At 57.4% G+C, this 105,709-nt stretch carries 132 protein-coding genes, 4 tRNA genes and 1 pseudogene (2 of these 137 running past the window's edge); 55 read left to right on the top strand and 82 right to left on the bottom strand.

The features are described 5' to 3' along the window. Together SIB73_RS08985 and SIB73_RS08980 are read left to right on the top strand one after the other, a co-directional pair. On the top strand, window positions 1-110 hold the end of the coding sequence (locus tag SIB73_RS08985; protein ID WP_413405795.1) for a SemiSWEET transporter. The gene continues 160 nt to the left of window position 1, outside the view; the window shows 110 of its 270 coding nt (coding positions 161-270); its start codon lies beyond the left edge, outside the window; the stop codon is at window positions 108-110. 236 nt (window positions 111-346) lie between these two features. Continuing rightward, window positions 347-604 (top strand): hypothetical protein, encoded by a 258-nt coding sequence (locus SIB73_RS08980; protein WP_413405797.1) that lies wholly within the window; start codon window positions 347-349, stop codon window positions 602-604. A gap of 151 nt (window positions 605-755) precedes the next feature. Here the strand turns inward: SIB73_RS08980 and SIB73_RS08975 are convergent, their stop codons facing one another. Both SIB73_RS08975 and SIB73_RS08970 read right to left on the bottom strand, forming a co-directional pair. After that, the gene (locus SIB73_RS08975) at window positions 756-1,274 is read right to left on the bottom strand and encodes a hypothetical protein (RefSeq protein WP_413405799.1); all 519 of its coding nucleotides are present in this window, start codon (window positions 1,272-1,274) and stop codon (window positions 756-758) included. A gap of 283 nt (window positions 1,275-1,557) precedes the next feature. Further along, complete coding sequence (locus tag SIB73_RS08970) at window positions 1,558-2,661, bottom strand: calcium-binding protein (RefSeq protein ID WP_413439578.1); 1,104 nt, start codon at window positions 2,659-2,661, stop codon at window positions 1,558-1,560. Window positions 2,662-2,894: 233 nt separating this feature from the next. On the opposite strand from SIB73_RS08970, the gene SIB73_RS08965 reads away from it, so the two are divergent. Further along, on the top strand, window positions 2,895-3,656 hold the full coding sequence (locus SIB73_RS08965) for a hypothetical protein (RefSeq protein ID WP_413439577.1): 762 nt from the start codon (window positions 2,895-2,897) through the stop codon (window positions 3,654-3,656). 438 nt (window positions 3,657-4,094) lie between these two features. Here SIB73_RS08965 and SIB73_RS08960 read toward each other — a convergent pair whose 3' ends face one another. The 3 genes from SIB73_RS08960 to SIB73_RS08950 form a co-directional block, all read right to left on the bottom strand. After that, window positions 4,095-5,021: an NAD-dependent epimerase/dehydratase family protein gene (locus tag SIB73_RS08960; RefSeq protein ID WP_413439576.1), complete on the bottom strand. Its 927-nt coding sequence runs from the start codon at window positions 5,019-5,021 to the stop codon at window positions 4,095-4,097. A gap of 323 nt (window positions 5,022-5,344) precedes the next feature. Further along, window positions 5,345-5,788 (bottom strand): hypothetical protein, encoded by a 444-nt coding sequence (locus SIB73_RS08955; RefSeq protein ID WP_413405806.1) that lies wholly within the window; start codon window positions 5,786-5,788, stop codon window positions 5,345-5,347. Window positions 5,789-6,146: 358 nt separating this feature from the next. Beyond that, the gene (locus SIB73_RS08950; protein WP_413439575.1) at window positions 6,147-6,461 is read right to left on the bottom strand and encodes a hypothetical protein; all 315 of its coding nucleotides are present in this window, start codon (window positions 6,459-6,461) and stop codon (window positions 6,147-6,149) included. Between the two features lie 94 nt (window positions 6,462-6,555). Here SIB73_RS08950 and SIB73_RS08945 point away from each other — a divergent pair, with 94 nt between their 5' ends. Next, the gene (locus SIB73_RS08945) at window positions 6,556-6,639 is read left to right on the top strand and encodes a hypothetical protein (RefSeq protein WP_413406310.1); all 84 of its coding nucleotides are present in this window, start codon (window positions 6,556-6,558) and stop codon (window positions 6,637-6,639) included. A gap of 48 nt (window positions 6,640-6,687) precedes the next feature. On the opposite strand, the gene SIB73_RS08940 is transcribed toward SIB73_RS08945, so the two are convergent. The 3 genes from SIB73_RS08940 to SIB73_RS08930 form a co-directional block, all read right to left on the bottom strand. Continuing rightward, on the bottom strand, window positions 6,688-7,614 hold the full coding sequence (locus tag SIB73_RS08940) for a hypothetical protein (RefSeq protein ID WP_413405810.1): 927 nt from the start codon (window positions 7,612-7,614) through the stop codon (window positions 6,688-6,690). 529 nt (window positions 7,615-8,143) lie between these two features. Further along, the gene (def, locus tag SIB73_RS08935; protein WP_413405811.1) at window positions 8,144-8,677 is read right to left on the bottom strand and encodes a peptide deformylase; all 534 of its coding nucleotides are present in this window, start codon (window positions 8,675-8,677) and stop codon (window positions 8,144-8,146) included. A gap of 46 nt (window positions 8,678-8,723) precedes the next feature. Then, complete coding sequence (locus tag SIB73_RS08930; RefSeq protein WP_413439574.1) at window positions 8,724-8,927, bottom strand: hypothetical protein; 204 nt, start codon at window positions 8,925-8,927, stop codon at window positions 8,724-8,726. Between the two features lie 97 nt (window positions 8,928-9,024). Here SIB73_RS08930 and SIB73_RS08925 point away from each other — a divergent pair, with 97 nt between their 5' ends. Together SIB73_RS08925 and SIB73_RS08920 are read left to right on the top strand one after the other, a co-directional pair. Then, window positions 9,025-9,738, top strand: a complete 714-nt coding sequence (locus SIB73_RS08925; protein ID WP_413405815.1) for a class I SAM-dependent methyltransferase — start codon at window positions 9,025-9,027, stop codon at window positions 9,736-9,738. A 464-nt stretch (window positions 9,739-10,202) separates the two neighbouring features. Next, a complete protein-coding gene (locus SIB73_RS08920) occupies window positions 10,203-10,493 on the top strand; it encodes a DUF1311 domain-containing protein (protein ID WP_413405818.1) in 291 nt (96 codons plus the stop codon). An 84-nt stretch (window positions 10,494-10,577) separates the two neighbouring features. Here SIB73_RS08920 and SIB73_RS08915 read toward each other — a convergent pair whose 3' ends face one another. From SIB73_RS08915 to SIB73_RS08900, 4 genes are all read right to left on the bottom strand, one after another. Next, on the bottom strand, window positions 10,578-10,811 hold the full coding sequence (locus SIB73_RS08915; protein ID WP_413405820.1) for a chlorophyll a/b-binding protein: 234 nt from the start codon (window positions 10,809-10,811) through the stop codon (window positions 10,578-10,580). A gap of 315 nt (window positions 10,812-11,126) precedes the next feature. Continuing rightward, window positions 11,127-11,429 carry a hypothetical protein gene (locus SIB73_RS08910; RefSeq protein ID WP_413405822.1) on the bottom strand — a complete coding sequence of 101 codons (303 nt, stop codon included), beginning with the start codon at window positions 11,427-11,429 and terminating at the stop codon, window positions 11,127-11,129. A 418-nt stretch (window positions 11,430-11,847) separates the two neighbouring features. Beyond that, window positions 11,848-12,147 (bottom strand): hypothetical protein, encoded by a 300-nt coding sequence (locus tag SIB73_RS08905; protein ID WP_413405824.1) that lies wholly within the window; start codon window positions 12,145-12,147, stop codon window positions 11,848-11,850. Between the two features lie 953 nt (window positions 12,148-13,100). Further along, entirely contained in the window at window positions 13,101-13,862 is a 762-nt protein-coding gene (locus SIB73_RS08900; RefSeq protein ID WP_413405826.1) for a pirin family protein, read from the bottom strand. A gap of 363 nt (window positions 13,863-14,225) precedes the next feature. On the opposite strand from SIB73_RS08900, the gene SIB73_RS08895 reads away from it, so the two are divergent. Together SIB73_RS08895 and SIB73_RS08890 are read left to right on the top strand one after the other, a co-directional pair. Next, window positions 14,226-14,423 carry a hypothetical protein gene (locus tag SIB73_RS08895; RefSeq protein WP_413405828.1) on the top strand — a complete coding sequence of 66 codons (198 nt, stop codon included), beginning with the start codon at window positions 14,226-14,228 and terminating at the stop codon, window positions 14,421-14,423. A gap of 90 nt (window positions 14,424-14,513) precedes the next feature. Continuing rightward, entirely contained in the window at window positions 14,514-14,699 is a 186-nt protein-coding gene (locus SIB73_RS08890) for a hypothetical protein (RefSeq protein ID WP_413405831.1), read from the top strand. A gap of 19 nt (window positions 14,700-14,718) precedes the next feature. Here the strand turns inward: SIB73_RS08890 and SIB73_RS08885 are convergent, their stop codons facing one another. Further along, window positions 14,719-14,892 (bottom strand): hypothetical protein, encoded by a 174-nt coding sequence (locus SIB73_RS08885; RefSeq protein WP_413405833.1) that lies wholly within the window; start codon window positions 14,890-14,892, stop codon window positions 14,719-14,721. Between the two features lie 268 nt (window positions 14,893-15,160). Further along, complete coding sequence (locus SIB73_RS08880; RefSeq protein ID WP_413405835.1) at window positions 15,161-15,742, bottom strand: ferritin; 582 nt, start codon at window positions 15,740-15,742, stop codon at window positions 15,161-15,163. 386 nt (window positions 15,743-16,128) lie between these two features. Here SIB73_RS08880 and SIB73_RS08875 point away from each other — a divergent pair, with 386 nt between their 5' ends. The 3 genes from SIB73_RS08875 (at window position 16,129) to SIB73_RS08865 (ending at window position 16,933) form a co-directional block, all read left to right on the top strand. Then, window positions 16,129-16,335 (top strand): hypothetical protein, encoded by a 207-nt coding sequence (locus tag SIB73_RS08875; RefSeq protein ID WP_413439573.1) that lies wholly within the window; start codon window positions 16,129-16,131, stop codon window positions 16,333-16,335. Then, entirely contained in the window at window positions 16,335-16,538 is a 204-nt protein-coding gene (locus tag SIB73_RS08870) for a hypothetical protein (protein ID WP_413405837.1), read from the top strand. The genes SIB73_RS08875 and SIB73_RS08870 overlap by 1 nt, the downstream gene beginning before the upstream one ends. Before the next feature lie 212 nt (window positions 16,539-16,750). Further along, window positions 16,751-16,933: a hypothetical protein gene (locus SIB73_RS08865; RefSeq protein ID WP_413405839.1), complete on the top strand. Its 183-nt coding sequence runs from the start codon at window positions 16,751-16,753 to the stop codon at window positions 16,931-16,933. 286 nt (window positions 16,934-17,219) lie between these two features. Here the strand turns inward: SIB73_RS08865 and SIB73_RS08860 are convergent, their stop codons facing one another. From SIB73_RS08860 to SIB73_RS08850, 3 genes are all read right to left on the bottom strand, one after another. After that, window positions 17,220-17,363 carry a hypothetical protein gene (locus SIB73_RS08860; RefSeq protein WP_413405841.1) on the bottom strand — a complete coding sequence of 48 codons (144 nt, stop codon included), beginning with the start codon at window positions 17,361-17,363 and terminating at the stop codon, window positions 17,220-17,222. 592 nt (window positions 17,364-17,955) lie between these two features. Then, a complete protein-coding gene (locus SIB73_RS08855; RefSeq protein WP_413405844.1) occupies window positions 17,956-18,195 on the bottom strand; it encodes a hypothetical protein in 240 nt (79 codons plus the stop codon). Between the two features lie 167 nt (window positions 18,196-18,362). After that, window positions 18,363-18,554: a chlorophyll a/b-binding protein gene (locus tag SIB73_RS08850; protein WP_413405846.1), complete on the bottom strand. Its 192-nt coding sequence runs from the start codon at window positions 18,552-18,554 to the stop codon at window positions 18,363-18,365. On the opposite strand from SIB73_RS08850, the gene SIB73_RS08845 reads away from it, so the two are divergent. Then, the gene (locus SIB73_RS08845; RefSeq protein WP_413405847.1) at window positions 18,553-18,741 is read left to right on the top strand and encodes a hypothetical protein; all 189 of its coding nucleotides are present in this window, start codon (window positions 18,553-18,555) and stop codon (window positions 18,739-18,741) included. The two genes, SIB73_RS08850 and SIB73_RS08845, sit on opposite strands and share 2 nt — an antisense overlap. A 231-nt stretch (window positions 18,742-18,972) precedes the next feature. Here SIB73_RS08845 and SIB73_RS08840 read toward each other — a convergent pair whose 3' ends face one another. From SIB73_RS08840 to SIB73_RS08830, 3 genes are read right to left on the bottom strand one after another with little or no spacing between them, the layout of a single operon-like run. Continuing rightward, on the bottom strand, window positions 18,973-19,158 hold the full coding sequence (locus SIB73_RS08840; RefSeq protein WP_413405849.1) for a hypothetical protein: 186 nt from the start codon (window positions 19,156-19,158) through the stop codon (window positions 18,973-18,975). After that, the gene (locus tag SIB73_RS08835) at window positions 19,151-19,525 is read right to left on the bottom strand and encodes a hypothetical protein (RefSeq protein WP_413405851.1); all 375 of its coding nucleotides are present in this window, start codon (window positions 19,523-19,525) and stop codon (window positions 19,151-19,153) included. The genes SIB73_RS08840 and SIB73_RS08835 overlap by 8 nt, the downstream gene beginning before the upstream one ends. Beyond that, entirely contained in the window at window positions 19,525-20,955 is a 1,431-nt protein-coding gene (locus SIB73_RS08830; RefSeq protein WP_413405852.1) for a hypothetical protein, read from the bottom strand. The genes SIB73_RS08835 and SIB73_RS08830 overlap by 1 nt, the downstream gene beginning before the upstream one ends. 90 nt (window positions 20,956-21,045) lie before the next feature. Between SIB73_RS08830 and SIB73_RS08825 the strand changes: the two genes are divergently transcribed. Further along, on the top strand, window positions 21,046-21,435 hold the full coding sequence (locus tag SIB73_RS08825) for a hypothetical protein (RefSeq protein ID WP_413405854.1): 390 nt from the start codon (window positions 21,046-21,048) through the stop codon (window positions 21,433-21,435). Here SIB73_RS08825 and SIB73_RS08820 read toward each other — a convergent pair. Beyond that, a complete protein-coding gene (locus tag SIB73_RS08820; RefSeq protein ID WP_413439572.1) occupies window positions 21,392-22,141 on the bottom strand; it encodes a hypothetical protein in 750 nt (249 codons plus the stop codon). The two genes, SIB73_RS08825 and SIB73_RS08820, sit on opposite strands and share 44 nt — an antisense overlap. A gap of 32 nt (window positions 22,142-22,173) precedes the next feature. Between SIB73_RS08820 and SIB73_RS08815 the strand changes: the two genes are divergently transcribed. Then, complete coding sequence (locus tag SIB73_RS08815; RefSeq protein ID WP_413405858.1) at window positions 22,174-22,578, top strand: hypothetical protein; 405 nt, start codon at window positions 22,174-22,176, stop codon at window positions 22,576-22,578. On the opposite strand, the gene SIB73_RS08810 is transcribed toward SIB73_RS08815, so the two are convergent. Beyond that, window positions 22,525-22,935, bottom strand: coding sequence for a hypothetical protein (locus tag SIB73_RS08810; protein ID WP_413405860.1), 411 nt, complete (start codon window positions 22,933-22,935; stop codon window positions 22,525-22,527). The two genes, SIB73_RS08815 and SIB73_RS08810, sit on opposite strands and share 54 nt — an antisense overlap. A 1,081-nt stretch (window positions 22,936-24,016) precedes the next feature. Between SIB73_RS08810 and SIB73_RS08805 the strand changes: the two genes are divergently transcribed. Continuing rightward, a complete protein-coding gene (locus SIB73_RS08805) occupies window positions 24,017-24,529 on the top strand; it encodes a hypothetical protein (protein WP_413405862.1) in 513 nt (170 codons plus the stop codon). Between the two features lie 6 nt (window positions 24,530-24,535). After that, window positions 24,536-24,682: a hypothetical protein gene (locus SIB73_RS08800; protein ID WP_413405864.1), complete on the top strand. Its 147-nt coding sequence runs from the start codon at window positions 24,536-24,538 to the stop codon at window positions 24,680-24,682. Here the strand turns inward: SIB73_RS08800 and SIB73_RS08795 are convergent. Continuing rightward, entirely contained in the window at window positions 24,679-24,831 is a 153-nt protein-coding gene (locus tag SIB73_RS08795) for a hypothetical protein (RefSeq protein WP_413405866.1), read from the bottom strand. The two genes, SIB73_RS08800 and SIB73_RS08795, sit on opposite strands and share 4 nt — an antisense overlap. A 134-nt stretch (window positions 24,832-24,965) precedes the next feature. Here SIB73_RS08795 and SIB73_RS08790 point away from each other — a divergent pair, with 134 nt between their 5' ends. Then, entirely contained in the window at window positions 24,966-25,241 is a 276-nt protein-coding gene (locus tag SIB73_RS08790; protein ID WP_413439571.1) for a hypothetical protein, read from the top strand. On the opposite strand, the gene SIB73_RS08785 is transcribed toward SIB73_RS08790, so the two are convergent. Continuing rightward, window positions 25,242-26,063 (bottom strand): hypothetical protein, encoded by an 822-nt coding sequence (locus SIB73_RS08785; RefSeq protein ID WP_413405872.1) that lies wholly within the window; start codon window positions 26,061-26,063, stop codon window positions 25,242-25,244. It abuts the gene before it with no gap. 282 nt (window positions 26,064-26,345) lie between these two features. Between SIB73_RS08785 and SIB73_RS08780 the strand changes: the two genes are divergently transcribed. Together SIB73_RS08780 and SIB73_RS08775 are read left to right on the top strand one after the other, a co-directional pair. Next, entirely contained in the window at window positions 26,346-27,059 is a 714-nt protein-coding gene (locus SIB73_RS08780) for a hypothetical protein (protein WP_413405874.1), read from the top strand. Between the two features lie 12 nt (window positions 27,060-27,071). Further along, window positions 27,072-27,395 carry a hypothetical protein gene (locus SIB73_RS08775; protein WP_413405875.1) on the top strand — a complete coding sequence of 108 codons (324 nt, stop codon included), beginning with the start codon at window positions 27,072-27,074 and terminating at the stop codon, window positions 27,393-27,395. A 13-nt stretch (window positions 27,396-27,408) separates the two neighbouring features. Here SIB73_RS08775 and SIB73_RS08770 read toward each other — a convergent pair whose 3' ends face one another. The 4 genes and pseudogenes from SIB73_RS08770 to SIB73_RS08755 form a co-directional block, all read right to left on the bottom strand. Beyond that, window positions 27,409-27,987, bottom strand: coding sequence for a recombinase family protein (locus SIB73_RS08770; protein ID WP_413405877.1), 579 nt, complete (start codon window positions 27,985-27,987; stop codon window positions 27,409-27,411). A 96-nt stretch (window positions 27,988-28,083) separates the two neighbouring features. Next, entirely contained in the window at window positions 28,084-28,380 is a 297-nt protein-coding gene (locus tag SIB73_RS08765; protein WP_413405879.1) for a hypothetical protein, read from the bottom strand. A gap of 469 nt (window positions 28,381-28,849) precedes the next feature. Next, a pseudogene (locus tag SIB73_RS08760) lies at window positions 28,850-29,859 on the bottom strand (VapE domain-containing protein). 41 nt (window positions 29,860-29,900) lie between these two features. Continuing rightward, window positions 29,901-30,503: a hypothetical protein gene (locus SIB73_RS08755; RefSeq protein WP_413405881.1), complete on the bottom strand. Its 603-nt coding sequence runs from the start codon at window positions 30,501-30,503 to the stop codon at window positions 29,901-29,903. A gap of 93 nt (window positions 30,504-30,596) precedes the next feature. Here SIB73_RS08755 and SIB73_RS08750 point away from each other — a divergent pair, with 93 nt between their 5' ends. Further along, window positions 30,597-31,040: a hypothetical protein gene (locus tag SIB73_RS08750; RefSeq protein WP_413405882.1), complete on the top strand. Its 444-nt coding sequence runs from the start codon at window positions 30,597-30,599 to the stop codon at window positions 31,038-31,040. A gap of 662 nt (window positions 31,041-31,702) precedes the next feature. On the opposite strand, the gene SIB73_RS08745 is transcribed toward SIB73_RS08750, so the two are convergent. The 4 genes from SIB73_RS08745 to SIB73_RS08730 form a co-directional block, all read right to left on the bottom strand. Continuing rightward, on the bottom strand, window positions 31,703-31,975 hold the full coding sequence (locus SIB73_RS08745) for a hypothetical protein (protein WP_413405884.1): 273 nt from the start codon (window positions 31,973-31,975) through the stop codon (window positions 31,703-31,705). A gap of 16 nt (window positions 31,976-31,991) precedes the next feature. Further along, entirely contained in the window at window positions 31,992-32,279 is a 288-nt protein-coding gene (locus SIB73_RS08740) for a hypothetical protein (RefSeq protein WP_413405886.1), read from the bottom strand. 282 nt (window positions 32,280-32,561) lie between these two features. Next, complete coding sequence (locus SIB73_RS08735) at window positions 32,562-33,830, bottom strand: site-specific integrase (protein WP_413405888.1); 1,269 nt, start codon at window positions 33,828-33,830, stop codon at window positions 32,562-32,564. Between the two features lie 124 nt (window positions 33,831-33,954). Then, window positions 33,955-34,028, bottom strand: a tRNA-Arg gene (locus SIB73_RS08730). A gap of 67 nt (window positions 34,029-34,095) precedes the next feature. Between SIB73_RS08730 and SIB73_RS08725 the strand changes: the two genes are divergently transcribed. Beyond that, complete coding sequence (locus tag SIB73_RS08725; RefSeq protein ID WP_413405890.1) at window positions 34,096-34,860, top strand: helix-turn-helix domain-containing protein; 765 nt, start codon at window positions 34,096-34,098, stop codon at window positions 34,858-34,860. A gap of 1 nt (window position 34,861) precedes the next feature. Here the strand turns inward: SIB73_RS08725 and SIB73_RS08720 are convergent, their stop codons facing one another. After that, a complete protein-coding gene (locus tag SIB73_RS08720) occupies window positions 34,862-35,089 on the bottom strand; it encodes a hypothetical protein (protein WP_413405892.1) in 228 nt (75 codons plus the stop codon). A 24-nt stretch (window positions 35,090-35,113) separates the two neighbouring features. Then, window positions 35,114-35,980, bottom strand: a complete 867-nt coding sequence (rsmI, locus tag SIB73_RS08715; RefSeq protein ID WP_413405893.1) for a 16S rRNA (cytidine(1402)-2'-O)-methyltransferase — start codon at window positions 35,978-35,980, stop codon at window positions 35,114-35,116. Between the two features lie 24 nt (window positions 35,981-36,004). On the opposite strand from rsmI, the gene SIB73_RS08710 reads away from it, so the two are divergent. Then, entirely contained in the window at window positions 36,005-36,922 is a 918-nt protein-coding gene (locus SIB73_RS08710) for a 3'(2'),5'-bisphosphate nucleotidase CysQ family protein (RefSeq protein WP_413405895.1), read from the top strand. 9 nt (window positions 36,923-36,931) lie between these two features. Here the strand turns inward: SIB73_RS08710 and SIB73_RS08705 are convergent, their stop codons facing one another. The 14 genes from SIB73_RS08705 to sppA all read right to left on the bottom strand — a co-directional run bounded on the left by SIB73_RS08705 (window position 36,932) and on the right by sppA (window position 48,435). Further along, the gene (locus SIB73_RS08705) at window positions 36,932-39,097 is read right to left on the bottom strand and encodes a polyribonucleotide nucleotidyltransferase (RefSeq protein ID WP_413405898.1); all 2,166 of its coding nucleotides are present in this window, start codon (window positions 39,095-39,097) and stop codon (window positions 36,932-36,934) included. A gap of 160 nt (window positions 39,098-39,257) precedes the next feature. Continuing rightward, window positions 39,258-39,560, bottom strand: coding sequence for a 30S ribosomal protein S14 (rpsN, locus tag SIB73_RS08700; protein WP_413405900.1), 303 nt, complete (start codon window positions 39,558-39,560; stop codon window positions 39,258-39,260). A 43-nt stretch (window positions 39,561-39,603) separates the two neighbouring features. Then, window positions 39,604-40,686: an RIP metalloprotease RseP gene (rseP, locus tag SIB73_RS08695; protein WP_413405902.1), complete on the bottom strand. Its 1,083-nt coding sequence runs from the start codon at window positions 40,684-40,686 to the stop codon at window positions 39,604-39,606. Between the two features lie 19 nt (window positions 40,687-40,705). Beyond that, the gene (serS, locus tag SIB73_RS08690; RefSeq protein ID WP_413405904.1) at window positions 40,706-41,983 is read right to left on the bottom strand and encodes a serine--tRNA ligase; all 1,278 of its coding nucleotides are present in this window, start codon (window positions 41,981-41,983) and stop codon (window positions 40,706-40,708) included. 59 nt (window positions 41,984-42,042) lie between these two features. Next, a complete protein-coding gene (locus tag SIB73_RS08685) occupies window positions 42,043-42,204 on the bottom strand; it encodes a hypothetical protein (protein ID WP_413405906.1) in 162 nt (53 codons plus the stop codon). Between the two features lie 72 nt (window positions 42,205-42,276). Next, window positions 42,277-43,776 carry an AAA family ATPase gene (locus tag SIB73_RS08680; RefSeq protein WP_413405908.1) on the bottom strand — a complete coding sequence of 500 codons (1,500 nt, stop codon included), beginning with the start codon at window positions 43,774-43,776 and terminating at the stop codon, window positions 42,277-42,279. Beyond that, complete coding sequence (locus tag SIB73_RS08675) at window positions 43,769-44,317, bottom strand: YceD family protein (RefSeq protein ID WP_413405910.1); 549 nt, start codon at window positions 44,315-44,317, stop codon at window positions 43,769-43,771. Before SIB73_RS08675 ends, SIB73_RS08680 begins: the two co-directional genes overlap by 8 nt. Then, on the bottom strand, window positions 44,314-45,453 hold the full coding sequence (yidC, locus tag SIB73_RS08670) for a membrane protein insertase YidC (protein ID WP_413405912.1): 1,140 nt from the start codon (window positions 45,451-45,453) through the stop codon (window positions 44,314-44,316). Before yidC ends, SIB73_RS08675 begins: the two co-directional genes overlap by 4 nt. Before the next feature lie 75 nt (window positions 45,454-45,528). Next, window positions 45,529-45,951, bottom strand: coding sequence for a PH domain-containing protein (locus tag SIB73_RS08665; RefSeq protein WP_413405914.1), 423 nt, complete (start codon window positions 45,949-45,951; stop codon window positions 45,529-45,531). After that, window positions 45,948-46,349 carry a ribonuclease P protein component gene (locus SIB73_RS08660; RefSeq protein WP_413405915.1) on the bottom strand — a complete coding sequence of 134 codons (402 nt, stop codon included), beginning with the start codon at window positions 46,347-46,349 and terminating at the stop codon, window positions 45,948-45,950. Before SIB73_RS08660 ends, SIB73_RS08665 begins: the two co-directional genes overlap by 4 nt. An 18-nt stretch (window positions 46,350-46,367) precedes the next feature. After that, window positions 46,368-46,505 carry a 50S ribosomal protein L34 gene (gene rpmH, locus SIB73_RS08655; RefSeq protein ID WP_074159280.1) on the bottom strand — a complete coding sequence of 46 codons (138 nt, stop codon included), beginning with the start codon at window positions 46,503-46,505 and terminating at the stop codon, window positions 46,368-46,370. Window positions 46,506-46,558: 53 nt separating this feature from the next. Further along, complete coding sequence (locus tag SIB73_RS08650; RefSeq protein ID WP_413405916.1) at window positions 46,559-47,146, bottom strand: DUF2808 domain-containing protein; 588 nt, start codon at window positions 47,144-47,146, stop codon at window positions 46,559-46,561. A gap of 99 nt (window positions 47,147-47,245) precedes the next feature. Then, entirely contained in the window at window positions 47,246-47,626 is a 381-nt protein-coding gene (gene aroH, locus SIB73_RS08645; RefSeq protein ID WP_413405918.1) for a chorismate mutase, read from the bottom strand. Continuing rightward, the gene (sppA, locus tag SIB73_RS08640) at window positions 47,623-48,435 is read right to left on the bottom strand and encodes a signal peptide peptidase SppA (protein WP_413405920.1); all 813 of its coding nucleotides are present in this window, start codon (window positions 48,433-48,435) and stop codon (window positions 47,623-47,625) included. The genes aroH and sppA overlap by 4 nt, the downstream gene beginning before the upstream one ends. A 53-nt stretch (window positions 48,436-48,488) precedes the next feature. Between sppA and SIB73_RS08635 the strand changes: the two genes are divergently transcribed. Genes SIB73_RS08635 through SIB73_RS08625 form a run of 3 tightly spaced genes read left to right on the top strand, consistent with a single transcriptional unit; the run spans window position 48,489 to window position 52,407 of the window. Further along, window positions 48,489-49,451, top strand: a complete 963-nt coding sequence (locus SIB73_RS08635; RefSeq protein ID WP_413405922.1) for a DMT family transporter — start codon at window positions 48,489-48,491, stop codon at window positions 49,449-49,451. After that, a complete protein-coding gene (locus tag SIB73_RS08630) occupies window positions 49,448-50,551 on the top strand; it encodes a glycosyltransferase family 4 protein (protein WP_413406311.1) in 1,104 nt (367 codons plus the stop codon). Before SIB73_RS08635 ends, SIB73_RS08630 begins: the two co-directional genes overlap by 4 nt. Then, window positions 50,551-52,407, top strand: a complete 1,857-nt coding sequence (locus tag SIB73_RS08625) for an ArnT family glycosyltransferase (protein ID WP_413405924.1) — start codon at window positions 50,551-50,553, stop codon at window positions 52,405-52,407. Before SIB73_RS08630 ends, SIB73_RS08625 begins: the two co-directional genes overlap by 1 nt. Here the strand turns inward: SIB73_RS08625 and SIB73_RS08620 are convergent. Then, window positions 52,401-52,946, bottom strand: coding sequence for a DUF721 domain-containing protein (locus tag SIB73_RS08620; RefSeq protein WP_413405926.1), 546 nt, complete (start codon window positions 52,944-52,946; stop codon window positions 52,401-52,403). The genes SIB73_RS08625 and SIB73_RS08620 overlap by 7 nt on opposite strands. A 79-nt stretch (window positions 52,947-53,025) precedes the next feature. Between SIB73_RS08620 and SIB73_RS08615 the strand changes: the two genes are divergently transcribed. The 4 genes from SIB73_RS08615 to SIB73_RS08600 are packed head-to-tail and all read left to right on the top strand — an operon-like array spanning window position 53,026 to window position 56,880. Beyond that, entirely contained in the window at window positions 53,026-53,805 is a 780-nt protein-coding gene (locus SIB73_RS08615) for a PspA/IM30 family protein (RefSeq protein WP_413405928.1), read from the top strand. 43 nt (window positions 53,806-53,848) lie between these two features. Continuing rightward, window positions 53,849-55,042, top strand: coding sequence for an aminotransferase class I/II-fold pyridoxal phosphate-dependent enzyme (locus SIB73_RS08610; protein ID WP_413406313.1), 1,194 nt, complete (start codon window positions 53,849-53,851; stop codon window positions 55,040-55,042). After that, window positions 55,039-55,815: a biotin--[acetyl-CoA-carboxylase] ligase gene (locus SIB73_RS08605; protein WP_413405931.1), complete on the top strand. Its 777-nt coding sequence runs from the start codon at window positions 55,039-55,041 to the stop codon at window positions 55,813-55,815. Before SIB73_RS08610 ends, SIB73_RS08605 begins: the two co-directional genes overlap by 4 nt. Before the next feature lie 30 nt (window positions 55,816-55,845). Continuing rightward, window positions 55,846-56,880, top strand: coding sequence for a M23 family metallopeptidase (locus SIB73_RS08600; protein ID WP_413405932.1), 1,035 nt, complete (start codon window positions 55,846-55,848; stop codon window positions 56,878-56,880). Here the strand turns inward: SIB73_RS08600 and SIB73_RS08595 are convergent. From SIB73_RS08595 to SIB73_RS08585, 3 genes are read right to left on the bottom strand one after another with little or no spacing between them, the layout of a single operon-like run. Beyond that, window positions 56,875-57,615 carry a response regulator transcription factor gene (locus SIB73_RS08595; protein WP_413405934.1) on the bottom strand — a complete coding sequence of 247 codons (741 nt, stop codon included), beginning with the start codon at window positions 57,613-57,615 and terminating at the stop codon, window positions 56,875-56,877. The two genes, SIB73_RS08600 and SIB73_RS08595, sit on opposite strands and share 6 nt — an antisense overlap. Window positions 57,616-57,654: 39 nt before the next feature. Next, complete coding sequence (locus SIB73_RS08590) at window positions 57,655-58,401, bottom strand: ABC transporter ATP-binding protein (RefSeq protein ID WP_413405936.1); 747 nt, start codon at window positions 58,399-58,401, stop codon at window positions 57,655-57,657. Next, window positions 58,376-59,947, bottom strand: coding sequence for an NAD(P)H-quinone oxidoreductase subunit N (locus SIB73_RS08585; RefSeq protein ID WP_413405938.1), 1,572 nt, complete (start codon window positions 59,945-59,947; stop codon window positions 58,376-58,378). Before SIB73_RS08585 ends, SIB73_RS08590 begins: the two co-directional genes overlap by 26 nt. A gap of 127 nt (window positions 59,948-60,074) precedes the next feature. Here SIB73_RS08585 and topA point away from each other — a divergent pair, with 127 nt between their 5' ends. From topA to SIB73_RS08560, 5 genes are read left to right on the top strand one after another with little or no spacing between them, the layout of a single operon-like run. Continuing rightward, complete coding sequence (gene topA, locus SIB73_RS08580) at window positions 60,075-62,792, top strand: type I DNA topoisomerase (RefSeq protein WP_413405940.1); 2,718 nt, start codon at window positions 60,075-60,077, stop codon at window positions 62,790-62,792. Continuing rightward, the gene (locus tag SIB73_RS08575; protein ID WP_413405942.1) at window positions 62,792-63,376 is read left to right on the top strand and encodes a hypothetical protein; all 585 of its coding nucleotides are present in this window, start codon (window positions 62,792-62,794) and stop codon (window positions 63,374-63,376) included. The genes topA and SIB73_RS08575 overlap by 1 nt, the downstream gene beginning before the upstream one ends. Beyond that, entirely contained in the window at window positions 63,376-64,020 is a 645-nt protein-coding gene (locus tag SIB73_RS08570) for a DUF2232 domain-containing protein (RefSeq protein WP_413405944.1), read from the top strand. The genes SIB73_RS08575 and SIB73_RS08570 overlap by 1 nt, the downstream gene beginning before the upstream one ends. Further along, on the top strand, window positions 63,992-65,194 hold the full coding sequence (locus SIB73_RS08565) for a nicotinate-nucleotide--dimethylbenzimidazole phosphoribosyltransferase (protein ID WP_413405945.1): 1,203 nt from the start codon (window positions 63,992-63,994) through the stop codon (window positions 65,192-65,194). Before SIB73_RS08570 ends, SIB73_RS08565 begins: the two co-directional genes overlap by 29 nt. Before the next feature lie 9 nt (window positions 65,195-65,203). Then, the gene (locus SIB73_RS08560) at window positions 65,204-66,211 is read left to right on the top strand and encodes an ABC transporter substrate-binding protein (protein ID WP_413405947.1); all 1,008 of its coding nucleotides are present in this window, start codon (window positions 65,204-65,206) and stop codon (window positions 66,209-66,211) included. On the opposite strand, the gene SIB73_RS08555 is transcribed toward SIB73_RS08560, so the two are convergent. Then, a complete protein-coding gene (locus tag SIB73_RS08555) occupies window positions 66,200-67,276 on the bottom strand; it encodes an aldo/keto reductase (protein WP_413406315.1) in 1,077 nt (358 codons plus the stop codon). The two genes, SIB73_RS08560 and SIB73_RS08555, sit on opposite strands and share 12 nt — an antisense overlap. Window positions 67,277-67,353: 77 nt before the next feature. Further along, window positions 67,354-67,938 (bottom strand): bifunctional nuclease family protein, encoded by a 585-nt coding sequence (locus SIB73_RS08550; RefSeq protein ID WP_413405949.1) that lies wholly within the window; start codon window positions 67,936-67,938, stop codon window positions 67,354-67,356. Window positions 67,939-68,003: 65 nt separating this feature from the next. On the opposite strand from SIB73_RS08550, the gene SIB73_RS08545 reads away from it, so the two are divergent. Beyond that, window positions 68,004-68,651, top strand: coding sequence for a riboflavin synthase (locus SIB73_RS08545; protein ID WP_413405951.1), 648 nt, complete (start codon window positions 68,004-68,006; stop codon window positions 68,649-68,651). A 73-nt stretch (window positions 68,652-68,724) separates the two neighbouring features. Further along, window positions 68,725-69,315, top strand: coding sequence for an HdeD family acid-resistance protein (locus SIB73_RS08540; RefSeq protein ID WP_413405953.1), 591 nt, complete (start codon window positions 68,725-68,727; stop codon window positions 69,313-69,315). A gap of 129 nt (window positions 69,316-69,444) precedes the next feature. Here the strand turns inward: SIB73_RS08540 and SIB73_RS08535 are convergent, their stop codons facing one another. The 4 genes from SIB73_RS08535 to SIB73_RS08520 form a co-directional block, all read right to left on the bottom strand. Continuing rightward, window positions 69,445-69,801: an AbrB family transcriptional regulator gene (locus tag SIB73_RS08535; protein WP_413406316.1), complete on the bottom strand. Its 357-nt coding sequence runs from the start codon at window positions 69,799-69,801 to the stop codon at window positions 69,445-69,447. 95 nt (window positions 69,802-69,896) lie between these two features. Then, window positions 69,897-70,511, bottom strand: a complete 615-nt coding sequence (locus tag SIB73_RS08530; protein ID WP_413405955.1) for a heme-copper oxidase subunit III — start codon at window positions 70,509-70,511, stop codon at window positions 69,897-69,899. Next, window positions 70,508-72,178 (bottom strand): cytochrome c oxidase subunit I, encoded by a 1,671-nt coding sequence (gene ctaD, locus SIB73_RS08525; protein ID WP_413405956.1) that lies wholly within the window; start codon window positions 72,176-72,178, stop codon window positions 70,508-70,510. The genes SIB73_RS08530 and ctaD overlap by 4 nt, the downstream gene beginning before the upstream one ends. Next, window positions 72,175-72,999, bottom strand: coding sequence for a cytochrome c oxidase subunit II (locus SIB73_RS08520; RefSeq protein WP_413405958.1), 825 nt, complete (start codon window positions 72,997-72,999; stop codon window positions 72,175-72,177). The genes ctaD and SIB73_RS08520 overlap by 4 nt, the downstream gene beginning before the upstream one ends. A 275-nt stretch (window positions 73,000-73,274) precedes the next feature. Between SIB73_RS08520 and SIB73_RS08515 the strand changes: the two genes are divergently transcribed. The 7 genes from SIB73_RS08515 to SIB73_RS08485 are packed head-to-tail and all read left to right on the top strand — an operon-like array spanning window position 73,275 to window position 78,496. Next, window positions 73,275-74,159, top strand: coding sequence for a COX15/CtaA family protein (locus SIB73_RS08515; protein WP_413405960.1), 885 nt, complete (start codon window positions 73,275-73,277; stop codon window positions 74,157-74,159). Then, window positions 74,152-75,159 (top strand): heme o synthase, encoded by a 1,008-nt coding sequence (locus SIB73_RS08510; RefSeq protein ID WP_413405963.1) that lies wholly within the window; start codon window positions 74,152-74,154, stop codon window positions 75,157-75,159. The genes SIB73_RS08515 and SIB73_RS08510 overlap by 8 nt, the downstream gene beginning before the upstream one ends. A 28-nt stretch (window positions 75,160-75,187) precedes the next feature. Beyond that, on the top strand, window positions 75,188-76,201 hold the full coding sequence (locus SIB73_RS08505) for an ATP-binding cassette domain-containing protein (RefSeq protein WP_413405965.1): 1,014 nt from the start codon (window positions 75,188-75,190) through the stop codon (window positions 76,199-76,201). Window positions 76,202-76,238: 37 nt separating this feature from the next. After that, window positions 76,239-77,096 (top strand): ABC transporter permease, encoded by an 858-nt coding sequence (locus SIB73_RS08500; RefSeq protein ID WP_413405967.1) that lies wholly within the window; start codon window positions 76,239-76,241, stop codon window positions 77,094-77,096. A gap of 4 nt (window positions 77,097-77,100) precedes the next feature. Further along, window positions 77,101-77,571 carry a hypothetical protein gene (locus SIB73_RS08495; RefSeq protein ID WP_413405969.1) on the top strand — a complete coding sequence of 157 codons (471 nt, stop codon included), beginning with the start codon at window positions 77,101-77,103 and terminating at the stop codon, window positions 77,569-77,571. Window positions 77,572-77,577: 6 nt separating this feature from the next. Then, entirely contained in the window at window positions 77,578-78,294 is a 717-nt protein-coding gene (locus tag SIB73_RS08490) for an N-acetylmannosamine-6-phosphate 2-epimerase (protein WP_413405970.1), read from the top strand. Between the two features lie 19 nt (window positions 78,295-78,313). After that, a complete protein-coding gene (locus tag SIB73_RS08485; protein ID WP_413405972.1) occupies window positions 78,314-78,496 on the top strand; it encodes a hypothetical protein in 183 nt (60 codons plus the stop codon). Between the two features lie 34 nt (window positions 78,497-78,530). On the opposite strand, the gene groL is transcribed toward SIB73_RS08485, so the two are convergent. Continuing rightward, window positions 78,531-80,192, bottom strand: a complete 1,662-nt coding sequence (gene groL, locus SIB73_RS08480; protein WP_413405974.1) for a chaperonin GroEL — start codon at window positions 80,190-80,192, stop codon at window positions 78,531-78,533. A gap of 129 nt (window positions 80,193-80,321) precedes the next feature. Here groL and SIB73_RS08475 point away from each other — a divergent pair, with 129 nt between their 5' ends. Next, window positions 80,322-80,498 (top strand): hypothetical protein, encoded by a 177-nt coding sequence (locus SIB73_RS08475; protein ID WP_413405976.1) that lies wholly within the window; start codon window positions 80,322-80,324, stop codon window positions 80,496-80,498. A gap of 25 nt (window positions 80,499-80,523) precedes the next feature. Here the strand turns inward: SIB73_RS08475 and fabG are convergent, their stop codons facing one another. Genes fabG through SIB73_RS08460 form a run of 3 tightly spaced genes read right to left on the bottom strand, consistent with a single transcriptional unit; the run spans window position 80,524 to window position 83,254 of the window. Beyond that, the gene (gene fabG, locus SIB73_RS08470) at window positions 80,524-81,276 is read right to left on the bottom strand and encodes a 3-oxoacyl-[acyl-carrier-protein] reductase (RefSeq protein WP_413405978.1); all 753 of its coding nucleotides are present in this window, start codon (window positions 81,274-81,276) and stop codon (window positions 80,524-80,526) included. A gap of 47 nt (window positions 81,277-81,323) precedes the next feature. Continuing rightward, window positions 81,324-82,424, bottom strand: coding sequence for a potassium channel family protein (locus tag SIB73_RS08465; protein WP_413405980.1), 1,101 nt, complete (start codon window positions 82,422-82,424; stop codon window positions 81,324-81,326). After that, complete coding sequence (locus SIB73_RS08460) at window positions 82,424-83,254, bottom strand: glycosyltransferase family 9 protein (RefSeq protein WP_413405982.1); 831 nt, start codon at window positions 83,252-83,254, stop codon at window positions 82,424-82,426. Before SIB73_RS08460 ends, SIB73_RS08465 begins: the two co-directional genes overlap by 1 nt. A 72-nt stretch (window positions 83,255-83,326) precedes the next feature. Here SIB73_RS08460 and ispD point away from each other — a divergent pair, with 72 nt between their 5' ends. Continuing rightward, a complete protein-coding gene (ispD, locus tag SIB73_RS08455) occupies window positions 83,327-83,998 on the top strand; it encodes a 2-C-methyl-D-erythritol 4-phosphate cytidylyltransferase (RefSeq protein WP_413406318.1) in 672 nt (223 codons plus the stop codon). Here ispD and SIB73_RS08450 read toward each other — a convergent pair. Continuing rightward, window positions 83,989-84,906 carry a S66 peptidase family protein gene (locus tag SIB73_RS08450; protein ID WP_413405984.1) on the bottom strand — a complete coding sequence of 306 codons (918 nt, stop codon included), beginning with the start codon at window positions 84,904-84,906 and terminating at the stop codon, window positions 83,989-83,991. The two genes, ispD and SIB73_RS08450, sit on opposite strands and share 10 nt — an antisense overlap. Continuing rightward, the gene (locus SIB73_RS08445; RefSeq protein ID WP_413405986.1) at window positions 84,906-85,772 is read right to left on the bottom strand and encodes a 4-hydroxybenzoate polyprenyltransferase; all 867 of its coding nucleotides are present in this window, start codon (window positions 85,770-85,772) and stop codon (window positions 84,906-84,908) included. Before SIB73_RS08445 ends, SIB73_RS08450 begins: the two co-directional genes overlap by 1 nt. Window positions 85,773-86,041: 269 nt before the next feature. On the opposite strand from SIB73_RS08445, the gene SIB73_RS08440 reads away from it, so the two are divergent. Then, window positions 86,042-87,562, top strand: coding sequence for a Ppx/GppA phosphatase family protein (locus tag SIB73_RS08440; RefSeq protein ID WP_413439790.1), 1,521 nt, complete (start codon window positions 86,042-86,044; stop codon window positions 87,560-87,562). Here SIB73_RS08440 and SIB73_RS08435 read toward each other — a convergent pair. After that, window positions 87,546-88,316 (bottom strand): helix-turn-helix domain-containing protein, encoded by a 771-nt coding sequence (locus tag SIB73_RS08435; RefSeq protein WP_413405990.1) that lies wholly within the window; start codon window positions 88,314-88,316, stop codon window positions 87,546-87,548. The two genes, SIB73_RS08440 and SIB73_RS08435, sit on opposite strands and share 17 nt — an antisense overlap. A gap of 190 nt (window positions 88,317-88,506) precedes the next feature. Here SIB73_RS08435 and SIB73_RS08430 point away from each other — a divergent pair, with 190 nt between their 5' ends. After that, window positions 88,507-88,896 carry a hypothetical protein gene (locus SIB73_RS08430; protein ID WP_413405992.1) on the top strand — a complete coding sequence of 130 codons (390 nt, stop codon included), beginning with the start codon at window positions 88,507-88,509 and terminating at the stop codon, window positions 88,894-88,896. Window positions 88,897-89,031: 135 nt separating this feature from the next. Here SIB73_RS08430 and SIB73_RS08425 read toward each other — a convergent pair whose 3' ends face one another. The 7 genes from SIB73_RS08425 to petC form a co-directional block, all read right to left on the bottom strand. Next, complete coding sequence (locus SIB73_RS08425; RefSeq protein WP_413405994.1) at window positions 89,032-89,232, bottom strand: hypothetical protein; 201 nt, start codon at window positions 89,230-89,232, stop codon at window positions 89,032-89,034. 211 nt (window positions 89,233-89,443) lie between these two features. Continuing rightward, on the bottom strand, window positions 89,444-89,737 hold the full coding sequence (locus SIB73_RS08420; RefSeq protein ID WP_413405996.1) for a DUF1330 domain-containing protein: 294 nt from the start codon (window positions 89,735-89,737) through the stop codon (window positions 89,444-89,446). Between the two features lie 255 nt (window positions 89,738-89,992). Next, window positions 89,993-90,064: transfer RNA gene (locus SIB73_RS08415), tRNA-Val, on the bottom strand. Between the two features lie 36 nt (window positions 90,065-90,100). Further along, a complete protein-coding gene (gene cobM / locus SIB73_RS08410) occupies window positions 90,101-90,856 on the bottom strand; it encodes a precorrin-4 C(11)-methyltransferase (protein WP_413405997.1) in 756 nt (251 codons plus the stop codon). After that, complete coding sequence (gene lgt, locus SIB73_RS08405; RefSeq protein WP_413406319.1) at window positions 90,853-91,704, bottom strand: prolipoprotein diacylglyceryl transferase; 852 nt, start codon at window positions 91,702-91,704, stop codon at window positions 90,853-90,855. The genes cobM and lgt overlap by 4 nt, the downstream gene beginning before the upstream one ends. 20 nt (window positions 91,705-91,724) lie before the next feature. Next, window positions 91,725-92,657, bottom strand: coding sequence for a cytochrome f (gene petA / locus SIB73_RS08400; protein WP_413406321.1), 933 nt, complete (start codon window positions 92,655-92,657; stop codon window positions 91,725-91,727). A 44-nt stretch (window positions 92,658-92,701) separates the two neighbouring features. Then, complete coding sequence (gene petC / locus SIB73_RS08395; protein WP_413405999.1) at window positions 92,702-93,238, bottom strand: cytochrome b6-f complex iron-sulfur subunit; 537 nt, start codon at window positions 93,236-93,238, stop codon at window positions 92,702-92,704. 103 nt (window positions 93,239-93,341) lie between these two features. Here petC and SIB73_RS08390 point away from each other — a divergent pair, with 103 nt between their 5' ends. Then, on the top strand, window positions 93,342-93,689 hold the full coding sequence (locus SIB73_RS08390; protein WP_413406001.1) for a DUF3067 family protein: 348 nt from the start codon (window positions 93,342-93,344) through the stop codon (window positions 93,687-93,689). Here SIB73_RS08390 and tatC read toward each other — a convergent pair. Continuing rightward, complete coding sequence (gene tatC, locus SIB73_RS08385; protein ID WP_413406003.1) at window positions 93,640-94,374, bottom strand: twin-arginine translocase subunit TatC; 735 nt, start codon at window positions 94,372-94,374, stop codon at window positions 93,640-93,642. The two genes, SIB73_RS08390 and tatC, sit on opposite strands and share 50 nt — an antisense overlap. A 117-nt stretch (window positions 94,375-94,491) precedes the next feature. Further along, the gene (locus SIB73_RS08380) at window positions 94,492-96,222 is read right to left on the bottom strand and encodes an NFACT family protein (protein ID WP_413406005.1); all 1,731 of its coding nucleotides are present in this window, start codon (window positions 96,220-96,222) and stop codon (window positions 94,492-94,494) included. 64 nt (window positions 96,223-96,286) lie between these two features. Between SIB73_RS08380 and gmk the strand changes: the two genes are divergently transcribed. Continuing rightward, entirely contained in the window at window positions 96,287-96,859 is a 573-nt protein-coding gene (gene gmk, locus SIB73_RS08375; RefSeq protein ID WP_413406007.1) for a guanylate kinase, read from the top strand. Window positions 96,860-96,863: 4 nt separating this feature from the next. Here the strand turns inward: gmk and psaJ are convergent, their stop codons facing one another. Further along, window positions 96,864-96,980 carry a photosystem I reaction center subunit IX gene (psaJ, locus tag SIB73_RS08370; protein WP_066905917.1) on the bottom strand — a complete coding sequence of 39 codons (117 nt, stop codon included), beginning with the start codon at window positions 96,978-96,980 and terminating at the stop codon, window positions 96,864-96,866. Window positions 96,981-97,012: 32 nt separating this feature from the next. After that, window positions 97,013-97,492 (bottom strand): Photosystem I reaction center subunit III, encoded by a 480-nt coding sequence (locus tag SIB73_RS08365; RefSeq protein WP_413406323.1) that lies wholly within the window; start codon window positions 97,490-97,492, stop codon window positions 97,013-97,015. Between the two features lie 76 nt (window positions 97,493-97,568). Between SIB73_RS08365 and tsaD the strand changes: the two genes are divergently transcribed. Both tsaD and SIB73_RS08355 read left to right on the top strand, forming a co-directional pair. Beyond that, window positions 97,569-98,639 carry a tRNA (adenosine(37)-N6)-threonylcarbamoyltransferase complex transferase subunit TsaD gene (tsaD, locus tag SIB73_RS08360; protein ID WP_413406008.1) on the top strand — a complete coding sequence of 357 codons (1,071 nt, stop codon included), beginning with the start codon at window positions 97,569-97,571 and terminating at the stop codon, window positions 98,637-98,639. A 38-nt stretch (window positions 98,640-98,677) separates the two neighbouring features. After that, the gene (locus SIB73_RS08355) at window positions 98,678-98,872 is read left to right on the top strand and encodes a high light inducible protein (protein WP_413406010.1); all 195 of its coding nucleotides are present in this window, start codon (window positions 98,678-98,680) and stop codon (window positions 98,870-98,872) included. An 11-nt stretch (window positions 98,873-98,883) separates the two neighbouring features. Here SIB73_RS08355 and SIB73_RS08350 read toward each other — a convergent pair whose 3' ends face one another. Then, window positions 98,884-100,008: a type IV pilus twitching motility protein PilT gene (locus SIB73_RS08350; RefSeq protein ID WP_413406325.1), complete on the bottom strand. Its 1,125-nt coding sequence runs from the start codon at window positions 100,006-100,008 to the stop codon at window positions 98,884-98,886. Between the two features lie 153 nt (window positions 100,009-100,161). Between SIB73_RS08350 and wecB the strand changes: the two genes are divergently transcribed. From wecB to SIB73_RS08330, 4 genes are read left to right on the top strand one after another with little or no spacing between them, the layout of a single operon-like run. Next, window positions 100,162-101,274, top strand: coding sequence for a non-hydrolyzing UDP-N-acetylglucosamine 2-epimerase (wecB, locus tag SIB73_RS08345; protein WP_413406012.1), 1,113 nt, complete (start codon window positions 100,162-100,164; stop codon window positions 101,272-101,274). Further along, window positions 101,243-101,803, top strand: a complete 561-nt coding sequence (locus tag SIB73_RS08340; protein ID WP_413406013.1) for a DUF1643 domain-containing protein — start codon at window positions 101,243-101,245, stop codon at window positions 101,801-101,803. Before wecB ends, SIB73_RS08340 begins: the two co-directional genes overlap by 32 nt. Further along, on the top strand, window positions 101,800-102,045 hold the full coding sequence (locus SIB73_RS08335; RefSeq protein ID WP_413406015.1) for a hypothetical protein: 246 nt from the start codon (window positions 101,800-101,802) through the stop codon (window positions 102,043-102,045). Before SIB73_RS08340 ends, SIB73_RS08335 begins: the two co-directional genes overlap by 4 nt. Continuing rightward, a complete protein-coding gene (locus SIB73_RS08330; RefSeq protein ID WP_413406017.1) occupies window positions 102,035-103,294 on the top strand; it encodes a cation:proton antiporter in 1,260 nt (419 codons plus the stop codon). Before SIB73_RS08335 ends, SIB73_RS08330 begins: the two co-directional genes overlap by 11 nt. Here the strand turns inward: SIB73_RS08330 and gltX are convergent. The 5 genes from gltX to rplS form a co-directional block, all read right to left on the bottom strand. Further along, window positions 103,238-104,671, bottom strand: coding sequence for a glutamate--tRNA ligase (gene gltX / locus SIB73_RS08325; RefSeq protein WP_413406019.1), 1,434 nt, complete (start codon window positions 104,669-104,671; stop codon window positions 103,238-103,240). The genes SIB73_RS08330 and gltX overlap by 57 nt on opposite strands. Window positions 104,672-104,692: 21 nt before the next feature. Continuing rightward, window positions 104,693-104,766 (bottom strand) — tRNA-Asp (locus tag SIB73_RS08320). A 434-nt stretch (window positions 104,767-105,200) separates the two neighbouring features. Further along, window positions 105,201-105,389, bottom strand: coding sequence for a hyperconserved protein Hcp (locus SIB73_RS08315; RefSeq protein WP_006043540.1), 189 nt, complete (start codon window positions 105,387-105,389; stop codon window positions 105,201-105,203). Between the two features lie 36 nt (window positions 105,390-105,425). Beyond that, window positions 105,426-105,498, bottom strand: a tRNA-Trp gene (locus SIB73_RS08310). 61 nt (window positions 105,499-105,559) lie between these two features. Beyond that, window positions 105,560-105,709: the end of a 50S ribosomal protein L19 gene (rplS, locus tag SIB73_RS08305; protein WP_413406021.1), read on the bottom strand. Its footprint extends 318 nt past the window's final position; the window shows 150 of its 468 coding nt (coding positions 319-468); its start codon lies off the right edge, out of view; its stop codon occupies window positions 105,560-105,562.

The following is a 105,709-nucleotide window of genomic DNA, read 5'->3' as shown; positions in this document are numbered from 1 at the left end:
TGGTCACAGGCAATGGGCCGTTGATTCTTGCCAATGGCATCACTCTGATTCCTGCATCGTTTGTGCTGCAGAAAAAGATCCGCCATCGCCTGCTCAGAGGTGAGCATTAACACTCCACCATCTGGATTGGGTCAGCCCGCACAATCAACAGGAGGAGGGCAATCGACCGGTCAGCTGGCAATCGAAGATATACCGATTTTGATGTAGATATTGGATTGCTCGATGGGTTGAGTCGCGTCTGTCTGCGGGAGTTGGTCCATTGTTGAGAAGGCCGGTCATCCTTTCCGCGTAGTGACGATGTGCCCTTTCCGTTGCCATGCTTAATGGGTGTCAAATACTTTGAGCGATGTCGGCACTGAGCTTTCAGGACGTAGTTCGAATGCAAATTCCTGGTGTTGATGCGTTTGATACAGACGATCTCGATCAATTGATCCAAATTCTTTCCATGGAGTACTCAATCAACACACAGGATGAGTTGATGAGAAGGTTTGTTTGCGTAAAGCAATTGATCTGGACTGATGATGACAACACGCAGATTGATGGCTGCGAATCATTTGAGTTCAATGAGCTGCTGATCTACATCAAAGATATTGATATTTCCTGATCAATTATAATTCGATTCTAATTTAGTTCTTGTGGAAAGGTAGGAAGAGCCGGTCTGGCCTCATTAGCAAGTCAAGCGACGAATTACCGCTTGACTTGCTAATGAGGCCCTCAAGCAAAACTAATTTTTCTTGACTGAAGAAATGTTTGGCTTAGCTGTCTCTGGTTGTTGAGTCGTTTGACTCAACATCAACGTCTAATGTGTCTACGTCTACGTCGACATCTTTTTTGCTCAACTCGCAGTCATCAAACTCATAACCTTCGAGTTCGCCTGATGAACTCTTTGCTGCTTGATAGATTTGACATGTAGCTAAGTCTACGCCAGATGATTTGGCTTTTTCGACAATATTGGCAGGAATCGAATCAAGATCCACTTCCTCCTCGATTTTTACGATTGAACCTGAATCCTTCTCAATATCCACTTCAACTGTTTTTTCTCCATTTGAATAAACAATCTCAGCAATGGCAGGTGTGCCTGAGATGTGCACTTCGCCACTAGGCTCGTACCCTGAGAAACCATTTTCTTCTAATGCTTTTTTTGCAGAATCATAAACATTTGATGATAGCCCTGTGTTCGTTGGAGTTTTTCCAGTCGATTGCGAGCATGAAACACTCAAGCCACTTGCGGCGCAAATCACGATCGCCAGAGCAATTCGCTGAGGATTGATCATCTAAGTTGGAATGAACTATCAGAAAGGTAGGTGAAATAATGACGAAATAAGCATTGTTTGGTTTTGCTTAAGCCGTGGCTGTTAAAACTTTGCGAAAATACTTCATGTAAGTTGGTTAAATATTGTTGAATGATTTGCACGTCTTTTTTCAAGGATTGGACTTCTCTGTAGAAATGGCATGATTGTTCATCTTCTCGCGGTCTTGATGGCTGTTTGTCTTCCTGTTTGGTTGGCTGTCCTGTTGGTATGACAAACAAATGATCCCCGCTGACTTAATGCGGATCTATAAAATCACATTCTCTAAAACTGCGACAACTCCGAACGACGTTTCAATCAGCGTGTTGTTTCCATTGATTCTTGTGGAAAAAGTATCTAAATTGTTGAGGTCTAGAGAGTCGACTGCAGGATTAAAGTCTTTAATCGTCATCAACCCTTGATCAGATGGCTTGAAGACATCTGCGCCAAGATCGCCATAGAAGTTCCCATTTGCCCCAGGATTATTGATAAGTAAATCATTGTCTTTGCCTCCTCTAAGGACGCCTGATGGTGAAGCATCGTTAATGATCGTGTCATCACCTTTATTGCCATTGATGGAGGTAAATTTCCCTGAAAAGTTGGTGATCAGATCGGCATCGGCACCACCTAATATTGTTTCTGCCTCTCCGTCTTGAATGTTGATGATGTCGCTCCCAAGATTTCCGTTGATGTTCTCGAATGTTCCACCTCTTAAGTTGATGGTATCGGAGTCTTGACCACCCAGGACAATTCCCTTTCCACCCAAAAGGTTGATGAGATCATTGCCTTTGTTTCCGTTGATGTTAATAAATTCTCCTTCAATATATTGAATGGTGTCATCATCGGATCCGGCTAGCAAGTTGCCGCTGCCACCCTGAATTTCAATGAAATCTTGACCAGCATTGGTGTTCACGTCATTCAGCAGCCCGCTGTTGAGGAATAAAGTATCGTTCCCGTCAAAAAGTCTGGCGATCAATGAGCCGCCATTATCGGATCCATTGATGATATCGTTTCCGCTCAGCAGGCTTAAACCAAGAGCTCTCAAGGCGGTCTCATCATCTATCAAGGAAATAACATCTTCGATATTGACCTGAATGTCTTTGATTTCAAGGTTCCAATAACTGTCGTCTGTTTTTAGCTGCACTCGTGTAACTGTCCCGCTGATTTCGCCGTTGAGTGTTGGGATAAACAGGCCAGATGCGCTAATACTTGTGGGGATGTAAACACCATTGTCATTAATATCTAATTCAATATCAACGTTGACTTCGAAGGGTGAGATACTTGTGATCCTTGCGTTTTTGGACCTTGGCGGATCGGAAATGATTTTGCCAAGGTTGAGAATGCCATATCCAATAATGTTGACAATGGCCATGTGAAATTTTGATTTCAGTCTCATCCATTGAAACACCGTTTCGCGGGGTTTCAACAGGGGTCTGTCTGTGAATCCATGTTATTGGTGAAAGGGTTTGCATCTTGATTCCTTGATAGTTCTTTTTTCTAGTTCAACAGTCTTGGCTGCTTGAAGTGTTTAGCTGGTCATTGGCAAGATTTGCAAAGGTTTGGTGAGAATTCATTGATGTGGATGCTCCTTGGACGTGGTTTTCCGTGAAGACAGCTCTTGTCTATATGTTGACTGCGTCTGTGTTTTTTGCCCTGTCTGGTGTCGCTGTGCACGGCCTTGGGTCCGGAGGGTGGGATATTGCGCTTCTTTCGAGAGCACTCTTTGGTCTTCCGTTTGCAATATTCATATTTTTGTCAGGACCAAAAGCTGAATGCCATTGGAACAGTTTTGCCATCCTTTTGCGAAGCACGTTGGCTGTAATATTTTTGGCAATGCTTTATTTTATCCTGGAATTTTATTCGCCTGGAGAGGCTTTCACGCTCGCCAGCATGAGACCCCTATGGGTGGCTGGACTGAGTATGGCTTTTGGTCTTGGCAGCGTTCGTTTTGTTTTTTGGCCACTTTCACTCATTGGAATCGTTGGAATTGCCTTGATGGAAGGTTCTCGTATCAGTGCTGGTCTTGGATTCGTGATGCTTGCTTTGATCATTGGATTCCTGGGTGGTTTGTCGACATTGGCAATCGATTATTGCCGAGGCCAGTCGGCAAGTTTTATGACTCTTCATCTCACGATGACGATGTTGATTATTGCTGTTGTGAGTGTTGTGATTAATGGTCACGTTGAGGACATTCCGGTCTTGATGCAGAGTAAACGTGATTTATTTTTGTATTCTGTTGTCGGACTTGGCGGAACTGTTTATCAGATCTTTTCAGTTTTAACGGTGAAGCGTGTCGGCTCAATTACTGGTTCTGTTATTGCGCTGATGTCTGCGTTGTTTGCATGGATGCTGGGCCACCTGATATGAAATGTGCCATCTAATGCTCTGAGTGTTTTAGGTATTCTCCTTGCGCTCTCACCCTGTGTCTATATGGTTTTAGGTGGTTCTCTTACACGTAAAACGTCTTGATAGTGATGATTTTCAGGCATTGATGATTTCGTTACTTCTCACGTGACCCGAGTTTCAGTGTTGTTGATCCTCCGCGGTGATCTAAGCCAGCAACTGTTGACGCGTAATCAATAATCGATTTTTTTGTGAGTTAGTTTCCTGACGGTCTCATGACCAGGCGGAGCCGAACAAACCTCATATCCCTCATCAAGAGGCTCTCCCGAGCACTTCGTCTCCTTTTCTCGTTCATCTTCTTCGTGCCAGTTTTCTTCGCGCGATGGCCAGGGTGGGTGTGTCGAGCGACTGCTTCAAAGGCGACAGCTCTCTCTCAGTCCAGCATCGGACGCTAGCTCTCTCTCAGTCCAGCATCGGACGCTGCAGCCGGTAGCCGAGGCTCTTGAGTCTGTCGTTACGGATGCGCCGTCCGTTCCCGGAGACTGGCGCGAGACCGCCGCTCCAGCGCACAGGGTCGAGTTGTTGGCTCTTCAGGCTGCGCTCCACAAGATCGCGCACGCGGATTGGTTCGTCGTTCACCACATTCACAACGCCGCTCCAAGCACCACCCATGGCAGCGATCACGGCACCTGCTGCGTCATGCACGTGGATCCAGTTGCTGAATGAACGTTCGTCTCCAGTGCGCTCTTCACCGGCGAGCCCTTTGAGCCGATCATCCAGCTCACGTCCTGGCCCATACAGGGCGGTAAGTCTGAGGATGCACACTCGCCGTTTGCCGTCTTCCATGTCGGAGAGCAGACCTTCGCTCTCCAGCAAGACCGCACCATGCTCAGTTCCGGCAGCAGGAGCTGTTGATTCATCAACCCAGTCACCGTTGGCGTCGCCATACACCGAACAGCTGCCTGTGTAGATGATCTGGCGCAGGTGGGGTAGCTCAGTTAACAGGGATCTCAGGCAGCGGAAGCTATCAACGAATGTCTGGCGATAGCCATCAGCATTCACTTGACGATTACCTCTGGGGGCAAGACAGAACAACGCCGTGTGGGTTTGTTGTAATGCCGCCAGCAGTTGTGCAGGGTACGTGGCTTCACAGAGCAACAGCTGATCGGCGAGTTCGGTCAGCTCTGCATGCCGTTCGGTCACGGTGGTGGTCAAGGTCAGTGGGAGTGTCGGTCGGCGCGGTTGCAGCTGACGTGCGACGACCTCGCCGAGGTATCCGCAACCAACGCTTGTCAGCCCCATAGTCTGATCGAGGATGGTCATGAATTTAGTGAGTCTGGTCGTGTGGAAGCTGATGTAGACCCGCGGCCATGGACACAGTTTCGGCATCCAGATGATGCTTAACAATCAATATTGTTCAGCCAACATTGTTCGGCGGTCAGCCAGTTGTGCGCAGGATGCTGCGGCATAACGCCATTTAGTCAATTGTATCGGTATAAATTCAGATACTGCTGACTGCAATCTCTCAGCAGTAGATCCACTCTTTTAAACTTGATTAGACGGGTGAATTCTGCTTGAATCAATGACTTTCATCTTGCATGCTCGATTCAATCATTGAATCTGATTCGAGGTCATATTTTTGCTGGCCGTAAAGTCCCAAATCAGCACTTCATCATGTTGACTTGGTTTTATCTATACCTGACCAACCAGACTCAATCGTGCAGTGATTTGCTGTTGATGCATTGTCCATACCAGGCGTCAGGATCAACTCCATTTGATGGATAGATAGTTATCGAGAACAGTCGCTCATCCCCACGAATCTGAATTTCGTAGTCCTTCTTCAACCTGCCATTTCTGAACTTGGAAGTCAGTGTTTTCCCATAGATTTTGATATCAATTGGCTCCTTCCCAGCAGATAACTGTTCAGTATCGATATCCACCTCTGTAAGGGTTGACGCATTAAGATCCAATTTGTATTGAACACGCACTGGATGGTTCATTGGGAAGCCTGTTGCTGCACCAGAACCCTGTGTTCTTTTGCCATTGCATTCGAAGTAAAAGACATTTGATCGATGATTCTCCTCCTGTCCCTTCAGAGGTAGTGGCGCGATGGTTACAGCAGAGGCCAGTAATCCAATGGAGAATCGGCGAAGCATGGATCAGGCGTCAGTTCGTGCATGATGCCGGGTCTTGCCTGGTTGCGCCCGTTGCGGCAGCAGCCCTTTTCGTTGATGGCCAGGACTAGTGAATTGGTTTTATGCGTGTGTCGATTGGCCACGGGGGTCTCAGCTCACCTGAAACAGAGAGGCCGGTCTTCCAAGATGTTGCTTTAGAGATGACGGTGATCGTCAGACAGGACTTTCTGACTTGAAGGAAATACGGCAAGGTCTGGTGGATAGGTCAGATCATTCACTGCGATGTCCAACCCGTGAACTTGGCAATTCTTCAGTTTATTTTTTTGATAATTGAATCTTTTGCAGAACTATCATTCTTGCTGGCCTCGAGATAGACAAGCTAAATATCACCATTTGATTTAATTCTTCCAACCGTGTATCTATCCTCGTCGGAGATATAGATTGAACCCTTTTCTCCGGTCGCACCATTGATTAATTCCTTTTGCCCATCTGGAAGCCAGGAGCCCCTTTTATAGTCAGTAAAGGCATTGCCTTTTGCGTCTGTAATCTCAAATTTCATCTCCTTGGTAACAGGCTTCCCCATTTCAAATCCATTTTGTTGACCACTCCACTTACCAATCAACTTGCTGGCATCAGTGTACTCACCATGCCATTGTCCTGCACAGCCTGAAGCTAAAAGAGTGAAGGATGACACCAGTGCAATACGTTTAAAAAACCTTTTGATCATCAGCGGAAGAACCTTCGATGTCCAACTGTAGGAACAGCCAGGGTATTCAGAACCTCTCCAGATCGCTGATGTTCATTGCGGGGTGATCAGGTGGGTCAATCCTGATCTGGTGACTCATACCCTGACGAGGCAGACGGTCCTATAAAAAACCATTTCAAGCGGGGTCTGAGAACACAATTGTGTCAGTGAGTTTTCAGACTCCGTAGAACCCTTGCGTGTTGCTCATGACTTGAGAGGAAGCATCACCTGAGACCATGGCCAGTAGCTGGTCAATGTTGAGGTTAGTGCCGACGTAGACCGCTTCCAGGAAGCCATTCGCAAAGATGCCAAGACCGGATTGGCCGTGAGCTGATGCCTGATCAATGGTGATCTGGTTGGTATCTACACCCAGGATTTTGATCTGATCAAAAGCATCCAGCTCAGTGATGATGTCGGCCTTTTCGCCATTGGGATTGTTGCCGGATTTTCCATACCAATAGTTTTCAAGAAACTGATCGGACTTAATCACAAGTAAGTCCTGTTCGCCGTCGTTGTTCTCAAGATAGGTGTTCCAGCCGAAGTCACCCCATAGCTCGTCGCTGCCGGTTCCACCGGTAATCGCATCACGACCGTTGCCGCCGCGGACGCTGTCATTTCCAGCGCCTGCATTAATGACATCCCATCCTGATAGGCCGAAAATCCTGTTTGCACCATCACCCCCCGTCAGCAATGAGCTCGTGATCTCCACTTCTTGTGAAGCGGGTAATACATCCGCAATGAAATCGAGAGGAGTGCCTGTGATTTCTGGCAGGTTGCTGATGACGGTTGCATTGACTGGTAGCTCACGGCTCCAGCCAGGGACATCGACAAAGAATGTTTTGATGGCTGTTTCAATGATTTCAGCGACGGCAGCAGTTACAGCAGGTTCTGTTGAGATAACTGTTGAATAAAATTTTGATGATGCATCGGGCACAATATCTGAGTAAGCCTCAGAAATCGATTTTACTGCGCTATTGAAGCCGGATATGATCTTGAACATAGTATCTATTCTGATATTTTTAGACAAACGTCTATCAACTTTAGGGTCATGACCGCCCGTGTCAAGGGGGCTTGCCCCGTGTATTTGTTTTTTATGTTCCATTCCGCCTTTGTATCCTGGTGCATATCTCGGGTCATACCATTGATAGTTTTAAAAAACTTCTCCCGACTCCTAAGTCAACATCCGGACTTGTTCTTCTGACAGATGTAGGGGCTGAGTAGTAACTCATGTATATGAAAAAGTAGAAATCCACTATTGCTGAGACGGCCCAATCCAGCATCTCTTAAGCGGGTGATCTCATGCTCTCGCTTCCTTTTGGTTATCCGAAAATGAGGTCCCAGTGTCAGGTCATCATTTGGTCAGCTTCTCTTTCGCTGAGCAGCGTCACCGTGTTCAACGTTTGAAGGGGCATTGCTTGGATGCAAATGCTTGAAGTATTCCCCGTTGCAATCAAAAACCCCGCTCGTGGCCGGGTCTGATTGGTATGAGTTGTTTTGTGGGCAGGAGGTGATCTCTCCGATGTATCCCCCATCGCTGAACTGAACAGAATTCACCTCACCTGTTCAGTCCATTTTCTAGGCACTTGGTTCATCCGTCTGGGTCAAAGACTGAGGCCCCAGAAGCTTGATGCCTATGGAATCTGTCCATGAGTCTGAAGCTCTTCAGTAAAACCAAAGGCCAGTGTGCTGGTTAGGCGGTCAGGAAATAGGATGCCATCTAAGTGATCATTTTCATGCTGAATCACTCGTGCATGAAATCCATGCAATTCTTCCTGATGGGAAGCCCCATTTTGATTTTGATATTGCAGATGAATGCATTTGTACCGCTCCACCTCACCGCGCAATCCAGGAACGCTTAGACATCCCTCCCAGCCAGCTATCGATTCTTGACCAATCGATTTGATCACAGGGTTGATCAGTACACGCTCGGGTACTGGTGGAGCATCGGGATAACGAGGGTTATGCACCATCCCAACCACAAAAATCCTCCATGGCTCATGGATCTGCGGTGCCGCTAGCCCTGCGCCAGAACATGCCGATTTGGTATCAAATAGATCGTCGATCAGCATCTGTAAGCGTCGACTGCCAAACCAATCATCAGGGATCTCAGCCGCACGTTGACGTAATGACGGATGACCTATGCGCAGAACACTTCGAACACTCATCGACCAATCATGCCGCTAAAGATCTTGTTCTCGTTCCGGTGTCAGCTCAGAGCAACCACCAACCAAGAAGAATGCCGATGATGAGACCTTTGACCCAAACCAGTGCTGCCATCTGATAATTCGATAAGCCCAACCTTTTTTGAATCCAATTGAACGCCTGCTCATCAGCGAAGAAAACAGCACGGATGGGACGAATTAGCCAATCCATTACATAGAGATGTTTCTGCCATAGAGGTTGCTGTATTGACATCGCTTAATCAAGTCGTTTTGGCGGCGAGCAAACTGGTCAAGGGCATCCACCCAGGTCGATCCGCTGATTGGCTGGTGGTTTTCAATGAAAGGAGTTGGTGCTGTTGAACCCTGTGATTCAGCTTGATTTCGAGGCTGAGTATGGACGCAAATACCGCATCTCAATTCAACACTCCATACCAGGTCATGCAACTCTTCTTGAGATCGGTGCAGCTGCAATTGGTGATGCGGCTCCTGCAGCCAGGCGAATTCTTGTCGTAGGGCCTGGGCCGGGAGATGAGCTGCCCCAGCTGCTAGATGCCTGTCCGGAGGCTGAATTTGTTGTGCTTGAGCCAAGTGCCCAGATGTTGCAGACCATTCTTGACACCTTGAGAGGCCACAGTGGTTTTGAACGCTGTCAGTGGGTGCCAAAGACCCTGGAAGAAGCCTTTAGCTCGGGTCTGCTGCATGGGGATTTTGATGGCGTCATCAGCCATAACGTTCTGCATCTGATGGCTGCAGATCAGCAGGATCTAATGATCCAGAAACTTGTAGAGCAGTTACTCCCCGGAGGCGTGCTGCTCATCAGCAGTTACAGCGAAGCTGGGGAACCTGAGATCTGCGACACGATCTTCAGCATCGCTTCAAGACGACTCCTCGACCGTGGACTGCCCGCTGAGATGGTGGATAGATTTCTCACTGCAAGGAACACTGCTGTTTTCTCTCTGGATGCAGCACGGTTCGAAACCATTCTCCTGGGCCTGAATTGCCAGGCTCCAATCCAGCTTTATCAGGGCCTGTTTGCACGGTTGTGGATCACTAGGCGGATCTGATTTTGATGATCTTGTGGAGATCTCTAGTGCCGCTGAACATTCGCTGGTTTTCTCCGAACCAGCGGACATGAAGATCAGCTCAGAAATGCCTGCTGATGCCCAGTGGCGCAGGCTGTTGCCAAGCGATCTGAGCTAGTGGATTGAAAAGAAAATGAGGATTCTGCAGATAGGAACGATTGCAGTGCTTGCCCTAGTAACTGTTGTCGCGGTGGGGGTTAATCAAAGCAAACTGCCAAGGAGCGATCGACCAGCCGAAAGCAAGGGTCAACTGGAACGTCTGCGAGAGGAGCACCTTAAAGACGTTGTTCCATTGAGGAAATAATGGACAACGCCGTGCCTTGACGACACGAGCTGACTGCTCATGCCGATAGCGTGACGCAGATCTGCAAGAGGGACAAAAACGCTGTGCAGGATGCTGTGTCTAAGACGGTCCCAAAAAAGTGAGAGCTCTCCTACTGCTGACGTTGCTGCCGCTCTTGCCAGCAAATGCCGAACAACCAAACATCAAGTGCCCGGGGAACAACACCCCCGAAATGAGGTGGTGCGCCTCCAAAAAGCTGCAAGAGTCCAATTCAGCACTTGAGAAGAAACTTCCACGAGCGGTTCTGATGGAATGGCAAAGGGCAACCAAAGTCGTTTGCGCTGCTGCAAAAAAGCCTTACTTGCAAGGAACCATCTACCCGCAACTGGTTGTTGGTTGTGATGACCATCTCAACAGGGCTCTATTGAAAGAGTTCAAAGGTCTGGGCGACTGAGGCTTTGAGCACTGATTGAAGCCAATGCGCGTAGTCAATCTCTGGTCTTGCCCGAAGCTTTGTGGAAGTCATGGAGATCTCCGATTAAAGGCCAATGGTGTGAAGCAAGCCCTCGCCGCTGATCAGCTCCGTTGCGATCGCTGCAATGAAGCCGAGCATGGCCAGTCGACCGTTGAGCTTCTCTGCGCGCTCATGGAATCCCCAGCCGGCATCGGGTTCGGCGATTTCCATCGGTGGTTCCATGGCATAGACGTTGTCATGCCCTTCCAGATCGTGTGTGACCAGACCTGTGGGTGCTTGAAGTGTGGTTACTGTCATGGGTGTCTCCGAGTGGGACCTGCTTGGTCTATGCCCGCTGGATCACGCATGGAAGTGGGCCAACCGTCCCTGGAGGTTCGGTTTCAGGACCTTTTCTGACGGGTTCCACGGGAGCAGATTCACCGGCGGCTAACCCGGTTCTATCCAGGTGCTCAGACAGCAAAAACCCCGCATTGGGCGGGGCATGATTGGTGTGAGTTGTTTTGTCGGGAGATCGATAGCGACTCCTAAACGCCCCCTGCTTTTCCCTTTCGGGTCTTGTATGGCTCTCAGCCTCGCTTTCATGGCTTCAGGCTTCCCGACAATTAAAAGAACTCAGAATCTGAACTGGACTCCGATTCCAGGCTGCCGATAGCCATATCCATAGCGATATCCATAGGGGGCAATGACACGGGGGTAGCGGTTATAAACCCTGCGAGCACGACGCCAATCGCGGTTGTATGCCCTTTGATAATGATTAAAGTCCCGTATATCGCGACGAATCTGACGGCGGATTCTTCTCTCCTGATGATGATGATTAGCTTCTGCAGCAGGAGCTAATACACCAGTTGTGGCGCCAATCAGTCCAGCGCAGAGAACAGCTGTTGTGACTTTGTTGAACTTACGGAAGGTTGTCATGGTTTTAAGGAGTGAATGTTTGGGGGTGCTGCCCCCCTCGACTCCTTCAAGATCACAGCTCTTCTGGTGAGCCCCACTACACAGCTCTGGTGCAGAACCCACGAAGTTCTGGTGAGCTTCTGGTGAATGGCTCAGAACTGGCTGCCTGACTGGCATTAGCTCGCTCGGAAGCTATTTAGGCCAAGGCTCCAGGGCAATAAAACCCCGACCTTGGCGGGGCTGATTGGACTGAAGGGTTATCAGGAACAGAGATTCGAAGAGGTTTAAAGGTTTTATTGGTTCAAATAAGTAGAAGCATCAGCATTGCTGCAGCTTCCATTGAGTGACATTTTAATATTATATGTCTTGCTGCTTTTCAATATATTGCTCCCTCCGTTGCCTGATATTTTTCCTGGTGGATTGAACTTTAACTTCATCGTCACGAATCCACCGCTTTTGTCATTGGCGTTATACGTGATTTGTCCTTTGCTTGTTTCAACGCTGACAGCCTGGTCGCGATATGGTGCGAAAAGCTATCTTTGTTTTTAATAGGACTGTTTTTGCTATCAATCTTATAAACCTTTGTGTCACTCTCAGGGAATGAGTCAAGTGCGTCTGATGTTTCAGGGTCAATCACTTTTGTGAGCAATTTGGCATCACATTTCACATAAACAAAGTCACCAGCAACGACAGGGTTTGCGTAAAGGAAGAGGGCCCCAAGGAGTGGAAGATATTTCATGACTACAAGCTAGAAGCGTATCCGAACCACAACATATCCGTAATGCATCACAAGCGCCATCAGGTGGTTTTCCAAGTGCAGAATTCCCTAGCTTGGGGCACTCACAGAAATGCATGCAAAATCACGCGCTGTGGAGCATGGGTGGTTTGAGTTGTTTTGTCGGGAGATTGATCAGTACTACCAAACAGCCCTGCTTTTCCCTTCAAGGGTTTTGTATAGCTTTCTGCTACCTCACAATGGCTTCAGGCTTCTCCGCAGATGATCGGCGGCAAGCGACCTTGACCTTTTTCTCCCATTGATTGAGGGAAGACATCGTGCCAAGAGCTTTTTGAGCCATCTGCTGTTATGAATCGATAATTACATTATTGATAATCAGCGTCTGCTTTTAGCTGTGGACCGCCGAAAGCTTTGTCGATGAACATACGGTATGGCCAGTTGCCACCAAGTGGTTAAGCATAGTGAGTTTCATTATCTACGTCTGTTCCTTCATTAACCCAAACATTCCTGGCTTCAGCAGGAACTGGTATTAAAAATGAACGACCGATAAGAGCAGAGATAGTAGTAATATTTGAAAGTTTCATTTGTTAGTTGTGGATAGAGAAGGTCATCCCTCCGATGTATTCATAAGTGCTGAACTGACTAGAATCCACATCACCCATTCAGGTGATCTTGCAGGTCCCTAATACTCTCGTTGGGGTATCACTCAGCTTTTTCCCTTTAGCCATTGGTTACGGCGTTGTCTTGGGCTTGCCCATTGCGTCGTAGATCTGTCCTTTCCAGATTGTTCAGTAAGGCGTATTACGACGAGGAAATCGATCGTTCAGCTGCCTGTGCTGGTGTCAGGGCTTGCCCGTGATCCATCAGCAGGTCACGCAGTCTTTGGGCTTGCGAATAGATCAAGTGAAACCACTTGGACTGTGGGAGCCGGTGTGCGTCGAATTCAGGGTGCAGGATTAGCTCAATCCAAACAGGAGTAAGTCTGTTTGATTGCTCGAGGAGTGGATTTTGTTGATCTCTGCTTGGGTTGGATGAAATCCAAGCCCATCGCCTTGGCAAAGATTTGCAGCGGTTCCACCTGAGATCCAGATCGCGCCGTTGAGCATCTGAATCCAGGCTTGTGGATAGGCGAGTTCTGGAAGTTGGATGCTTTCGCCTTGGGCAAGCCGTAGGCGCCAGAGCTGAATCGGTCGCGCAATCGCCATGGCTTCGCTGTTGTTTGGATCCAGCACTGGGATCCATTCCTGATCGGTTAGGACAATCTTTCTTTGCTCATAGGCGGGATCGAGTCCTTGTTGGCTGGGTTCGATCCAGATCTGCAGCAACCGGCAGGGTTGGTCGCTTTGATTGATTTCGCTATGCATGATTCCGGTTCCGGCGCTCATGCGCTGCACATCTCCAGCCTGAATGACGCCATGGTTTCCGGCCGAATCCTGGTGTTGGAGTTCTCCCTCGATCATCACCGTGATGATCTCCATGTCGCGATGGGAATGCATGCCAAATCCACGACCGGCAGAAATCGTGTCGTCATTGATGACGCGTAGAGGCCCGAAGCTCATCCAGCTGGGATCGTGATGACCCGCGAAGGAAAAGCTATGCCATGACTCGAGCCAGTCAAGAACGCTGTGAAAGCGTTCCTGGGCTGGACGGAACACCAGTGCTGCATGTGCTGCTGTTGAGATGGCTTTCATCGCTGTGCTGGGTACAGGAGGCTGCATTGGTCGCTAGTGACATCACTCTGTGCGATGCAGTTTTTGTATTGCTGCGAGTTGTTGTGGGCCATAGCAGCAATTGCAGCGGCAGAGACCAGTGCCAACAGAGTGGCGACAGCGATGCCACCAGCCCAAGAGCCTTTGTTTTTGGCTGGTTTGTCCATAAATCAATTCCTCCGAGCACAACTTCACCCCGATTGATCGGGGACACATCACCCAAAAGAGCCAAAGTTGTCTTGTGGTGTCGGTCCAGGTGGTGAGCCCGTTTGACCTGGGTCAAAGATCGAAAACGGTTGGTTTGAGGGAATTTGATGATTTCTTGCTTCGGAGAGTGGAGCCAGCCAGAACAGAAGCAGCTGGATTGGCTCGATGGTTCCAGGCACTGATCCGCGGAACACAGGTGATCAAATCACCGTTGTGATCACAGCAGTTGGAGTCATTGGTGGTCTGGGCTGCTTGGCGGTGGTGATCGTTGGCGGCTTCATCACTGCAGATGCAGCCAGGGACGGGATCAAGCAAGTTCCCATTGAGTCACCGATACCGATCGAGGCTCCCCAATCTCCGTAACTGCTATTGCGCTGGTGTGAACGGGTTTGCTGATTTGTGGATTGCCGTTCACCAGCTGCCCGGTTTGATCCGGGTCATCGGGCTTTGGGCATGGATCGCGCTCAAAATCTCACTGCACTGGCAGCCATCGCAGTGACCAGAAATTCTGTGGGAGAGGCCCAGTGGCAAAAGATGGTCAACTCCAGGCGGGTTGCATACCTGTATCGGATCGTCGAATGCATGCTCACTGAAGAGGTCGCGAAGCTTCCAGACACCTATTCGCCGAACCCGGTTTAATCCGGGTGGTGAATCCCCATCACTGATTCCAACGGTGCCATTGGTGGGGCGCATGACTGATGACATAGTCCAATCCCTCGATTTGAGCGACCTCCTGAGGTCCCTGCTCGATCAACAGAGTTTTGGCATTCGTGACAGCACCAATGCCCAGCGTCAGGAAAAGGGCGTAGGTGAAGAGAGCCTTAACAGACATGGCTTTAAGGAGTGGCTGTTTGGGAGTGCTGTCTCCTCGACTCCTTCAAGCTCACAGCCCTTCTGGTGAACCCCACTGCACAGTCCTGGTGCAGAACCCACGAAGTTCTGGTGAGACTGTGGTGAATGGCTTAGAACTGGCTGCCTGGCATTAGCTCGCCCGGAAGCTATTGACGCCAAGGCTTCAGGACAGCAAAAACCCCGCACTGGGCGGGGCTGTTGGATGGAGTTGGCAGGTTGAGCTTTGAGCTGAATGAACAGAGGGTGGATCAGCCTTCAAGCTTGGCGGGCTCGGCCTCGCCTTCTCTCAGTTCAGCGTCGATGATCATCACTCCAGCAGGGTTGCCTGCAGCGAACCTGACGCGACCCAGCAGATAGGCGGCTTCGTGTTCGGAGATGCGCTGGCCGTCAACGACGGGATCGAGGAACACGGTGGTGCGCTTGTCGTCATCCTGTTCAGCGGTGCCGTAGAGCTGCAGCACCGAGGCGGTGACATCAGCTTCCATGCGGAAGACGTTGGCGATCACCTGCTCCACATCGGTCCACTGCTGACGCGGTGGCTCGATGGTGTCGAGCACAGGGCGTTGACCTCTGCTGATCAGATAGTCGGCGAATTTGGCGGCATGCTGCTCCTCTTGCTTGGCCTCATCACGCAGGTGCTCGGCAAAGCCGGTCAGCTCGCGTTCAGCGAACCAGATGGCAGCAGCGAAATAGTCAGCAGCTGACTGACGCTCAAGGTTGAGATGGGCTTCCATCAGATCGAGCAGTTCAGCGGACATGGGCTCGGCCATGGCGCGGCCTGCAGGACCGGTGGGGACAGTGATGGGGGCTTGGATTTGTGAAGCTGTCATGTCTCTTCCTCTGGGAGGGATGAATCAGTTCTACATCACAAAAGAGCGAAAGATAGGCGTAAAAACCGAACATTGGCGGATCAAAATACGCTCTTGAGAATCACATTCAAAAGCTGCAAATATGTTTTTGAGAATCACACTCAGCAGTGCAAATCTGCTGCTGAGAATCAGTTTCGACTGTGTGTGGGTTATTGAATGAAACCACGCAGCGCTAAGCCCCTTAGTCCGGTGACTGCGAGATCAAGCCCGGCCGCTGAAACGCATCTAGGGTCCGTGCCCATGGGGTAACACCCAATGCCTGCTCAGCAGTCCACCACCCAGGCCGATGCACGTTGCTGGGTGTGGTTCAAAGGTGGTCTCAATGAAGGTGCTCACTGGCGGGCTGGTTGGTAGGGGCACCATCGGTGCTCGGTGGTGTCCGGATCGAAAAAGCTGATTACGTGCCCTGTCGTGTCGCTGATTGGCGCGTCACCTTCCACGAACCGGCAGACATGAAGGCAGGCCCAGAGATACCTGCTGATGCGCAGTGGGGGGCTGGTGCCCGTCGATCCGAAGTAATCCCGATGGACTTCAAATCATTGAGGCACGGCTGATGAATTTTCTGAAAACCATCCTGAAAGCCATTGGGCTATTCCTGCTGATCGTCGTTCTGTGGTGCGGAAGCGTCTTGGGTGCGGTGTATTTGGTCGAACGGCATCGCATGCAGGATCAAGATTGCTGGAACGAAATGGCCTGGATGGGTGATATATCCAGGATCAATCCGAGTGAGATTGCATCATCAGCAAGGTACGTTTGATCTGACCCGGCTCGAACCGGTTGTCCGTCAAAGCTCTTCTCCATGACGACTTGAATCCTTGTTCTGATAAGCCGCCAACGCCAGCGAGCTGATGACTGTCAACAGTTCAATGACATGAGCCCAATCGCTGTCCCACCACATAGCTCTGCCTCAGAGTTGTTCTGTATCTATAAGAAGTCAGTGGCGCAGTTGTCACCAGAGGGGAGAACCGAATGAATTTTCTGAAAACGATGGGGCAATTCCTGCTCATCGTCGGTTTGTGGTGCGGCAGCGTCCTGGGTGTCCTGTACTTGATCGAACGGGATCGCATGCAGGAGTCAGGCTTGCTGGGAAGCCCTGAGCAATGTCAGAAAGCACCAAAGACTGCAGCACGTCGAGCAGTGAGACGACAGTGATCACTTCTGTTCCCAGAGCAGGCACAGCTGGGGGTTGGCGCCAACCGATCCACGGTGAGTCATTCCATTTTTTACAAGTGCATTCAGTGCCGCAACAAGCACGACGACTTGCCCGGTTCCCTTCCTCACCGGCAAGTCGTCGTGCGATCACTCGCGCTTTAAACGGTGTCGCATTGAGATGTTGGGCTTTCGGCGGATGTTCTTTGGTGTTGCTGCCGACCTGATTGCCGCACTCGTGGCCTTTGCAACCGTGGCAGTCCTCTTGCGTAAGGCGTCTTACGCCAGTTCAGCCATGGGGTTTGAAGCATCCCTCCACCGCTTTGACCCATGCCTGATATTCCTGGCTTTCCCGCTGTTCACGCTCTTCCTTGGTTTCGGGCGGTGTGATTTCTGCCTCTTCCACCCATTTCGGTTTCGCGAATCGATTCATTCGGCTATTCCTCTCAGCACAACTTCACCCCCCGGATTGATCCGGGACACATCACCCATCTGGGCTATTTCTGTCAGCCGAGCCTCAGTGAACTGCTGTCAGCAGGGTTCCATGCGAGAGGGCTTCGTGAGATTTCTAGGCTATGTATAAACGCACGCTAAGCCGTGCCTCGAGGGTCGGTCGTCCCCCTGTTGGAAGGCTTTCACGAGGCATAGAACAGAAGTGTTCCAACCCGGTATTGACCATGACAACAGATCTCATCCAGTGCAAATGCAACACCGGCTGTCAGTGCAGAGTCGAGCCTGCAAAAGCCGTGATGCGCGACGGCAAAGCCTTCTGCTGTGAGCCATGCGCCGATGGTCGTGGCTGTGGTTGCCGTTGATGGCCTGACTCCTCACAACACAAAGCCCTGCTCTTTGAGTGGGGCTCTTTTTTGCGCCGTCGATTTCTAAGCCTTCCGTTTCTTTCTGCCCCCCAGCGGAACCAGCCGCTGCTCCAGAGCCTCCAGTCGATCAGTCACGGATACCAGCGTGATAAATGAATAAAATTTCCAAAATGACATTATCTTCTTGATTTTTTGAGCCTACGCTGATCAGTCATCAGGCGCCATAAAAGCAATAAATGTTGCGGGAATAAATGTCAAAAATTCGATACCTAAAACTTGAGGCAGGAGCCACGTGACATTCGCAAATTTGAGTAGGCCGATCAGTAATCCCGCAGAGACAGCACCTCCAGGGATTGCTGCAAGTAGGGAGATTATGTATAGCCCTCCCATCAACTTGTGCAGATTAGTAACCTTGCGATCAGGCCTTTCTCTAGGGGCTTCAGTCATGCAGAGTTCCCTCAAGTCGACTGGTTTCGTAATTTGATGTTCAATGGAAAAGCAGAATCTCGCATCCCCCATTTGGGTGATCCAGGCTTGCTTATTTCTTTGACAAGCTGCTCAAAGTCAATGTCAGATTCTGCTTAAGTCTTGGCTAACGACATGGATGTCTCCGTTTAGAGGCAAATGCCAAGTACTGTCAAAAGTCCTTGATGCAGCAGTGCTTCGGTGCCCAAAAGAGCAATAAAGCCGAGCATCGCCAGCCTTCCATTCAGTAGTTCAGCTTTCGCCATGTGCTCACGGCGCATCTGAGCGGCGGCAAGGTTCTGCCAATAACGCTCATCAGCCAGAAGGGTTGCAGTTGTCATGGGTGTCTCCGATTGGGACCTGCTCGGTCTATGCCCGCTGGATCACGCATGGAAGAGGGTCAACCGTCCTTCGAGGTTCGGTTTCAGGACCTTTTCGGACGGCTTCTACGTGAGCAAATTCACCGGCGGCCAACCCGATTACTTCCTGGTGGTCCGACAGCAGAAACCCCGCATTGGGCGGGGCTAGCTGGGTATACCGAACTCAGAAAACATTGTTGTTCTGGGGCTCATTAAGTGTCATAGCTTCAAGGGGTCCAGTCCTCACCGGTTGATCCATTCCTGAAGGATCTGTGTCTGCTGCAGGTTTGATACCCCCAGCCCTGCATTGCAGTCAGTCTCGCCCGCCCTAGTGGCGATTGGCTGAAAAGCCGTGTTGTGATTGACGCCCCCTGATGGATTCGAACCATCGACCAACTGCCTATGAAGCAGTTGGTCTTTTCACGGCATCGGTTTCAACATCCAGCCGGTGAGCCTCATCGGTTTCAGCTGCTGAATGGTGTTTGGCCTGCAGGGCCTGCTGTTCACGCAGCCCAGTCCAGCGGCCACGCTGCAGCACCTCTGGTTCGACTTCGGCCCGCGCTGGTTTGCGCGGTCGCCTAGCCATCAGCCTTGTGCAGCAGTTCAACGTCGACTGAGAACTGCAGCCGTGCTGGTGGCATCGGCACCGAACTGAATCGGCGCGGTGCCATCACGACGACATGAGCCAACCGGCGACCACTCATCAGCTCTTTAAAGCCAGCGATCTCTCCTGAACGGCCATCCCATTCGTGGCCTTCAGAACGGAGCATCACCTGATCACCAACCTGGAACCCGAGTGCATCGGCTGCGCGTCTGTTGGCCTCACGGTGTTGTTCTGTTCGTTCGGCTGACGCCTTGCTGCTGGCGATCAATCGCTGCATGTCCGGATCGTTTTCGATCAGCCAATCCCGGAGCTTCTGCGCCCTGAGGGTGCGCTGCATTTCGCTCAGCATCAGTAATTCCTCAGGCCAGGTTTCATCGAGCCGATGCCGGCACCAAACACCTGCACCGCCAGGTATCGGGTGGCATCAGCGGCATGGTCCGGTCCCTCCAGGTCGGTCAGGTCATTGCGATGCACCGGGAGGATCGGCACCGTTTGCCACCAGTAATTGCAGCGCTCACTGACGAACAGCCCCGGCTGACCCTGTCCCGCATGACGGAACAACTTGCTGAGAACCTGCCAGCCATCAGCTCTGCGGCCCTTGCTCGAGGCCGTCCAGGCCAGACCAGCTGCGGCCAGTTCTGCAGCGATCGAACCGTGACGGGATCCGGTGCGGGCTCCTGCTGCTGCATCAATGATCCGCCGGCCCAGAGGGATCTGCTCAGCCCCCATATTCCAAGCCACGCACATCCGCCGGATCTTCGTCGTGACCGTGTGGGTGTCATCGACACCGGTGGCATGCTCCACATCAATCTGACCACTGAGGCCCTGGCGGGCAGTGTGAACCTCATCGAGCAGCAGCAGTGATCCGGCCTCGAGCTTCAGGCCGTAATCCATGACGATGTCTTCCTCGAGCTGAACCGCCAGGCCGCACCATGTTGGTGATGCACCACCTCCCCAGTCCATGGCCAGCCAGGCCTGAGAAGCGTTGACCTGTTCCCGAAGCTGACCGGTCCACGCATAACGGCTCGGGGCTGCCCAATGGCCGTCCGGCACACGTATGCGGGCTGCGTCGAGATTGGCGAAAAACCCGCCGCTGATCGCATCCCAGCGGCCATGAATTTCGGCCTGATCGATCGAGCGGTTGCCGTTGGCTCTGGCTTTCAGCAACTCGATGTAGTCATCACGCTGGTCGACGTTCAGCGCTGTGTTGTCGAACAGATTCGACCTCGAGACGATCCAGGGCCTGCCGCCCATCTCACGGCAGGGGAACACTGTTGGAGCACCGGCCGGAGCCTCCGAGAGAACCCTGGCCCACAGCGCTGAATGCCTGTTCCCAGGGTTGGCCGTCACGTAGGCCACCGGTGTGATGGTGGGATCAGCGCAACGCAGACCCGTCATGGTGCGCCGCACCAACTCCGGCGGAATCAAGCCGGCGTCATCCAGTCCCAACACCGTGTAATCCAGGCCCTGCGTTTTGGCCGCACTGGCCTCATCGCCCAGGTGACCAAGCCGCAGCTCACCACCAGTGGGGAACTGCCAGCAGCGTTCAGCACGTTTGTATGTGGCGGCGCTTCCATAGATGGCACCGATCAGGTCGCGGATCAGTTCTGAGATCTTCAGCAGGCCAGCCAGATCAGACCTGAGCAGCAACCCTCTGAATGCCGCACCGTGTCCTCCCTGCTGCACCGGCGCCGATGCCCTGATCAGCAGCAGGGCCAGCAGCCACGATTTGCCGGAGTAACGACCGCCGGCCAGCAGCACGCTCGAGGTAACTGGCAACCTGAGAATTTCTGACTGCCACGGAAGCGGTGCTGGCAGTTGCGGTGTTGTTTGTTTCTTGCTCAATCGGTGATCTGATGCAGGTGATTGGTGTTGCACCTACTGATCCTTGAGGACGCGGGAGAATGGGGCATAGGCAGTGATGCAATGACTGAAGGGTTTAATTCCTGGAAAGACATCCCCGTTCCAGAATCCGATGGGCTGCGGATTGATGAGATCAAAAAGCCGCAATTTGCTAAGCAATACCAGACCACTGAAGCGGATACAGAACAGCCACAACCTGCACCTGCATCAGCCCAGAAAATGCAGCGTGTGATTGATGTTGAGGAGCCACGCCAGCTGCCGGCGTTCAACACTGATCTGACCACAATCATTCGGAAGAGACCTGACCCGAAGCTGCTGGCGCCCGGGGAAGAACTCCAAACATTGCCCGCGATTAAAAAAACCAAACGCAAGAAGCGCAAGAAAACCAAAGACTGAAATGGGGTGGAAGGGTTTCCCTCCTCGGGGCGCCGCCCCTTGAAGTTCTTGCTCTTTGAATCCTTCTCCCAGCACCGCCGGTTGAAAGTTCGGGTGAAACCCTCCCCTCTATATGGTCCTTTGGCTGGCAAGGTTTAAACACGCGGGCCAACAGGAATGCCTGCCTGTCTGAGCACTTCCCGTTTGCGCAATTCCTTGTTTTCAGCGCCACCGCGAACGACTGGATTGCCATGTGCAGCGATTGATTCGCGGATCTGCTGACGTGCTTTTTCGTTGGCATCACGCTTGGCGGCTGTTGGTCCTCCTGCCACTGCCGAACTGACAGCCTGATGGTGGTGGCCCGTGATGGTGCCAGTGCCACCAGATCATCAATGGGGCCTGCTTCTAATAGCTGACGACCCAATGCCACGCTGGGCTCTGCTTCTGCATTGCTGAGCAGATCCAGCAGCACTTCAGGAAACTGAACCTCATCGTCATTGATGCCAAGTGCATCAGCGACCTTGGGCAATTCCTTCAGCAGCTGTTGCCGCATTCCGATCGATTCTTCCAACCGGCGGATCAGCTGTGATTTTGAAGTTGGCAGTTTCTGCTGACCTTTGCTGATCATCCAGCGGCGGGCCTGGAGCCATGCCGGCACATCAGCAGCGTGAGATTTTTCCTCCCGAACAGCAGCCTGCTCCTGCAGTGCCTCGATCTGCCGGGTCATTTCGTTGATCTCTTCAATCTGTTGTCGTCTGGATGAAGTCAAACCGTTTGGATGTGGTGCTTAGGTTGTTTTTACCCACTCCCTCCAAATTGCCTTCAGCAACAACCAGATCATTCGCGTTCACGATCCAGGATCGAGCTGGATGGGAGCAACAGGCCAGAGCACTCAGCCCCGAGGTGTCTGCAGAAGCCCGGCAGGCATTAGATGCCGGGCTGCTCATCGCAGTGGTGCAGCTCAGCCAACAGGGGCCGGCCACGTTGGATGCACCGGGGCAAACAATGCGGATCAACTGTGATCGGCATGAGGTCAGCGACGCAGGAGAGCTGACACTGTTCAGCGGCAGTGGTTTGGCGTTGGCGGTGTTTGCCCGGAGCCAGTGGCGATCAGTGGTGTTCGAGCGACCGGAGGGGCTGCACTGCACCGGCGGGCATTGGTGACACCGGACCCACCAGCCAGCCGAGATCCCTCAGCTCATCCTCCAGAGCGGGATCGAGCAGATGACGATGCAGTTCCAGAAACCGCTGGCACTCGTCGTTCCCGGAACAGGATCGAACCAGCCATGAGGCAATGGCCTGTCTGGGATTGGGCTGCTTCAGCCGACGACGGAAGGCCCCGGCCCGTTCAATGCAAGGCCTGGAGCAGTAGCGGGCCTGACGTTCGGGGAAGAATGGTTTCCCGCAGCAGTCGCAGCAGATTGGTTTCGTTGGGGGGCGCTCCCAGGAGAGACGGTCACGGCGGCGGCGTTGCCTCTGTGCAGCGGCAGCCCTGACGCTGGTGGCGGTCCTGATGGGCATGTGTGACGAGTTAGGTGTGTAGCCACGGCGGATTTAACGGCCGAAAGTGAGCTGTAGCAAGCGTTTTCGGCGTGACGGCTAGGTGTGTGGCGATGCCGGGAATCTGGCTCCAGGAATGGTGGTCATCAGAAACCCGACCCACCTCGTTCAGATGGGACGACCCGATTTCTGCAGGAATGGTCCCCCCGGAACGTCCGGGCCCACTTTGATCAGAGAAAGCCGCTTCAAACCAGAGCGAGACACCCCAAAAATTGTCAAGTTGCATTTCTGGCAGGAATTGCAGCAGCTGAGTTGATCAACTAGACGCAAATAACAAGGTTAATTAATCCTTACCCGCGGGCAGCTTGCAGCAAAAGGGCGGCAAATGAAATCGGATAATTTAAAAATAGAGGTTGAATCCCCTGGAAAAATATGATATAACGCAAGAGGGCAGCGGATAATTTTGAAAAGAATTTGAAGTCCCGTAACAAATATCTCTAGGAGAAAAAAAGATCGAACTTACTATCGAATGGAAGGATTTGAGGGTTTGCCTCAAAATCCCCATTCAACTAATCCTAAAATGGATTACCACTCTACCTATGATTATGGGTGTTTTTCATCATTATTATTAGGCACGGATAACTGGTCTCTACCTGTCTTTTTTTTGGGGGGGGGTTTCTACTAGTTTGTCAAGTTGAAATGTTGGCAATAGATGCGGCAAGCGCACTAATCGCCAGCTTGAATGGTAGCACCAACTTGCCCAGCTGTCAACCCCTGACTGATCAGAATTGCTTATGAATTGCATCAGCTTGGCTTATACATAAGCCCTGCTCTTTGTTGGACTAAATATAGCTCACTCTGCATCGGTTCACTATCGAAAACCGTAGAAACTCAGCCCATCCCATAAAACGCACCTAGCGTCCATACCCATGGGGTGACACCCACCTGCCTAGCAGGACACCATAAAAATCTGGAGCAAGCCATTGCCAGAAGAAAACAACGCCGAGAATCGCAATCAAGCCAGTGACAAGGATTCCTATAAATATAAGACTTTTGATGTAGCGCAAGAGATAAAAGGCTTGATGACAGGATAACTGCAGTATTGCGTGAAGGAAAGACATTAGCGGGCCGAAAAAACGAATTAGAAAATCTATCGCCAAAAGAATATCTATCGCCATTAGGAGAAATCTCAAAAACGCTTGCATCTATACGAAGATCCCCTATTCTTCTATCACGAGAACAAAAAGATTACTTAAAGCTTTCAAGCGAAGATAAGGAAGAAAAGATACGCGATCTAACCGAAAAAATAAAACAAAATCGGGATTATTTTTTAACCTTAACAGATCAATGTACTCGTCTTCATATCATAATTGATGAAAGAAAAGGTAGAAGACTTAGCATCTTGATTGCAATTTATGCAGCTTACATATCAGTGGTTGGAGTTTACACGCAGGCGTATTTCTCTAGGAGAGCTGATCAGCGCGAAGAGAGAAAAGAGCAGTTGGAGCTTCTACAGCTAGGCCAACAACAACAGTCACAACAACAACAACAGGAATCTTTAACCCCGCCTGCTCAGCAGCCAGCTAAAAAGAATTCAGAATCTTTAGCTGAGTAACACCCAATGCCTGCTCAGCAGTCCACCACTCAGGCCAATGCACGTTGCTGGGTGTGGTTCAAAGTTGGCCTCAATGAGGGCGCTCACTGGCGTGCTGGCTGGTACGGCGCACCATCGGTGCTCGGTGGGATCAGGATCGAAAAAGCTGATTAAGTGCCGTGCAGGGTTGCCGATTGGCGGGTGACGTTCCGGGAGCCAGTCGATCCAAAGGTGGGGCCTGAGATGCCTGCTGATGCCGACTGGGGCAGGTTGTCTCCAACAGATCCACGCTGACCCTGTTTGATCCGAGTGGCCGGGATCAATCAATGAGGCATGGCTTGTTTTTGCTCGGGTAGAGGTTCCACAAGGTCGAATCACATTTGACCAATGCAATGAAACCAACGAGCACCGCCAAAGCGGCTAGTGCAGAGGGGATCAGCAGAAGAGTTGCAGTGCGTTGCTTCATCAATCTCCAGCGATCAAAGTCAGACCCGAGGATTCTCTCCCGGTTGATCCGGGTGGACTTCAAATCGTTGAGGAACGGCTGATGAATTTTCTGAAAACCATGGGGCAATTCCTGCTCATCGTTGGTTTGTGGTGCGGCAGCGTCCTGGGTGTCCTGTACTTGATCGAACGCGATCGCATGCGGGAGACAAGCTTGCTGGGAAGCCCTGAGGAATGTCAGGGAGCATCTGCACGACGAGCAATGCCACGGGCCGTGAGACGACAGTGATCACCAGTGCAGGGTGTTGTTCTCATCCCAGTGATCGTCGTGCCATTTCCGCAGCTGCTTGCTATCCCTCTGCAGTCGTTCAGCCAGCATCACGATCCGAGGCTTCAGCTCGTCGCGACGGGTACGAGGCAGCGCCGTCAGCATCTCCTGCAGCAGTTCATCCCAGCGGCTGCGCACCGTGCTCTGTATGGTCTCCCAACCCTCAAGCCTGAAATAACAATCGCGTTCGTCGGCTTCAAAATCACGTTGATTGAGATCCCCAGACCGGCGTTTCTTTCGCAGTGTCTGCAGCTCCTCCTCGATGTTGTCGATCCCTTTCTGGGCTTCGGCTTCAAGCCATTGCAGACGGCCCAGCTCGACGATCGGATCCCTTGAAAGGTTTCGCCAAACTTCCGTGGCCCTGGATTCAAGAGCGGCGATGGACTTTCGAGCACGGCGGAAATCAATGCCTTGCCTGAGTGACCGGAATCGCAGCTTGACCGGCAGGTCAGCCTGCCGGGGGAGCTCGACCCACCAAGCGGCTTCCTGTTCAGTGCCATTGGGCCGCCCGGTGAAAGCAGGCAGAAAGTCCCAGCTGCTGCAGTACCAACCAACCCAGCGCTCTGTCAGCAGCGGAGCCGACAGCTCTCCGAGTGCAATCAGGGTCAGCGTCCGCATCCCCACCAGGTGCTCACCCAGCTCCACATCAACAGTCGTCCAACCGGTGTCGGTCTGCCGGTGGGTGCGCCACTGCCAGCGCTGATATTCCTTGCCGCGAGCCTTCTTTGTGACCAGCCGGAGACTGCCTGGCTGACGGTGTCTGGTGGCCGTGGATCGGGGCATTCAGCCAGTCTAGCCAGTGTTGTACCCCACGGAATTACGTTATTCAGCTCAGATGCCTTCTGAGAGGCCCCTGGCTGCCCCTTTAGCAGGCCTCAAAACAGGGGGTATCCCACTAAGCCCCAGCAAACCCAGTCCTCACAGGCGATTTCTAGGTCTTCGGTTTCTTCCTGCCCTCGAGCCGTTCCAGCCGCTGTTCTGCGCCTAGACATTTCACGCGCTTGGGGGATGTGATGCACTCCAATTCCATCGATACTTGAAAAAGAGAGAGCTTGATCTACATACATGGCAGGGCCGCTTCAAGTTGGGAGGTTGCCGGAACGCATTTGCCCCGAGTGTGAACAGCCTTTTCTCCCAAAGAGAACAGATACCATTTATTGCTCCCAAGCCTGTTATATCCAAAAAGTCCAGCGTGAAAATAGAGCGGCAACTGCAGCAAGGCTCCAAATCATTAAATGCGTGATTTGTAAAGAGCCCTTCAAACAAAAGAGGTCTAATCAAGAATGCTGCTCAAAAGAATGCAACGACAAGAAACAGAAGAAGAAAAAAAGCGATGCCAGGAGAGCAGAATTAGACGCTGAGATTCGAATATGCAAAAACAGGACCTGCAATAAGGAATTCACTCCAAGCCGAGAGAACCAGGTTTACTGTTCTTTTGAATGCGCTCAGACAGCTGGTAAACGAGACTATAAAGAGCGCAATACAGAGCTAACAAGGCAAAGAGAAAACAAGCGTCTCCAGAAAAAATATGCAACGGACGAGTCTTATAGAGAAAGCCGAAAAGCTAGAAGTAATGCATATTTTCATGCTCTTACTCCTGCGGAAAAAACCGAGAGAAGTAGGAAAAATCGAGCATCAAGAGACCCTGATGAACTCAAAAAATATCATCGCGAATATTTTCGGGATCGCTCAGAGGAGGATATAAACTTCAGGCTTATCAATAATCTTAGAAATCGTACTGCGTCTGCCATCAAGGATGGTAAAGGCATTAAACAGTAGAAGACAGAGGATTTGCTGGGATGCACTATTGGCGAAGCGCGAAATCATATTGAAAGTCAGTTTGATGATGACATGAACTGGGACAACTGGGGCATAAGCGGATGGCACTTGGATCACATACGCCCTTGCATTTCATTTGATATGGAAGATCAAAGGCAGCAATTTGTATGCTTTAACTATAGAAATCTAATGCCCCTATGGGGCGATGAAAATCTCAGCAAGAACGACACTTATGAGCCTGAGGATGAAGTTGAATGGGCTTCTCTAATGAGAGAGCTTGGATTTGAAGGAGATCTTTTCCTTCGATTTGAGGAGGGGAACGGTGGCCTTCTGTGAATCACAAGCCGGATCATGCCGCTACCTCAGCTCTGGCCAGCATGCGCCTGATGGTGCTGATCGTTTTGCCGGTGGCTTTGCTGATCGCTCCATAGCTCTTGCCCTCTGATCGCAGCTGCAGCACCAAACCCTGCTCATCATCGGACCACTTCCGCTTCGGACCAAACGGCACTCCCTTGGCCCTGGCCTCCCTGATGCCTTCCTGGGTTCGCTCCCAGATCAGCTCGCGTTCGATCTCGGCAGCAGCAGCCAAAATCCCGACCACCATCTTTGCCATCTTCCCCAGGCCCTTCGTATCCACCCGCTTGTCGAGGGTGCGGACGTGAATGCCCTGATCTAGCAACTCAGCAACACGGGAGACGCAGTCCTCCATGGACCTGCCCAGGCGGTCGAGCTTGGCGACAACCAACACATCTCCGGGTGAGCATGCGGCGATTGCAGCCTGCAGCTCCACTCGCTTGGCATAGGGAGCAGCGCCGCTGATGTGTTCGGAGAACAGCTGATCAACGCCGGCATCGGTCAACGCCTGCCGCTGAAGGGTCAGATCCTGGCCGGTGGTCGAACACCGGGCGTAACCAATCGTGCTTGCCATATCAACATTGTGGCACCCACTTACGGCACAAGCAGATCCGAGTGTTGACGGTTTGCTGAATGGCATGCCGCAAGTGTTGACTAACGGCACAGCGGATCAGCTGGCCTCGACCTTCACCTCAACAGGCTCCACCGGCAGCTGCTGCTGTTCACCACCACCGGTGAGCTGTTGGAACGCTGCCAGGTTGAACGTCGGCCCCGTCTGCACCACAGCCTCCGGCTGAGCCTCCAGGACACGGGCGCAACGACTGGCGCTGAGGCTCTGGATCGCCAGCAGTGATCGAACTTCGTCGGTGCGGCCCTGGGCGCGAGCTGCTGCTAACTCCTGCCGAACATCACCATGAGCCGTCATCAATAACTCCATGGCCAGGCCTGATCGTTCCTGAGGTGTCATCCCCGCAGCAGGTTGTTCAGCTGCTGCTCTTCTCACCATTCGAGAAGCGACTGATGCGCTAATTCCAAGTTGTTCGCCGATATCAACCAATCGAACACCTGAGCAATAAAGCTGAAATGCTTGGTTTTTTCGTTCAGCGGCTCTTCGCCTTGCTTGCAATCCAGCGGGCATGGATTTGACGATGTTTGACCCCATTCTCGGCATGGCAAACAGTGTTGAGAGGGGGTGTCAGCTGTCAGTCGAGATTCCTTAATAAAGGGTGGGGGTATGGCAGCTGTTTTTGTGCCAACCCCCCCCCCACGGATTTTTTTATGTGTTTTTGACTGACACTACTGACAGTTTGCTGAAAGCGGTTGCCCTGCAACGTGTTTAGGGGTGTCGGTGAAGGTGTCGGCGAGGTGTCAGGTGTCAGCCGGGTGACTGTTTTGAGGTGTCAGCCAAGTGTCAGCCGAAATGGTGGGATCAGGGCCTAATGGCGGATCCTTTTGTAGACCTCAGGACGGCTGTCAGGGATTCCGCGAAGGCCCCTAACGGAGATCTTTTTTTCTGAACGTTCAAAACCGAGTTGATTTAGAGCTTTAACAATGGCTGATCGATCTCGGCCATTTTTATGAAATTCAGTCCAGCCTGGGATTGAATTGCAGATTGTCGGGATATTCACCTCTGTCAAACCTTCGACGTAAGGCTCTAGAGCCTCAATGAAGGAATTTTCAGGACTGTAATTTTGAGCGGTTTGATTAAGGAGATCTAACTCGGCGTGTTCATACCAATAGCGGGTGCTGTTTTTGAACTCGTTGAGCGCACGAAGCCAGATTGAGTCACGGTTGGCTTTGACCCAGTCAATATCAACGACTTTGGTCGCAGTGAAGCAAGGGAATCGTCGATTGCCGGTGGGGTCTTTGATGAAGTCCCGCCGGTTGGTGGTTCCAACAATGCCGCACTGACGAGGGAATGAATCTGGCTTTCTGCCGTAGGGGGCCTGAAATGATCTTCCTTTCTGGAGAGAAAGCTTTTTAGTTCTTCTGCAGCGGTCCTTCCGAACACATGATCAATCTCCGACCATTCGTGGATCCATGCACGATGAAGGATCATCTGATCCTCTTTGACCTGTTTGAGCGATCCGAGGCTGTCGCTGAACCGTTCGCCACCCAGGACTGACCAAAACTCCGACTTCTTAAGTCCTTGCTCACGAGAGTGAATCTCTAGAGCAGTGTCAAACTTGCAGCCAGGGTCCATTACGCGAGCCACCAGGCCAATTAGCTGCCGCTGCAAAAACAAATTTGCGTTGACATCATTAGAGCCAAAAATCGTATGTGCGATTAATTGCCAGTCATCATCATCCAATGGCGAACATTTTGAAGAAAGGCCATTGAGATAATCACGGACGGGGTGATACTTATCCTTGATTGCAGCATATAAAAGAGCATCAAGAGCCCTTTCTTTGCTGAGTTCAACCTGATGATCCTCACCAACACGCATGTAAAAAGTCGTGCAATCGGCTGAGTCAAGGCCCTTGCCATCTATTTCGATGTCTTGGGTAAGTTCATTGAATCTTGGGCGGTAGGCCTTCTCGAAAAACTTGCGCAATCGATCGATACGGGTTTCCGCAACGTGTCGCCATTTTTCGGGCCGAGGATTTCATCAATGGTCAGCTCATCAATGGTCTTCCCCTCTGGGATTGGTGGCGTCCGCTTTCGTTTCGGCTGAGATTGATCTGAAAGGCTGAGGTCATAACCGTGCTGGCCTGCGAACCACCAGAACGAACCGGCGCTCATTTGTGAATGGTCAAAACCAGCGACCTGATCAACATCACGCCATTCAGGACTGTGATCACGAAACAGATTGATGGCTTCTGCTGGATCGCACCCGATCTCTTTCAGAGCACACTGAAGGCCCCAGAGAGCATTTCGATATTGGAAAAAGGCTCCCGTCCCGGGTACCCGTGGCGGGATGCAATCGAGTGCTTTGCGGATCTCATCAAAAGACCGAGGCTCGAAGTCGGAATTTGAACTGGGCTGGCTGCGAATCTCTTCGCTCTGATGAATTGCTGCCTTACTGGGCAACAGCTGATCCATCTGTTCAGCAGTGATCCGTGTCTCTGAGGTGTGGATGATCTGGGTCATCCGGTTGCGCTGTTTGGTCTGTTTGTCGAAGTGCCAGCAGCCGGGAAGTCTCATGCACTGTGAGGGGTTTGTCAGCGTTGGATCCGAATCGGCATGAGCGATCAGGCGTTTTTGGAGATTGCGGAAGGTGCCTGGATCGATCGGATTTTCAAAAACCCAATAGTTGTGAACCGACTTGCCGCCCGATTCGATCTGGATCGTGGGCTCAGGCAGATCGAGATGCTTCCAGGCAGTGGTCTGCCATTCGATCGGCTTGTCATCCCATTCGCAGAACAGGGCAACACATTCAGTGATCTCTTGGTCGGTGTCGCCGCCAGGATTCACGACGACGTAAACACCTTGTTTCAGATCCCTCTGCCAACGAAGGGCCTCGTCACTGTTGAGATCGTGTTTCCTCGGCGTGCCGGTCGGAGCAAATGTCCTCATCCGAACCGTCTGCCGATCACGCCCGAGGCGATTGAGAAACTCAACCACCTGCTCACCATCGAGCCGCAATTCATCTTCAGGCTGACTGAAGGGGCGTGGCTTGGGAATTGATTGAGTCACAACCAGACCTCCCACCAAGGCGCTTCGGCTTGATCTGCTCGAATCAGCAGCTGGTCAACTCTTCGGGAAGCCTGCTGATTGAACTTTGGAAACCAGTCATCGACGATTGCCGCTGCATCTGCTCTGGCGCACTTCGATGAGGTCTGTGTAAATTTGGTCCATTCCATAGCTGTTCATTGGGCAGTTGTGAATGTCACAGGGATCCAGCCGTTTGCTTGGCGGCGTGGCTGAATCCCCTTGCGATCAGATTTCGCCGTGTAGTAGCTGCAGATCAAATTCACCAGAAGCGTGAAATACGATCTGCCGCAGTGCAGCTGCGTGAGAACGCAAGCCATGAACACGGCGATAGTTCTCTAGAAAAATCTTGGTACCCGGCCGAAATTTGACCGTGATTTGTTCCCTCTCCACGCTTTGATCAGTGATCGTGGGGATAGTCATTTTTCGATAGTGATGGTGCAAAAGTGGGCTTAAAAAAATTCTATGGAGGCCAGAATTTTCCTAATTCCGCTCATCCGCGCCAGGGGCGCCCTGCGCTTCCCCATGAGTCAAACTTCATAGGGCATGGAAATAGCTAGCCAGCGGATTAATTAGCCATTCCAATGCAAATAGCCGCCCCGCGGTGATTAATCAGATGGCGACTATTGCCTGAAGAGCTAATTCCTCAATTCTCGGATCACCCAATCAGCTCCATGTTCAAGAGCGAAAGCCTGAGTAGCTGAAAGCCAAGCGTTGCGAGTTAGCTCGAGATCCCAAACCACCTGGGTGCTGGTTGGAGATTTTCGGACATAGTGAACACCGAACTTGAAGATCTTGCGATCAGGGTGAATCGACTTGTCGTTGTAGAGATCACGACGACGATGCAAGGTCTTGGGGTCAAGGACACCAAGCTGCTGCATCACATCGCGAGTGGATGCTGTGAAAGCCATTAGTCGTCAACAGGACCTAGTCCTGCTCAGGCCATCCGTATTGATTGGCGATCAGCTTCAGAACCCGGTCAATAAAGCGGTGGGTCACCCCTTCTTTCCCATCCCGGATGATCTCTTCACGCTGCTGGCGAAGGATGCCTGCAGCGATTGGATCAAGCCTCACCATTTCCTGCATCACAGCCTGGGGAGGTTTGTGAGCGTGAATGTCAGGCCCTGCTGGCAGAACACCGTCGTCTCGCCAACGCCAGGCAAGCTCCAGTGCGTAACTGAGAGAGATTCCTGAGGGAGGACAAAAATGTTCCAACCCCTGTAGAGGGGGTCTTCTTCGAGGAGGAGAAATCAGCTGAGTGGACAACCGAATTTCTACGAATAGTGTTCGCACTCAGGAAGCAGGGATCGCCTACAACTCCGTTGTGTTGGTCGGATTATAGGGGCGCCTTTACAGCCCTGGCACAAGATCTAGAGGGGTAGGACTGTTTTGGCAGCCCTCTGACCACATGTAGCGCCAGTCAACTGGGGTCAATCTTTGGCGGAGCCTTCATCGCGGCGTCCTCTCCAAACGCCCTCGTCGTCGCCTCGGCAGTCGTCACAAGTCGGTTGCATCAGCCGACCCCAGGATTCGATCGAAGATCTCTGCCGTTGTTTCCTCGGTTGCTGTCACGTAGTGCGCGGAATGGGTCTTGTCGCTGTGCCCCATGGCCAGTGCCATTGATGCCCCTGGAATGCCGCGGAGATGCCCACGGGTCGAATAGGTGTTCCGGAAGGAATAGGGCCGCAGCCATTTGCCCTGCTCTTCAAACGCCTTTGCCATTTCCTTCCAGAGCTTCAGTCGCCCCAGGTACTGCGCCACTGCCGCGCCACGTTCCTTGAGTGGTGGGAATGGCATCAGGCCAGCATCAATCTGTGCTGCCAAGTCCCCTGCGGGGTAGTCCTCACCATCAGGACCCTGCAGCGGGATGGCCTGGAGCCAGCGTGGCTTGGTTTCAGTCTTGGTGGTGCGGCCGCCAGCAGCCTTTCTGTAGCTGCACCAGAGCTGGAGCTTGCCGGTGGTGGGGTTCACCTTTGGCTGCAGGTGCATTAACTCCTCAGGCCTCAACCCATAGACGGCCATCACCAGCAGGACGTTGCGCCAGGTTTCTGTGGGAGCAGCATCCAGCAGTTCGAGGATCTGAATGTCGCTGAGGATCGCAACCTCGCGTTCATCCTTCGCTTTGCCATTACCGGCCAGCATCAACTTTTGGTGCTGGGAAATGATCCACTCACCACTCAAACCTTCATGCGCCACGGCGTAGGTCAGCATCCGGGTGACAGCCCCGACGCACTGCTGCCTGGCGCGTGGTTTGTCGCTCCAGCCGCCGGTGGTGATAGTGGCATCGATCAGTTTGTAGGGAGTTGCAGGTGACTTGGGACTGGCCAGCAGCTTCACCGCCTGGTCGCAATAGGTGCGCTCCAGAACCATGGTCTTGTCGCTGACCTGTTTGCCGTTTTGCTGCCGATCTCGGTAGTGGGCTGCGGCGATCGCCTGCCAGTTGATTCCGCTGATTGTGGAGGGGATTCCTAAGGCAGGTTCCTCGTCGGCATCTTCTGGGTGGAGCTCGGCCCAGGCCTCCGCCAGGGACTTCGGCGGGTCGCTTTGAGTCGCTTTGTAGAGGCTGGCCAAGGTGTCGGTCACGGGGCCGATGCAGCCCACCTCCCACGCGATCGGGAGTGTCTTTGTCCATGACGCAGCCGCGCCACCGGCTCCAGCGCGAACACGAAGCTTCACCTTCCCTCGGTGCTCGCTGACTGACCAGCCTCGAGGAACGCCTGAATTTTTGATTGATTCCTTGAGGACGGGGCGGAAATCGAGCGCCATGAGTTACTGCTTAGCGGGACCATTCCCAGAATCATGGCACAGAAAGTGGTCCCGTAGTGGTCCCGCCAATAAAAAGCCCGCCGTCTGGCGGGCGAGGATGGCTGAGAAGCCTTGGTGTAGCTGACGCCCCCTGATGGATTCGAACCATCGACCGACTGCTTAGAAGGCAGTTGCTCTATCCAGCTGAGCTAAGGGAGCAATGGCGCCATTGTTGCAGCCAATCCTCCTTGCAGCGCTTAAGGTTGGTGGCTGCGCAATTCCTGCGATGGCACCCAGCCGGCTTACCGACAGTCAGAAGCAGGAGCTTTTGGCTCGTTACCGCGCCGGCGAGTCTAGTTCGGCTTTGGCTGCTTTCTACGCCATCAGCCCGAACACCGTCAGCCGCACGGTTCGCACCCTTCTCAGTCAGGAGGATTACGACGCACTCAAGTCAGCGCGTGCCCGTTCCGGTTCTGTGCCGTCATCACCTGAGTCCTCTGTTGCTGGGGATGCCTCCAGCGCAAGTCGTTCGGGCACTGAAAGCGCTCCCGTCAGCACCGACGCTCAGCCGGTCGAGGACGAAGGACCTTCGAACCTGGCTCTTGAAGATGCCGATGACTTCGGTGATGACGACGCTGATGAGGTGAGCGATGACGACGGCTTTGACGGTTCAGCGGACAATGTGTTCCAGGAAATCGCTGTTCTGCCCGTTGATCTGCCGCAGGTGAGCCGTGAGCAGGTCAGCTGCCTTCCCTTCGCTTCCGGTGTCCTCCCCGACAGCGTCTACATGCTCGTCGACAAAACGGTTGAACTGGATCCAAAACCGCTCAGTGAGTTCCCTGAACTCGGTGTTCTCAATCCGGAGGAGCTCACACGTCAGGCACTGTGTCTTTACTCCAGTCCCCGTTCTGCCAAGCGCCAGTGCGGCCGCAGCCAGCGTGTGATCAAGGTTCCCGACACCCAGGTGTTTGAGCGCACATCACGGCATCTGCTCGCCAGGGGAATCACGCGCCTCGTGCTCGAAGGCGCCTTGTATTCACTCGACAGCTGATTCACCGTTGGGACTGTGGCATAAGCACCGCCGCGAGGCTGCCGCCGCTGATCACCCCCAGCACCGTGCTGACGCCAACAATGAACCCTGCAGGAAGAGGGGCTGTTCTGCCCACACCCAGGTTCAGCCTGTAGCGGTCGCTGAGGTTCTGCGCTCCAAGGCAAAGCACCACCAGCAAGGCTGAACCAGCTCCAAGGGTGATCAACAGCAACCTGAGGCGCAGCAACATGCCGCGAATTCCTTGAATCTTCCCTCAGTCTGCCTGGTTCTGCTGTGCATGCAGCAGTGCGTAGAGCTCACGTCGTGATCGGCCGGCGATCCTGGCCAGATCCTTGGCCGCATCGGCCGGTTTCATGCCCTGTTCGATTCGTGCTGACAGTTGCTCAAGGCACTGCTCATCACTCAGGCAGGTCTGCTCCTGCTCGGATGCACCGCCCAGCACCAGGGTGAACTCACCCTGAGGGGAATGCCTCTGAAAATGCTCCAGGGCCGCAATCACCGTGGGGCCTATCTGTTGTTCATGACGCTTGGTCAGTTCGCGGGTCACCTGCAGGGCTCGCTGATCACCGCAGAGTTGCTGCAGCTCTTCCAGCAGTTTCACCAGTCTGTGCGGAGCCTCATAAAGCACCGTGGTGCGTTGTTCCTCAACCACCGCTGTCAGTCGTTCGCGGCGTTCGCGCCCCTTGGTCGGCAGAAATCCTTCAAAACAAAAGCGGCCGCTGGGAAGGCCACTGCTGACCAGTGCCGTGGTGGCTGCGCAGGGCCCCGGGATGCAGATCACGGCATGGCCTGCCTGACGTGCGGCAGCCACCAGATCTTCGCCTGGATCGCTGATGCCCGGCAGCCCTGCATCACTGATCACGGCGATGCTGTGGCCATTGCCGAGTTCCTCCAGAAACTGAGGAATCCTTCCCTGGGAGTTGTGTTGATGAAAGCTGCAGCGCCGTGCTTTGGAGCCAAGGGCTGTGAGTAACTGGCCGCTGTGGCGGGTGTCTTCGCAGGCGATGGTGTCCACGGCGATCAGCAGGGCCCGTGCCCGCGGAGAAAGATCGCCCAGATGGCCGATCGGTGTGCCCACCAGATAGAGAACACCACCTTCCGGTTCGGCGCGTTGCTTCACAATGGCTCCGCCAAGACCTTCTCCATGATGCCGACTTCGATGAGCCTGCCTGCCGGCATCAGTCAGGACCGCCTTCTTGAAGCCCTGCGTCCTCTGTGCTGGGGAGCCGCAGACATTCTGCGGGCCTATGCCCGCGGCGAGCAGCCGCCCCATGGCTTTTCCCGTGCTCTCAGTGTTGACGATGGTGGAGAGGGACCGGTGTCTGCAGCGGATCTGGCCGTGAATCAATGGCTTCTGGATGGTCTGCGTTCAGCATTCCCCGATGCAGGCTGGACCTTGCTCAGTGAGGAGACAGCCAAGGAACAGCTCACCGCAGGCGAACCGTTGCCGGCCGAATGGCTGTGGATTCTTGATCCTCTCGATGGCACCAAGGACTTCCTGCAAGGCACTGGTGAATATGCGGTCCATCTGGCGCTGGTGAGGGGGCAGCGTCCGGTGCTGGGTGTGGTGTTGCTTCCCGAGGCTGATGAACTCTGGTTCGGCCTGGTGGGTGATGGCAGCTGGTGTGAAAACCGCACCGGCGCTCGCAGCCCCGTGGGTTTCAGCCACCGCTCCGCTGAGGGCGAACTGATCATGGTGGCGAGCCGCAGTCATCGCGATGATCGCCTGGAGCGGCTGATCGCCGCTCTCCCCCTCGCCGGCTCCAAGGCTGTCGGCAGTGTGGGATGCAAGGTGGCCACCATCCTTCGGGGGGAGACTGATCTCTACATCTCGCTATCAGGCAAGAGTGCCCCGAAAGACTGGGATATGGCGGCTCCAGAAGCCGTGTTGCTGGCAGCTGGTGGTGCTTTCACCCATGCGGACGGTCGTCCACTCACGTACAACACAGGCGATGTGCGTCAGGCCGGTTGTCTGATTGCCAGCCATGGAAAAGCCCATGCCGATCTCGAACGGAGAGCGGCACAGGCCATGGAGACAATCGATCCTGGTTTTCAGGTCTGAGGCGACCCCTCAGGAAAGGGGCGCAACGGGTGTGGGAGCAGGTTCGGGCTCAGCGTCTTCGCCGTTCTGAGGCACACCGCGCAGCGTCAGGTTGATGCGGCCGCGGTTGTCGATTTCGCGGACGCGAACGGTGACCTCATCGCCCACCTTCACCACGTCTTCCACCTTCTCGACACGAGCCTCTGAAAGCTGGGAGATGTGGATCATGCCCTCCTTGCCAGGCAGGATCTCCACGAAGGCGCCGATCGGAATGATCCGGGTGATGGAGCCACTGAACACCTCGCCTTCGTTCACCTTGCGGGTCAGACCTTCGATGATTTTTTGAGCTTCATCAGCCGCCGCCCCGTCATGGGAGGCAATGGTGACGATGCCGCTGTCCTCGATGTCGATCTTGGTGTTGGTGCGTTCGGTGATCCCCTTGATGGTGCGTCCACCAGGGCCGATCACCGTGCCGATCAGTTCCGGATCAATTCGGAAGCTGAGCAGGCGAGGGGCATGGGGGGACATGCCATCGCGTGGGGTGTCAATCGCCTCGAGCATCTTCTCGAGGATGTGGAGACGGGCAGGACGTGCCTGATTGATTGCTTCTGCGACCGTGTTGATCGCCAGGCCGGTGATCTTCATGTCCATCTGCAAGGCAGTGATCCCCTTGTCCGTGCCCGCCACCTTGAAGTCCATGTCGCCGAGGAAGTCCTCGATGCCCTGGATGTCGGTGAGGATGCGGACCTCCTTGCCCTCCTTGATCAGACCCATGGCGGCACCGCTGACGGGTGCTTTCAGAGGCACGCCCGCATCCATCAGGGCCAGGGTGCTGCCGCACACCGAACCCATTGAGGTGGAGCCGTTGGAACTGAGAACCTCGCTCACCACCCTCACCACATAAGGGAAGGTGTCCTTCGCAGGCAGCACGGGCAGGATGGCGCGCTCTGCCAGCGCACCGTGCCCGATTTCGCGCCGACCGGGGGAGCGCATCGGCTTGGTCTCACCCACCGAGTAGGGAGGGAAGTTGTAATGGTGAAGGTAGGTCTTCTCGGTGTTGGGGTTGAGGTCGTCCATCTCCTGGGCATCACTCGGTGTGCCAAGGGTTGCGGTCGACAGCACCTGAGTGAGACCGCGCTGGAACAGACCGGAACCATGCACCCGCTTGGGCAGAACACCGGCGGCTGCACTGATCGGACGCACCTGATCCAGGCTTCTTCCGTCGACCCTCTTGCCGTCCTTCACAATCTGCTGACGCATCAGCTTCTTGGTCAGGGCTTTGAAGCTGGTCGGCAGTGCTTTGCCGTTCCCTGAAACAAGCTGGCGCACCGGGTCGCTCTCTTTGAGGCCCTCGATGGTTTCAGCGGTTTGCTCACGGATGGCATCGAGCTTTTCGTCGCGCTCGGCCTTGCTCTGGTCGAACTGGCTGAGCACTTCACCGATCGATTTGCTGCAAGCCTTCTCCAGATACACCGGAAGCGTTGTGTCTTCGCTGGGAGCCTCCGGTTTCACCTGCTCAATTCCAGCCTCCTTGAGGATGGTTTCCTGTGCCTTGATCAGTTCACAGACCGCTTCGTATCCGAAGTCGATCGCTTCAATCACATCGCCTTCCGGCAGCTGATTGGCGCCAGCCTCAACCATCACCACACCTTCAGGTGTGCCGGCCACGACCAGATCGAGGTCTCCGCGTTCGATCTCACGGAAGCTGGGGTTGAGCACGAAGTCATCACCCAGCAGGCCAACCCGCACCGCGGCCATCGGCCCCTGGAAAGGAATGCCAGCAAGCAGGGTTGCCATGGAAGCGCCTGTCACCGACAAGACATCCGCAGGGACACGTTCGTCGAGAGACATGCAGGTGGCCACGATCTGGATGTCGTCTCTCATCCAGCTGGGAAAGAGAGGCCGCATCGGCCTGTCGATCAGGCGGCAGATCAGTGTGGCGCGCTCGGGAGGTCTCCCCTCACGGCGCATGAAACTTCCCGGAATGCGCCCTGCTGCGTAGAGACGCTCTTCGTAGTCGCAGATGAGAGGAAGGAAATCGATGCCTTCCCGTCCTTTGGACTGGGTGGCTGTGACCAGTACCGAAGTGTCACCGCATTCGATCATCACCGAGCCGCCGGCCTGTGGGGCGTACCGCCCCGTGGTCAACCGAATCTCCCGACCGTCAAAGGAGATCGACTGTGTCTGACCTTGCACTGTTGTTTATGTCTTTCTATCAAGGTTGATTCTGGCACTTCACAGGATTGGAACGTCAATCCCACTGAATCCAATTTGATTCGGCCTGTGACATCCATCAAAAAAGGAGGTGTTCAAACACCTCCTTGACTGCATCACTTTTGATTCAGGACTCGGTGAATCACCAGCTTGATTTCACGACGCCGGGAAGTTCACCCTTGTGGGCACGCTCGCGAAGCTGATTACGGCAGAGACCGAAGTCGCGATAGACCCCTCTGGGCTTGCCTGTGGCCCAGCAGCGGTTACGCATGCGGGTAGGCGCACTGTTGCGGGGCAATGCCTGGATCTTGCGGTGGATCTCGAGGCGCTTCATGGGGTCTTCCGCTGCATTGAAGGCGGCCATCAGGGCATTGCGCTTGGCTGAGAAGCGTTCAACCATCTTCTTGCGCTTCGCGTCACGGGCGATCATCGACTTCTTGGCCATGCAGCGGTTGAAAAGGAGCAGTTCAATCAGCAACCATACAGTTTCACTGGCCGATCAATTGACGCACCACGGGGAGCTGGCTGGTGTCACGCACGATCAGCAGCACACTGAGGCCCAGCACCAACAGCAGACTGGACTGCATCACAGCCAGCTGAAACCGTTCCGGCAGCGGACGTCCGCGCAGCCCCTCAAGCAGCAGAAACACCAGCTGTCCGCCATCGAGCAGGGGCAGCGGCAGGGCGTTGAGGACTGCCAGATTGATGGAGATCAAGGCCACAAAAAGGGCGAGACCCGAGCCTCCCTGACTCGAGAGTTGCGCGCCCATCTCCACAATCTTCACAGGGCCTGAAACCTGCTGGGCGGTGGCGCCGAAATTGGTGAACAATCCCGCGTAGCCGGAGACCGTTCTGCTGAACAGTCCGCTGAACTGCTGGCTCGACACACTGACTGCCTCCAGCGGCGAGCGCACAGGACGGGTGGAGCCGCTGACCACCTCCTGAAGTTGAGCGCCGATACGACCCACACCCTGTTGATCGGCAGGTGTGAGCTGAAGCGGCGTCAGCACACCATCACGAATCACCTGAAGTGTGAGTGGCTGGCCGGGGCTGTTGCGGATGGGATCAACCGCAGCCTGCACGGCGGGCTCGCCACGGCCAAGATCCACCGCATCGATCGACAGAATGCGATCGCCGGGTTTGAGCCCCGACAGAGCTGCCGGTTCCCCTCCCTGCACGCTCATCACCATCACACCAGGTCCTGGCTCCCCGGGAACTCCGGTGGTGGCTGTGTGCCCGACAAGAACCAACCAGGCCAGCAGCAGATTGGCCAGCACGCCAGCGCTGATCACGAGCATCTGCTGGGGAATCGGTCTGTTGCGCAGCAGATCCGGATCGTCTTTGGGAATGTCGCTTTCGTCGTCGTCTTCGGGGAATGAAACGAATCCACCGAGAGGCAGTGCCCGCAGCGCGTAGGTCACGCCACCCTGCTCGGTTTTGAGCAGAGCAGGCCCAAATCCCACTGAAAAACCGTTGACACGAATGCCCTGGAGTCGGGCCGCGAAGAAATGCCCGGCTTCATGAATGACGATCAGCAGCCCCAGAGCCAGCAGTGAGGCCAGAACGTTCATGGAAACCGTTTCAATCCGTTCATTCTGGCTGGATTCTGTCTCCACCGAAGTAAGGCACCAGCGCCTGGGGCAGCAACACACTGCCGTCCGACTGCTGACCGTTTTCCAGCAATGCCGCCATGGTGCGGCCGATCGCCAGACCGCTGCCGTTCAGCGTGTGAACCAACTTGGTCACTTTCCCTTCCTTGGTTCGGATTGAGGAGCGTCGCGCCTGGAAATCACCGCAGACGCTGCAGCTGGAAATCTCTCTGTACGCTCCGGCTCCTGCGAGCCAGACCTCCAGGTCGTAAGTGCGTGAAGCCGAGAATCCCAGATCACCTGTGCAGAGTTCGAGCACCCGGTAGGGGAGTTCAAGGGCCTGAAGCACCGCTTCAGCATCAGCTGTGATCTGCTCGTGAGCTTCAGCGGAGTGGTCAGGGTGCACGAACCAGTACAACTCGACTTTGTTGAACTGGTGCAACCGAATCAGGCCACGGGTGTCTCTGCCATAGCTTCCAGCTTCCCTGCGGAAGCATGGGCTGTAAGCCACATACTTCAGAGGAAGCTGATCGATCGGAATGATTTCATCGCGATGCAGCGAGGTGACAGGAACTTCCGCGGTGGGCGTCAGCCAGAGATCGTCGTCTGCGCAACGGAAGCTCTCCTCGGCAAATTTCGGGAGCTGACCTGATCCGGTGAGACTGGCACTGTTCACCAGCACCGGTGGCAGCACCTCCTGATATCCCTTGTTGCCGTGCAGATCGAGCATGAAGTTGACCAGAGCTCGCTCCAGTCGTGCGGCCTGTCCAAACAAAGTCACAAACCGGCTCTGCGCTATGCGCACTGAGCGTTCGCTGTCCAGGAGGCCGAGACGGTCTGCGATCGCCCAGTGTTCTTCGAGACCTTCCTGTTGCCGCGGGACGCCCCAGCTGCGCAATTCGATGTTCTCGGTTTCATCCCTGCCATCAGGACTGTCCGCAGAAGGCAGGTTCGGAAAGGTGAGCAGCTCTGTCTTCAACCTGGAGGACAGTTCCTTTTCCTCGTCCTCGAGGACGGACACCTTCTGCTTGATGGAATTGCCCTGTTGACGCAGTTCAGAGACCTCGGCCCCTTTCGGGTCAGCTCCGGCTTTGATCTTCTGGCCCACGTCCTTGCCGATGCGGTTGCCCTCCGCCTGAAGGGTGCTGCGCCGCTGTTCAAGATCCCTTTGATGCTGAGCGATCTGTTGAAGGGGGCTGAGATCGACATTCAGGCCTCTGCGTCCCAGCTGTGTGGCAATCAGCTCAGGGTTATCTCGCACCAGACGCTGATCGAGCACAGGGATTCGAATGATCGCGCCGGCAGCCTAGGCGTCCGCTGTCAGAGCTCTGTCCTGCCTCAGAAAACCTGGCCCACCATCACTGCAGCCACAGCTGAGAACAAAGTGATTCCCAAGGCTGTGACAGGGTTCTGACCCTGAGCGACGGCCACCGTGGTGATCACCCCGGCTCCAAGGCAGGCTGCTGCCAACTGGGTGGTGATATCGGAGGTACGGTTCAAGTCCGGTGTTTCGGCGGTTCCTGGAACCTACGGAGGCTGACTGGGGCTGTCTCGGGTTGAGGGGATGGATTGTTACGCCGCGTCAGGGTTCGTTACGGCCCGCAATGATGCTGGCCTGGCCCGCCCGGCACTGGCCCATTGCTTGAGGCTCTCCATCTGTTCCCTTGCAGTGCGTGAAAGCGGTACAAGCTGTGAAGCCGCCAGGATCATGTCGCTTTCAGTGAGTTCACGGATTTCGGCGAACGCCAGGTGCATCGCCTCAATCACCACCTGCTCCAACTCGGCGCCGGAGTAGCCGTCCGTGCGATCGACCACCGTTGACAGCGGCAGATTGAGGCCGGGGCGGCGGCGTTGCAGGTGAAGGCTGAGGATGCTCAGACGTTCATCCCTGGAAGGCAGATCCAGCAGGAAAATCTCATCGAAACGGCCCTTGCGAAGAAGTTCCGCCGGTAAACGCTCCACGCCGTTCGCCGTCGCCACCACAAACACGGCAGAGCGTTTCTCTGCCATCCAGGTGAGAACGGTGGCCAGAACCCGCTGACTGGTGCCGCCGTCACTGCGGCTGTCATTGCCGAAGCCTTTGTCGATCTCATCAATCCAGAGAACGCAGGGTGCCATCGCTTCCGCCCGCTGAATCATGTCGCGGGTTCTGGCTTCGCTGGCTCCAACCAGCCCGGAGAAGAGGCGTCCCACATCAAGTCGCAACAGAGGCATCGACCAGCTGTGGGCAATGGCTCTGGCGGTCAGTGATTTGCCGGTGCCCTGCGGACCCACGAGCAGCACTCCTCTCGGGAGAGGAAGTCCGAAACGGCGTGCATCGTCATTGAAGGCTCGGTGTCGCTGGTCAAGCCAGTGCTTGAGGGTTTCGAGCCCGCCGATGTCGCCAGGTGTCGCATCCGTCCGGCAGAACTCCAGCACTTCACTGCGGGCAAGGGACAGTCGTTTCTCCTCCAGCACATCCACCAGGTCCTCGCGGCTCAGCGATCCACGTTGTGCGAGCGCCTTAGCAGCCACATGCCTCACCCTGGCTTCACTGAGACCACAGCAGGCATGGGTGAGTTCCTCCAGCACATCAGCCTCCAGAGCTCGACCGCTTGCCCTGGCGATGTTGGCGAGCAGTGTTCTGAGCTCCTGCTCCTGGGGCAAGGGCAGGTCCATCAGCGTGAGGGCCTCGTCAAGGTCCGCCGGTGGTGTCCACTGCCCGCAGGTCACGATCAGGGTGTGTGGTGTGGTTCGCAGCTGGCTGGCAAGGTTGCGAAGCATGCGGGCAATGCCCGGGTCCTCACAGAACCGGTGCACATCCTTGAGCAGCAGAAGGGTCGGACTGGACGGGGAGCGTTCCTGCAGCCACTGCAGCACCGCCATGGGCTGACGGGCACCCAGCTGTTCCTGGCCAAGAGCACCGCTGAGGCCGCCCACGAAATCCCAGCAGGTCAGGGTGCGATCGGGCAGTCGCTCCGAGGTCTGACGCAGCAGCGTTTCAACGCGCTCCTCCTCATGGCTGCGGATCCAGATCAACGGTGTGCCTGATCGGATCAGCAGATCCAGCTGTGCGATCCAGTTGTCAGTCATGGTGTGTCCCGTTGCGTTGCATCGACGACTGCAGATCCTTCAGGGCCTGCCAGCGAGGGTCAGGGCTTTTCTCTCCGTGGGATGCAGCACCATCCGCTGGTTGTTGCGGCATCCCAGGACAATGCTCCCCACAGCGATTGACGACTGACATCTGCAGACTCAGCTGTTCGTAAATCCAGCGTTCCGGTTCGAAGTCACCACGTGGGTCCAGGCACTCCATCAGCCCCTCGGGTGAGGTCGGATCAAGACCTGTCTGGGCGAGATGATCATCGCTGGGTTCCGTGCCCAGCCAGATCAGTTCCCTGGAGACAGCGCTGAGCTGTTGGTTGAAGTGACCGAGGCAGCGGTCGCAGCGGAGGCAGATGATGGTCTGCACAGACCCTTCAACCTCCAGGAGATTGCCGAGATGTTCAGCCCTGATGGTGCCTCGCACAGGGGTGAGGCTTGGCATCTCGTCGAGTTGACCCTCCACAGACCAGACCCTGGGGCTTCCCAGAGCTTGTAGCTCCCTGAGCGGTACCGGCTCAAGGCCGGGAATCATTTGTTGCCGCCCTTTGGCTCGAAAGGCAAACGGCTTCCAGCAACTCCACCGGCTGCAGCTGGTTCGGGTTGCTGCTTGAGCTGTTCGTCCAGGATGGCCTGCAGATTGTCAGGCAGAGCCTCACGAGTCAGCAGGAAGGTCTGCACGGCCTGGAAGATGTTGGCGATCACCATGTAGAGCAGAACGCCGGCCGGCAGTGGGAAGAACAGGAACATTCCTGTGATCATCACCGGGGTGATTTTGTTGGCAGTGGACTGCTGAGGATTGGCGGGCATGCCCATGCCCGACAGCAGCTGGGAGATGAACAGGCTCAGTCCGAAGGAGCCAACAAGGATCGCGATGTCCCAGTTGACAGCCCCGTCGGTGTAGAAGCCCACCTGGCCGAGAGCCTTGATGAACAGGAAGCCACTGCGGGCTGCCAGGCCTGGGATCTTTCCTTCAACGGTGGCATCACCGGGAGCGAGCGCTGTGATCTCTCCTGTTTCCGAGACGGAAACAATCGATTCGCCTTTGGTGACCGTCCAGGCCGGCAGGAAGGAGCGTCCGTTCTCAACATCGTCGAGAACGTCCGTGAAGGGCTCCCCGCTCTTGGTCTGGAGCTGGATCTGAACGTTCTCACCGGTACCGATCTTGGTTCCACCGGGGAGGCTTGCGATCACTGGAACGTGATCGGTTTCCGTCACAAAAATCGAGTGACTCGCCGTCGTGAACGGTTTGGGCTCAACCGCCGCGATCTGTTCCGCTGGCAGCACCTTGAGATTGAGGGTGTAAGGAACGTCCGCGAACGGTGACCCACGCAGGGTGGCGAACAACGCAAACAGAATCGGCATCTGCACCAGCAGCGGCAGGCACCCGGCCAGGGGGCTGCCGAACTCCTTCATCAACTTGCCGAGTTCTTCCTGCTGCTTCTGAGGGTTGCTGGCATAGCGGGACTTGATTTCAGCCTGCCGCTTCTGCATCACGGGCTGGGCAATACGCATGCGCCGTGCACTGCGGATCGATCCTGCGCTGAGCGGGAACAGAGCCAGGCGAATCACCACCGTGAGAGCCACGATCGCGAGGCCATAGCTGGGCACCAATCCATAGAAGAAATCCAGGATCGGCAGCAGCAGATTGTCGGAGATGTAACCGATCACGATGGCGTTCCGATGGGCGGTGAAGGGTGATGCCAGTGTGCAACAGCGTCGATGCCGTTGCGCGACTGTGCAGGATCAGGCAGCAAAGCCTTTGTTAGGAATGCTCTCACTGCTGGAACCGGCGGATTCGCTCCTGCCTGAGATGCGTTCCTGGATGTAGGCCTCAACCTCCCGGAAGCGAGGCATTGAACGAAGCTCAAGTCGTGAGCCATCCGTGAGCACGAGCACCATGTCGCCCCAGGCGCCAAAGCCGCGGGGAACACAGCGCACCTCACGGATCTGGCTGTAGACCACCTGGCTGCGGTCCTTGCCCATCCAGCCACCACTCACGGACACTCGCCGGCTGGTGATGCGGAATCGCAGCCAGAGAGCCCGCACGATGGCGCCCACCGTGAATGGCAGAGCGATCAGGGTGAAACCCAGAAGGATGTTGAAGATGAGATCACCCTTCGCAGGACCTCCTTCGTAAAAAATGTCTTCCTTGATGGAGCTGGTCATGGCTTCAGGCCCGCCTGTTCGAGCAATCTGTCGCATTCTTCCAGCAAGCCGTGATCCTCTGTGGCCGCTCCGGGCTTCAAACTGATCAGAAGCCAGACAGAGGCATGTTCCGGAGCATGTCCAAATCTTGCGCGCAGATGATCATGCAGGCGTCGCCGCAATCGATTCCTGATCACGGCGCGCTTGCTGACCTTGCTGCTGATCACCACAGCCACCCTGCAGGTCGGCGATGCGAATGGGACATTCGACTGACGCGCAGCTGTCTGACGGCGGAGCAGGCCATGGCTGGCAGAAGCCCTGCGCAGCACCATCAGGGTGCCGTGAAAGCGCTTGCCTCTCCGGTGCATGTGATCAAAGCAGCGATGGCCACGCAGACGCATGGATGCCGGCAGGACCATCGCTGGAACATGCGGGAATCAAACGGACAGGCGTGAACGGCCGCGCTTGCGGCGGCTACGGATCACGCGACGACCAGTGTGTGTCCGCATGCGCACTCTGAAACCTGAAACACGTCTGCGCTTACGGCTTGTGCCTCCAAGAGTTCGCTTCGTCATGGGTTTTTTACGGCGTCCGGCCTTTCGTCAAGGAGGGACTTTATCAGTCAGGGTCAGTCGATATCCACAAGCCAGCTGCCGAGGTAGCCGGACACAGGAACGTCCCCCGGGGCCTGCGCAAGAGCATTGAACTGGAACATTCCGCCCTGGCTCGGGTTGAACACATTCATCACCACGGCATAGGTTCCGCCGGTCGGGATCGGAGTGTCGGGGAAGACCTCGATGGCTGTCTGTTTCTCGTTCACCTCGAAGACCGCAGGCAGCACTTCCTTGCACTTGCTTCTTGAGAGCATTCCTCCCATCGACATCCTGCAGAGTGTCAGTGCCTCTGGACGGATGCGAGCGTTGAAATAGCTGGGAACCGTGATGCTCAGCTTGAGGATCGCGGTTTTGCGATCTTTTTTGCGCAGCATGAAGAAGTACTCCGAACGCTCACGGCGGCGCTGACTGGACTGGACAAAGTAGAGCTTGCGATAACCAGTTCCTGAATCCCATCGGAATTCCAGCAGGGAAGGGGTGTTCTGAGCAACGGCATGGGGTGCAGAAAGGGGCAGCAGAGCCACTCCGCCGAGGACACCGCAACCGATCAGAGCTGCCAGTCCTGCGCGGCGTCTGGAGGTGGGAGAACAATGTCGTTTCATCGTGTTTCGATAGCGGTCGGCGCGAATGCCGTAGTTCGTGAATGAATTGTCCTGAGAATCTTGCGAACGCAGGTGCTTCGGGGGTCGGCCCCTGATCTGTCAGTTGTGACCAGATCGGTCCGGGCGCAATCGTGATGCTCCCCGCAGGTAGGGATGGTGAAGCGACCTGTCGGAAGGAATCCAGGCGTGAGCCAGCAGACGGATACAACGGGCAAGATCCCCTTGGACGGCCATCTGCTGAACATCCAACAGGGCCACGTCTTCCCAGCCCGATCGGCGGCGTGCCGTCGCTGCTGGAAAGCTGGCATCCAGATCGGCGGTCACGGAGAACGTCACGGAGACCAGCTGGTCTGGATCGAGTGCGTTCATGTCCATCAGAACGTCCACCAGTTCGGCGACAGCCTCATGGATGGCGTGAGCGCTGTTTTCAGCACAGGTTGTGGCTCCGCGCAGGCCCCGCAGCAGCCGAGGTGCCGTCATGGTCTGTGCATCCAGAGGGGCTGGCCGCTCAGCTCCAGTTCCGTGGTCAGCAACTGATCGAGTCTCAGTAAGAGGCTTGATCCAGGAAGACCTTGCAGCAGGCGCTTGCGAGGTTTGCCCAGGGTCACCGGTCGGCAGCGCTCTTCATCAAGCTCGGCCAGACGGGCTGCCACCAACCGAGCCTGTTCCTCGTCTCCCAGCTCATCCACGAGCCCCAGGTCCTTGGCCTGCGCTCCACTGAACACACGCCCATCTGCGAAGGTTCGCACCGTGTCCCTGTCCAGACCACGGCCTTCGGCCACCGCTCCAACAAACTGGTCGTAACTGCTGTCGATCAGGCTCTGCAGCAGCTCACGCTCCTCAGGACTGAGAGCCCGGTCAGGGGACAGAATGTCCTTGAAGGCTCCGCTCTTGACCGTCTCGAATCGGACGCCGACCTTCGCCAGCAGCTCGGACAGGTTGTTGCCTCGCAGAATCACCCCGATCGAGCCGGTGATGGTGCCGGGATTGGCCACGATCGAATCGGCTGCCACGCCCACATAAACACCTCCGGACGCGGAGATGTTGCCGAAGCTGGCCACCACCTTGCAGCCTTTTTCGCGCAGACGCAGGAGGGCTGCATGGATCTCCTGGCTGTCGCCGACCGTTCCTCCCGGACTGTCAATGCGCAGCAGGAGTGCCGGGAACTCCCGTTCCTGCACGTCGCGAAGAGCCTTCAGCACCCTGCGTCGCGTCGAGCTGCTGATCGCCCCCTCAATCACGATGCGCGCCATGCGGCGTTTGGACTTGCGGCGCCAAAGCCACCCCATGATCCTCTGTTCAACTCGCCGGATCTTAAAAAGGACCCTGTCTGCGTATTTCGATGTCGACATTGCAGCGCTGGTTGCTGATGGTGCTGCCCTTCGCCCTGTGGGGCACCGCCATGGCGGCAATGGCCCCTCTGGTGCGTTCTGGCGGTGCTCCTCTGGTGGCCTGTCTGCGGCTGCTTCCGGCGGGCATCGTGCTGCTTGTCGCTGTTCCCTACCTCGGCAGACCACTGAAGATTGATTCGGCAGATCGCACTTGGTTCCTGCTGTTCACGCTCGTGGATGCGTTTCTTTTTCAGTTTTTTCTGGCCAAGGGCCTGCAGGGCACCGGTGCCGGGCTTGGATCGGTGCTGATCGACTCGCAGCCGCTGATCGTGGCTCTGCTGGCGCGCTGGCTGTTCGCGGAATCGATCAATCCGATCGGCTGGATCGGACTTGTGGTCGGACTCGCCGGGATTGTCTGTCTTGGGGTGCCCGCACCTCTTCTTCAGCACTGGTGGCTGCAGGCTGATCTGTCCGAGCTGCAGGCGGGCTGGCAGGAGGGGACTGGCTGGATGCTTCTGGCGGCGCTGGCGATGGCTCTGGGCACCGTGCTGTGCCGTTTCGCCTGTAAGAACAGTGATCCGGTGGCAGTGACCGGGTGGCACATGGTGCTGGGGGGATTGCCTCTCCTCGCCTGGCACGGGCTGGATCCCAGCACGGCGTTGATTCCTCCCTGGACAGCTTCAGAGTGGGTTCAGATGGCCTACGCCTCGTTGCTGGGCAGCGCTCTGGCCTATTCCATTTTTTTCTGGTTCGCCAACAGGGAAGACCTCACCGGTTTCAGCACACTCGGTTTCCTCACACCGGTTTTCGCGCTGGCCTCCGGAGGAGTGTTACTCGGGGAACGCCTCGACACCCTGCAATGGCTGGCGGTCTTGCTGGTGATGATGTCGGTGGTGCTGGTGAGCCAGAGACAGCGACTCTGGGAGCCCTGGCTCTCGGCCACTGTCAGCCCTTCCGGGGATCTCAACGCATGAGCGATCGTCCTCTGACCCTGGTGCTGGTGAGCACGCCCGTGGGACAGCTCGGCAGCGGCAGGGGTGGTGGTGTGGAACTCACGCTTGCGTCGCTGGTGCAGGGCCTGGTGCAGCGTGGTCTCCACCTGCATCTCGTTGCCCCCGATGGTTCCTGTTCACCGGTGCAGAACGCACAGGTGACTCTCCATACGGTCCCAGGGGTGGATCAACCGAGTTGGCAGCATGCCGAGCGGGATTCTCCGATGCGGATTCCCCAGGATGCTGTGCTGCCCCGGCTCTGGACTTGCGCGCTGGAGCTGGCCAGCGATGCCGATGCCCTGATCAATTTCGGATACGACTGGCTGCCGATGTGGCTCACGCCTCATGTTGAGAGCAGGATCTTTCATCTGGTGAGCATGGGATCCGTCTCCGCGGTGATGGATGGTGCGGTGGCTGATCTCGCGCGCTGGGATCAGCGCCGCCTCGCCTTTCACACCCGCCGTCAGGCCAGTGACTTCGATCTGGTCGAACCTCCTGAGGTGGTGGGAAACGGTTTTGATCTCTCCCGCTACGAGCTGAAGCTCGGAACGGATGGTCCCCTGGGCTGGGCCGGTCGGGTGGCTCCCGAAAAGGGGCTGGAGGATGCGGCAGCGGTTGCCGCCCGGCTGGGCGAGACGCTGAGGGTCTGGGGCCTCGTCGAAGACAATGCCTATGCGAGGCGTATCGAGAGTGCCGTTCCCGCTGGAACGATCGAATGGTGCGGCTTCAAGCCGACCAGCGAGCTGCAGCGAGAGCTCGGCGGTTGCAGGGCATTGCTCAACACGCCGAAGTGGAATGAGGCCTACGGCAATGTTGTGGTGGAGGCGCTGGCCTGTGGGGTTCCGGTGATCGCCTACGACCGTGGAGGCCCAGGAGAGATCATCCAGAACGGCGAAACCGGCTGGCTGGTTCCCCCGGATGACCGCGATGCCCTCGAGCAGGCAACCCTGCGAGCGTCGTCGATCGACCGTCAGGCCTGTCGTGGCTGGGTGGAGCGCTGCGCCAGTCAGGAGGGACTCGCCGCACGGGTCGAGGCCTGGATCCGCAGGGGGCTGACTCCAGTGGATGGCACCATCTCCTGATGACAGCGGACTCATCAGCCCCGATTGCTTCAGTTGTTCGTCAAACCGTTCGACAGCGACGGCGAGGAATGCTGCTCATCCTGGTGCTCGCCGTTGTGATCTTCTGCTGGCAGCTCGGAAACACGGGGCTCGTCGATGAAACGCCACCTTTGTTCGCGGCTTCAGGCCGTGCCATGGCGGAGACCGGCGACTGGCTCACACCACGGGTCAACGGGTTGCCTCGGTACGACAAACCACCACTGGTGTACTGGCTGATGGGTCTGGGCTATGCCCTGCCAGCAGGAACGGTCTGGGACCCGCTCGGCACCTGGGCCGCCCGTCTGCCCTCGGCTCTGGCTTCGGTGCTGACCATGCTCGCTCTCGGCGACACGCTGCTGCGCTTCCCGCTGCGGGGCGATTCACATCCCTGCCGGACGGCGATCGCCGCAGCGCTGGCTTTCGCGCTGTCCCCCCTGGTGCTGATCTGGAGCAGAACCGCTGTCAGTGATTCGCTGCTCACAGGAACGCTCGCTCTCAGCCTGCTGTGTCAGTGGCGCTGTTACGCCAGTGGATCGGGACGACGTTGGTGGCTGGCCTGGATCGTGCTGGCCTTTGCCGTGCTGACCAAAGGTCCTGTGGCGGTTGTGCTCACAGGGATCACCCTGGTGCTGTTCGCTGTGATTCGCAGAGATCTGGCAGGCCTCTGGCGTTCTCTAAGGCCTGTTCAGGGTCTGCTGATCACGGCTCTGATCAGTCTTCCCTGGTATGCAGCCGAATTGCTGGTGGAGGGACAGCCCTTCTGGGACAGTTTCTTCGGCTATCACAACCTTCAACGCCTCACCAGCGTTGTGAACGACCACCTTCAGCCCTGGTGGTTTTTTGGACCTGTGCTGGTGGTGGCGTCATTTCCATTCACCCCGCTGCTTCTTCTTGGTCTGGGGAGGGTGATCACTGATTTCGCAGGAGATCCTTCCTCGCGGCTCATGCCATCCGGAGAGAGCCTTGGCCAATTCGCCGGCTGCTGGTTGTTGGCCGTGTTCCTGTTGTTCACCGCAGCGGCGACCAAGTTGCCCAGCTACTGGCTTCCAGCCACTCCGGCTGCCGCCTTGTTGATCGCCTTGACAGCTCATCCCCCGTCGCTTCAGCGATGCAAGGGGCCCTTGATTGCCTGGTGTTCGACCGCTCTTTGCACAGCGATCCTGGCGGCGGGGCTGCTGGCCTCGCCCCTCTGGATCCCTTTGATTCAGGATCCGGAGATGCCCACACTGCCGGCTGAGCTGATGGCCAGTGGGCTGGTGATCAGGGCGGCCGCGTGTTTCATTCTCGCCGTCGTGCTTGGGACCTGGAGTTTTTGGCGCCCTGTGTCCGGACGACTGCTGATCTGGCAGGGACCGATGGTGCTGTTTCAGATCATTGCCCTTGTGCCGATGATCCAGCTTGGAGATCGAGTCCGGCAGCTACCGGTCCGGCAGCTCGCCAAGCAGGTTGTTGAACGGCGTCGTCCAGGGGAGCCACTGGCGATGATCGGCGTGTTGAAACCTTCGCTTCACTTCTACACAAACCAGGTGGTGGTCTATGAAGGCCAGTCGAGGGCAGCTCTCGCCAATCTCGCTGATCGCCTCAGTCATGAGCAGCGACAAGGCTTCAAGGGCTTGCCTCGTACGGAGGTCGACGCATCGCCCTCCGTGCTGGTCGTGATCAACCGGGGGACGGCAGCAAGACAGCACTGGCAGGGTCTCAATCCGCAGAAACTGGGGAGCGCTGGGATCTACGAGTTGTGGCGGCTGGATCGATCCCGACTTGACCAGCGTGCATCGGATCTGCTCGATGACGGCGTCTCTCTCACCTGGAAGAAGCCACGGCCAGAGCGTTACTGAATCCGATCATCCTGCGCCGACAACTCGCTCAGCTGGATGCGACGGCAGAAGCTGCAATGCCCCCACTGCGCCATCTCTCCGAGAGGCGACGGCGTTCCGCAACGCGGGCATGCATCGATGCCGTGCACATCGATGCGACTGGGGTGTCGCTTCCAGTCTTCGAGCGGGTCTCCTGCCGGTGAGCGCCCTGCTGGATGGTGTTGCTGAATCCGCAGATCACGAACAGGGTGGTCGGCTGCACGGATGGCAGCGAGTAGCTGAGGCTTGCTGTAAAGCAGGGCCTGTCGCCACTGGGGGTGGCTGGCTCCAACGATTAGCGTCCCGCTCCTGAGCGCCAGCGGCTGACAATGGCTGGAGAGCGGATCGCCTGCCAGTTTCGGCCAGTCCTGCCAAAGAGCTGCCAGTGACCCCTCTCGTCGCCATTGGTTTTTGAGTGCTTCCAGGCAGCCGCTGATTGGCTGAACGGGTGCCGGTTCCGGTGGCATCAGCAGCTCACCGTTCCCAAAGCGGCGGCGCTGAGATTTCGGGGCCCGACCCATGCCAATTGCCGATTTGGTTTGACCTTAGGCAGGCGCCATTGATTTGCTGGCTACCCTCAAATCGCTACCGTCCCGATCCATGGGTTTCTTCGACCGGCTCAGCCGACTGCTGCGCGCCAACGTCAACGATCTCGTGAGCAAGGCCGAGGATCCCGTGAAGATTCTCGACCAGTCCGTGGCGGACATGCAGGAGGATCTGGTCAAGCTGCGCCAGGCGGTCGCCTTGGCGATCGCCAGTCAGAAGCGTCTTCGCAATCAGGCCGAGCAAGCGGAAACCCAGGCGCGCACCTGGTATGAACGCGCGGAGCTCGCTCTCAAGAAGAACGAAGAGGACCTGGCCCGTGAAGCACTCACCCGGCGAAAAACATTTCAGGAGACCTCAGCAACTCTGGCCAAGCAGGTGCAGGGTCAGGACGCTCAGGTGGAGACCCTGAAGAAGAGTCTTGTGGCACTCGAGGGCAAAATCGCCGAGGCCCGAACCAAGAAGGACATGCTCAAAGCCAGGGCCCAGGCGGCCAAGGCCCAGGAGCAGCTTCAGAGTGCCGTTGGGAACATGGGCAGCAATTCCGCCATGGCTGCCTTTGAGCGCATGGAGGACAAGGTTCAGGCGATGGAAGCCAGCAGCCAGGCCGCGGCTGAGCTGGCAGGCGCTGATCTGGAGAGCCAGTTCGCCGCTCTCGAAGGCGGCAGTGATGTGGATGATGATCTCGCTGCTCTTCGACAGCAACTGGCCGGTGGACCAGAAGCCGTTGCGCTCCCAGCAGCTGATCAAGGCAAATCCGAAGCCGTGCAGCCTGTGAATGTGTCTGAGGTGGACAACGATCTCGAGGAGCTCCGCCGATCCATCGACAAGATCTGATCACCCAGGATTGATCAGCAGTTCTCAATCGCCGATGTCAAGGATGATCACCTCTGATCGCCTCGCAAGGCTCGGCAGCGGAGTCTTTGATCGCAATGACCGGCGTAAATCGGCCTACGCCTCAAGCGAACGTCAGAACCATCAGCCTCTGATCGATCTGTCACTGGGATCCACTGATCTGTCGCCACCAGTGGCTGCCGTGGAAGCCATGGCCGAGGTGCTTCAGCATCCCTCCAGCGCGTCCTACTGCCTGCATGCAGGCACGCAACCGTTCAGGAATGCTGCTGCCGCTTGGTGTCAGCAACGATTCGGCATCCAGGTGGATGCCGAGACCGAGGTGCTTCTGCTGGTGGGATCGCAGGAAGGGACAGCCCATCTGCCTCTTGCGATTCTTGATCCCGGGGACTCCGCTCTGATCCTTGATCCCTCCTACCCCTCCCACCGGGGTGGACTTGAACTGGCCGATGCTCACATTCATACCCTTCCGTTGACTGCTGAACGGGACTGGGCTCCGGATTTTGATGTGCTCTCCTCTGATCAGTGGCAGCAGTTGCGTCTGATGGTGCTCGGGTTTCCTCATAACCCCACCGCCTGCACTGGAGAGCAGGCCTGGCTTGATGAGGCGATGGACCTTTCGGTCCAACACGATCTGGTGCTGGCCCATGACAACCCCTACGTGGATCTTGCACTGGAGGGTGATGCCCCGTCACTGTTGCGCTGCCCCCAGTGGCGTGAGCGGGGAATCGAATTCTTTTCCCTGTCCAAGGGGTGGTGTCTCGGGGGGTTCCGACTGGCGTTTGCGGTGGGTGCAGCTCCGTTGATCCATGCACTGCGCCAGCTGAAAGGTGTCGTTGATTTCAATCAGTGTCAGGCCCTTCAGAAGGGCGCGATTGTGGCGCTGGATCAACATGCCGATTGGCCTTCACGTCTCCTGCCCGTCTACCGCCAGCGTCGCGACCGCATGCGGCAGGCCCTGACTGCTCTCGGCTGGGACGTTCCCGAGCCATCCATGGCTCTCTACCTCTGGATGCCCGTTCCCGGATGGGCGGCCGACAGGGGCTGGAGCGATGAACAGCTTGCCGCTGAGTTGCTGGAGCACTGCGGTGTGGCACTGACCCCTGGTTCCGGCTTCGGCGATTCGGGCAGTGGCTGGTTGCGTCTGGCTCTTGTCCGCCCGGTCGAGGACCTTGAGAATGCCGTGACTCGCCTCCATCCCTGGTGGGATCGGCACCATTGAAGTTCGCGCATGTCGGCCGGGGGCGGTTGCTGCATGATCTCCGCCGTCATGGGCACCAGTCCTGGCGGCTGAAGAAGCTGGTTGTCTGTGCGAGCACCGAGACCGAGCTTTCTCAGTGGCTGCTGCAAAGGCCCTGGCGTGGCCACCAGTCTCGCGCTCGCGCTGTGCTGGCTGACCACCAGACTCAGGGTCATGGCCAGTACGGACGTCGTTGGATATCACCCGTCGGAGGCGTCTGGCTGAGTGCGGCCTTGCCTTGGCCCCAGCACGACTGCTCGACAGGGTTGTTCGGTCTCACCGTGGCTCTCGCCCTGGCGGAGCAGCTGGAGTCCAGCGGCCTTCAGGTGGCCATCAAATGGCCCAATGATCTGATGGTTGATTCACGCAAGCTGGCCGGCGTGCTTCCCACCCTGATCTTCCGAGGACGTCGTGTCCGCCTCGCCCGGATCGGGATTGGACTCAATGTGAACAATCCGGTGCCCCCCGGCGCGATCTCCCTGCGCCAGTGCCTTCCTTCGGGGCGATGCAGGCTGAGGGTCTGGCAAGGCGCTGTGCTTCGGGCACTGGATCGTGCCTGTGAGTTGGCGCTCATGCCCAGCACGGTGGTCGCTGAGGCCGAACAGCGCCTCTGGACTGCATCGGTACCCGATCCAGGCACAGGAGAGGCCTGGCGAGTGCAAGGCCTCGGGATCGACGGACGCCTGCTCCTGGAGCAGGGGGCCCGGAGGACCAGCTGGACGCGTTGGACGGACAGTCCTGATCAGGATCTCTAAAGTCTCGCCTGATGAGACCGTTTTGATCCGTTGGTTCTGCGTTGGCTTGCTGCATCGGTTCTGCTGTCCATTCCTGCCCCGCAGGCCCCGCTGGATCCTTCCGCGCTCGAACCGCAGCCGCCGCTGGCCCCATCTGCGCTCAAGCCGCAGGCCCCGCTGCCTCCCTCCGAGCTCAAGCCGCAGGCGCCGCTCACCTTTGACCGTTCGCTGGAGTCTCTGGAGAGAAACCGTGTCATCACTCCGCGGGAACGTCGTCAGCTTGAAACCGGCGAACAGGCCAGGCCTGTGGATGTTCCGGCGTTTCAGCAGGCCTGTCAGAGCGGTGCGCTCTCGCAGCAGGAATGCAGCAGTGGAGTGGCAGTGCGCCGGCGTGGGTCCCGTCTACGACCGCGCGTTGTCCTGAAAGGCCGTGATGAAACGCTCACGGGGTTATCCCGCCGCGGTGCTGACGGCACACCGCTACCTCCGATCTCAGTGCCGGTGAAGGCCCTGCTTGCAGGTTCCTCCTCTGCGTTTCGTCTGGAGAAGGTGTTTGCAGTGTCGCCCCGCCCCGCCTCGGTCGCCGGCAACGGAGACCGCAGGCTGCTGTTTCCAGTTATGGGTTCAGCGATCACCACGAGTGAGTTCGGCTGGCGGATTCATCCGATCATCGGCAGATGGCTGATGCATGCAGGCAAGGACTTCGCTGCCCCGGAGGGGACTCCGGTTGTTGCTGCTCTTTCAGGAACAGTCCTGAGCAGTGGTCTTGCGGGTGGTTACGGCATCGCTGTGGAGCTGGATCATGATCAGCCCAAACGCCGGACCCTCTATGGACATCTTTCAGAGATCTACGTCAAGTCCGGCCAGAAAGTCCGCCAGGGGGAGGTGATCGGTCGCGTCGGAAGCACAGGTCTCAGCACCGGACCTCATCTTCACTTTGAACTGCGCAGGCCCCAGGCCGGTGGCTGGGTGGCAGTCGATCCAGGGGATATGGATCTCAATCCACTCACTGCTTCCGGTGCAGATGCCGTATCGCTGCTGGTGGGACAGCTGATGACCAGCCTTGAGCGTTCCAAGGACTCATGATGTCTGCTCCTGACGCTCCTCCCGCAGGATGAAACCGACTCCTCTCACGGTGTGGATCAAAGCAGGTCGGTCAGTCGATTCGACCTTCTGGCGCAGATAACGGATGTAGACATCGAGAAGATTGTCATCGCCGTAGAAGTTCTCGCCCCAGACTCCGCGCATGATCTCGGCGCGCTCGAGCACTTTCCCCTGACCCCGCATCAGGAAGTTGAGCAACTCATATTCCTTCACAGACAGCTGAATCATCTGGCCTGAGCGACTCACATCCCTGGTGCTGGTGTTCATCACCAGGTCTCCAACCTGGAGCATTTCAGGATGCTGTCCTTCGCCAGTCGCAGCGGAGAAGGTGCTGGCACGTCTCTGCATGGCCCGCAGACGTGCCATCAATTCCTCGATCGAAAAGGGTTTGACCAGGTAGTCATCCACACCGGCATCAAGGGCCGTCACCCGATCAGCAACATCGTCGTGACCGGTGAGCATCAGGATTGGTGTGGTGATGGAGCTGCTGCGGATTCGCTGGCAGATATCCACACCACTGAAATCGGGAAGATTCCAGTCCAGAACGATCAGGTCCGGGGATGGCTCAGTGCGTGCCTGGATCAGGCCAGCGGCCCCATCGGCGGCCACATCCACCTCATACCCCTTGACCTCCAGTTCCATCTTCAGGAGCTCCGTTAGGCGTGCCTCGTCATCCACGAGCAGGAGCCTGGTCTTCGGAGTGGCTGAGGAGACCATGCAATCCAGTGCACCCTTCATTCAGCCTAATCGGCCAGCTCAGGTCGGTCTGGACTGCTGAGCATGTCCATCCCAGCGTTCAACACGGCCGTCACGGAAATGTGCCACTCGTTCAGCACGGGCAGCCACATCGTCTTCATGGGTCACCAGCACCAGAGTGATCCCTTGGTCGTGGAGGGCATCGAACAGATTGAGCACGTCGTCTGTCGTGCGTGAATCGAGTGCGCCGGTTGGTTCATCAGCCAGGAGAAGTGCAGGCTGGTTGATGATGGCTCTTGCGATGGCGACTCTCTGCTGCTGACCTCCTGAAAGCTGATTCGGCTTGTTGTGCATTCTTTCCCCAAGACCCACTCGATCCAGCGCTTCTCTCGCCTTGTCCCGCCTCTGCTGGGGAGAGAGGCCTGCATAGATCATCGGCAGCATCACATTTTCAAGAGCTGTCGCGTGGGGCAAAAGATGGAATTGCTGAAACACGAACCCCAGTTGCTGATTGCGCAGATCCGCCAGCGCATCGTCATCAAGATCCTCAACCGCATTCCCATTCAGGTGATAAGAGCCGTTGCTGGGTCGGTCGAGGCAGCCAAGAATGTTCATCGCGGTGCTTTTGCCCGAGCCGCTTGCACCCATCACGGCAAGGTAATCGCCTTTACGAACAGTCAAATCCAGTTGATCGAGTGCCCTGACCAGACCCGCACCGGTTCCGTAGACCTTGTCGACTCCGCGCAGCTCCGCGACGGCGGAGCGTTCACCTTTCGCACCCTCAGCCAAGGGTGGCTCCGGAGGCATCGGCGATGGCCTGCTGCAGGATCGGGGTCCCAGCCACCGCGTCGCTGGCCCATTGGAAGAGGGGGTTGGAGAGAATGCCACCAACCGCTGTAACGACCACGCAGGTCACCAGAGCCACCCGCAGTGGCGGCAGCCCCAGGGTGTTCCACTGGATCGGTGGATAGGCCTTCACCGCATCGGAGGCTTCCTGTGGCTCCTTGACCACCATCATCTTGATCACGCCGATGTAGTAATAGATCGACACCACCGAGGTGATCAGTCCGACCACAACAAGCAGGTACTGGTGATCAGCCCAGCCAGCGAAGAAGAGATAGATCTTCCCGAAGAACCCGAGCATCGGTGGGATGCCTCCGAGCGACAGCAGGCAGAGACTGAGCCCGAGTGTGATCAGGGGATCCTTCTGGTAGAGACCGGCGTAATCGGAGATGCGATCACTGCCGGTGCGAATGGAGAACAGGATGATGCAGGCAAAGGCCCCCAGATTCATGAACAGGTAGGTGGCCATGTACAGGACCATGGCTGCGAAACCGTCTTCAGTACCGCAGACCAGACCGATCATCACGAAACCGGCCTGACCGATGGAGCTGTAGGCCAGCATCCGTTTCATCGAGGTCTGGGCGAGCGCAACGACGTTGCCGAGGGTCATGCTGAGCACCGCCAGCACGGTGAACAGCAGTTTCCACTGCGTGTCGAAGCTGCCGAAACAGCCGACCAGAATTCGCAGGGCCAACGCAAAGCCGGCGGCCTTAGAACCGACTGAAAGAAAGGCGACCACCGGAGTCGGAGATCCTTCGTAGACATCCGGTGTCCACTGGTGGAAGGGAACTGCGGCGATTTTGAAGGCCACGGTTGCCAGAACGAACACCAGCGCGAGAGCGGCGAGGGGAGTGGGACTGGTCAGCAGTGACTGTCCGATCGCTTCCAGGCTGGTGGAGCCGCTGAGTCCATAAAGGAGCGAGGAGCCATAGAGAAAGACTGCAGCTGCAGCGGAGCCCACAAGCAGATATTTCAGAGCGGCTTCCGAACTGCGCGCATCCCGTTTCATGTAGCCCGAGAGCAGGTAACTCGCGACTGAAAGGGTTTCCAGAGAGACAAAGATGCTCACCAGATCGGTGGCACCGCAGAGAAGCATGCCTCCAAGCGTTGCTGCCAGAAGAATTGCGGCGTATTCACCCACAGGGGTTCCACCCTGTTCGGCGTACCTCCAGCTGATCAGCAGGGACAACAGCGTTGAACAGGCCACCACGGCTCTGAAGGCAATCGCCAGGTGATCGGAAAGAAATGCGCCGAGGAAGGAGGGCTCAAGCGGAGCGTTCCACTGCAATGCGAGCAGCAACAGGGCTGTGCCCAGGCCCGCGTAACAGATGAGAGGAACCCAGCGCACAGCGACTTTTTCGCCGGCCAGATCCACCAGAAGGGTGGCCAGCATCGCCAGCAGGACCGCGCCTTCCGGGGCGATGGCAACGGCGTTCAGGGCCAGATTGAGCAAATCACCCGGCGCTGCCAGTGGCTGGGTGTCGAGGAGCAAGGCACCCATCTCGGGCATGGCGCGCGCAGGGCGAAGCGGTTCGAGCGACTGTAGCCGCGCTTCCGTTCCTCCTTGTGGCATCCACCGTATTCGCTGCAATCGGAGCGGCGGTGCGATAAAGAAGGGAACGGTTATCTGCCCTCCTTTGGCGCACACCCTGGTCATCGTTGAGAGCCCCACCAAGGCCCGCACCATCCGTGGATTCCTTCCCAAGGACTTCCGGGTGGAGGCGTCCATGGGGCATGTGCGTGATCTCCCCAACAACGCCAGTGAGATTCCAGCGGCGCAAAAAGGCCAGAAATGGGCCAATCTCGGGGTCAACACCGAGTCGGATTTCGAGCCCCTCTATGTGGTGCCGAAGGACAAGAAAAAAACGGTGAAGGAGCTGAAGGACGCTCTCAAAGGTGCGGATCAGCTTCTGCTGGCGACTGATGAAGACCGGGAAGGCGAAAGCATCAGCTGGCACTTGCTGCAGCTGCTTGCGCCAAAGGTTCCGGTGAAGAGAATGGTGTTCCATGAGATCACCAAGGAGGCGATCGGGCGGGCTCTCGACCAGACCCGTGAGCTGGATATGGAACTGGTCCATGCCCAGGAAACACGGCGCATCCTGGATCGTCTGGTTGGGTACACCCTCTCGCCCTTGCTGTGGAAGAAGGTGGCCTGGGGGCTGTCAGCGGGTCGTGTTCAGTCCGTGGCGGTCCGGCTGCTGGTGCAACGGGAACGCGCCCGTCGGGCATTCCGCAGCGGCAGCTACTGGGATCTCAAGGCCAGTCTTGAACAAAGCGGCAGTGGTTTCGACGCCAAGCTCACCCATCTTGCGGGGCAGCGCATTGCCACCGGCAATGATTTTGATGAAAACACCGGAGAGCTCAAGGCGGGCAGCAAGGTCCGCCTTCTCAGCGAAAGTGATGCACAGGCACTCTCCGAAACGGTCAAGTCAGTGGCCTGGAGTGTCACGTCCGTGGAGGAAAAACCCACGGTGCGACGGCCTGTTCCACCATTCACAACCAGCACACTTCAGCAGGAGTCAAACCGCAAGCTTCGCCTCTCCGCGAGAGAAACAATGCGCTGCGCGCAGGGTCTCTATGAGCGCGGTTTCATCACTTACATGCGCACCGATTCGGTGCATCTCTCCGATCAGGCGATCAGCGCAGCCCGCAGCTGTGTGGAATCGCGATACGGCAAGGAGTATCTGAGCAAGGGGGCCAGGCAGTTCAGCACCAAGGCTCGAAACGCACAGGAGGCTCACGAAGCGATTCGTCCTGCCGGCGAGAGTTTTCGCGCGCCCCAGGAGACCGGTCTTGATGGCCGGGACCTCGCCCTGTACGAACTGATCTGGAAGCGCACCGTCGCGAGTCAGATGGCAGAAGCCCGGCTCACCATGCTGTCCATCGATCTGAGCGCTGCTGATGCAGTGTTCCGAGCCAATGGAAAGCGCATTGATTTTCCCGGTTTCTTCCGTGCCTATGTGGAGGGCAGTGATGATCCTGATGCGGCCCTGGAAGGCCAGGAAGTGTTGTTGCCCGGCCTCAAGCAGGGGGATTCTCCCAGCCTGAAAAATGTTGAGGCGCTCGGCCACCAGACCCAGCCTCCGGCTCGGTTTTCGGAAGCTTCACTGGTCAAGATGCTCGAGAAGGAGGGGATCGGCAGGCCCTCCACCTATGCCTCGATCATCGGAACGATCGTGGATCGCGGCTATGCCGCGCTCCAGAACAATTCACTCACGCCAAGTTTCACCGCTTTCGCGGTCACAGCGTTGCTTGAAGAGCACTTCCCTGATCTTGTGGACACCTCCTTCACCGCAAGGATGGAGAACACCCTTGATGAGATCTCTCACGGCAAGGTGCAGTGGCTTCCCTATCTCGAGAGCTTCTACAAGGGCAATGAGGGACTGGAGTCTCAGGTGCATCTGCGGGAGGGTGATATCGACCCCGGCGCATCGCGCACGATCGATCTTGAGGGACTTCCCTGTGTGGTCAGGATCGGTCGCTTCGGTGCCTATCTCGAAGCGAAACGTGTCGGAGACGACGGTGAGGAGGAGTTGATCAAGGCCACCCTGCCTCGCGAGATCACTCCTGCTGATCTCGACCATGATCAGGCAGAGCTCATCCTCAAGCAGAAGGCTGATGGGCCTGAGGCTTTGGGTGAGGATCCGGAAACCGGCGATCTCGTTTATCTGCTGTTCGGTCAATACGGGCCCTATGTGCAGCGCGGGCAGGTGAGCGATGAGAACCCCAAGCCCAAGCGCGCGTCGCTCCCCAAGGGGGTGAAGCCTGAGGATCTCAGCCTCGACGACGCTCTTGGACTGCTGCGATTGCCCAGACTGCTTGGAGAACACCCTGACGGTGGCAGGGTCCAGGCAGGCCTGGGTCGTTTCGGCCCCTATGTGGTCTGGGACAAGGGCAAGAGCGAAAAGGATTACCGCTCGCTGAAGGGTGAGGACGATGTTCTTGCCGTTGGGCTTTCCCGTGCGCTTGAGCTGCTGGCCATGCCCAAACGTGGCAGAGGTGGTCGCACGGCACTCAAGGATCTCGGCAAGCCGGAAGGCAGTGACGAGACCGTGCAGGTCTACGACGGCCCCTACGGCCTGTATGTCAAGCAGGGCAAGATCAATGCCTCTCTTCCCGAAGGCAAGGGAGCGGATGACATCACCCTTGAGCAGGCGGTGGAGCTGCTGGAGGCCAAGGCAGCCACCAAGAAGGGTGGCCGCAAGGCTTCCAGCACCAAGAAACCTGCTGCAAAAAAAGCCGCAGCCAAGAAGCCCGCAGCCAAGAAGCCTGCGGCGAAGAAACCTCCCGCCACTACGAAGTCAGGCCGTCTGCGTGCCAGTGCCGTTCGTGTGATTCGCCCGGCCGACTCCTGATGAGCACCAGGCTGTTTGTCCTGTCGCTTGTGCCTTTGATGCTGCTGCAGGCCTGTGACGGCACGACCTTCGGCCAGCGGTTGTCTGAAAGCTTTGATGCTCAGTCAGGCACTCAGACAGGGGCTCAGTCCGAGGCGGCCAGCAAAACTTTCAGCCAGCCAGATCAAGATGACGCCGGATCAGGCGGCAGGGATGTTGCTGACAAGAACACACAGCCGGCCAGTTCGATCAACAGCGATCAGGCGGGAACGAAAGACAAGGCGGGGATCAATCAAAACGAGAAGTCAACTGAGGCCTCTCGCCAAGAGCGACCGGAGCTGTCCTCCACCAAGGGCAATGGCACGGATCGCGCCACCGCCACCGATGCCAATTCCGATTCCGCTGCGACGAAGGCTGCTCCTGAGCGCACATTGCCCTATCGCATCATGATTCGCCTCTCCGCAGCTGATCCAGCTGCTCCCGCTGAGGGAGTCACGGAAGCTCTGCGGCGTGCTGGTATTGGTTTTGAAGTGGAGACCATCGAAAAGCTGCCCGTGCGCGACCTGAATCAGTCGTCCAACCCCGCGCCGAAGCCTGCCTCCTGATGCGACCTGCTCTCAGCCATCGCCAGGCGCTGCGAATGATGGAATCCTCGTATCTGGCGGCTGCGGCTGCATTGATCTGGCTTGCTCTGTATTACCTACCGGTTGGTGGAGCGCTGTTCCGCCTGGCCCTGCCCCTGCCACTTGCCCTGCTGGCGGTCCGGCGAGGTGCCCGAGCGGGGGTCGAGGGTCTGGCGGTAGCGATTCTTCTGCTCATCGCCTTGATGGGTCCCGTCCGCGGACCCCTGATGTTGTTTCCCTACGGACTGCTCTCCGTCTGGCTCGGCTGGTGCTGGGTCCACCGCTGCAGCTGGTGGCTGAGCTGGGGGATTGGCCTGCTGATCGGTGCTGCCGGTTTCCTCGTGCGGGTTGTTGCTCTTTCGCTGTTGGTGGGTGAAAACCTCTGGGTGGTCATCACCCGCGCCGGTGCGGGACTACTCGACAGGTTGCTGGAACTGCTGCAGTTGCCACTCGCCCCAGATCTGCTGCTGGTTCAGTCGATGGCTCTCGCTCTCGTGCTCATCCAGCAGCTGGTGTACGTCCTCGCTCTCCACGCCCTGGCCTACTGGATTTTCCCCCGACTTCAGGCCCCCGTTCCTGACCCTCCCCCGCTGCTGCATGGACTGGTCGCCCTCGACCCCCTCTGACCTTCCGGTTGGTGTGCGTCGTCTCACAGGGTCGGCCACTACGGCTGACGCAAGCCGGTTTACAGCCATCTGGTCTGAGTTCGCCAAGCCTTTGCCGGACCTGCTTCTGGTTCTTGCGTCGACAAGGACAGCCGAGCAACAGGGAATCTCCGCCGCTGGGTGTACGCCAGAAGCTCGCCGCACAACGGCTCTGGCCGATGCGGAACTGCTGCTGACGGGGCCATCAGTACCGCCATGCTGGTCACTGCCACCTCTTCCGGCTGGCGTCTCACCCGCCCTGATCAGCTGGGTGGTCTGCCAGCAGCTTGGTCTCGATCCGCAGGTCGCTGCTCTCGGCCTGCCCGTTCCGCCTCACTTCCCCCATCTCCGCTTTGAAGATCCATGTGCCGGCCCCTCGGAGTGCGTCTCCAGCGGCTGTGCCATGCAGCTCGAACGGGTGCAGCAACTGGTGCATCGCGGTCGTCGTCTCGGGCGAGGACTGCGACGGCCGCTGGTGCTGGCGGAATCTGTTCCCGGCGGGACCACCACAGCCCTGGCTGTCCTGACAGGGCTGGGACTGCCTGTTCAGGCACTGGTCAGTGGCAGTGCCCTGCATCCACCCATGGCGCTTAAGCAGCGGCTGGTCAGCGAGGGGCTGTCTCGGCTTCCCTGCCGCCGTCACCTCAACGCACAGGCATTGCTTGCAGCAGTGGGTGATCCCTTTCAGGCCCTCTCCACAGGCATCTTGATCGGGGTGCTCGAGGCTGATCAGCCCGTTCTGCTGGCCGGTGGCAGTCAGATGGCTGCGGTGCTTGCATTGGCTCTTCATGCTCTTACAGCGGACCGTCGTCAGCAGCTCTGCGATCGGGTTCTGATCGGCACAACTGCATGGCTTGCCGCGGAAAGGCTGCAGGCTGCAACGCCTGCCTCTTCCCTGGTGACGCTGCTCAGCAATCTGGAGCAGCATTACTCGGTCTCACTGCAGGCCTATGCCGCTGGTCTGCGCTTCTCCTCCAGTCGTCATTCCCGTCTGCGCGACTTCGAGCAGGGCCATGTGAAGGAAGGAGTAGGGGCTGGTGGACTGGCCCTGCTGGCTCAATGGCGAGGTGTTTCCGTCGACACACTGGTGCACTCCTGTGACCGGGCCTTCGATCAGTTGCTGGCGACAGACGACAAGGACACTGTCGCCCCGTAGGTTCGGATCATGAAGCCAGTTGTTCCGGCGCCATTGCTGAACCGTCGTCGGTTTCTCCGATTCGTCGCTGTGACAGCAGCGCTTGGGCTCAGCGGCTGCCGTCGGGGTGGTGCGGTTCCCACTCTGCGCTCAATGCCGGAGGTCCTGCCGGCTCTCTGGCGTCGCGATCTGCCGGCACCCTGGCGTTTCACCGCGCTCTCTGGAGCAACTCCCCTGAAGAGTCCCTGGCCACCTCCAACGGACCTGCTGGCGCTGAATGATGGCTGGCTGTCAGTGATCAGCCCCGATCGTTTGCAGGCGATCGCCGCGGACGCCCTTCTGGCGAGGATGGGTTCCTCGGGAGAACGCTTCCTCAACGAGATGCCTTCGGTTTGGAGGAGCCTGCTGTTGCCGGTGGCGTTCAGTCCCTGGGTGATGGTGTTTCGGCGTGAGGGGAAGAACGCACCCGCTCCTGATGCCGGCTGGGATGCCTTGCTCGACCCGGCAGTCAAGGGCAAGCTGCTGCTGCCATCCAGCCCGAGGCTGCTGTGTTCAATCGCCCAGAGAATGGGTGATGGCGACTCCTTGCGGCGCCTGCGTCAGGCGGCCATCAGTTTTGATGACCGCTTCGGCATGAACTGGCTTCTGCAGGGTGATGCCAGGGTGGCCGTACTGCCTCTGCAACGCTGCATGGCGAGCCTTCAGCGTGATCCCAGACTCATCGCTGTGTTGCCGGAGCAGGGTTCGCCGCTGCACTGGACGCTGCTGGTTCGGCCTTCCCAGACCGCTGAACCCATCCCGCAGGACTGGGTGCTGAAAGCGTGGAAGCAACCATTGCTGTCTCGGTTGTTGGCACAGGGTTGGATTCCGCCGCTGCCCAGGGACGAGCTCATCTCCGCAGAGACAAGGATCCCTCAACGGCTTCGCTCCCTGGTGGTCCCTCAGGAATCGCTCTGGCAGCGAAGTTGGGCGCTGCCTCCGCCTGACCCTGCCGAGGTGCAACGTCTGCAGAAGCTCTGGGAAGCATCAGCTCCATAGCCGCCGGCGTGGAGCAGCTGCCAGAAGCCGATGCGTCTCCGCCAGCAGATCAGGAATCGGTAGCTGGTGCGGGCATCGCGGCAGGCAGTCACCGCAGCGGTCGCACTGGCTTGCATCAACCGTCTCCCACCAGTGACCGGCCCGCCCGATCAGGTTGTAGCGCTCCCCTGCGAATTCCATCAGGTCATGACCATGGGCAAGATTGCGCAACCTCAGAAGCTCTGGGATGGGTACATCGTTTGGACAGGGCAGGCAGGCACGGCACTGACCGCACAGCTCATGTCCCAGCCGACTCCCGCGCTGCTGCTCAAGATGAGCGAGTGCCCTCTTCTCATCCGGATCCAGCGGACCGTCACTGGCAGCCAGCGACCGAGCCAGTTTGAGGTCGGCTGCGTTCCTGGCGCCCACAGTGAGTGTGCTGATGCCCGCCGCCAGCAGAAAGCGATAGGCCAGCTGCAGGGGCTGGAAGGGAGTGCAGTCAGTCTTCAGCTGCTCACTCGGTGCCTGGAGACGACCACCCTTGTCTGCCGGTGAAATCGCCAGCACGCCCATGGATCGATCGAGGGCCAGCTGTGCCAGCGGCATGCGTGTTGGGTCCAGGAGATGCAGATGCAGGCAACAGAACCTGAAGCGGTCACTGGCGATTGCACGCTCGATCAAGTCATACGAGCCATGGCTGCTGAAGCCAACCTGGCGGACCCTGCCGCTTGTGAGGGCCCAGTCGATCAGCCGGGCTCCCTCTCCCTGGAGCACCCAGTCGAGATGGCTGTCCAGGTTCAGGCCATGTATGGCCAGGTTATCCAGCGTGTCGATTCCGAGCCTGTCCAGGCTGGCTTCCAGAGCTCTGGTTCCCGAAAGAAAACTCTGCCCGGGAAGCAGCTTGCTGGTGATCACCCAGCCACCGCCGGAGGGAGCAGCTCCTTCCCTGTTGAGCTGTGCCAGGGCCTTGCCCAGAAAGGCTTCAGCTGGCCCATAGGCCGGGGCTGTCTCGAGATGGTTGATGCCAGCAGCCAGGGCTGCACGCAACACCTGCAGCATCTGGTCGGGAGCCTGCAGGGCGCGCATGGTGCCGAGTGTGAACAGGCTCACATCGGCTCCGTCGCCGAATGGGCGACGCAGAACAGGTCGGGGCAGTGTGCTGCTCAAGGGGCAGGAGGGTCGCCCTGGGAGTCCCTCGGATCTCCCGGTTGCCGTGATTCAAGATGTCGTCCTAGGGCTGCGGGACTGATCCCGTCGAGAAAGCGTCGGAATTCATCACGGTCCTCCGCATCCGCTTCAGCGTCCACTGCGATCGAGGCTTCCGCGACGACCTCCTCGAGCATCCAGATGCTGCTGCCGGTGCGAATGGCCAGTGCGATGGCATCACTGGGGCGTGCATCGATCTCCAGGCGGTTGTCATCCGGACAGACAGCAGGATCAGGCTCATCCGTTTCGGCCGCCGCGGTGTCGTGGTCGCTGTCGCACAGGCGCAGCACGGCTCTGAAGGTGCTGTCTTCGATCGCGTGAATGATCACACGCTCCAGCTTCAAACCACCTGCGTCGAGCAAGGAAGCCATCAGGTCATGGCTGAGGGGCCTGGGCTGAGGCGTGTCACTGAGGCCGGCCATGATGTTGTGCGCCTGTGCCTGGTCGATCCAGATCGGCACCTGACGGCTGCGGGAGGGATCACGCAGCAGCACGATCGGACTGCGGCTGCTGGCATCAAGGGCGATTCCCGCCACGCTCATCTCGATCAAGTACGGCTCCGCCGCTGTCTCGATTATGACCAGTGCAGAGGGGATGGAGATGGGCGATGTTCACGGGGTTGGTCCAGGCGGTGGGTCAGGTCGAACGACGTGGCCGCGCTCTGCTGGTCGACGGCTGCAGTGCTTTTGCTCCCCTGCAGCTTGGTGACAGCGTCGCGGTGGACGGGGTTTGTCTCACGGTGGCGTCACTTGTGGGAGACGGTTTTCTTGCCGATGTGAGTGAGGAGACGCTTCAGCGCACCACTCTCGGAGGGAAGGCCGCAGGAGGAGGATCTGTGAATCTCGAGCCAGCTCTGCGTCTCTCTGATCGTCTGGGAGGGCATCTTGTCAGCGGCCATGTGGACGGTATCGGTGAAGTGGTCGCTGTGGAGTCTCTGCCCCAGTCATGGCATCTGGAACTGCGCTGGCGGGATGCGGACTTCGGTCGCTACATCTGTGACAAAGCCAGTGTCGCGGTGAATGGCATCAGCCTCACGGTGGCGGGTTGTGCTGATGCAGGAGCACGCTTCTGGCTCGCCGTGATTCCGCACACGTGGTCGGTCACCGCCCTTCGTGATCTGCAGGTTGGCGATGAGGTGAATCTCGAAATCGATCTGCTGGCTCGCTACACCGAGAGGTTGATCAGTGCCGGGGGGGGCGAGAGCGAAGCACCGCCGATCAGCGCTGCCTGGCTCGCGGAGCACGGATGGAGCTGACCCTCAGGCACGAACCACGGCGGGATTCGTGAGGTCCCAATACCTTTCGGATGTTGTTCACTCTGAACTGTTCATGAATTCCGAGGACCGCTCCGAATCCCTGGGCACCTTCAAAGCCTTCTCGATCGCAGAGGGCATTCTTCTGATTGTTCTCGGCGTCCTGGCCCTGATCTTCCCAGTACTCGCGTCGTTCTGGACCACAGGTGTGATTGCCGTTCTGTTTCTCGTCGGTGGTGTGGTCGGCTGGGTCAGCAACCTTGCGCGTTCCGGCCGGATGGGTCGCTGGATCTGCTTCTGGCGTCTTGTGGTGTCCACGTTGTTCATCGTTGCCGGCGGCTCGATGATCAGTAACTTCCGTGATCCCGGTGACGCCGCAGAGCAAGTTGCTGCGTTTGCCTTGGCCATCGGCATCGTTTTTCTCGTGGAGGGCGTCGTGGCCTTCTTCAACGGACTGGCCAACAGCGGTCAGCCCGGGGCTGGATGGGCCATCGCCAACGGAGTCATCACCTTCATCCTCGGCCTGCTGATCGTCACCCTGAAGTTCTGGGGCCTGCTCTGGGTGCTCGGAACCCTGGTCGGCATCAGTTTCCTGTTCAGCGGAATCGAGCTGATTGCGTTCAGCTCCAGCATCGATGACGGTCAGGATCCCCCTGCTGTCGCTTGAACAACACAGGCTGAAACAAGCCTGAAGCAACAAACCCAAGGAGCAGCTGATCGCTGTCTCCTTGGGTCAAGGTCATGGCTGAACGAACTGCGTGATCGATGCCCTGACAAAAAAGTCAGAGATTTTTAGTCAGCTGGATTCGGCAAGCGGCAGAAGCGTGATCGTGCCGGAATCCCTGTTCAGTTCAATCCTGAATTCCTGGCCTGGAACAAGATCAAGGCGTTTGGTGTAGGCATGACCAATCAGCAGATTGCCGTTGCCGTGAACACGAGTGCGGAACTCTGCCTGCCGTCCTCGGCTGCCGCCGCCTGAACCGCCATTGCTGGAGGGAAGTTTGTATCCCTTGGCTTCCACAAGGGCTCTGTAGAAACTTTTGCGCATCAGACGGCCACTCGGACCGACATAACCGCAGCCCCGTGCAATTTCATCTTCCGGGCGGTTGCTGAGAGCCCGCGCCTTGTTCAGTAATTCCTCTCCAACCAGCATGTCTATCGGAAAAGACACAACAATTCTGACTCCAGACTGCAACCCGGGCAAGGATTCCATCGAAGTTCTGTCACTTGATTCGATCTCGATGCTCGTCAGATCAGGTACAGAATCACAAACAGAATGACCCAGATTCCATCCACGAAATGCCAGTAGAGCTCGGCTGCCTCGAGTGGAAAATGATTGCTGGCCGTGACACGACCTGAAGGTGAGCGGCATTGCCACCACACAATCAGGATCATCAGTGTCCCCAGGGTCACGTGCAGCCCGTGGAATCCGGTGAGGGCATAAAAAGTGCTGGCGTAGAGATTGTCGGTGAGCCCGAAGGGCAGAGTGAAGTACTCGACCATCTGACTGGCGAGAAAGCCAAGCCCGAGAAAGGCGGTCAGCATCAGCCAGAGGCGGCAGCGCTCGTTGTTCTGTCTGCGCAGGTTCACGCCGGCGCGGTGAAAGGTTGCACTGCTCACCAGCAGCAGGATGGTGTTGAGCGTTGGGAGCGGCAGTTCAAGCTCGTAGATCGCACCTGGCATCAACGGATTCACAGCCCTGAAAGTGAGATAGGCGGCGAAGAATCCGGCGAACGTCATGGCGTCAGCCACGAGGAAGGTGGCCAGACCGAACATGCGGTGGTCCGGATGTTCAGCTCCGTGATCTGCAACGTGGTCATCCAGATGGTCGAACTGAGCGTTGGGAGGAGTGAGTGATGTCATTGACCACCTCTCCAGAGATCACTGCCGCTGGCGGAGTTCAGATCAATCTCGTTGGCGGGGGTGCCATAGCCGTAGGGATGGGTCACAAGAGGGGGTTCGCCTTTCCAGTTCTCAACCGGTGGTGGTGATGAGGTCAACCATTCGGGAGTGAGTGCCCGCCACGGGTTGTCTCCTGCGATGGCGCCATAGAAAGCACTCGCTATCACATTCCAGAGGAATGGAAGGGTGCTGATGGCCATCAGCAGCGCTCCTGCGCTGCTGATCTGATTGACAAGCTGAAACTGTGGGTCGTATTCGGCAACCCGTCTTGGCATGCCGTTCAGGCCGAGCCAGTGCTGAGGAGCAAAGCAAAGGTTGAAGCCAACGAAGGTCAGCAGGAAATGCAAACGGCCGAGATGCTCATCGAGCATGCGCCCGGTGATCTTGGGGTACCAGTGATAGATCGATGCAAAAATCACAAACACCGAACCTCCGTAGACGATGTAGTGAAAGTGGGCAACAACGAAGTAGGTGTCATGAACGTGAACGTCAAAAGGCACCTGTGCGAGGGCGACGCCAGTGATTCCGCCAAGCACGAAGTTCACAATGAAGCCGCAGGAAAAGAGCACGGCACTGTTGAGACTGATACGTCCGCCCCAAAGCGTTGCCAGCCAGTTGAAGAATTTGATTCCAGTGGGCACGGCAATGAATGCCGTTGCGATGGTGAAGAAAAGACGCATCCAGGGCGGAGTGCCACTCGTGAACATGTGGTGAGCCCACACCACCAGCCCCAGGCCGACGATGGCCATAATTGAATACACCATGGTGGTGTAACCAAACAGGGGTTTGCGACAGTGAACCGGAAGGATCTCACTCACCAGGCCAAAGGCAGGCAGCACCATGATGTAAACCGCGGGATGGGAATAAAACCAGAAAAGATGCTGGTAAACGACAACATTTCCGCCCATTCCAGGATTGAAAAAACCAGTGTGAGCAACGATGTCGAAGCTCAGCATGATCAGGGTGCCCGCGAGAACCGGAGTGGAGAGCACCACAAGAATGCTGGTGCCAAGCATCGCCCAGCAGTACATGGGAAGCTGCATCAGCTTCAGTCCCGGGCGACGGAGCTTGAGAATCGTTGCGATGAAATTAATGCCACCGAAGATTGAACTTCCACCGAGAAGAAGAACACTCAGGATCCAGATGATCTGACCGGTTGCAGGTGTTGTGATGCTGAGAGGCGGATACGCTGTCCAGCCTGACTGGGCAGCACCTGTGATGAAATAACTGCTGATCAGCATCAACCCAGCTGGAGGAATGAGCCAAAAAGCAACCGCATTCAGCCTGGGATAAGCCATGTCCCTGGCGCCCACATAGAAGGGAATCAGATAATTGCCGAAAGCCCCATTGACCACGGGAACGATCCAGAGAAAGATCATCACTGTTCCGTGCAGTGTGAGGATCTGGTTGTAGACATCTCTGGCCATGAAATCTGAAACCGGACTCAACAGTTCGGTTCTGATCGCGCCTGCCATGGCTCCGCCGATCAGATAAAAGGCAAATCCGCAGACGAGATACTGGATGCCGATCACCTTGTGGTCAACGCTGAAACTCAGGTAGCGGAGCCACCCCTCCGGTTGCAGAGACGGTGAAGTCGGCGCTGTTTTCTGGGGAGCGGTGATCGTCATGCTTCGGCTACTGGGATCTTTCGGTTGGACTGGAGCCAGCTATCGAAGTCATCGGCGCTGTCAACCACGACACTCGAGCGCATGCCTCCGTGATATGGGCCGCAGAGCTCTGCGCATACGATCGAATAGTTGCCCGTTCGTGTCGGGGTGAAGTCGAGGACAGTCGGCTGCCCGGGAATGACGTCCTGCTTCAGGCGGAATTCCGGAATCCAGAATGCATGGATCACGTCTTTGGCCTCCATTTTCAGTGAAACCGGCCGGTCAACGGGGACATGCATTTCTCCGGAGATGATGTCGCCGTCGGGGTAATGAAAGAGAAAAGCGAACTGCATCGCTGTGACCTCGATGGGTAATGGCGCGATGCCCACTGTTGTTGCAGTCTGGGAGTCCTGTGTTGAACCAATGCCACCCCAGATGCGTTGATCGACCATCGTCTCCGAGCCGTGATCGCCATGGCCAAGAGGCACCATTCCTCCCATGCGTTCGTAGATGTCGTAGCTGTACAGCCCTACGAACAGAACCACGATGGCAGGGACTGCTGTCCAGAACACTTCAAGAGGAAGATTGCCCTCCAGAGCCACTCCATCGCCGAGCTGTCCTGGCCGACGACGGAAACGGACAAGACTGAACACAATCAGACCGACTATCCCCACAAAAAGGATTGTGCCGATGCTGAACAAAACACGAAACAACTCGTCGTAAATGGGGGCATTAGCGCTTGCGTCAACAGGCAGCAGGTTGATGTTCTGGCCGATCCATAACCCCCCGAGCACGAGGAGCATTCCCAGAACCAGGGTCAGAATTGCTGAGGGGATGGGCACCCCGAACCTCAACTTATGTCTCTTCAGGCTATGGAGGTTGATAACAATCACCACGTGTTGATTGTTAAGCAAGCCTGAAAATCCTTCGGGTTTTCTGAGTTCAAGGGTGCTCTTGTCAGCAAAGTCGCATCAAGTCTGAAAATTAAGATGTTGCAGTCAGCTACACATCGTGCCGTTCTGATTCAGAGAGCTACGTTCCGTGGATAACCATCTCCATTAAGGAGTTTGTGTTGACTGCATCGTCGTTAATTCCGGTTCGTCTACGCCTAGCGCAGTTGGCTGCCCATCTTGTGGTGGCACTTGTGGTTCTGGTGGTGATCGGCGGAGCGACGAGGGTCATGCAGGCGGGGCTCGCCTGTCCAGACTGGCCTCTCTGTTACGGCTCGCTGCTGCCTGGACGTCAGATGAACGTTCAGGTCTTCCTTGAGTGGTTTCACCGTCTCGATGCCTTTGTGGTCGGCGTGGCACTGCTGGTGCAGATGGTTGTCGTCTGGTGGTATCGCCGAGAGCTGCCCGGATGGTTGCTGCCGCTCAGTGTGCTGCTGGTGCTGATGGTCGCCATGCAGGGAGGTCTGGGCGCGCTCACGGTGTTGAAGCTGTTGCCCTCCGCGGTGGTCACGTCTCATCTGGCTCTGGCTCTCATGCTGGTAATCACCGTCAGTGGTCTCACCCAGGTCCTTCTGGCCCCCTCCGGGTCCGAGGCTGCCCCCCGCTGGTGGATTGTGCTCGGCTCACTGAGTGTGCTTGCTGTTTCAGCGCAGTGTCTGCTGGGTGCAGGAATGGCCACGTCCTGGGCGTCTCAGCGCTGTCTTGATGCAGGTCAGGCCTGTCAATGGCTCCACTGGCATCGTGTCTCAGCAACGCCGGCAGCTCTTTCTGTGCTGCTGTTCGTGCTGGTTGCTCTGCTGGGTGGGCGCTGGGGCCGACAACAGTGGCCGCTGCTGTTGATGGCTCCTCTGCTTGTTGTCACGCAGATCGGCCTTGGTGTGACGACGTTGCGTCTGGGTCTATCGCAGCCCGCAGTGACCGTTGCTCATCAGCTGGTGGCCTGCCTGCTGGTCGCGGTTCTGGCAGGTCTGACCTGCAGGCGTCAACCTCCTGCATCCGATCCGCTCCCCGTCGTTGTCGACTCTTCCGCCTTGGAGGCGTGTCATGGCTAGTTCCAGCACAGCTGCATCCTCGGCTCCGCTCACGCGCGAGCAGATCGTTCCTTCACGCAAGCGCATCAAGCTTCCTCCCTGGCTTGAAGTGGCGAAGCCGCGCCTGATCCCACTGCTGCTGGCGACCACACTCGGCGGTATGGCTCTGACCGAGGGCTGGCCGCTGTCCTCTCCAAGGCTGGCCTGCACGCTTGGCGGTGGAGCTCTTGCCGCAGCCGCCGCAGGAGTTCTCAACTGTCTCTGGGAGCAAGAACTCGATGGCCGCATGCAACGCACAAGTGGGCGTGCTCTGCCCTCGGGTCGGCTCTCGCCAACAGCCGCTTTCGCCGGCGCAGTCTCCTGCACCCTGGCCGCGGCAATGCTGCTTGTCAGCGGTGTGAACTGTCTCGCCGCAGGCCTGTCGCTGCTCGGACTCTGCAGCTATGTCCTGCTGTACACGGCATTGCTCAAGCCACGAACATCGCAGAACATCGTGATCGGCGGTGTCGCCGGCGCCATCCCTCCACTGGTGGGTGCAGCAGCTGCAACCGGTCATGTGGGGCTGGGGGGTTGGTGGCTTTTTGCGCTCGTAATGGTCTGGACGCCCGCGCATTTCTGGGCTCTTGCCCTGCTTCTGCGAGATGACTACCGGGAAGTAGGCATTCCCATGCTGCCTGTGGTGGAGGGGTCGGTCGTTACCGCTCGAGCCATCCGCCGTTATGGCTGGGCCACAGTTCTGGTCAGCATGTTCGGGATCTGGGCGCTGCCGGAGGGAGGGCTTTTCTATGGCCTGCTGTTGCTGCCCTTCAACGGGCGACTGCTTCAGATGGTCGGCAGACTCGCTGAAGAGCCTGACAGCATCGATCGCGCCAAAGGTCTGTTTCGATGGTCGATTCTCTATCTCTTCGGGATCTGCCTGTTGCTGATCATCAGCCGATTCTCCGCTGCTTCCCTGTTCGACCTTCAACTCAGGGAGTGGCTGATGACTGTCGCCGCAGGCTTCTCTGGGATTGCTTCCTAGATTTCAAACGATCGTTTCCGTAGGCGGGATGTCACTGCTTGAGCTGGATCAACTGGAAAAGTCCTATGGAGCCGTTTCGGCTCTGAACGGACTCAGCCTGTCTGTTCCCTCAGGCTGTCTCTACGGATTGCTCGGACCAAATGGAGCAGGCAAGACCACAGCACTGCGCATTCTGGCCACGCTGCTTGCTCCAGATCGAGGACGTGTCGTCGTTGCAGGGGTGGATGCGCTTCAGGAACCACGAACGGTTCGTCAGCTGATGGGGTATGTGGCTCAGGAGGTGGCGATCGACAAAATTCTCACGGGTCGAGAGCTTCTCGCACTTCAAGGCGATCTCTACCATCTGCAGCGACAGCACCGGAACCGTCGAATCGATCAGTTGGTGGATCGGATGTCGATGGGTGACTGGATCGATCGTCGCTGCGGCACGTATTCCGGTGGAATGCGAAGGCGTCTGGATCTTGCTTCCGGACTGCTGCACCAACCGCAGCTGCTTGTTCTGGATGAGCCAACGGTCGGGCTCGACATCGAAAGTCGCGCTGTGATCTGGGAGGTGCTTCGTGACCTTCGTGATCAGGGAACCACAATTCTGCTGAGCAGTCATTACCTCGAGGAAGTGGAGGCTCTTGCTGATCGGATGGCGATCATCGATGCTGGACAGGTGATTGCAGAGGGTGCTCCGGAAGCCCTGAAGCAGCAGCTTGGCGGCGATCGTGTGACCCTGAGAGTGCGCGAATTCAGCGACCAGCCGGAAGCGGAACGGGTACGCCAGCTTCTTGAAGTGGTGGACGGTGTGAGGCGGATTGTGATCAACCGCGCGCAGGGCTATTCACTCAATCTCGTTGTTGATGGAGAGCATGTTCTTGCAACGCTTAAGCAACGACTTGCGGTTGAGAATCTTGATGTCTTCTCCCTGTCACAAAGCCGCCCCAGTCTCGATGATGTGTACCTGCAGGCCACGGGCCGCACCCTGATGGATGCAGAGCTTGCTGTGGCAGGCCAGCGCGATCCCAAGCAGGAGCGACGACAGTCGATGCGATGAAGCCTCTCCTGATGTTCATTCAGTTTCCGTCTTGCCAATGACCAGCCCTGCCCTCAGCACAAGCTCCTCCAGCTCCGACAACGGCTCTGCCATAGCCGAGCTTCTGCAGGAAACATTCGCGCTCACGCGACGTCTCTTCCTTCAGCTGCAACGGCGTCCCTCAACTTTGGTCGCCGGTGTGCTGCAGCCATTGATCTGGCTGGTGCTGTTCGGTGCTCTTTTCTCACGTGCACCGGAGGGTCTGCTGCCTGGAGGCATGAGCTACGGACGGTTTCTGGGAGCCGGTGTCATTGTGTTCACCGCATTCAGTGCTGCTCTCAATGCAGGTCTGCCGGTGATGTTCGACCGTGAATTCGGTTTCCTGAACCGTCTGCTGGTGGCTCCGCTGCGCAGTCGCAGTTCGATTGTTCTGGCCTCGGTGATCTACATCACAACGCTGAGTCTTGTGCAGAGCCTGGCGATCATGCTCACCGCATCTCTGCTTGGTTATGGCTGGCCAGGCGCAGCTGGACTGCTGCTGGTGATGGTCACGCTGCTGCTGCTGGTGTTTGCGGTCACGGCCCTCAGCCTCGGGCTGGCGTTTGCCCTTCCAGGTCACATTGAACTCATTGCGGTGATTTTTGTGGCCAACCTTCCTCTGCTGTTTGCGAGCACGGCGCTGGCCCCTCTGAGCTTCATGCCTCCATGGCTGGGCTGGCTTGCAGCGTTAAATCCCCTTACCTTCGCGATTGAACCCATTCGTGCCGCTTATGCCGGCCCGCTTGATCTGTCATCGGTTCTGCTGGAAGCGCCCTACGGCTCTGTCACCGGTACCACATGTCTTCTGGTGTTGTCGCTGCTGACGGCCGCGTTGTTCCTGCTGATCCGCCCTCTGCTCAACCGCAAGCTTGCCTGATTCCGTGAACCATTCCCCGTACCAGCATCAGGACCCTCTCCAGATCAGCCTGCAGCACCTGATCGAACAGGCCTTGCGACAGAACGATCAAGTGTTGCTGGCCCGACTTCAGCTGCAGTGGGTGCATCGCTTCGGTGTTGACTCCCTGCCGGTGGATTCTGAAGAACCTTCGTTGATGTCCACCGCTGATTCATCGGCTGAGATGGCCCCGATCGATCGCTCTGAACCGGTTGAACACGAAGATGCCCAACCCACAGCAGCTTCATCTGTGGATTCTGAAAAGTCTGACCAGGGGTTGACCCATTTCAGCTCCATGCTGAAAAACTGTCTTGACGATGTGAGTCGTGCTGTCGATTCTGGGATCAGTTCAGAGACACCGCCCCCGAATCTTCGTCCGGTTCCTGCTGCCGGGCCGCAGCGACTGCGGCGCTGGCTTTTGCCCGTCAGCCGGCATGATCTGCCCAAGGCGTCCTGAGGCGTCATGGTTGTCGCCTCCAGCCAGCGTGTCTGCCGGGATCATCTCGAGGGCGGTCTCATCGTTTCGGTTCAGGCTCCAGAGGGGTCTCCGATGCGTCATCCCGATGTGATCGCCGCCATGGCGGAGGCGAGTCTTCGCAACGGTGCCATCGGAGTCAGGCTGGAGAGTCCTGAACACATTGGAGCCGTTCGGGAGCGTTGTCCCGATGCTCTTATCATTGGTCTGTGGAAACGCACCTTCCCAGACAGCTCCGTCTACATCACGCCTCGATGGGAGGAGATCAGGTCGGTCTGGGCAGCCGGTGCCGATGTCATTGCGCTGGATGCAACATCGCGTGATCGACCCTCCGGGCAAGAGCTTGGGCCGCTGATCAGGCAGGCGAAAACGGAGCTCGGCGCAGTGCTGATGGCGGACATTGACAGCGTTGAAAACGGTCTGAAGGCCGCGGCTCTCGGCTGCGATTTGGTGGGTACGACCCTGTTTGGATACACGGAGGAGACCGCTCAGCTCTCTCCGCCTGCCATGGATCTCCTGCATCCATTGAGGCGGCAACTGCCGCCCTCCACGCTGCTGGTGTGTGAAGGCGGCATCGCTTCGGCGATGTCTGCCGCTGATGCTCTCAACGGGGGGGCGGATGCAGTGGTTGTAGGAACTGCGATCACAGGAGTTGATCTCCAGGTGGCAGCTTATTCCAGGCACCTGAAAAGGCAGACTGGCTGAGTCCCGCGAGACTCATGCCATGCTGCGCCTGATTTACCTCCCGGCGATGGTCGGCGGAATGGTCCTGGCTCTACCGGTTGCAGGTCTGCCGATGGGTGAGCTTCAGGCTCTGAACAGGGAGCTTGGGCATCTCTGCAGCAAGCCCCCACGCGAAGCTCTGGCGGTCTGTCGGATACACGCCCGCCTGGTTCAGGCCCTCTGAGCAGGCCCAGGCGAGCAGGTACAGACCGCTGGGTTCACATCATTCCGGGCATTCCCATGCCACCCATGCCGCCCATACCACCCATGCCGCCCATGGGATCCCCGCCAGGTGCTGCAGGAGCAGGCGGTTCAGGTTTGTCGGCCACAACCACTTCGGTGGTGATCAACAGTGACGCAATTGAAACCGCGTCCTGCAATCCAAGGCGCACCACCTTGGCGGCATCAAGGATCCCTGCCTGCAGAAGGTCCTCGTAATTGCCGGTCACGGCATTGAATCCCTTGCCGGAGCGTTGCACCTGCTCCACAACAATGTCCCCGTTGGCTCCGGCATTGATGGCGATCTGCTTGAGGGGAGCACTCAGTGCGCGCTGGACAATCTCCACGCCAGTGCGCTGATCTCCCTTCAGCTGAGCGGCAACGGAGTCAAGTGTTCCTGCCAATTGGAGCAATGTGGATCCACCGCCGGCAACGATTCCTTCCTCAACGGCTGCCCGAGTCGCATTCAGGGCATCCTCGATGCGCAACTTGCGGTTTTTGAGCTCGGTTTCGGTGGGTGCTCCCACCTTGATCACCGCAACGCCACCTGCGAGTTTGGCAATGCGTTCGGAGAGCTTTTCCCGGTCGTACTCCGACTCGGTGTTGTCGAGCTCACGGCGGATCGAGGCCACACGCTCGGCAACTGCGTCCCGGCTTTCCTCCCCGGCCACAATCGTGGTGCTGTCCTTGCTGATCGTGATCCTGCGGGCACGCCCGAGATCGGCAAGTGTGACCTTTTCGAGAGTCATGGCCCGGTCCTCGCTGATCACCGTGCCGCCTGTGAGGATGGCGATGTCCGCCAGGGCGGCCTTGCGGCGTTCACCGAATGACGGGGCGCGGACCGCGGCGACCTGCAGCACTCCGCGGTTCTTGTTCACCACCAGCGTGGCCAAGGCTTCCCCATCCACTTCCTCGGCCAGCACCACCAGGGGAGAACCCGACTGCTGAACGGCTTCGAGCACCGGTACGAGATCGGCCACGGCGCTCACCTTGCGGTCAGTCAGCAGCAACAAGGCGTTGTCAAATTCGCAGATCTGGCGATCGCCATCAGTGACGAAGTAAGGGGAGCTGTAGCCACGGTCAAAGGCCATGCCTTCGGTGACATCCAGTTCAGTGGCCAGCGATTTCGATTCTTCGACGGTGATCACACCGTCGACACTGACCTTGTCCATGGCTTCTTTCACCATCTGCCCCACTTCTTCATCGCCGCCGGCGCTGACCGTGGCCACCTGACGGATGGCATCTCCACTGACGGCCTGGCTTCGCTCTGACAGGCCTTTGACCACGTGTTCAACCGCGGCTTCCATGCCCCGGCGTAATTCGATCGGGCTTGCTCCGGCTGCCGTGTTGCGAAGCCCCTCCTCAACCATGGCCTGGGCCAGAACGGTTGCTGTGGTGGTGCCGTCTCCAGCCTTGTCCTTGGTTTTGGACGCCACCTGCTGGATCAATTTGGCGCCGATGTTTTCGAAGGGATCCTCGAGCTCAATCTCCTTGGCGATCGTGTCGCCATCGTTGATGATGTCGGGTGCTCCGAATGACTTTTCAAGCACCACATTGCGACCGCGCGGGCCGATCGTGACGCGCACGGCATCGGCTAGAGCATTCATGCCCCGCTCCAACGAAGAGCGGGATTCATCCGAAAAACTGAGAAGCTTGGCCATGATCGACACTTACCCGCTGGTCAATGTCCCACAACGACAGGACGTCTGACTCGCTATCGGAAGTGGGGAAAGCCGAATCATCCGGAGTTGGTGCCTGCCGGAGGCAACCGCTCTCGTTAACTTTGATCCATGGCCAATTCAGGGGCGCTGTTCTTCGTGTTGCTGGCCGGTCTGGCCGGGATCATGGCTCTTGTCTACGTGCCGTTGCGCATTTTTCTGACGGCGACAGAACGCAGCCGCAGGTTCAGATTGCTGCAGCGCATCCGCAGACTCAGAGATGAGCTGGGGCAACCTCTGGAGCCCTGATACGGAAGTCCTGCGCGGACTCGGATCAGCCCATCACCATGCCGCCGTCAACCTGCAGAACCTGGCCGGTGATGTAGGCAGCAGCAGGGTCAGCTGCCAGAAACCGCACAGCCCCGGCGACCTGATCCGGAGTGCCGAAACAACCCAGTGGAATGGCCGCGAGGATTCCCTCCGCATCAAGATCCTTGGTCATGTCAGTGGCGATGAAGCCAGGGGCCACTGCATTCACGGTGATGCCGCGGCTGGCCATCTCCTTGGCGGCGCTTCTGGTGAATCCCACGACTCCCGCCTTGGCGGCGGCGTAATTGGACTGCCCGGCGTTGCCCATCAGCCCAACAACAGATGTGATGTTGATGATGCGTCCGCTTTTCTGCTTGAGCATCGGGCGGGCCACGGCTCTTGTGCAGAGGAAGACGCCACTCAGGTTCAGATTGATCACCGCCTGCCAGTCGTCGGTCTTCATGCGCATCAGCAGTCCATCGCGGGTGATGCCGGCGTTGTTGACCAGCACATCGATTCTTCCGCTTCGCTCGATCACTGTCTTGATCAGACCGTTCACGGCCTCCTCGTCGGCCACATTGGCCTGAAGGGCGTAGGCCTTGCCTCCGGAATCCTTGATTTCAGCCACCACGGCATCGGCCGCATCAGGAGAGCTCGAGTAGTTGACGACCACTTCAGCACCGGCGTCGGCTAGGCCGAGTGCAACGGCCCGGCCGATTCCGCGGCTGGCGCCGGTCACCAGAGCGATCTGGCCATCAAGGGTGTGAGTGGTGCTCATGCAAGGACCTGTGACCGGCTGATCGTACGGACCTGCAAGACCAGCGTTCATTCATTCGACTGCATGCCGCGCATGGTTTCCACGGCGTCAATGGCGTCGCCAAGAATCTGTCGAAGGTCCTGCAGTTGCTGCTTGCTGCCCATCACAACCAGCATCTGGCCGGGGGCCAGGGTGACCTCTCCGTTGGGATTCGCCGACAAGGTGTTGTTGTCCCGAATGGCAAGCACCATGGCTCCGGTGCGTCGCGCCAGGTCAAGGTCCTGCAGGGTCCGATGGGCGATCTGGCTCATCAGCAAAGGATCCTCACTGAGCCGGAATTCCTCGATCTCGCAGTCGGATCCCGCCAGCAGATCCGTGAAGTCGACCGCCAGCGGTCGCAGGGCCGTCGTCGCCATGAGGCGACCACCGGCCACGTAAGGGCTCACCACAGCACTTGCGCCAGCCAGTTCAAGCTTCGCCGCAGCCTCATCGCTGTCCGCACGGGCGATGAGGCGACATCGTTTCTCCAGCCCCCTGGCGCTCAGAACCACGTAAAGGTTGGCCGCATTGCTGGGCAGTGCGGTCACCAGACTGCGGCAGCGATCAAGCCCGGCCTCGATCAGCGTTTCGTCAAGAGTGGCGTCGGCCTGGAGCACCTTCAGTCCACGGTCTTCAGCGGCCTGTTTGCGCTTGGGGTCAAGTTCAACCACCAGCACCGGTGCTTTCTCGAGCAGCAGCTGTTCACCGATCTCGCGGCCGATCCTGCCGTAGCCGCAGAGAATGACATGGTCTTGCATGCGCCGCAGCATCCGGCGAAACCTCAGCTCCCGCATCTGGCGGAAGTACCCGGATTCTGACAAGCCAAGCACGCGCTGAATCAACAGCTGAACAACCAGCAGTCCTCCGGCAATGATCAGGACCGTGACCAACCGCCCCGGCTGAGACAGAGGCTCCACCTCTCCGTAGCCAATGGTGCTGATCGTGATCAGCACCATCCACAGGCAGTCCCCCCAGTCCCATCCTTCGGTGATCCGGTAACCGAGGGCACCGCCGAAGACCAGCAGCGTCAGTGCCAGTCCAGGCAGCAACCAGGGTCGTGCAAGGTGTCGGAGCTGACGTGGACGACCGCTGAGCAGAACCTGTTGCCTGCTCAGCCGGGGGCGCGTCATCAGAAGCCGAGAGCCTGCATAACATCGGAGACCGACAGAGCAGTCAGATCCTCTCTGTCGAGCCTGCGAATCATGTCTCTCTGGGGCAACTGGTCTGCTTCGGCGCCCATGGCGACCAGAGGCAGGCCGCAGTAGGTGGCGATCAACTGAGTGAGGGTGCAACTGCTGAGCACCACATCGGCACAGGCCACGGCAGCGGCACGCTCGACCACGGGCATTTCGGTCGGCAGAACCAGGCTTCGCAACTGAGGCAACTTGCCACGGATGGTTTGCGGGAGCGATGTCCAGCGTTCTTCAGGCCAGTCACCAGGAAAGGCTCCAGGTGCAAGCAGCAGCAGAGGGCCATCCCCCGCGGGCTGGGCGCTGCGCGCTTTCTCCATGGCCTCCGCAGGCAGGCTGAGGCGGAAGGCATCGGCATTCAGTGAAACCCCCATCGGGGAGAGAAAGGCCTCAAGTGTCTGCGGCGTCCAGCCCGCTCCCACCGTGGCGGAGGCCGTGCTGGCAAAGCCTTCCGTGGCCACCCGCATCGGGATATGGCTCATTGACAGCATCAAATTCACCTGCCTTCCTGTGGCGAAATTGAGGCAGGCCTGGAAGTCAGGTTCCCTCACCAAACCCAGAAGGTTGGCCCAATCCGAAAGATTGGGAGTGGCATCGAACGGGAAGGGAATCACTTTCTGCACCGCGGGAAGCATCGACCACAACCCGCGATGGGATGGATCACAGGCCACCTGGAGGCTGGCTTCGAGCTGATCAGCGGCAGCTGCGAGAGCGGGCAGACGCTCGAGCTGCTGCTGAAGGCTTCCGGGGCTTAGAGCGAGAACGCGCATGAACCAGCGGCACAATCGGTGCGAGCTGATTGTATGGAGGCCGTTTCAGACTGCTGGCAGCAGGAGTCGCTTGTGCATCTGTTGATTGCCGCAGCGGGAAGCGGGCGGCGTATGGGAGCTGATCGCAACAAACTGCTGCTCAAGCTGCGGGGCAGGCCGCTGCTTGCCTGGACCCTGGAGTCGGCTTTCGCGGCTGAAGCCATCGGTTGGATCGGCGTTGTGGGTCAGCATGTTGATCACAGTGAGATCTCTGCCCTCCTGCAGGGGGCTCCCAAGCCCGTTGCCTGGATCGAGGGCGGCAGAACACGTCAGGAATCGGTCGAGCGCGGGTTGGAGGCACTACCCAGTGATGCGGAGCATGTGCTGATTCATGACGGAGCCCGTTGCCTGGTTGAACCCAGCCTGTTCAACCGCTGCACCGAGGTGGTTCGTGGTGGTGACGCAGTGATTGCTGCGACGCCGGTCACCGACACGATCAAGCGTGTTGACGAGGGGGGCATGATCACTGAAACACCTGAAAGGGCCCAGCTCTGGGCAGCGCAGACGCCCCAGGGTTTTGCTGTTGCCGCTCTGCGCGAAGGCCATGCCCAGGCCAGGGCTCATGGCTGGTCGGTGACCGACGATGCTTCTCTGTTTGAACGTCTGGGCTGGCCGGTCAGGGTGCTGGATGCAGGCCCTGCCAACATCAAGGTCACCACGCCGTTCGATCTCACCGTGGCTGAAGCTGTGCTCGCTCAGCGATGACAAGGCAGCTCCAGACTCAACGTGCCGCTGTCGCCATTCAGCTGAGCGGGAACGCCCATCGGCAGAGCGGCATTGCCACCGTTTCCATGGCCAACGGGTAGATCCGCAACCACCGGACAACCCAGATCCCGAGTGCGTTCCCGCAGGACCTGCTCAAGGCTGAAACCGGCAGCCTGATCGTTGTTCTCAGCCTCCTCGCAACCGCTGAAGCGACCGAATCCAAGGCCCGCAAGATTCTGAAGTGCGCCCAGAAGACGCCAGTGGGTGAGCATTCGATCAAGTCGGTACGGAGCTTCACCCACGTCTTCGATCACCAGGATCGCGCCGCGCAGATCGGGTAGGTGATGGCTGCCGAGCAGGTGTGATGCCACTGTGAGATTCACCGCGATCAGTGGACCGGTCACCGTGCCGCCGGCCCAGCAGGTCCCCTCAAGGGATGCAACAGGATGTCCGAACAGCAGATCGTGAAGACGCTGCTGGCTCCATTCAGGCTCTCCAGCCAGCGTTGTGACCAGAGGACCATGGATGCCGCCTCCGAGGCCTTGTGCCATTCGGCTGCAGAGCAGGGCGGTGACATCGGAGAAGCCAAGAAGCCAGCCCTCCTTCCAGGCGATGGTCTGTTCAAGAAGACGTGCCGCTCCCCATCCACCCCGGGCACAGGCCAGCAGGGAACACGCATCGTCAGCGGACAGATCACTGACGCGTTCGCTGTCACGACCTGCCAGGTAACCCCAGCGACGTTCCATGCAGGCCGGGATGTTCACGCTCAGCCCCCAAGACTCGAGCACGGCAATTCCAGCGAGCAGGCTGGCCTGATCGCAGATCGCAGAGCTCGGTGCGGCAATGCTGACCCTGTCGCCCGACCGCAGGGGACGAGGCAGTGTCCATCGCTGGTCGGAATGCTGCATCAGCCCAGACGTGAAAGCACCAGGCCGATCAGCAGCAACATACCGATCTGGACCTGACGTGCGAAATGGTTGGCATAGACGGCTGCAGGCTGCTGTTCACCAGCTCTCAGGGTGTGCGTGGAGCGCCACAGTCCAATGGTGGCAATCACCCAGAAGGGCCAGAAAAACACTCCCACATCAGCCGCAGCCGCAGCCACGGCGAGGGATGTCGAGGTGAGCCCATATCCAGAGCGAACGGTCCTGATGGCATTGCGTCCAAGCGTCAGTGCGCTGCTCCGCAAGCCGAGCCGCGCATCATCCGGACGGTCGGCCATTGCATAGACCGTGTCAAAGCTGAAGGTCCAGCACACCGTGGCGAACCAGCATCCGATCAAAGGTGTCGACGGCGCGATGCTTCCCGTGAAGGCCGCCCAGGGGATCAACACCGCAAAACCCCAGCAGATCGCCAGAAGTGCCTGAGGGAATGGGAACCAGCGCTTTGCGGATGGGTAGATCAGGATGGGAGGAAGAGCAAGAACTGCCAGTTGCAGACACAGCAGCATCTGGGACGAGAGGCTGAGAACGACGACCAGGGCCAGAGCCAGAAGCAGCACCAGCCCGGCAGTCGCCTGGGTTCTGTTGAGTTCACCGCTGGCGAGGGGACGTTGACGCGTGCGTTCCACCTCGCTGTCGATGTTCCGGTCCCAGAGATCGTTGGCGATGCAGCCGGCTCCGCTCACAGCCAGTCCGCCGACCAGAATCTGCAGCACAAGTGCTGCAGAAGGAGGTGCATCCGGGGCGAGCCATAGACTCCACCCGGCCGGCACCAGAAGGATCAGGCGACCGGTCGGTTTGTTCCATCGCAGCAGTGCCACCCAGGGCGACATGACGCGAGAGAAGGTCGTGCCAGTCACAGTTCGCAGAACCTGAAGCTTGGATTTTCGGAACCATAATCAGCCGCGACCAGGCCCGGAGCGCCGATGGCAGAGTGGGCCCGTTTCCATCACGGTGCGCCATGTCAGGTGCCGAGCTTTCCCCAGCGAACGCGGTGGATGACAGCAATCAAGCTGCAGAGACGCCATCGAACACTGATTCGCGTGGGGCGAGAAAAGTCAGAACCGTGGCCGCGATCGATGTGGGCACCAATTCCACGCACATGCTCGTGGCTTCGGTGGATGTGGCCCTGGCGACCTTCAGCATTGATCTGGCGGAGAAGTCCAGTACCCGTCTCGGGGAGAGGGACCCTGACACGGGTGAGCTGACACCTGAAGCGATGGCCAGAGGGTTGGAAAGCCTTCGCCGTTTCCGCGAGCTTGCAATCAGCCATCAGGTTGAGCAGATCGTTGTCGCAGCGACCAGTGCAGTGCGAGAAGCCCCAAACGGCAGGGATTTTCTGCAAACAGTCAAAGACGAACTCGACCTGGATGTGGATCTGGTCAGTGGTCCGGAGGAGGCACGACTGATCTATCTGGGTGTGTTGTCAGGCATGTCCTTCGGGGATCGTCCCCATCTGGTGCTGGATATCGGCGGAGGTTCAACGGAGCTGATCCTTGCTGATGGCAGGGATGCCCGAGCCCTCACCAGCACACGCGTGGGTGCCGTGAGATTGCAGCGGGATTTCGTCAAGGATGATCCGATCCCTCCCCAGCGCCGCTCATTTCTGCAGGCTTTCATCCAGGGCTCGCTGGAACCGGCGGTTGACAAGGTGCATCGACGGATCAAGCCGGGCGAGACACCAGTGCTTGTCGCGACAAGCGGTACGGCGATGGCCATCGGTGCGCTGGCGGCTAGCGACGACGATCGCCCGCCACTGAAGCTCCATGGCTACAGGGTTTCCAGGCAGCGTCTCAACCGTGTCGTCGACCGTCTGGCTGTGATGACACCGGAGCAGCGCCGTGCCCTTGCGCCCATCAACGATCGGCGTGCGGAAATCATCGTGCCTGGCTCGCTGATCCTGCAAACCACCATGCAGATGCTTGGCGTCGATGAGTTGGTTTTAAGCGAAAGGGCCCTGCGTGAAGGGCTGATTGTGGATTGGATGCTGCGCCATGGCCTTCTGGAAGATCGCTTCAGTTTTCAGAGCAGCATCCGCCAGCGAACCGTGATCCATCAGGTGCAGCGTTTTGCGGTCAATCAGGTCCGTGCCGAGCGGGTTGCCAACCACGCACTCAATCTTTACGACAGCACTCACAAGACCTTGCACCGTGATGACGGATCCGGCCGGGATCTGCTCTGGGCCGCCGCCATGCTCCATGCCTGCGGGCAGCACATCAATCTGAGCGCTTACCACAAGCATTCCTGGTATCTCATCCGCCATGGCGAGCTGCTGGGTTATTCCGAATCCGAACATCTGATGATCGCGGCCATCGCCCGTTACCACCGTCGCAGTCTTCCCAAGAAGCGTCATGAGTCCTGGCAGGCGCTTCAGACCCGTGACAACAGAAGGACCGTGTCAGAGATGGCGTTGTTGCTGCGTCTTGCCGCAGCACTGGATCGTCGGCCCGATCCGGTTGTTCAGAAGCTGAAAGCCAGGGTCAAGGGCAGTGTTCTGATTCTTGAGCTGGTGCCGGAGCGTCTGAATCAGAACCTGAGCCTTGAACAGTGGAGTCTTGAGAGCTGCTCAGCACTGGTGAGTGATGTGACCGGACTGAATCTCAAGGTCAGAGTTCAGGACTGAGTTTGTACCAGCGCACCTGATCAATAGGTCCGAGTGCTCTGGGTGACTCGCCTCCATGACTGATCAAGATGAGATCTGGGCGTCCGGCATAGATCTCAAGATCAGATTCAGCAGGAAGGGATTTGTCGTCAGAAAGGGTTCCCTCATAAATGATCTTGCCTTCGCCGTTTCGGATTGAGAGCCAGCTGGGTTCTCTGCTGCTGATGGAAATCGACTCAGCGGTTTTCTGTTCAAACTGCACGGGCTGAGCGTCTCGCGCTGTGGACTGCTTCAACTCCGTTGCAGCCGTGATGGGAGTGGGTTCGATGGAGCGACGCTGACTGGCCACCACAATGGCTCCACCTGTGACCGAGCCGACCGCAAGGGCAGCCATGGCCAGACGCTTCCAGGGCTTCACAGAACGTTCCGTCTGTTCAGAACCGGTTGCAGCCGCTTTGCCGGAAATGGAACTCCCTGTGGTCTTGACAGTCTCCGGAGCAGGAAGAACGACCTGGAGCCTGCTGACAAGAGAGTCGCCATCGAGGCCGAGTTTTGAGGCGACCCTGCGGGTCATCGCTTTGATGAACACCGGTTCCGGAAGCTTCTCAAGATCGCCATTCTCGAGAGCCTGAAGTTGTTCACTGCCCATTTTCAGAGACTGGGCCAGTTGATCGCAGCTCAGATCCTGTCTGACGCGGGCCTCACGGAGCAGTTCACCGATCTCCTGCAGAGTTGAAACGGTTGCTTCATCCTTTACCTGCTCGGAATCCGACAACCACATCCGACCCTTTGTGAAACAGCTGGAGTGAAATTAGGCTTGATCTGTACTTCTGTCAGTGCCACGAGGCACACAGAGAGAGTTGCCACATCGGAATTCGTCATTTTCTATCCCCGGGCATGACTGACCCATGCCTTCACCTTGGCGGTCTGGTTTCCCGCGATCGTGAAGGAGTCAACGCCGAAGGATGAAACCGAGCAGGATCACGCAGCTCCTTCTGGCTGCTCTGGTTGTGACGCAGGTTCCCAACCTCGTCGGCTTCATTGAGGCCATGAGCCGCTACGAGTCGCAGGAATCAGCCTTGCAGGCCTGCACACGATGGTCCGACTCCGCAGGTCGGTACACCGTTCGCAGAACAGGTCTGTGGACCACTCATGGGCAAGCTCCGGTGAGATCCTGCAAAAAAGAGGGTGATCAATACGTTGGCTACGAGTTACCGATGACGAGTGCTTCGAAAGTCAGCGATAACCCTGCAGATCCCAAAGGTTTTGACGCAGGGGACATTCCAGAGCCCGAGGACTCAGGCAAGCGATGGCGCTACAGACGTCAACGCTGGTCACTGGTGATCCCTCTCTGAACCATGGACCCTGAAGTTCGCAATCTGGTGATTGCACAGCTGTTTGTGATTGTGATTCCCGTCGGTGCTTTGTTCGCTACCTGGCTCTGGATACTCACACTCCGCCGACGTTGAACAGAATTTCTGGTTGAAACATCAAGCAATGCCGATCATCGGTGCCAGCCATTCAGCGTGAATTGCTGAAAGTGCTGTCATGTTGAACGCATGAACCGATGGATTTGTCTTATCAGCAATCCAGAGCAGAGCAAATGGAGCATTGAGGGCAATCTGCATGCGCCATCGCCAGGTGATGATTGCCCAGATTCTCTGTAGAACCGGATTTTTCATTCGAAGCATCGAACGTCTCCAGAAACGCAGCGATCCTGGCGTATCAACTCACGGAATTGCGGATTGGTCTAAGGCGCCGTGTCAAGCAGCGTAGTTCTGTCAAAAAAAAAGGAGGGTCCCACCCCTCCTGGCTTCGACGCATCTCCGGTGATGACCCGAAGACAGACAGATAATGCACGAAACTTTGCAAAACATCCGTAGTGGTCAACACCCCGAAGATTCAGGGAACCAACTCTTCAGAGATTGAGAGTGTGAGATCAGCATGGGGAGCTCTCAGCTCAATCATCGATTGATACTCCGTTGACTCATAGGCTGATACTGCTGACTCGATTGAAGGGAACTCAATGATCACCATCACGGAGCCAGGGGAGCCTTCTCGGACATCGCACTGAACATCGCGCACCAGAAATCTCGCCCCGACTGTGGGCAGCCATTCAGTGAGTCGGCTGATGTAGGGGACCATGGCCAGTGGTGTATGAATCGTTCCGGTGCTGATCCAATAACCCTTTGCCATGACGAAAGAAGTACGGTGCACCGAATGTATTCGAACAGTCCTGCGTAGAGGCCTCGAAAGACTCTATAAACCTTTCAAGGCCTCTATCAGCTGAAACCTTTGAATGTTCAAGTCGCAAGCTCTATTCGAGCGAGATTAAAGCCTTTATTTGCCGATTAATCCTTTGATTTGATGGCCTTATGTGATGCTCATGTGAGCTTTCAGAGCTGCTTGTAAATCAACTGAAAGCCCTGCAACGCAGGGCTTTGTCATGCATGGGCGATACTGGATTCGAACCAGTGACCCCTTCCGTGTGAAGGAAGTGCGCTACCACTGTGCTAATCGCCCGATTTGGTCATCTTAAAACACCACCAGCCCGGATTTTCAGTGCCTGGGCCTGAACAAGTGGTCATGATCCGGTGAATAGAGTTTTGACCGACGACTGCTTGAACGCAAAGCAGGACTGATCACATACAGCGTGGTGCGAATCAAATTGCGATCGTGGGTGATCCTCGCCATCTGATCGAGAGGGACCAGGTCCAGTGATTCATCAGGCCAGCTGACCCGGTATCCGATCGCGACCGGCGTGTCAGCTGGGTAATGCTCAAGCAGCGTGGCCTGAACCTCGTCCACATGGCGGGCACTGAGGTAAAGACACAGCGAAGCCTGCAGACAGGCGAGTTTCCCCAGTTCCTCTCGTTCGGGAACACCGGTTCGGCCTCCGCTGCGACTCAGCACGATGGTCTGCACAAGGCCTGGGATGGTCAGTTCCGCCCTCAGAGCCGAGGCGGTTGCCTGATAGGCGCTGATGCCAGGAACCACTTCCACTTCGATTCCGGCATCGGCAAGTCCGCAGACTTGCTCGCTGAGAGCTCCATAGAGACAGGGGTCGCCATCGTGAAGGCGCACCACGTTTTTTCCACTGCTGGCGCGCTCGACCATCACCGGAAGAACCTGTTCCAGCGTGAGCGAGCTGGTCCTGATCCGTTCACACCCAGCAGGCGCAAGATCCGCGATCAGGGGTGACACCAGCGAATCAGTCCAGATCAGAACTTCAGCATTGACAATGCGGTTCTCAGCACGGCGTGTCAGCAGATCAGGTGCTCCCGGGCCGGCACCCACGATCGAGATTTTGCTCATGAGGGGTCTGTCTGTTTCAGTCCTGGATCAGGAAGAGGCGTCTTTCGTCCATACAGCCAGAACAATCCAAAGCCTGCGATGGCCATCAGGCTGAGGCTCATCAGCTGTGCAATGCGCAGGCCGCCGTCACAGAACGGAGGTTGGCCGCCAAGGCAGAGCGGATCGATTCTCAGAGCTTCGATCCAGATACGACCAAGGCTGTAGCTGAGTAGATAGATGCAGCTGAGAGCTCCAGAAGGCAGGGAGATCTTTCGTTGGCGGCCCAGCCGGAAAAGCGTCATTAACAACACAAAAATTGCGATGTTCCAGAGGGATTCATAGAGAAATGTGGGGTGGAAGAACTCAGCAGTTTTGAACACACCTGGTCTGTTTCCTTCTGGAATAAAAAGTTTCCAAGGCAGATTGGTGGGGACTCCAAATGCCTCCGAATTGAAAAAGTTCCCCCAGCGGCCAATCGCCTGACCCAGCACCACTGAGGGCACCAACACATCCAGAAGATCCCAGAATGACACCCGGCGCCAACGGCAGAACACAATCACTGCCAGCGAGCCCCCCAGGAGTGCTCCATGGATAGCAATTCCTCCCTTCCAGATCGCGAGCGCATCCCACCATGAGCGCTGGTAAGACTCCCATTCGAATGCGACGTAGTAAGTCCTCGCTCCAACCACCGCCGCCAGCACAAGGATCGGTAGCAAATCACTGATCAGATTGGCATCGAGGCCGCGTTGCCGTGCCAGCCAGCTGGAGAGATTAAGTCCAATCAGGACGGCGATCGCAATCAGCAGTCCATACCACCTCAGCACGAAAGGCCCGAGCTGAAACAGCTCGGGCCCTGGGGAGGAGAAAATTCCAGGGATCAACACTGAGCTCAGACACCCTCAGCGGCTTGTACCTTCTCAATCTGCTTCTTCTTCAGGACCAACATGATTTGGGCCAGTGAAACAGCTGCGAAGAACGCCAGCAGTCCATAAATGCGCACTGGGTTCTGCAGCACGACCTCAGCATCAACCTGTCCGAAACCACCAACATTCGGATCATCGGTCAAGGGAGCCCCCGCTTCGATCGCATCACCGACTCCGACAATCAGAGCGGGGCCTACGGGAATGGTTTCAGTGGCGGTTTCGCCGTCAGCAGCTGCGATGGTGATCACTCTGGCTCCGTTGTCGCCGTCTTCAACGGCTGAAACGGTTCCGCTGGCTGGTGATGTGAAAACGGTGTTGTTGCTCTTTTCTCCGGTCGGATAGACCTGACCTCGACCTCGATTGCCACCTACGAAGATCTGGTACTTGCCGAAATGGATGTTGCTGTCGGTGGCAGGATCCGGGGAGAGGACAGGGAAAACGATCTCCTGATGCTGATCGCCTGGAATCGGTCCAACGAGAAGAATGTTGGGTTGATCGTCGCTGTACTGCGTGAAATAAACGCCCTCGGTTTCCTCTTTGATCTCGTCGGTCCAGCGGTCCTGTGGGGCCAGGGTGAAGCCATCCGGCAGCTGGATCACGGCTCCGACCTGTAAGCCGACATCACTTCCATCGGCACCGATCTCCTGGATCCCCTGTTCGTAGGGGATTTTCACTGCTGCCTTGAAAACCGTGTCAGGAAGAACGGATTGGGGCACCTCTGCTTGGGTGATTTTCTTGGCCAGGTGGCAGTTGGCGCAGACGATCTTGCCTGTGGCTTCTCTTGGAGAGGCGTAGTTCTGCTGAGCCCAGAAGGGGTAAGCCCAGCTGCTGGAGGGAGCTGTGAAGATGGCTGTGCCCAGGATCAGGGCTGAGAAGACTGAAAAAAGAATGCGTCGCATCGGAGGCGTGTTTCTCGAGAGAGCGGTGGGAAAAAAGTTGTTGATCAGCCCCACCAGGGCTTCTCACCCGTGCGGAAGTCGGTTTCGGTCCACTGGCTCACGAAAACGTTGTCGTCTTCAACGCTCACGTTGGCCAGCGCAAGAGAGAGAGGTGCAGGCCCCCTCACCACCTTGCCGGTGGCGTCGTACTGACTTCCATGACAGGGGCACATGAACTTGTTGGCTCCACTGTTCCAGGGCACAACACAACCCAGGTGGGTGCAGATGGCGTTGATGCCGTAGCTGCCGATGGCATCTTCACCTTCAACAATCAGGTAGGTGGGGTCTCCCTTCAGTCCCTGAACAAGGCTGCGATCGCCTGTGGAATGGTCGCTGAGCCAGCCGGTGAGTGTCACAGGGTTGCCGAGTTCATCCTTGGCACTGGTGCCACCACCGCTGCCTGCGGCACGTGGTGGGATGAAGTAGTTCACCACCGGATAGAGGGCTCCGAGGGCGACGCCGGTCACTGATCCGAATGTCAACAGGTTCATGAACTGCCTGCGGCCCATTCCGGGCACATCAGCGGCTGGCATCTGAGTCATGGCTGACGTTCGTTGGGCACTGGATGGGGCCCATTATGGGCGCTAATGGCCATGTCACACTTTGCGGAGACTGGATTTTCATTGATGTTCAAGGTCTTCGTCAGTGCTTGCTGATCACTCTTCCGCGAGGGGGTCGCGCCCTCTGGGTGTCGATGAAGTCATCGACCTGCTCCGCACTCGCTGGCAAGCCAGTTATGACCTGCAGCTGGTGACCAGGCGCAGGCGAATGTATTTCCAGGTGATGTGGGCCTACCTCGAGCAACAGTCCTTCCCTCTGGATGAGCCTGACTACCGGGCTCATCTCGCGGAGGTCCTGGAAATCGTCAACAGACTGGGGGAAGCCGAGACGGTTCGGGAGTGGTTGCTCACGACCCGGGACAAGCCAAGACTTGGTAAGGCGCTCAGTCTGCAGCTGCAGGGGGAGGGGACTCTTGAGGAGTTTCTGCTCTGAATCTCTGAATGCCTGCAACAAGCAAAACACCGATCAGATAGAGCGCAGTGATCGCTCCAGCCAGGAGCAACATCGTGACCGGGTCTGTGGAGGGCGTCAGCACTGCACCAGCCAGGGCCGACACCAGCACGACCCAACGCCAAGCACTGAGCATGCGTTGCCAGCTGACCAGTCCGAAGACCCCCAGAAGAAGTTGCAGTACCGGAAGCTGAAAGGCCAGACCGGTCGACAGCATGAGCAACAGAACGAAGTCGAGGTAGCGCTCAATTGACCAGAGCGGCTCCACGACATCGGCGCCGTAACTGACCAGAAAATTCAGGGCTGCAGGAACCAGTGCCCACCAGGCAAAGCCAAGTCCGGCCAGAAACAGCACGGCTGATCCCGCCACGGATGGTGCAATCAGACGGCGTTCTCCGCGGGTCAGGCCTGGGAGAACGAAAGCGAGCCCCTCGTAAAGGACGTAAGGAAGTGCCAGCGTGAGTCCTGCGTAGCCGGCAACCTTGAAGGACACGAACAAAAATTCGCCTGGAGCGAGTTGCAGGAAGCGGATCGAACCGGCGGGCTCCTCAAGAATTCTGACCAGTGGGCGCACGGCCAGAAGACAGGCCAGGGCACAGACAACCACTGCAACAAGACTGCGCAGCACCCTCTGACGCAGTTCCTCCAGATGATCGACCAGAGGCATTTCCACGTCGTTGGGAGGACCGTCCTGAACCCCGAGCCGTATCGGCGGCGGCGGTGACAGCTTCGGTGACTCTTCAGGCGTGATCGGCGTCAGAGGTCAGTGTGCAGTTGAATCGTTTCAGGCTAGGGGGTTTCGAGCCTCAAGGTTTCTGCAGGCGCGGTCCGGTTCCGCCCAGACCAGCTCGGCCTGTCGGTGTCTCACGGTCCCTGGCGCAGTTCCAGGGATTCTCTGGAGATGTTCCACTCCGGTCATCACAACCGGCACAAGCCGATTTCCCTTCGCCCGGCTGAACCAGGCCGCAAGGTCTGCCGCAAGCTGCAGATCCTGTTCCGAAGCAGCTGCTGCCGAGGCCTTCAGCACCACATGGCTTCCCGGACACTCCTGTGCGTGAAACCACAGATCTCCTGCACGAGCCTGCCGAAGGCTGATCCACTCGTTCTGGCGATGATTGCGGCCGATCTGAATCAGCAATCCGTCCTGAGTGAGGAGCTCCAGCGGCTGTGGTTGTCCCTGGGGTGGACCACTGCGGCGGCGTCGACGGCGAGGGGTCAGCAAGTCCTCGAGTTCAACTCTCAATTCACGCAGCTGTCGGATGCGATCGTCGGAATCGTCCCAGTCAGCCTGCATCAGGTCCGTCAGAAAGTTTTCGCTGCCGTCAATCAGCGCCAGCCGTTGATCGTGATGATCCAGTCGCTCTTCGATCGAGGGAATGGAACGTCGCAGCCGTCTGGCACGCTGATAAAGCTTCTGAGCCCGTTCAATACTTTCTCTTTCAGGAGCGGCCTGACAGAGAATGGCATCAGCCTGATGTTGCAGATCATCGGCGCCAGCAGTGGCGTTCAGTCGCTCGACCTGCTCGAGGCGCTGTGCCTGTTCTTTCTGTCGGCTCTGTTCCAGAAGCTGTTGAAGTTCCAGGCTCTCTCTGAGCAGCTTTCGCTGGTTGAGATGATTGCGGTAGTACAGCCCTAAACGCAGGCTGAGTGATTCGCTTTCACTGGCTGATTCGCTGGCTGAGTCAGGAGGTTCATTCCAGACGCGGTAGCCGCCGGCTTCATCCAGATGCAGGTTGAAATCCCCACAGTTGAGCTGGTTCAGCCATCGGGTCCAGCGCGCATGCAGCAGCAGCCATTGTTTCTGGCTGATTTCTGCGATGGGAGTGCTGGCTGAAAGCGCTGGTGTCCCCTCATCGGTCGAGGGAATGTTGATGAGCTGCCTTGTCAGGGAGGGGCTGATGCCCTGATAGGTATCGCGCAGTGCCTGACCCAGGCCGAGCGGGACCAGAGTGAGCCTGCGCTGCCATTGATCGAACGGTTCCTCAAGGCTTGGTGGCAGGTTCTGAAGCGACGGCGGCGGGATGTAGGGATCCCCACTGCTCAGAGGCCTGACGCGTGACTGGTGCTGCCTGACCTGTCTGGCAATGGCGGTGATCCGCTGCTGCTCGTCAAGCAAAAGCACATTGCTGTGACGACCCATCAGCTCCAGAACCAAGGTGCGCACACTTGTCTCCCCTGGGCGTGGAGCGAAATGAAACAGCACAACCCGCTCAAAGTCCCGCTGTTCCAGTTGCACCAGAGCCAGTTGCCTCAGGCCGTGCTGAACCTGCTGAGCCAGGGTGCTGCCACTTCCTTCACGGCAGGGAGGCGGAATCCTGACCAGCCTTGCGGCGTCTGCTTGCCAGCTGAGTTCCAGCCAGATCATTCCTGTGAGGGTTCTAAATCCCAGCTGCAGGCTGTGCTGATTGGGTTGTTGCGCTTTTTCAAAGCGACTTGGAATGATCTGTGTCCGCAGATCACCCAGCACCGCCCGAAGGCTGGTGAGGTCCATCACCTGAAGCGTGCTCTTCGCCATCGCTAGCCGGTGGTCTGTCGACAGGGGATGCCTTCCTACCCTGCTGCCTGACCACACACAAGCCATGGCAACGACCGATCGCCGCGCCAGGCTCACTTTGCTGACAGGCCCAAGCGGCGTCGGCAAGGGGACGCTGGTGACACGACTGCTTGAGCATCATCCGCAGCTCTGGCTTTCTGTATCCGCCACCACGAGGCCTCCACGCCAGGGTGAACGTGACGGTGTTCATTACTTCTTCCACGCCCGGGAGTCGTTTGACCAGCTGGTCAAGCAGGGCGGATTGCTGGAGTGGGCTGAATTCGCCGGCAACTGTTATGGAACTCCCAAACAACCCGTCATGGAAAGGCTGTTGGCAGGCACTCCCGTTCTGCTTGAAATTGAACTCGAGGGTGCCCGTCAGGTGCGTCACAGTTTCCCTGAGGCTTTTCAGATCTTTCTTGCACCTCCGAGCTTCGGAGTGCTGGAACAGCGAATTCGCGGTCGCGGCACTGAAGCCGAGGCCGCGATTGTCAGTCGTCTGAAGCGAGCAAAAACTGAACTCGAAGCTCAGAAGGAATTTGATGCCGTCGTCATCAATGATGACCTCGAAACAGCACTCTGTGATCTTGAGCGGTTGATGGGGCTTGACAACGCCTGATCAATCAGAGCGGGTGGAACAGCAGGTCAGGGAAGAATCTGTTCCACTCGATCAGGATGCCTGCGGTCAGAGTGAACCAGATGGCGGCAACCACGGGTGCGGTGGATAGGAATTTTTTCATCGTTGAACGATCGGTGAGAAGAGTTTTTGGTATCAGCGTGGTGAAACTGTGATTTTCGAATCGCTTTCAGTCAGCTTGCCACTGTTGAACTCAGCGATGGCTGCCACGGGCCATGTGGCGGCTTTCACCACGGAATTCAGAGCCAGTTTCATGTCCAGCTGAATCTCGAGCATGTTCTGATCCTTCTTGCCGCGGATAGCTTTGAGGTACTCGCGTCCAGCCCAGCCGATGGTGCCGGTGATGTAGAGGAACATCAGGCCTGGAAGGACGAAATCACCAGCATGATTCCAGCGCCCGTCAACGATCAGATGAGGGAGGCCGTCTTCACCGCAGGAAGCCTTGCTGTACATCTTGAAGCGAGCGACGGCCTGTGGCGTTGAGGCTGCACTGGCACGCTGCTGGAAGCGCGCACTTTCGGAACAGGGTGTCAGTCCTGCTACATCAGCTCTGGCGACCGGTGCGAAACCGAACACCAGCAGGGCCGAAAGCGCGAGGGCGAAGAAACGACGCATCGGAACGGTGCCTGTTGAACCTGCCTCGGGAAGGCAGGATGTATCAAATGGACAGTAGTGGAAGCTGTTGACCTGCATGGCCAAGGTCCTAGCCCTCGAAACAAGTTGTGACGAGTCTGCCGCAGCGGTTGTGGAGCAGAGCGACTGTCGGCTGCGGGTGCTGGCGCACCGGATTGCTTCACAGATCGAGGAGCATGCCCAGTGGGGTGGTGTGGTGCCGGAGATCGCTTCACGCAGGCATGTGGAAGCCCTGCCTCACCTGATCGATCAGGCGCTCGATGACGCCGGCCTGTCGATCCGTGAACTCGATGCTGTGGCTGCCACCGTCACCCCTGGTCTGGTGGGAGCACTGATGGTGGGTTCGATGACGGGGCGCACTTTGGCGGCACTTCACAGCCGACCGTTCATCGCCGTTCATCATCTTGAAGCCCATCTTGCTTCGGTTCGGTTGGCACTGTCCCCTCCAGAGCCGCCCTATCTCGTTCTGCTGGTCAGCGGCGGGCACACTGAACTGATCCGTGTCGATGCAACAGGAGCGCTGGAGCGTCTTGGGCGCAGTCATGACGATGCCGCCGGTGAGGCCTTTGACAAGGTGGCCCGTCTGCTGGGACTTGAGTATCCAGGAGGTCCCGCGATCCAGGCCGCGGCTGCTGGGGGTGATGTGGCTCGTTTCACCTTGCCGAAAGGTCGTGTCTCGAAACCCGGAGGGGGGTTCTACCCATACGACTTCTCTTTCAGTGGTCTGAAAACGGCGATGCTTCGTCAGGTGGAGGCGTGCGGGAGCTGGGATGAGCCATTGCCTGTGGCTGATCTGGCCGCCAGCTTCCAGCAGATCGTTGTGGATGTGCTGGTTGATCGCAGCCTTCGATGCTGCAACGATCTAGACCTCTCGACACTGGTGATGGTGGGCGGCGTGGCTGCCAATCAACGCTTGCGTGACTGCATGCATCTAAAAGGTGTTGAACAGGGGGTAGAGGTGCACCTGGCACCACTCAGCTATTGCACCGACAACGCAGCGATGGTGGCTGCAGCCGCGCTTGGACGTCTGAAATCAGAGGCCATCTCCAGTTCCCTGGCTCTTGGCGTTTCAGCACGCTGGGCTCTCGAAAACTGCGCGCCTCTGTATCAATCGAATCCGCCTTTCTGAGCTGCAGTGCATAGGGTGTCGCGACATGCAACAGGGTGATGTCGACCAAGGCTGAGACGCGACAGCAGAGCAACGTTGAAGAGGTCGGTTCCGGTGAGCTGAACGCCTGGCGCAGGGGATTCACCCCTCAGGCTGAAATCTGGAACGGCAGGCTCGCAATGCTTGGTTTGTCTGTCTCACTCGGGATTCTATTCGTGATCAGGGTGTCCGCAGCCAGTGCCCCAGCCGCCTGAGGACCGGGGCGTCACACCCCACCCCTTCCCCGCAGGGCCTGATCGAGTTCGTTCGGCCTCGGACTCGCAGCCAGTGCATCGCTCGCTTCGATGCGATTGTTCTCCAGCAGTTTCAACAACGATTGATTGGTGGTGATCATTCCATCGAACCCGCTTCGCTCCATGATTTCTTCCACCTCATCCAGGGCTCCCCGCTGGATGTAGTCCTTGCATGCCTCACTGTTGATCAGGATGTCGTGATAGGCGGCACGCTTGCCATCAGTGGTTCGGATCAATCCCTGGGAGATCACCCCCAGCAATGATTCAGAAAGGGAGCGGCGAACGCTGTCCTGGTCTTCAGGAGCAAACAAGCCAAGCACTCGTTCGACAGTCTTCACAGCTGAATTGGTGTGCAATGTTCCGAACACCAGATGTCCTGTCTGGGAAGCCTCCAGTGCGGTACTCAGCGTTTCTCTGTCGCGAATTTCACCCACGAGGATCACGTCGGGATCCTCTCGAAGTGCCGCCTTCAGAGCATTGTGGAATTTCAGGGTGTGAATTCCCACCTCCCGATGACGGATCAGTGACTGCTGGCTGGAGTGAACAAATTCAACCGGATCCTCGATGGTGAGGATATGGCGTTTCTGATGACGATTGATCCAGTTGATCATCGCGGCGAGAGTGGTGCTCTTTCCGGAACCGGTCGGTCCAGTCACCAGTACCAGTCCCTTCGGCTTTGAGGACAGATCCTGGAGAACTTTCGGCAGCTGCAGCTGCTCGAGCGTGAGAATCGTCTGCGGGATCAGTCGCAGCACCATCGCAGGGCCCCGCAGGGAGTCGAGAAGGTTGATGCGTACACGAACGAATGGGAACGCATGGGACCCGTCAAATTCCTTGCTCCTATTGAAATCATCGATCTGCTGCGGAGAGAGGATTTCCTGGAGCCATCCCTGAAAAACTTGATGGGTGGATAGCGGCCAATCGGTTGACAGCATCTCGCCGCGGTCTCTGTATCTGGGTGCTTCTCCGACTCCGAGATGGACATCGGAATGTCCCTGCTCATGGGCGATGCGCACGATTTGTTCCAGACTCGGCGTCCGCTCAGGCAGCGAGCTGATCGGCTCCTCAACCCTTGCGGCATGGCGAACCGGAGTCAGTGTTCCCGAGGGAAAGCCTGGTGGAAAGATCGGTTGACTCACGCTGTTCGCTCTCCTCTTGCCTCAGCTTCGCCAATGCTGGGCACCGGCAGGTGAAGGCTTGCTGGGAGGTTTGTGAAAGCCGCTTAAGATTCAGCCACCAACCCAGGGTTTATGGCTGGCAGGCCCCGCGTCACCATTGTTCTTGGCACCCGTCCGGAAGCCATCAAGCTTGCCCCCGTCATCCAGGAATTCCAGGGATGTCAGGCCCTTGAGACAAGGGTTGTTCTGACCGGACAGCACCGTGAGATGGTCACCCAGGTGATGGATCTGTTTGGTCTTAAAGCCGATCATGATCTTGATCTGATGGCCCCTCGTCAGACGCTGACCCACGTCACCTGTGCAGCTCTGCAGGGGCTGAGGGATGACTTCCAGGCTTTTCCTCCAGGACTGGTGCTGGTTCAAGGAGACACCACAACGGCCTTCGCCGCTGCTCTGGCGGCGTTTTACGAGCAGATCCCCGTCGGTCATGTGGAGGCTGGTCTGCGCACGGACAATCTTCTCGATCCGTTCCCGGAAGAAGCCAACAGGCGCCTGATCTCCCAGGTCTCCCAGTTGCATTTCGCTCCCACCGAGCGCTCGGAAGCCAATCTGAACGCTTCCGGTGTGGTCGGTCGTGTGATGGTCACCGGTAACACGGTCATCGATGCTCTTCTGCGCATGGCTGAGCAGGTCCCCGCTCTTTCTGATCTGCCCATCGACTGGTTGAACCAGCGTGTGATTCTCGCCACGGTCCATCGGCGGGAGAACTGGGGGGAACGGCTGAACAGCATTGCGGCGGGCATGCTTGAGGTGCTGGACACTCATCCAGACACCGTTCTGCTGCTGCCTCTGCATCGCAATCCCACGGTTCGGGAGCCTCTCCGTGCTTTGCTCGGTGACCACCCGAGGGTCGTGCTCAGCGAACCCCTTGACTATGACCGGCTTGTTGCGGCGATGAAAGGGTGCACCCTGTTGCTCACCGACTCCGGTGGTCTTCAGGAGGAAGCTCCCGCTCTCGGGAAGCCGGTCCTGGTTCTGCGCCGTACAACGGAACGCCCCGAGGCGGTTGACTCCGGAACTGCGCGGTTGGTCGGAACAGACTCTGACGCAATCGTCAGAGAGTGTTCACACCTCCTCGATGATCCGAGGGCTTATGACCAGATGGCCAGGGCCGTCAACCCGTTCGGAGATGGTCGAGCCAGCGGCAGGATCCTTGAAGCTTCACTCACCTTGCTCAACGGCTGATGCCGTTTTCAGTCCCTGCGGCCGTTACCGCTGGCTCCTGCACCGTCCAATTCCCCTCTCTCCACTGGATGGACCATCGAGGTTGCTCCTGTTTGTAGGCCTCAATCCTTCCCTGGCCGATGGGTCTCGTGACGACCCAACACTCAAGCGATTGAGGAACTTCGCTCGGGACTGGGGCTATCACCAGCTGGTGGTTCTCAATCTGTTCGGGAGGGTCACACCGTCACCGGGTGGCTTGCGACACTGCGCAGATCCTGTCGGCCGGAAAACCGACCGTGTGCTGATCAGCTGGTTTGAAAGATGGTCCCGATCACCTGCATGGGACCTCTGGCTTGGCTGGGGTGAGGCGGGTTCTCTGCATCACAGAGACAAGCAGGTGGTGATGATGCTCACCAAAGTTCTGGCTTCTCGGTCTCAGGGGGCTCCTCCCCTGGTAATCGGCACGACCCGCAGCGGTCAGCCTCGCCACCCGCTTTATGTCGCAGGAGGGATCCCTCTTTCCCCCTGGGCCTGTACGGTTCGCAGATGACACGTACCCCTCGCCGCTACCAGATTTCGCTTCACCTTTCAGGAGGTCAGACAGAGGTGGTGCATTTCCCCACTCTTGAGACATTTCAGGATTGGTATCAAGGACTGGTCAGCGGTGGGAGCGGTCAGGCCTTTGTGAATATCCCGCTCGGTGATCTCGAAGGTGAATATCTGGTGATCCGCCCCGAAGCGGTGATCGGCGTGCGTGTGGAACCGCAATTCGCATCCATCGATGACGCCTGAGAGGCTTGGACTGCTCTGGGGCATCACGGTGTTTGCCGGTGCAGGTGCTCGATTGCTCGCAGCCCTCTCGGGACTGCCTGGAGTGGTGCTTTTGCTGTTGTCAGGACTGTTGATCGGGCGATCCGGTCTCGGCCTTGTGGAGCCTCTGGATCTGGGTGAAGGCCTTGAGACCACTGTTGGACTGCTGGTCAGTCTCGTTCTGTTTGATGGCGGTCTGAATCTGCGTCTGCCGGGCGACACCATCAAGGCGACCGTGCTGAGAATTTCCCTGCTGCGTCTGCTGCTGTCTCTGGGAGCAGGCATCCTTGCGGCTCACTGGCTCGCCGGCCTGGGATGGTCCGTGGCTGCGGTCTACAGCGCAATCGTTCTGGGAACGGGGCCCACGGTTGTGACGCCGATCGTGCAGCAGATTCGTCTGGCTCCTCCTCTTGGGGACGTACTCGAAGCGGAGGGACTGGTGCTCGAGCCCGTGGGAGCCGTTCTTGCACTCCTGCTGCTTGAGTTGCTGCTTGGCGATCTCTACGGTTGGAGGGGCCTGGCGATTGGGCTGCTGTCTCGCCTCGGTGGTGGGGTGCTGATCGGCATCGTTGTTGGATTGCTGCTTGCCGAGCTGTTGAGACGTTTGCCCTCAGAGCATGCCGTGGGCTTGCGGCTGCAGCTGACTCTGGGTGTTCTGTTCCTCATGTTCGCCATCTGCGAATGGCTGCTACCTGAATCCGGTCTGCCGGCATCGGTTGCTGCAGGCGTTGTGGTGGGTCGTCGCCCATCAACGCAGGCGGCTGAGCTCGAAGAGCTCATTCGCGAACTGGCCAGATTGGCGATCACGATGCTCTTCCCGCTGCTGGCGGCTGATGTGTCCTGGGCTGAACTCAGTCCACTCGGATGGGGTGGTGTCAGCTGTGTTTTGGTGCTGATGCTGCTGGTGCGCCCGGCCGCAGTTGGTGTCGCCACCATCGGATTGCCACTTGACTGGCGCCAACGCCTATTCATGGGATGGCTGGCTCCCAGGGGAATTGTCACGGCTGCCGTGGCCTCTCTTTTCTCGATTCGCCTTGAACAGGCAGGGATTCTCGGAGCAGGACGACTTCAGGGCCTGGTGTTTCTCACAATTCTGATGACTGTGGGCATTCAGGGACTGACGGCACAGCCACTGGCACGGGTTTTGGGGCTGATTCAATCAGAGCCGGAAGAGTCAGGGGAGGCAGCGCTTCAAACGGGGCAGATCCTGTCCGACCCTGGCCAGCAATGACCAGGTCGTGATCAGATCCGGTCCCTGCAGACGGCCCAGCAGGGCGGCACGCAATGATTTCATCAACACGCCCTTTTTCACACCTGCCTTGTTCGCTGCATCGGCCAGCAGTGCTTGTGCCGTCGCGGTTTCAATGCCAGTCCATGGATCACTCTCGAGCGATTTCACAAGCTGAGCAATCGCGTCCCTGGCTCCATCCACCTCAAGTTGCTTGAGACCATCGCTCTCAAGCTCAGGGCAAACAAAAAAGGGTTGTGCCTGGTCAATGCCGTCCTTCAGCAGAGTCAGAGAGGGCCCCAGCAGTTCGCACAAGGCAACGCCCCAGCTTTGATCCTCTGGAAGGCTCCATCCCTGCTGGCGCCAGAGCGGTGAGAGGTCGTCCAGCAATTGCTGGGGTGTGAGGCCATGCAGAACCTGTGCATTGAGCCAGTTGAGCTTGTCCCAGTCGAAACGTGCGCCGGCCTTGTTCACCCGATCGAAGCTGAACACCTCGGCTGCCTGCGTGAGGGTGAAGCGCTCCTCCATGCCTTCGGGAACCGACCAGCCCAGCAGGGTCATGTAGTTGGCGATCGCCTCCGCGGTGTACCCCATGGACTGGAAATCATTGATTGACGTGACGCCGTCCCGCTTGGAGAGTTTGCGACCTTCGGCATTGAGGATCAGAGGTGTATGGGCAAAGACCGGCACGGCCAGTTCAAGCGCCTGGTAAAGGAGAAGCTGCTTGGCCGTGTTGGCGATGTGATCCTCGCCACGGATGACATGAGTGATCGCCATGGCAGCGTCATCGACGACCACGACAAGGTTGTAGAGAGGGTCTCCGATTCGGTCCGCTGGAGCACGTCGTGCGATGACCATGTCACCGCCGAGATCGGCTCCGCGCCATTGCATCGGTCCACGAACAAGGTCACGCCACTGGATCACTGCATCGTCATCAATCCGGAAGCGGATCACCGCCTCACGGCCTTCGGCCTGGAAGGACGCTTCCTGTTCCGCTGTGAGATTTCTGTGCCGGTTGTCGTAGCGAGGTGCTTGGTTCTGTGCTTTCTGAACCTCACGCATGGACGTGAGTTCCTCTTCGCTGGCGTAACAGCGGTAAGCAAGGCCGCTGTCAAGCAGCGTCTGGATGGCTGAACGGTGCTCTTCGACCCGCTCGCTCTGAATTGTGGGTTCTTCGTCCCAGTCAATTCCAAGCCATGAGAGACCATCAAGAATGTTGGAGGTGAATTCCGACTTGGAGCGCTCCTTGTCAGTGTCCTCAATCCGCAGCAGAAACTGACCTCCCTCATGACGGGCATACAGCCAGTTGAAGACAGCTGTTCGTGCCGTCCCGATATGGAGTGTGCCCGTTGGACTTGGGGCCAGACGAACACGCACCATGGTGTGGCTCGGGATGAAGAACGGGACCGACGGGATTCGAACCCGCAACTTCCGCCGTGACAGGGCGGTGCTCTAACCGGTTGAACTACGGTCCCAGATCGGATTCAGATCGACGGTGCTCGTCCGTTGGAATCGGATCTGCGTCACTCTCGCGACTTCGAAAGTATCGACTGTTGCCCTGCCCTCCGTCAATACGCGCGATCAACGGGTTCAGAATCCTTTCGCTCCAGAAGGGGCCACAACTTGTTTTCCATGGGTCCTGGCCACGGGTGAGCGCCTGAGATCTGCGTGCATTGAATCGAATTTCACTTCTCGATCAGCAGAGGTTGAAAGCCCCTGCTGCATGTTGAATTGAGCGGAAACCGCAGACTTTTGAGTGCTTCAGAGCGTGCCAACCGTTCTGATCAGACTTGCGGCACTGAACAGAGACTAAAAACGATCCCCCGGTGGCAGCATTCGGGGAGACATAAAAAACCGGTGACCTCAGCCACCGGTCTGGATAACTCGTGAAGGGATTGAACCCAGGAATTCAGGGACGGAAACCTGCAGGTTCAATCAGACGAACCTGATTGCCACGTGCAGTGAACTCGCGACCCTGGTCGCTCTGCACGACTACACGGCCACCGGATTTGACGCGAATGACCCGGGCGCGAACCCAGCCGAGGGCGGCTGATTCGAGGACCTTGACCACATCACCAGGTTGAAGATCCAACTCCATGCTCGAAACTAGGAAACTGCAGAAGGGGGCATCGGACGCGCCGTGGAGGACTTGAACCCCCGACATCAGGTTTTGGAGACCTGCGTTCTACCAACTGAACTAACGGCGCAAGGCGATGTACCCCCGACCATCACAAAGGCGATGGCATTGGATTGAACGAGGCCTGAGCCTCAGCGATCGAAGCGCTGCTTGACGCGGGTGGCCTTGCCCACCCGTTCCCGCAGATAAAAAAGCTTCGCCCTACGTACCTTACCTCGGCGTTCCACCTTGATGGAGGCAACTTGAGGGCTATGCAGCATAAAAACTCTTTCCACGCCGAT

It is taken from the genome of Synechococcus sp. MIT S9509 (assembly GCF_047303035.1).
GTDB lineage: Bacteria > Cyanobacteriota > Cyanobacteriia > PCC-6307 > Cyanobiaceae > Synechococcus_C.
The sequence above is the reverse complement of the archived record's forward strand: the minus strand, read 5'-3'. Positions and strand labels throughout refer to the sequence as shown.

What these genes read in the sequence shown, in the direction of transcription:
- petC (WP_413405999.1), bottom strand. Translation starts at nt 93,238, where the DNA reads ATGACTCAGATGCCAGCCGCTGATGTGCCCGGAATGGGCCGCAGGCAG.
- SIB73_RS08895 (WP_413405828.1), top strand. Translation starts at nt 14,226, where the DNA reads ATGGTTCCAGGCACTGATCCGCGGAACACAGGTGATCAAATCACCGTT.
- SIB73_RS08675 (WP_413405910.1), bottom strand. Translation starts at nt 44,317, where the DNA reads ATGATTCCCGGCCTTGAGCCGGTACCGCTCAGGGAGCTACAAGCTCTG.
- SIB73_RS08855 (WP_413405844.1), bottom strand. Translation starts at nt 18,195, where the DNA reads ATGACTGAAGCCCCTAGAGAAAGGCCTGATCGCAAGGTTACTAATCTG.
- SIB73_RS08560 (WP_413405947.1), top strand. Translation starts at nt 65,204, where the DNA reads ATGAAGCCAGTTGTTCCGGCGCCATTGCTGAACCGTCGTCGGTTTCTC.
- SIB73_RS08610 (WP_413406313.1), top strand. Translation starts at nt 53,849, where the DNA reads ATGATCACCTCTGATCGCCTCGCAAGGCTCGGCAGCGGAGTCTTTGAT.
- SIB73_RS08590 (WP_413405936.1), bottom strand. Translation starts at nt 58,401, where the DNA reads ATGCCTCCGGAGCCACCCTTGGCTGAGGGTGCGAAAGGTGAACGCTCC.
- SIB73_RS08725 (WP_413405890.1), top strand. Translation starts at nt 34,096, where the DNA reads ATGGCACCCAGCCGGCTTACCGACAGTCAGAAGCAGGAGCTTTTGGCT.
- SIB73_RS08500 (WP_413405967.1), top strand. Translation starts at nt 76,239, where the DNA reads ATGACCAGCCCTGCCCTCAGCACAAGCTCCTCCAGCTCCGACAACGGC.
- SIB73_RS08490 (WP_413405970.1), top strand. Translation starts at nt 77,578, where the DNA reads ATGGTTGTCGCCTCCAGCCAGCGTGTCTGCCGGGATCATCTCGAGGGC.
- fabG (WP_413405978.1), bottom strand. Translation starts at nt 81,276, where the DNA reads ATGAGCACCACTCACACCCTTGATGGCCAGATCGCTCTGGTGACCGGC.
- SIB73_RS08815 (WP_413405858.1), top strand. Translation starts at nt 22,174, where the DNA reads ATGAAGTCAAACCGTTTGGATGTGGTGCTTAGGTTGTTTTTACCCACT.
- SIB73_RS08595 (WP_413405934.1), bottom strand. Translation starts at nt 57,615, where the DNA reads ATGGTCTCCTCAGCCACTCCGAAGACCAGGCTCCTGCTCGTGGATGAC.
- SIB73_RS08765 (WP_413405879.1), bottom strand. Translation starts at nt 28,380, where the DNA reads ATGACACCTCAGGAACGATCAGGCCTGGCCATGGAGTTATTGATGACG.
- SIB73_RS08905 (WP_413405824.1), bottom strand. Translation starts at nt 12,147, where the DNA reads ATGAAATATCTTCCACTCCTTGGGGCCCTCTTCCTTTACGCAAACCCT.
- SIB73_RS08710 (WP_413405895.1), top strand. Translation starts at nt 36,005, where the DNA reads ATGATGCCGACTTCGATGAGCCTGCCTGCCGGCATCAGTCAGGACCGC.
- SIB73_RS08735 (WP_413405888.1), bottom strand. Translation starts at nt 33,830, where the DNA reads ATGGCGCTCGATTTCCGCCCCGTCCTCAAGGAATCAATCAAAAATTCA.
- SIB73_RS08635 (WP_413405922.1), top strand. Translation starts at nt 48,489, where the DNA reads ATGTCGACATTGCAGCGCTGGTTGCTGATGGTGCTGCCCTTCGCCCTG.
- SIB73_RS08630 (WP_413406311.1), top strand. Translation starts at nt 49,448, where the DNA reads ATGAGCGATCGTCCTCTGACCCTGGTGCTGGTGAGCACGCCCGTGGGA.
- SIB73_RS08555 (WP_413406315.1), bottom strand. Translation starts at nt 67,276, where the DNA reads ATGCGCGCCCTGCAGGCTCCCGACCAGATGCTGCAGGTGTTGCGTGCA.
- SIB73_RS08550 (WP_413405949.1), bottom strand. Translation starts at nt 67,938, where the DNA reads ATGAGCGTGGCGGGAATCGCCCTTGATGCCAGCAGCCGCAGTCCGATC.
- gltX (WP_413406019.1), bottom strand. Translation starts at nt 104,671, where the DNA reads ATGGTGCGTGTTCGTCTGGCCCCAAGTCCAACGGGCACACTCCATATC.
- SIB73_RS08860 (WP_413405841.1), bottom strand. Translation starts at nt 17,363, where the DNA reads ATGAATCGATTCGCGAAACCGAAATGGGTGGAAGAGGCAGAAATCACA.
- SIB73_RS08870 (WP_413405837.1), top strand. Translation starts at nt 16,335, where the DNA reads ATGAATTTTCTGAAAACCATCCTGAAAGCCATTGGGCTATTCCTGCTG.
- SIB73_RS08720 (WP_413405892.1), bottom strand. Translation starts at nt 35,089, where the DNA reads ATGTTGCTGCGCCTCAGGTTGCTGTTGATCACCCTTGGAGCTGGTTCA.
- SIB73_RS08975 (WP_413405799.1), bottom strand. Translation starts at nt 1,274, where the DNA reads ATGATCAATCCTCAGCGAATTGCTCTGGCGATCGTGATTTGCGCCGCA.
- SIB73_RS08970 (WP_413439578.1), bottom strand. Translation starts at nt 2,661, where the DNA reads ATGGCCATTGTCAACATTATTGGATATGGCATTCTCAACCTTGGCAAA.
- tatC (WP_413406003.1), bottom strand. Translation starts at nt 94,374, where the DNA reads ATGCCTCTGGTCGATCATCTGGAGGAACTGCGTCAGAGGGTGCTGCGC.
- SIB73_RS08780 (WP_413405874.1), top strand. Translation starts at nt 26,346, where the DNA reads ATGGCAGGGCCGCTTCAAGTTGGGAGGTTGCCGGAACGCATTTGCCCC.
- SIB73_RS08460 (WP_413405982.1), bottom strand. Translation starts at nt 83,254, where the DNA reads ATGCGCGTTCTCGCTCTAAGCCCCGGAAGCCTTCAGCAGCAGCTCGAG.
- SIB73_RS08510 (WP_413405963.1), top strand. Translation starts at nt 74,152, where the DNA reads ATGGCTAGTTCCAGCACAGCTGCATCCTCGGCTCCGCTCACGCGCGAG.
- SIB73_RS08890 (WP_413405831.1), top strand. Translation starts at nt 14,514, where the DNA reads ATGGATCGCGCTCAAAATCTCACTGCACTGGCAGCCATCGCAGTGACC.
- SIB73_RS08820 (WP_413439572.1), bottom strand. Translation starts at nt 22,141, where the DNA reads ATGACCCGGCAGATCGAGGCACTGCAGGAGCAGGCTGCTGTTCGGGAG.
- SIB73_RS08485 (WP_413405972.1), top strand. Translation starts at nt 78,314, where the DNA reads ATGCTGCGCCTGATTTACCTCCCGGCGATGGTCGGCGGAATGGTCCTG.
- psaJ (WP_066905917.1), bottom strand. Translation starts at nt 96,980, where the DNA reads ATGAAAAAATTCCTATCCACCGCACCCGTGGTTGCCGCCATCTGGTTC.
- SIB73_RS08440 (WP_413439790.1), top strand. Translation starts at nt 86,042, where the DNA reads ATGCTCGTGGCTTCGGTGGATGTGGCCCTGGCGACCTTCAGCATTGAT.
- SIB73_RS08755 (WP_413405881.1), bottom strand. Translation starts at nt 30,503, where the DNA reads ATGACCCAGATCATCCACACCTCAGAGACACGGATCACTGCTGAACAG.
- SIB73_RS08955 (WP_413405806.1), bottom strand. Translation starts at nt 5,788, where the DNA reads ATGCTTCGCCGATTCTCCATTGGATTACTGGCCTCTGCTGTAACCATC.
- SIB73_RS08750 (WP_413405882.1), top strand. Translation starts at nt 30,597, where the DNA reads ATGAGCGATCAGGCGTTTTTGGAGATTGCGGAAGGTGCCTGGATCGAT.
- SIB73_RS08355 (WP_413406010.1), top strand. Translation starts at nt 98,678, where the DNA reads ATGTCGACCAAGGCTGAGACGCGACAGCAGAGCAACGTTGAAGAGGTC.
- SIB73_RS08380 (WP_413406005.1), bottom strand. Translation starts at nt 96,222, where the DNA reads ATGGCGAAGAGCACGCTTCAGGTGATGGACCTCACCAGCCTTCGGGCG.
- SIB73_RS08330 (WP_413406017.1), top strand. Translation starts at nt 102,035, where the DNA reads ATGACGCCTGAGAGGCTTGGACTGCTCTGGGGCATCACGGTGTTTGCC.
- SIB73_RS08880 (WP_413405835.1), bottom strand. Translation starts at nt 15,742, where the DNA reads ATGACAGCTTCACAAATCCAAGCCCCCATCACTGTCCCCACCGGTCCT.
- SIB73_RS08505 (WP_413405965.1), top strand. Translation starts at nt 75,188, where the DNA reads ATGTCACTGCTTGAGCTGGATCAACTGGAAAAGTCCTATGGAGCCGTT.
- SIB73_RS08910 (WP_413405822.1), bottom strand. Translation starts at nt 11,429, where the DNA reads ATGACAACCTTCCGTAAGTTCAACAAAGTCACAACAGCTGTTCTCTGC.
- SIB73_RS08980 (WP_413405797.1), top strand. Translation starts at nt 347, where the DNA reads ATGTCGGCACTGAGCTTTCAGGACGTAGTTCGAATGCAAATTCCTGGT.
- SIB73_RS08840 (WP_413405849.1), bottom strand. Translation starts at nt 19,158, where the DNA reads ATGGCTAGGCGACCGCGCAAACCAGCGCGGGCCGAAGTCGAACCAGAG.
- SIB73_RS08845 (WP_413405847.1), top strand. Translation starts at nt 18,553, where the DNA reads ATGGGTGTCTCCGATTGGGACCTGCTCGGTCTATGCCCGCTGGATCAC.
- SIB73_RS08445 (WP_413405986.1), bottom strand. Translation starts at nt 85,772, where the DNA reads ATGTCGCCCTGGGTGGCACTGCTGCGATGGAACAAACCGACCGGTCGC.
- SIB73_RS08960 (WP_413439576.1), bottom strand. Translation starts at nt 5,021, where the DNA reads ATGCCGAAACTGTGTCCATGGCCGCGGGTCTACATCAGCTTCCACACG.
- SIB73_RS08940 (WP_413405810.1), bottom strand. Translation starts at nt 7,614, where the DNA reads ATGGAACATAAAAAACAAATACACGGGGCAAGCCCCCTTGACACGGGC.
- SIB73_RS08620 (WP_413405926.1), bottom strand. Translation starts at nt 52,946, where the DNA reads ATGGGTCGGGCCCCGAAATCTCAGCGCCGCCGCTTTGGGAACGGTGAG.
- SIB73_RS08530 (WP_413405955.1), bottom strand. Translation starts at nt 70,511, where the DNA reads ATGACATCACTCACTCCTCCCAACGCTCAGTTCGACCATCTGGATGAC.
- def (WP_413405811.1), bottom strand. Translation starts at nt 8,677, where the DNA reads ATGAGTGTTCGAAGTGTTCTGCGCATAGGTCATCCGTCATTACGTCAA.
- SIB73_RS08315 (WP_006043540.1), bottom strand. Translation starts at nt 105,389, where the DNA reads ATGGAGTTGGATCTTCAACCTGGTGATGTGGTCAAGGTCCTCGAATCA.
- SIB73_RS08535 (WP_413406316.1), bottom strand. Translation starts at nt 69,801, where the DNA reads ATGCTGGTTGGAGAGGAATTACTGAACAAGGCGCGGGCTCTCAGCAAC.
- SIB73_RS08450 (WP_413405984.1), bottom strand. Translation starts at nt 84,906, where the DNA reads ATGCAGCATTCCGACCAGCGATGGACACTGCCTCGTCCCCTGCGGTCG.
- SIB73_RS08585 (WP_413405938.1), bottom strand. Translation starts at nt 59,947, where the DNA reads ATGCCCGAGATGGGTGCCTTGCTCCTCGACACCCAGCCACTGGCAGCG.
- rpsN (WP_413405900.1), bottom strand. Translation starts at nt 39,560, where the DNA reads ATGGCCAAGAAGTCGATGATCGCCCGTGACGCGAAGCGCAAGAAGATG.
- cobM (WP_413405997.1), bottom strand. Translation starts at nt 90,856, where the DNA reads ATGAGCAAAATCTCGATCGTGGGTGCCGGCCCGGGAGCACCTGATCTG.
- SIB73_RS08915 (WP_413405820.1), bottom strand. Translation starts at nt 10,811, where the DNA reads ATGACAGTAACCACACTTCAAGCACCCACAGGTCTGGTCACACACGAT.
- SIB73_RS08425 (WP_413405994.1), bottom strand. Translation starts at nt 89,232, where the DNA reads ATGCTTCGAATGAAAAATCCGGTTCTACAGAGAATCTGGGCAATCATC.
- rseP (WP_413405902.1), bottom strand. Translation starts at nt 40,686, where the DNA reads ATGAACGTTCTGGCCTCACTGCTGGCTCTGGGGCTGCTGATCGTCATT.
- SIB73_RS08770 (WP_413405877.1), bottom strand. Translation starts at nt 27,987, where the DNA reads ATGGCAAGCACGATTGGTTACGCCCGGTGTTCGACCACCGGCCAGGAT.
- SIB73_RS08835 (WP_413405851.1), bottom strand. Translation starts at nt 19,525, where the DNA reads ATGCTGAGCGAAATGCAGCGCACCCTCAGGGCGCAGAAGCTCCGGGAT.
- wecB (WP_413406012.1), top strand. Translation starts at nt 100,162, where the DNA reads ATGGCTGGCAGGCCCCGCGTCACCATTGTTCTTGGCACCCGTCCGGAA.
- sppA (WP_413405920.1), bottom strand. Translation starts at nt 48,435, where the DNA reads ATGGGGTGGCTTTGGCGCCGCAAGTCCAAACGCCGCATGGCGCGCATC.
- SIB73_RS08335 (WP_413406015.1), top strand. Translation starts at nt 101,800, where the DNA reads ATGACACGTACCCCTCGCCGCTACCAGATTTCGCTTCACCTTTCAGGA.
- SIB73_RS08540 (WP_413405953.1), top strand. Translation starts at nt 68,725, where the DNA reads ATGAATTCCGAGGACCGCTCCGAATCCCTGGGCACCTTCAAAGCCTTC.
- SIB73_RS08660 (WP_413405915.1), bottom strand. Translation starts at nt 46,349, where the DNA reads ATGGTCCTGCCGGCATCCATGCGTCTGCGTGGCCATCGCTGCTTTGAT.
- SIB73_RS08615 (WP_413405928.1), top strand. Translation starts at nt 53,026, where the DNA reads ATGGGTTTCTTCGACCGGCTCAGCCGACTGCTGCGCGCCAACGTCAAC.
- SIB73_RS08850 (WP_413405846.1), bottom strand. Translation starts at nt 18,554, where the DNA reads ATGACAACTGCAACCCTTCTGGCTGATGAGCGTTATTGGCAGAACCTT.
- SIB73_RS08365 (WP_413406323.1), bottom strand. Translation starts at nt 97,492, where the DNA reads ATGCGTCGTTTCTTCGCCCTCGCGCTTTCGGCCCTGCTGGTGTTCGGT.
- SIB73_RS08785 (WP_413405872.1), bottom strand. Translation starts at nt 26,063, where the DNA reads ATGCCCCGATCCACGGCCACCAGACACCGTCAGCCAGGCAGTCTCCGG.
- SIB73_RS08680 (WP_413405908.1), bottom strand. Translation starts at nt 43,776, where the DNA reads ATGACTGACAACTGGATCGCACAGCTGGATCTGCTGATCCGATCAGGC.
- SIB73_RS08885 (WP_413405833.1), bottom strand. Translation starts at nt 14,892, where the DNA reads ATGTCTGTTAAGGCTCTCTTCACCTACGCCCTTTTCCTGACGCTGGGC.
- SIB73_RS08420 (WP_413405996.1), bottom strand. Translation starts at nt 89,737, where the DNA reads ATGGCAAAGGGTTATTGGATCAGCACCGGAACGATTCATACACCACTG.
- SIB73_RS08810 (WP_413405860.1), bottom strand. Translation starts at nt 22,935, where the DNA reads ATGCCCATCAGGACCGCCACCAGCGTCAGGGCTGCCGCTGCACAGAGG.
- SIB73_RS08475 (WP_413405976.1), top strand. Translation starts at nt 80,322, where the DNA reads ATGGCCAATTCAGGGGCGCTGTTCTTCGTGTTGCTGGCCGGTCTGGCC.
- SIB73_RS08900 (WP_413405826.1), bottom strand. Translation starts at nt 13,862, where the DNA reads ATGCAGCCTCCTGTACCCAGCACAGCGATGAAAGCCATCTCAACAGCA.
- SIB73_RS08625 (WP_413405924.1), top strand. Translation starts at nt 50,551, where the DNA reads ATGACAGCGGACTCATCAGCCCCGATTGCTTCAGTTGTTCGTCAAACC.
- SIB73_RS08565 (WP_413405945.1), top strand. Translation starts at nt 63,992, where the DNA reads ATGGACTGGTCGCCCTCGACCCCCTCTGACCTTCCGGTTGGTGTGCGT.
- groL (WP_413405974.1), bottom strand. Translation starts at nt 80,192, where the DNA reads ATGGCCAAGCTTCTCAGTTTTTCGGATGAATCCCGCTCTTCGTTGGAG.
- SIB73_RS08570 (WP_413405944.1), top strand. Translation starts at nt 63,376, where the DNA reads ATGCGACCTGCTCTCAGCCATCGCCAGGCGCTGCGAATGATGGAATCC.
- SIB73_RS08865 (WP_413405839.1), top strand. Translation starts at nt 16,751, where the DNA reads ATGAATTTTCTGAAAACGATGGGGCAATTCCTGCTCATCGTCGGTTTG.
- tsaD (WP_413406008.1), top strand. Translation starts at nt 97,569, where the DNA reads ATGGCCAAGGTCCTAGCCCTCGAAACAAGTTGTGACGAGTCTGCCGCA.
- SIB73_RS08465 (WP_413405980.1), bottom strand. Translation starts at nt 82,424, where the DNA reads ATGACGCGCCCCCGGCTGAGCAGGCAACAGGTTCTGCTCAGCGGTCGT.
- SIB73_RS08800 (WP_413405864.1), top strand. Translation starts at nt 24,536, where the DNA reads ATGCCTGCTCAGCAGTCCACCACTCAGGCCAATGCACGTTGCTGGGTG.
- SIB73_RS08665 (WP_413405914.1), bottom strand. Translation starts at nt 45,951, where the DNA reads ATGACCAGCTCCATCAAGGAAGACATTTTTTACGAAGGAGGTCCTGCG.
- SIB73_RS08650 (WP_413405916.1), bottom strand. Translation starts at nt 47,146, where the DNA reads ATGAAACGACATTGTTCTCCCACCTCCAGACGCCGCGCAGGACTGGCA.
- SIB73_RS08745 (WP_413405884.1), bottom strand. Translation starts at nt 31,975, where the DNA reads ATGGCTTTCACAGCATCCACTCGCGATGTGATGCAGCAGCTTGGTGTC.
- rpmH (WP_074159280.1), bottom strand. Translation starts at nt 46,505, where the DNA reads ATGACGAAGCGAACTCTTGGAGGCACAAGCCGTAAGCGCAGACGTGTT.
- ctaD (WP_413405956.1), bottom strand. Translation starts at nt 72,178, where the DNA reads ATGACGATCACCGCTCCCCAGAAAACAGCGCCGACTTCACCGTCTCTG.
- SIB73_RS08575 (WP_413405942.1), top strand. Translation starts at nt 62,792, where the DNA reads ATGAGCACCAGGCTGTTTGTCCTGTCGCTTGTGCCTTTGATGCTGCTG.
- SIB73_RS08430 (WP_413405992.1), top strand. Translation starts at nt 88,507, where the DNA reads ATGAAACCGAGCAGGATCACGCAGCTCCTTCTGGCTGCTCTGGTTGTG.
- SIB73_RS08545 (WP_413405951.1), top strand. Translation starts at nt 68,004, where the DNA reads ATGTTCACGGGGTTGGTCCAGGCGGTGGGTCAGGTCGAACGACGTGGC.
- gmk (WP_413406007.1), top strand. Translation starts at nt 96,287, where the DNA reads ATGGCAACGACCGATCGCCGCGCCAGGCTCACTTTGCTGACAGGCCCA.
- SIB73_RS08930 (WP_413439574.1), bottom strand. Translation starts at nt 8,927, where the DNA reads ATGTCAATACAGCAACCTCTATGGCAGAAACATCTCTATGTAATGGAT.
- aroH (WP_413405918.1), bottom strand. Translation starts at nt 47,626, where the DNA reads ATGACGGCACCTCGGCTGCTGCGGGGCCTGCGCGGAGCCACAACCTGT.
- petA (WP_413406321.1), bottom strand. Translation starts at nt 92,657, where the DNA reads ATGCGACGCATTCTTTTTTCAGTCTTCTCAGCCCTGATCCTGGGCACA.